This is a genomic window from Streptomyces sp. M-16 (assembly GCF_052114405.1).
Taxonomy (GTDB): domain Bacteria; phylum Actinomycetota; class Actinomycetes; order Streptomycetales; family Streptomycetaceae; genus Streptomyces.
Window position 1 is genome coordinate 1 of sequence record NZ_JBFRER010000003.1, and the last position, 112,082, is coordinate 112,082.

Sequence of the window (112,082 nt, forward strand, 5' to 3'; positions counted from 1 at the left end):
CCCTGCCGGCCTCGAAGATGGCCTCGGCGGGCTCGGACTGGAAGTCCAACCCGGCCACCCAGATCAAGTGGGGCCTGGACTACATGAACTCCCGCTACGGCAGCCCCGTCGGCGCCTGGAACTTCTGGCAGAACAACCACTGGTACTAAGCCACCGGTGGACGGCGCACACACGAAGGCCCCGGTGGCCGGCCTCCCCAGGTCCGGCCACCGGGGCCTTGCGCGTCCCATCCCAAGGGGTCAGTGGGCGCCTGCGGGACTCACAGGCGCTGGATGATCGTCCCGGTCGCCAGCGCGCCTCCCGCGCACATGGTGATCAGGGCGAACTCCTTGTCGCGCCGCTCCAGCTCGTGCAGCGCGGTGGTGATCAGCCGGGCGCCGGTGGCGCCGACGGGGTGGCCCAGCGCGATGCCGCCGCCGTTGACGTTGACCTTCTCCAGGTCCTGGTCGAAGACCTGGGCCCAGCTGAGGACGACGGAGGCGAAGGCCTCGTTGATCTCGACGAGGTCGATGTCGCGCAGGGACATCCCGGCCTTGCCCAGCACGGCCCGCGTCGCGTCGATCGGCCCGTCCAGGTGGTAGTGCGGATCGGCGCCGACCAGGGTCTGGGCGACGATCCGGGCGCGCGGCTTGAGCTTGAGGGCGCGGGCCATCTTGCGCGAGGCCCACATCACGGCGGCGGCGCCGTCGGAGATCTGCGAGGAGTTCCCGGCCGTGTGCACGGCGGTCGGCATGACCGGCTTGAGCCGGGCCAGGCCCTCCATGCTGGTGTCGCGCAGCCCCTCGTCCCGGTCGACCAGCCGCCACATGCCCTGCCCGGCCGCCTGCTCGGCCTCGGTGGTCGGCACCTGGACGGCGAAGGTCTCGCGCTTGAAGCGCTCCTCGGCCCAGGCGGCCGCGGCCCGCTCCTGGGAGAGGACGCCGAGGCGGTCGACGTCCTCGCGGGTCAGCCCGCGGCGACGGGCGATCCGCTCGGCGGCCTCGAACTGGTTCGGGAGGTCGACGTTCCACTCGTCGGGGAAGGGCTTGCCCGGACCGTGCTTGGATCCGGAGCCCAGCGGGACCCGGCTCATGGCCTCGACCCCGCAGGCTATGCCGATGTCCATGACCCCGCCGGAGATCATGTTGGCGACCATGTGATTGGCCTGCTGGGAGCTGCCGCACTGGCAGTCCACCGTCGTCGCGGCGGTCTCGTAGGGCAGCCCCATGGCGAGCCAGGCGTTGCGGGCCGGGTTCATCGACTGCTCGCCCGCGTGGGTGACGGTGCCGCCGACGATCTGCTCGACGCAGTCGGGCTGGATCGCGGTACGGGCGAGGAGCTCGCGGTAGGTCTCGCCGAGGAGGTAGGCGGGATGGAGGTTGGCCAGGGCTCCCCCGCGTTTCCCGATGGGGGTGCGTACGGCTTCGACGATGACGGGTTCCGCGGCCATGAGCTCGTCCTCTCCTGCACATCCTGCACAGCGCCGGCGCGGCGGGCCGTCCCGGCGCCCCGCCTGAACTAGTACGCGTTCTAGTTCTCCCCCGCAGTCTTATGACCCGAACCCCCGGCACGCAAGGGTCGTGCACGCGCCTTACACGGATTCCACACGCAACAGGTGGCGCGAGAGGCCTTGTGACTTCTAGAACTCGTTACTACCTTCGAGCCAACTTCTGATGGGCCGTCAGACCCTCGTCAGACCTTGGAGTCGCCCGATGCCCTGCCCCGCGCTGCCCGACGGCTTCGACGCCACCGACCCCGACCTCCTCCACGACCGCGTTCCCTTGCCGGAGTTCGCCCGGCTGCGGCAGACCGCGCCGGTGTGGTGGTGCCCGCAACGGCGGGGCGTCACCGGCTTCGACGACGAGGGCTACTGGGCCGTCACCCGGCACGCGGACGTCAAGTACGTCTCCACGCACCCGGAGCTGTTCTCCTCCACCACCAATACGGCGATCATCCGCTTCAACGAGCACATCCAGCGCGAGCAGATAGATGCCCAGCGCCTGATCATGCTGAACATGGACCCGCCGGAACACACCCGCGTACGCCAGATCGTGCAGCGGGGCTTCACCCCCCGGGCCATCCGCGGCCTGGAAGCGGCCCTCCGCGACCGGGCCCGGAAGATCGCCGAGGAGGCGGTGGCCGCCTCCGCCGACGGCAGCTTCGACTTCGTCACCCAAGTGGCCTGCGAACTCCCGCTGCAGGCGATCGCCGAGCTGATCGGCGTCCCGCAGGAGGACCGGGCCAGGATCTTCGACTGGTCGAACAAGATGGTCGCCTACGACGACCCCGAGTACGCGATCACCGAGGAGGTCGGCGCCAACGCGGCCGTGGAACTCATCGGCTACGCGATGAACCTGGCCGCCGCGCGCAAGGAGTGCCCGGCCAAGGACATCGTCACCCAGCTCGTGGCGGCCGAGGGCGAGGGCAACCTCCGCTCCGACGAGTTCGGCTTCTTCGTGCTGCTGCTGGCGGTCGCCGGCAACGAGACCACCCGCAACGCCATCAGCCACGGCATGCACGCCTTCCTCACCCACCCCGAACAGTGGGAGCTGTACAAGGCCACCCGGCCGGCGACGGCCGCGGAGGAGATCGTGCGCTGGGCCACCCCCGTGGTCTCCTTCCAGCGCACCGCCACCCAGGACACCGAGCTGGGCGGCCAGAAGATCAAGGCGGGCGACCGGGTGGGGATGTTCTACTCCTCCGCCAACCACGACCCCGAGGTGTTCGAGAACCCCGAGGTCTTCGACATCACCCGCGACCCGAACCCCCACCTCGGCTTCGGCGGCGGCGGCCCGCACTTCTGCCTCGGCAAGTCCCTGGCCGTCATGGAGATCGACCTGATCTTCAACGCCCTGGCCGACGCCCTCCCCGACCTGCGGCTGGCCGCCGACGGCCCGCGCCGGCTGCGAGCGGCCTGGCTCAACGGCATCAAGGAGCTCCGGGTCAGCTCCCGTTGACCCGTGGTCCGGGGGGGCAGGGGCCGTCCACCTTCCACGCCCCGGCCCCTGCCGCCCGCCGGACACTGCGCGGGACGCCGCTCGGGACACCGCGCGGTGCACCGCGCCGGACACCGCGCCCGAGTGGCGGGATCCCCGCGGCTGCCCGATCCTGACAGGACGCGGCGATCCACAGAAGGGGCGCCGGGGCACCGCTGCCCCGGCGCCCCTTCGGCCCGTTGCGGGCGCCGCTCGCCGGCAGGGCCGCGGCGGGGGACCGGGTCGGGGCCCGGCCTCAGGCGCGCCCCGACCGGGCGGGGGCCCGTAGGTTCCGGCCGGCTTCCGCCTCCGTGCCGCTCTCCCCGGCCGCTGCCGCCGCCGCGCGCGGTCCCGGCAGGCTGACCTGGAGGCCGCGCGGCCCGGACAGTACGTGGACCAGCCCGAACCCGGCACCGACGACCAGCGCGCCGCCGACCGCGTCCAGGACCCAGTGGTTCGCGGTGGCCACGATCGCGCAGACCGTGATCAGCGGATGCAGCGCGCCCAGCAGCTTCTGCCAGCCCTTGGGCGCGAGCACCACGATCACCGTCCCGCACCACAGCGACCACCCGAAGTGCAGCGACGGCATCGCCGCGTACTGGTTGGAGATCGCGGTCATCGCCCCGTACGAGGGGTTCGCCAGGTCCTGCACGCCGTGCACGGTGTCGACGAAACCGAGGTCCGGCATCAGCCGCGGCGGGGCGAGCGGGTACAGCCAGAAGCCGGCCAGGGCGATCACCGTGGCGAGGCCCAGCGAGGCGCGCGCCCAGCGGTAGTCCCCCGGGCTGCGCCGGTACAGCACGGCGAGGACGGCCAGCGGCACCACGAAGTGGAAGGAGGTGTAGTAGAAGTTGAAGAACGCCTCCAGCCAGGGCGTGTCCACCACGGCACGGTTGACGGCGCGTTCGATGTCGATGCCGAGCGCCTGCTCGATCGCGTGGATCCGGCTGCCGTTGGACTCGGCGACGGACCGGCTCGCGGGGGCGGCGGCCCGGATGTGCGAGTAGAGCGAGTAGCCGACCCGTATCAGCAGCAACTCCAGCAGCAGGTTGGGGCGGGAGAGCGCCTTGCGCCAGAACGGCAGCAGCGGGACGCGCGGGAAACGCGTGGCGGCGGGCCGCCCGTAGAGCGTGGGCACCGGCTCGCGCCAGTACGGGGACGAACGCGGCAGGAACGGCACGGCGCAGGCCGCCGCCAGGGCCGCGAGGAGCGGCACGTTGTCCCGTACGGGGGCCAGCGCGGCCATGTTGGGCAGCAGCACGGCGCTCGGCAGGGTCATCGCGAGCACCACGGCCACCGGCCACACACGCCGGTCGGCGGCCCGCTCGCCCACCGTGCCGGCCACCGCGAGCAGCACCCACAGCATCTGGTGGCGCCACCCGTCCGGGGACACGGCGACGGCGACGCAGCCGGTGACGGCGACGGCGAGCAGCAGCTGGCCGTCGCGGGCGTAGCGGGCCGCGCGGCGCAGGCCGACGCAGACGATCGCGGTGGCGAGGGCGGCGTAGAGGAGGATCTCGGCGGGGCCGCCGAGGCCCAGGCGCAACAGGGCGCCGTGGACGGACTGGTTGGCGGGGCCGTCGGGGGCGCCGCCGAGGCCGGCGCCGGCGAGGTGCTCGACCCAGTACGTCCACGAGTCGCGCGGCAGTGACGCCCAGGACAGCGCGGTGGCGCCGGCGAAGGTCAGCGCGGCGGCCTTGGCGGTGGGGCGGCGTCCGGTCAGCCACAGCAGCGGGACGAACAGCAGCAGGGCCGGCTGGAGGGCCGCGGCGAGTCCGACGAGGAACCCGGCGGGGCGCTCCCCGGGCACCCGGAAGAACGCGAGCAGCACCAGCAGCACGGGCAGCACGGCGGCCTGACCGGGCGAGGCGGCCTCGCGGACGGGCAGCGAGACCATCATCAGCGCGACCAGCACGGGCGCGGCCAACAGGGCGGTGCGCCGGGGTACGGGGTCGGGCAGGCCGCGTGCGGCGACCAGTCCGATCGCGGCGACGGACAGCAGGGTGACGCAGGTCCAGGCCACTTCCAGGGAGGGCGTGGCCAGGCCGACCAGCGGTTTGAGGACGAGTCCGGCGAAGGGGGTGCCGGTGAACCGGCCGGCGCCGTAGAGCGAGCCGGGCAGGCCGCCGGGGGCGCCGGGAAGGTGCAGGCCGCTGAGCCACTCGCCGGGCGGCACGCTCAGTACGGCGGCGGCCTGCCTGACGCCGAGCACGGCCGCCAGCGCCCACAGCAGGAGGCGCGCGGCCCCGAGTCCGCCATCACCGTCTATGACCCCGGCATGTCCATCGGCCCCGCCGTGCTCCGCCGCGTCAGCCACGCCTCGCCGTCCTCCCGCCTCTGTCGACCGCAACCTCGACTTCGACCGACTGCCGCGCCCGATGCACCGGATCCCTGCCGGGCACGACGATATCCCCCACGGGATCCCTAGGATGGCGTGCATGAGCATCGTGAAGATCAACGCACTGACCGTCCCCGCCGAGCAGCGGGAAGTCCTGGAGCAGCGCTTCGCCTCGCGGGCGGGGGCCGTGGAGGGTTCGGACGGTTTCGAGTGGTTCGAGCTGCTCCGGCCGATCGAGGGCACCGACCAGTACCTCGTGTACACGCGGTGGCGTTCGGAGGAGGACTTCCAGGCGTGGATGGAGGGGCCGATGAAGGCCGCGCACCAGGGCGGCGCGGGTGCCGGCGCCGGCGGTGGCGGTGGCGAGCGGCCGAAGCCCGCGGCTTCCGGGTCCCAGGTGTGGTCGTTCGAGGTCGTGCAGCAGGCGGCTCCGAAGCAGGCGTGAGCCGCCGCTGACCTGCGCGGGGCCCGGGGCGGCGTGCCGCCCCGGGCCCTTCGCGTTCCCACCGGGGTGTGCCCGTCCGGGTCCCGCGCGTCCCTGCCGGGTTCTGCCCGTCCGGGTCCCGGCTCCCGAAGGCCTCCCGGGGCTCAGCTCCAGAAGGCGTCGCTCTCGTCGATGTCCTGGGTGCACTGGTCGATGTCGGTGATCTTGCCGCCGACGATGGTGAAGAAGAGGCCCTCGTGGATCTCGATGCCCCGGTCGCCGCGGTCGCCCTGGGCGGTGTGGAAGGCCATCGCGTGACCCCGGCCGTCCACCAGGACCCGTTCCAGGCGGACCCGGAAGGTGCCGTTGGTCTCCTCGCCGAGCCGCCGGTAGAGGTCGAGGACGGCTTCGCGGCCCTTGTGGTGCCCGGCCAGTGGGCTGCTGCCGGGCATGTGGTGGATGACGTCGGCCGTCATCAGTGTGCCCAGGGTGTCCATGTCGCCCTTGCCGAAGGCCTCGTAGCCGCGGCGGATCAGGGCACAGTCCGGGTGCTCCGACATACCGTTCACATCCTCCGTTGACTCGTTGACGCGATCCCCCACCGGTCCTATTTACACCTTTCCTCATCATCGGCCCGTGGCTGTGGATATTCCACGCGGGGAGGGCGGGATACGCTCCACACTGACGCCATGGACAAGAACCTGATCACCGACGCGACGGCCCCCACCGGGTGGGAGGTCACCGCGGAGCCCTTCGGCACGCCGGACGCCACCGCCCTGCGCCGCGCCTACTACGCGGAGGTCGCCGGACGGTACTGGGGTCGGCCCGCCACCGAGGCCGAGGTCGACGAGGGGCTGGCGGACGATCCGGCCGACGCCCTCGTCCCGCCCACGGGGCAGTTCGTGGTCGGCCGGCTCGACGGGCGGCCCCTGGCCTGTGGCGGCATACTCCTCCTCGACCCGGTCACCGCCGAGCTCACCCGGATCTACGTCGACCCGCGCGCCCGCGGCACCGGCGGCGGGGCGGCCCTGCTCACCGCGCTGGAGGGGGCCGCCCGTGCGCTGGGCGCGGGGCGGATGCGCCTGGACACCCGCGGCGACCTGGTGGAGGCCCGCGCCCTGTACGCGCGGCACGGGTACCGCGAGATACCGGCCTACAAGTCCGGGCCGTACGCCGAGCACTGGTTCGAGAAGTCCCTGGGGTGAGCCGCCGCCGGCGCGGGCTCGGGGACGGACCGGTCAGGGGGCGGCGTGGTCCCGGCGCGGGAGGGTGTCGTAGGGCTCCTCGGCGTCGGAACCGCACAGCTCCCGGTTGATCTCCGCGACGAGTTCGGTCAGGTCGGTCGGGCGCTCGGGACCCCACCAGTCGCCCAGCAGCTCGGCGAGGGACTCCTGCCGGGCGGCCGCGAGCCGGGCGGCGGCCTCCCGTCCCCGGTCGGTCAGGACCAGCGAGAGGCCGTCGCGGACCGCGAGCCGGCGTTCCTCGATCTGGCGGCCGGCGTCGGTGATGGCCCTGAGGGGGATCCCGGTGCGTTCCGCGAGCTCGGCCGGGTCGGCGGAGCCGTACTTGTAGATCCGCAGCAGCAGCCAGCTGGCCGCGGGGAGCAGGTCGTAGCCCGCCTTGTCGGTGATCTTCTCGTAGACGTGGTGGCGGCCCTCACGGGTGCCGAGCACGCACAGCGCGCGGGCGACCTCGTCGCGCGAGGAGCGCTCGACGGGGTTGGAGGCGAGGGTCTCCGTCACGTCGGGCGCGGTGACGGAGCCGCGGAGCTTGTCCTCCTTCAGGAACCAGGAGATGACGAAGGCGACCAGCACCACGGGCACGGCGTAGAGGAAGACGTCGGTGATGGCGGTGGAGTAGGCGTCGAGCACGGTGGGCCGGAGGTTCGCCGGGAGCGTGCCGATGGCCCGCGGGTCCGCCTCCAGCTGCTGCTCGCTCAGGCCGGACGGCAGGGGGACGCCGGCGAGGGCGGCGGAGAGCTGGTCGCCGAGCCGGTTGGTGAAGATCGTGCCGAAGATGGCGACGCCGAAGGAGGCGCCGATGGAGCGGAAGAACGTGGCACCGGAGGTGGCGACGCCGAGGTCCGCGTAACCGACCGCGTTCTGCACCACGAGGACGAGGACCTGCATGACCAGACCCAGGCCCGCGCCGAAGACGAAGAAGGAGGCGCCCATCTGCCAGTCGGAGCTGGTGCGTTCCAGCTGGTGCAGGAGCAGCAGTCCGACAGCGGTGACGCCGGTGCCGGCGATCGGGAAGACCTTCCACCGCCCGGTGCGGCTGACGATCTGCCCGGAGACGGTGGAGGCGATCAGGAGGCCGAAGACCATCGGCAGCATGTGGACGCCCGACATGGTCGGCGAGACGCCCCGCACGATCTGGAGGAAGGTCGGCAGGTAGACCATCGCGCCGAACATCGCGAAACCCACGATGAAGCTGATCACCGAGCAGAGGGTGAAGGTCCGGATGCGGAACAGCTTCAGCGGCAGCACGGGTTCGGCGGCCCGTCGCTCGACGAGGACGAAGGCGACGAGGAGCACCGCGCCGAGGACGGCGAGTCCGATGATCTGGCTCGACGCCCAGGCCCAGGTGGTGCCGCCGAGGGAGGCGACCAGCACGAGGCAGGTCGCGACGGAGGCGATGAGCGCGGTGCCGAGGTAGTCGATCGTGTGCTTCGAGGAACGGGCCGGGATCCGCAGGACCGCGGCGATCACGACGAGGGCGACCAGCCCGATGGGGAGGTTGATGTAGAAGACCCACCGCCAGGTCAGATGGTCCACGAACAGGCCGCCCAGCAGCGGCCCGAGGACGCTGGTCGCACCGAAGACGGCGCCGAAGAGGCCCTGGTACTTGCCGCGTTCGCGCGGGGGGACGATGTCGCCGACGATCGCCATGGAGAGCACCATCAGCCCGCCGCCGCCGAGGCCCTGGAGGCCGCGGAATCCGATGAGCTGGGGCATGTTCTGGGCGAGGCCGCAGAGCGCGGAGCCGATCAGGAAGAGCACGATGGCGTACTGGAACAGCTTCTTGCGCCCGTACTGGTCACCGAGCTTGCCCCACAGCGGGGTGGCCGCGGTGGAGGCCAGCATGTAGGCGGTGACCACCCAGGACAGGTGCTCCATGCCGCCCAGTTCGCTGACGATGGTGGGCAGCGCGGTGGAGACGATGGTCTGGTCGAGGGCGGCGATCAGCAGGCCCAGCAGGAGGGCTCCGATCGAGACGAGCACCTCCCGGGAGGCGTGCTCGGCACCGGGACCGGGTTCCACGGTGGAAGCGGTGACATCCTGGGCCATCGGGTCCTCCTCAGGCAGGATCGGCACCATCCATCCTGAGCGGTGTGTCCGGTTATGGCCTGTCGGGCGGGTTGGGCCGGACCTGCGGGGTCTGCATAATCGCTGGCAGTGGCCACGGGAGGGGTAGCAGTGAGCGCTGAGCGCTGTCCGAATTGCGGCGCCGTACGCGCCGAATGCACATGCATGCCGAACGGATCCTTCGACCCGCTCCGCATCCGCCCCTACGCTCCCCGGCCGACCCCGGCCCCGGCGTCCCCGGAGCCGGACCTCGACCTCGGGCCCGGTCCCGGCCTTGGCCCCGGCGCTGGTCCCGGGCTTGGCCCCGGCGCTGGTCCCGGGCCTGGCCCCGGCGCTGGTCCCGGCGCTGGTCCCGGGCCTGGCCCCGGCGCGCCGTACGCGCACGTCCCGCCCGGGGCCGAGGGCCCGTACCCGCAGGTCCCGGCTCCCCCGGCGCCCGGGCACGGGGCCCCGCACGGGCTCGGAGGCCCGTACGTGCCCGGCCCCCGGGACGGGCACGCCGTGTGGCCGCAGCCCCCGGCCGGAGCCGGCGCAACCGGCGCGGGCGCCGCGGCGTACGGGGCCGGGCACGCGGATCCCGGCGGACCGGGCGCGGCGGGCCCGGACCCCTCCGCGGCGGACGGTGCCGGTTTCGGGGGCGACGGTGCCGGTCTCGGGAGCGGGCCGCCGCAGGCGGACGCGGCGACCGAGCTCTTGGCGGCGGTGCCGGCGGGGCCCCCTGGGGCTCCGGAGCCCCATACGCCCGCCTACGGCATACCCGTACCGGCGCCGGCCGAGCAGACGGTTCAGCTGAGCCCCGTCGCCCCGCACCCGCGCCGCGCGGGCTCCGCGCGGCGGAACCGGCTGCTGGTGCCGCTGATCGCCGGTGGTGGCGTCCTGGCCGCCGGAGCGGTGGCACTGTCGCTCGGGGTCTTCACGGGCTCCGGGAAGGGCGACGCCGTCCTGCTGGACCCCCGTCCGTCGGCGCCCGCCATCAGCGTCGCTCCGGTGGGCCCGTCGGACGGGCCCACGGGGGAGACCGCGTCCCCCTCCGCGTCGGCCTCGCACAGCGCGAGCGCCTCCGCGTCGCGCTCCGCGTCCCCGTCCGCCGCGAGCCCCACCGCGTCCCGCTCGTCCTCCCCGGCCCCGGCCCCGTCGGCGACCACCGGCCGCCCCGCCGGCCCCACCACTCCGCCGCCCGCGCCCAAGCCGGTGACCCTGCGTTCCGGGGACTCCGGCCCCGAGGTGGAGAAGCTCCAGCGGCTCCTGGCGGACCAGGGCCTGTACCGGGGCCGCTTCGACGGACGCTACGGGCATTCCGTCGAGCGGGCCGTGGACGACTTCCAGTTCTACAACGACGTCGAAGGCGACCCGCCGGGCGTCTACGGTCCGGCGACCCGCCGGGCCCTGGAGGGATAGGTCACTCCGCGGGCGGTGGCGCGCACCCTCCCGCGTTTTGTATCGTGTAGGAACAAAGTGGTTCCGTCCGCACTCCCTGACCGGTGGACGGAACCACTTGTTCTCTTTTCCCGCCCCGTCTGGAGCCCTCCGATGCCGGCCAGCACGACCACCACCCCCGTCGTCCTCACCACCCGGGCCCTGCTCCTGGACATGGACGGCACCATCGTCAACTCGGACGCGGTGGTCGAGCGCTGCTGGCGCGAGTGGGCGGTGTCCCACGGGCTGGACCCACAGGAGGCGCTCAAGGTGGTCCACGGCCGCCAGGGCTACGCCACGATGGCCGTCCTGCTGCCCGAGCGCCCGATGGAGCTCAATCACGCCGAGAACAAGGTGATGCTCGCCCGCGAGACGGCCGACACCGACGGCGTGGTCCCCGTCGGGGGTGCCGAGGAGTTCATGGCGTCGATCGCCGGGCTTCCGCACGCCCTCGTCACCTCGGCCGACGCCGCCCTGGCCGCGGCCCGGATGACGGCCGCCGCGCTGCCGATGCCGCGGGTCCGCGTCACGGCCGAATCCGTCGGGGCCAGCAAGCCCGACCCCGAGGGGTTCCTCAAGGGCGCGGCCGAGCTGGGCATGGCCCCGGCCGACTGCGTGGTCTTCGAGGACTCCGGCGCCGGCATCGCCGCGGGCCTGGCGGCCGGCATGTGCGTGATCGGCGTCGGCCCGCGCGCCGCGGCGTACGGGCCGACGGCCCACGTTCCCGACCTGACCTCGGTCCGCGTCGAGGCGGACGAGGACGGCACGATCCGCCTCACCCTCAACCCTGCCTCCTGACCCGGGGCGGGGGCACGTGCCCCCGTAGGGGCGCCGCCCCACGCGCCGGCGCCCCACGCACCGGCGCCCGCCACGACGGGGCGCGGCACGAGGGGGCGCGGCACGAGGGACCTGCGGCAAGAGGCTCGGCGCAATCGGCGCAACAGGCCAGAACCAGGGGTCCGGCGCAGGGAGCCCGGGCAGCGCAAGGGGCCCGGCGCAGGGGGTCCGGCGCACAGGCTCCGCTACTGGCCGACGCGCCCGTCGATCCGCTCGCGCAGCAGGTCCGCGTGGCCGTTGTGGCGGGCGTACTCCTCGATCATGTGCACCAGCACCTCGCGCAGTTCCCTCGGCTCGCCGCCGTTGTCGCCGGTGACCCCGAGATCGGGAGCCTCCTCGACGAGCCGCTCCGCGAAGGCGACCTCCGCCCGCCAGGTGGCCCAGGCCTCCGCCACCACCGCCGGGTCGGCCACGGCACCCGTGAACTCCCCGTCCGGCTCCCGCTCCGAGCGGTAGTGCGGGCGGATCTCCTCGCCCGCCATGACCCCCCTGAACCACTTCTGCTCCACGCCCGCGAGGTGGCGTACGAGGCCCGGCAGCGACAGGTCCGAGGGTTCCACCGCCCGGTGGGCCATCGCCCCGGCGTCGAGCCCGGAGCACTTCAGCTCCAGGGTGAGCCGCTGATCGCGCAGGTAGCCGGCCAGGAGGGTCCGCTCGCCCCGGAACCCGCCGTCGGACCGGGCGTCCTCGTCGGGACGCACGAACATGTTGGACCAGCCGAAACCCGGGCCGGACAAGGGCGCGGGCGTGGGCGTGGGCGTGGTGGAGGTCACGCCGCCCAGCGTGCCCGGCGGCCGGGGACCCCCACAAGGGGGTTTCCCGGCCGCCGCGGGACGCCCTCGCTCAGCCCGTGATCGCCTCGTACAGCGAGAACACCGCCAGCGCCGCCATGACGGCGGCCGCGATCTTGGTGATGAGCCGCAGCGGCACGTATTTCATGAGGGTGCGCCCGCCGAGGATGCCGATGCCCGCGACCGCCCACAGGGCCAGCACCGCGCCGAGACCGACGGAGACCGGGTTGTCGTACCGCGCGGCGAGGTTGGCGGTCATGATCTGGGTCAGGTCACCGAACTCGGCCACCAGGATCAGCATGAAGCCGGCTCCCGAGACCTTCCAGAAGGACTGGTCGGCGGGCGCCTTGACCTCCTCGTCCCCGTCGTCCTTCTTCAGGAGCAGCATGGCCGCGCCGGCGAGGAAGAGGACGCCCACGACGGCCTGGACCAGCCGGTGCGGGAGCAGCGTGAGCACGCTGCCCGCGGCGATGGCGAGTGCGACGTGCACGGCGAAGGCGGCGGCGACGCCCGCGAAGACGTAGGAGGCGCGGTAGCGGGTGCCGAGCATCAGGCCGGCGAGGGCCGTCTTGTCCGGAAGTTCGGCGAGGAAGACGACGCCGAAGGCGATCGCCATGACGGTGAAGCTGAACACGGGGTGGGACCTCGATCGGTCGGGCAGGACGCCATCGGGACCGAGAGACCTGGGGGTGTATCAGGGTTCGCTTCGGCTCGGCGGCGCCCTGGGGTGCGTAAACGCGGACAGGACACTGCGGCCGAAGGTCTCGCTGGCCGAGCGCTGACGCGTTCCGCCTCCGGGCGCCGGCTGGGGTGACCCAGCAGTATGTCGACGGTCCGGCGAAGAGCTACTCCCCTTCTGCTCCGTCAAGGGTACGCGCTGGCGGCCGCCGGACGCCCCGCCCGGAATGTGAGCTTGGACCCACTCCACCCCGTTCCACGTCACACACGTGGCCGGATTTCCAACTTCCCTGTGACCGGGGATCGTTGGTTGTCTTGATGTGACGTGCTCATGTCGGCAACCTGTCACCTGGCGCCCGTCCCCGCGACACCTGGCGCCGCCAGCATGGCCGCGCCCCACCGGGGCGGAACGGCCACCACCCCCCGCACCCAGGGAGCCCTCATGGCCCTCGCTTCTCTTCGCACGCCCTCTTTCTACGCGCGTCACATAGGCCGCGCGGGAATCCTCGCGTCCGCCGTCGCCCTCGCCTCGCTCACCTCGCTCGTGAACGCCCCGGCCGCCCTGGCCTCCCCGCCCACCCCGATCAGCGCGGCCGCCGCCCGGAGCTACCTGGCCACGGTGACGCCGGCGCCGGAAGGCTCCCTCAGCGGCTACAGCCGCGCCCAGTTCCCGCACTGGAGCACGGTCTCCGGGACCTGTAACACCCGCGAGACGGTCCTCAAGCGCGACGGCGTCAACGTCGTCACCGACTCCGCCTGCGCCGCCGTCAGCGGCAGCTGGTACTCGGAGTACGACGGCGCCACCTGGACCGCCGCGTCCGACGTGGACATCGACCACATGGTCCCGCTCGCCGAGGCCTGGCGCTCGGGAGCCAACACCTGGACCACCGACCGCCGTCAGCAGTTCGCCAACGACCTCACCCGCCCGCAGCTCATCGCCGTCACGGACAACGTCAACCAGGCCAAGGGCGACCTCGACCCCGGCAAGTGGCTGCCCCCGCGCACCGCGTACCGCTGCACGTACGCCCGGATGTGGGTGCAGGTGAAGCAGTACTGGGGTCTGAGCATGGACAGCGGGGAGAAGACGGCCCTGGTGAACCTCCTGAACGGCTGCTGACCCGGCGTTCACCCCCGCTCTCCCCCGCCAGGGGGAGGCCAGGCGTGCCCTCCGCCCCGTACCGTGATCGAAAGGGGTACGGAGGAGGGGGAGTTCCATGGCCGGACTGCGTCTGGGGCCACTGCTGCGCCACATCGACTGGGACACGGGCGGCGCCGCCACGATATGGGTCGAGGCGGACCGCCCGTGCACGGCCGTGGTGCGGTGTGCCGACGGGTCCGGTGGCAGAGCCCGCACCTTCCAGATCTGCGGCCACCACTACGCGCTGGTCCCGGTCACCGGCCTGACCCCGGGCACGACCACGGCCTACGAGGTGCTCCTCGACGGAGTCCTCGTCTGGCCGGCGTCCGGGAGCGGCTTCCCCGCGAGCACGATCGCCACCCCGGCGGTGGGAGGCCGCTCCGGACGGCCCGCGCCCGGGCTCCGGGTCACCTTCGGCTCCTGCCGGCAGGCCGCCCCGCCCGCCGGACGGCGCGGACCGCACGGCGCCGACGCCCTCGACACCCTCGCGGCACGACTCGCCGCCGACCCCGGAGCACCCAGACCCGATCTCCTCCTGCTGCTCGGCGACCAGGTCTACGCCGACCAGCTGTCGCGGGAGACCCGGCAGTGGCTCGCGGCCCGCCGGGACCTGCGCGAGCCCCCGGGCGCACAGGTCGCGGACTACGAGGAGTACACCCGGCTCTACTACGAGTCCTGGCTCGACCCCGAGATCCGCTGGCTGCTCTCGACGGTCCCCAGCCTGCACATGTTCGACGACCACGACGTCATAGACGACTGGAACACCAGCGAGTCCTGGCTCGCGGAGATGCGGGCGACCCCGTGGTGGCCGGAGCGGGTGCTCAGCGGGCTCATGTCGTACTGGGTGCACCAGCACCTGGGCAACCTCTCCCCCGCCGAACTCGCGGCGGACCCCCTGTACGCGGCGGTACGGGCCGACCCGGACGGCACCGACGCCCTGCGCGCCTTCGCGGCCGGGGCGGACGCCGATCCGGCGTCGGTGCGCTGGAGTTACCGACGGGACTTCGGCCGGACCCGGCTGCTGATGGTGGACACCCGGGCGGCCCGGGTGCTCGCCGAGGACGGGCGGGCCATGCTCGACCCGGCCGAACAGGCCTGGCTGCGCGAGAACGCCCTCGCCGGGCACGGGGATTACGACCACCTGCTGATCGGTTCCTCGCTGCCGTGGCTGATGCCCCCGCTGATCCACGACGCGGAAGTGTGGAACGCCGCGCTGTGCCGGGGAGAGCGCGGGGCGCGGTGGGCACGCATCGGTGAGGACCTGCGGCGGCGCGCCGATCTGGAGCACTGGGCGGCGTTCCCCGCGTCGTTCGCGGCGCTGAGCGACCTCATCGAGGAGGTGGGGACGGGACCGAAGGCCCCGGCGACGGTGGCCGTCCTGTCCGGGGACGTCCACCACGCGTACGTGGCCGAGCCCCGAATACCCAGTACGGCCCGCGTGTTCCAGCTGACCTGTTCGCCCGTGCACAACTCCATCCACACGGCGGTCAGGTGGGGGTTCCGGCTGGGCTGGTCGCGGCTGGGCCGGTGGCTGGGGCGCGGCTTCTCCCGGCACGGGCGGACGGGCCGGCCGCCGCTGAGCTGGCGGCGTACGGGCGGCCCGTGGTTCGGCAACCAGCTGATGACGCTGGCGCTGGCGGGCCGCAGCGCCCGGCTGCGCCTGGACCAGGCCCGCCCGGGGCGACGGGGGGCGACCGGGACGGCCCGACTGGTGACGGTCCTGGACCGGGAGCTCACCGAACCGCACTAGAGGGGCCCGGCGACGGCCACGGCGGCCCGGCCGACGGCCCCCGGCGGCCCTGACGGCCCTGACGGCTCTGACGGCGGACCCGGCGGCGGACCGGCTGTGTGGTGGCGGACCTGAGGGACGCGGCGGCGGACCTGAGGGACGCGGTGGCCCCCGGGCTCGTCCGGCCCCCCGCCGGGCGTACGCTGTATGGCTGTCAAGCCGCCCCTGCCGCTCCCCGCGACGACGCGGCGCTTCGGACTGGGGAGTCCCGCTGTGCTCGAAACGCTGGGGTCGTTGACCTCAAGCCCATGGATCTACGTCGTGGTCGCGGTGTCCATCGTGCTCGACGTGTTCCTGCCGGTGCTGCCGAGCGGGGTGCTGGTGATCACGGCCGCGGCAGCGGCGGCGGCCGCCGGTCCTCCGCCCCGGGTGCCCGACATCATGGCCCTGCTGGTCATCGCCACGACGGCCTCGGTCCTGGGCGACCTGGCGGCGTACCGGCTGGCCCGGCTCGGCGGCGCCCGCCTGGACCGGGCCATCGCCCGCTCCCGCCGACTGACCCGGGCTCAGGAACGCCTGGGTACGGCCCTGGCCCGGGGCGGCGGCGCCCTGGTGGTGATCGCCCGCTTCGCGCCCGCCGGCCGCTCGGTGGTCTCGCTGGGGGCGGGCCGCACCCAGCGCAAGGTGATGGAGTTCCTGCCCTGGTCGGTGCTGGCGGGCATGACCTGGGCGGGCTACAGCGTGTCGCTGGGCTACTTCGGCACCCAGTGGCTGGGCACCACCTGGCTCGGTACGGCGGTCTCCCTGATCGCCCTGTTCGCGGCGGGCTCCCTGGCCGCCTTTCTCGTCCGCCGGCCACCCGAGGCCGCGGCGCCCGCCACCTAGGAGACACGCATGACGGACCCCGGCCACGAGGCGGTGACGGCCCGGCTCGAAGGACACCGGCGGGAACTGACCGGCTACTGCTACCGGATGCTGGGGTCGGCGTTCGAGGCGGAAGACGCCGTGCAGGAGACCATGGTCCGCGCCTGGCGCGGCGCCGGCCGGTTCGACGGCCGTGCCTCGTTGCGGACGTGGCTCTACCGCATCGCCACGAACGTCTGTCTGGACGCGCTGGCCGGCCGCGAACGCCGGGCCCGCCCGATGGACCTCTGCGGCCCGGCCGTCGGCGCCACCTCGCCGGGCGCCGTCCTGGACGCCTCCGCGTGGATCGAGCCCTTCCCCTCCGGCCCCGCGGCCGTGGCCGTCGACCCGGCGGAGGCGGCCGAGACCGGCGAGTCCGTCCGGCTGGCCTTCGTAGCGGCGTTGCAGCACCTGGCGCCCCGGCAGCGCGCCGTCCTGCTCCTGCGCGAGGTCCTCGGCTTCTCGGCGCAGGAGGTCGCCGACGTCCAGGGCTCCACGGTCGCCTCCGTGAACAGCGCGCTGCAGCGGGCTCGGGCCGTGCTCGCCGCCCGGCGCTCCGAAGGCGCGGACGGCGCCGCAACCGCACAGGCCCGACCGGCCGCTCCGGTCGGCGAAGCCACCCGACGGGCCCTCGCCGACCGGTACGCCGCGGCGTTCTCCGGCTTCGACATGGAGGCCCTCTCCATGCTGCTGCACGTGGACGCCACGCTGTCCCTGGCCCCCCACACCCTGTGGATGCGGGGCTCCGCCGAGATCCGGGCGTGGCTGACCGGTCCCGCCGTCGGCTGCCGGGGATCCCGGCTGGTCCCGACCACGGCGAACGGTTCGCCCGCCTTCGGCCAGTACCGGCGCCGGGCCGACGGCACGGGCTTCGACCCCTGGGCGCTCCAGGTCGTCGAAGTGTCGGGGGACGCGGTCACCGACATCAGCGTCTTCCGTGACACCGACCGGCTGTTCCCCCTCTTCGGTCTGCCCCCTCACCTGGACGCGTAGGCCGGGCGGGGCAGTCGGTCACCCGTTCACCCTGCAGCGATCGCCGCGTCCCGGCGGGGCTTCTAGCGTCCAGAGCACGGCGCGCATCCGATTCCGCGTCACGTCCGTGCCCTGGCCGCGCCGTTTCGAGGAGCCCGAGGAGTTCTCTCCATGTCCCCCACACGCATCCGGTACCGCCTGGCGGGAGTCGCGGTCGCGACACTCGCCGTCGCTGCCGTCACACCCGCCGTCCCCGTCTCCGCCGCCCCCTCCGCCACCGTCTCCCCCGGGACCGTCGCCCCGGGCGGGCGCGTCAGCCTCAACATCGTGGGCTGCGGCACCAAGACCGGCCGGGCCACCTCCCGGGCGTTCGGCGAGGTCTCGCTGACCCCGGGCAACCTGGAGGCGACCAACCTGTTCGGCGCCGCCACCGTCTACCGCGACGCCCCCACCGGCGCCCACCCGGTCACCTTCGAGTGCGGCGGAACGGGGGGCCGCCGCGTCACCGTCACCCTCCAGGTCGCACCCGGAGCCGCGCGCGGCGGACTCGGCGGGAGCGTCGATTCGATGAGCACGGGGCAGGTCGCCCTGGGCGGCACCCTCGCGGCCGGCGCGCTCGGCGCCGGCCTCTGGATCCTGCGCCGGCGCACGCCCCGGACCGGCTGAGCGGCGCCCCGCCGCGCGCCGCGCCGGCCCCCGACACCTACACCGTGGCGGACTGTCCGCGCACCTGTACCCCGTCGAGCAGCAGCCTGGTCGCCTCCGCGACGGCGTCCACGGCCGCGTCGAACACCTCCCGGTTGTGCGCGGCGGGGGCCCGGAATCCGGACACCTTCCGTACGTACTGGAGCGCGGCGGCGCGGATCTCCTCCTCGGTGGCCTTCTCGGGGATGGCGGGCGGGCGCAGGGTCTTAATGGAGCGGCACATACCTCCACTATGGCGCGGAAGGCGGCAGCTCGGCCCCGGAAAGCTTCATGATCAGCCCGGCCTGGAGCCGGCCCCGCAGCACGGGGTCGGCGACCTCCTCCAGCAGGCCGATCGCCCGCCGCGTGCTCTCGGCGGCCCGCCGGTCCTCGCGCAGGGCGGCGCTCTGCGCGGCCATGTGCCGCAGGGCGAGATCGGCCCGCCGGTGGAACAGCTGGCCCACGAGGGTGACGACCAGGCCGACGGAGCTGGTCACCACCCCGATGTACGCGTCCCCGGCGCTCTCCGCCTTCCACACGGCGAGCCCGACCCCGAACAGCAGCACGGCCGCCCCGATGCCCGCGAACCGCTGGCTGGTCACGAAACTGCTGCGGGCCTGCGCCAGCCCGTAGGCGTAGTACTCGACGAGGATCGGGGTGAAGTCGTCGCGCCGGTCCCCCGGCTCGGCCGCCCCGCCCCGCCCGGCGTCCACCAGCCGGGGATCCCCGTCACCCTCACCGTCCCCGGGTCCGGCGGCGCCCAGCCCCGCGAGCAGCCGCGCCCGCTCCGCGTCCCGCCGCGCCTCGAACCCCCGGGTCCTGCGCCACTCGCCCCACACGGCCCCGATGCCCACCACCACGATCCCGGTCCCCCAGACCCATGCCCCGTCCGCTGCCACGCCCATCACCCCCGCGATGAGATCCCCGCCCCACCGTGCGGGAAACCCACCCGGGACCTAGACTGACGAACGCCCGAAATGTCCGTACCGGGGGATGAGGGAGAGACCATGGCCAAGCGAGGAAACAAGCGCCGCGCCCGCAAGAAGAAGAAGGCCAACCACGGCAAGCGCCCCAACGCCTGACCCCGACTCCCCCGCCCGGGGCCCACGCGGGCGGCCACCCGAAAAGCCCCCCACCACGCACGACGGGGGGCTTCTCCACGCCCCCGGCCCCACCCCCTGAGCACGCCCACTCACTCCTCACTGAGTACCGGCACCCTGCCCCCCACCCACCCGGTCCGGAACAGTAGGCGCATGCGCAAAGGCCCGCGTATACCCGCTCCCCACCTACTGTCGATCCCGTTGCAGGCCGCGGCCGCGATCGCGGCCTGGGCCGCCTGGCTGGGCTGGGACCAGCACCGCGACGTGCACCCCGACGGCTCGGAGACCGGCCCCTACGCGGCGTGGCAGGTGATCGGGCTCGGACTGACCGTGCTGGCCCTGACGTACCGGGCAGCCTCCCGGGGCCACCCGACGGCGGCCGTACTCGGCACCACCACCGGCCTGACCGCCGCCGCCTCCTACCACTGGTCGGACGACGCGAGCGGCCTCTACATGATCGGAGTCTCCCTCCTCACCCTCACCACCCTGACCACCACCGCCGCCCTCACCCTCGCGATCACCACCTCCAGACGCAGACCCCCCGCCCCCAGAGGGGACTCACCCACCGCCCAAACGCGCTCACCAGCACCCGGGCCCCTACAGAGCCGCCGCGCACGCCCGTCCGGGCGCGGTGGCCCTCAGCTCGCGTCAGCCTGGCCCTCATCTACGTCCCCCGCGACTTGGCGCCAACCAACTCATCCCTGCCGGAGGAGCTAACACCACGGTCGGCAGATCTCCATCCCCCGCTGGCCGAAGTCCAAGAGCGCCTCAGCGCCCGGCTTCCGACGCAGGAAGAGGCAACGACTCTTCGGATAAGCACATCCTTGGCGGTCCTCTCCCTCACCCGAGTGGCGACCGACGTCACCGGCCGCGTGGTCGAGGTGGCCCTCCTGGTCCTTCCCGGCGACAGAGCGGACGCCCTCTTCACCACCAGCCTCACGACCAAGGAGTGGAGCGCGAAGAGATGACGCCGAGCAACGAACTGCGGCTCCTCCCATGGTCAGGCCCCGACGACAAGCTCTGCTTCCTAAGCCCCGAGAACGCAGCCGGCTACCTGTCCCGGCTGGCCGACAACACCGAAACCGTCCAACTCGGCCTGGGAGCCGAGCTCCTGGACCACGCCCTCGAAGTGCTCGCCGCCACGGACTCGAACCTGGAGGAACTCCACCTCCCGGCAACGGACCTGACCGCAGCCCTCCGAGACGCGCTCCGCGTAGCAACCAGCCGCGGCCATCGCCTCCTGCACCCAACGCACTCCACTCACGAAGGACCGCCGCCGCACCTCAGCTAGCAACAAGACGCACGAGGCAAAGGAGCGGCCCCAGACCCAGTCAGGGGCCGCTCTGACACACACGGCTCCGGAGGGCCCGTGCGTCTCGCGCGTTCCTGCAGGTCAGCAGTGTAGGGATCGGCTAGAACGAACATGCCAGTCCACGAATAGACCACACAGGCAGGTTCATCCTGCCGCGCAGGACGAGGCAGGTGGAATGAGTCGTCGACCGGAGGCGGGAAGGCGCCAGGAGTAGATCACCTCTCCAGTTCTTCCAAGGCTTGTCTCAGAGGACCGACTCTTCGGCATCATCGAGGGAGGGAAGCGACCACTACAAGGAGACGGGGGCAGGTTGCACACCCAGCGCTTCATGGAGATGGCCGGCGAGATGATGCGTTCGGCTCTGAAGTCGTGGCGGGACGGGAACCGCTTGTTTGCAGCTCTGCCTGCGGGTATGGGGCCGAGCACTCTCTCAAGGCAATTCTCTGTCACCACGATCCGCTGCTCATCTCCCCACACGGAGACCGCGCGCTGAGGTTCCACGCTCTAGGTTTCAGCGGTGAGAAGGGCGTCAAGCCTCTGGAACAGGCCCGCACGATCGGCATGGCAGAGGCGTTCAAGGACGCTGAGGTTGTGATGCGTGGCCAGATGCCAGTGACACTCGAAGCCTTCACGCCCGTTATGGACGCCCGGAACGGAATCGCTCATCTTGCCCACCACGACCCGACTACTGGGGAGCATGTGGTAGCCACAGCACTCAAGGTGGCGGAGGCCGTACGTAAGGTATTGAAAACGCCAGCACGCGACTTCTGGGGCGACTACGTTCACGTCATTGGCGACCTTGCGCAGGTCGCGGCTATGCCCGACCTTCCGGAGATCGACCTTCAGAGGGCCTTGCCCAGGCGGAGGCGGCCGAGGCTGAACACGCAGCGCGGGAAGTCGTTCGGGCTGTGGCTGCCACAGCGAGTGAGGCGATCACTCAGGCCCCGCCCTGGGGTGATCCTCTGGGCACCAGCGAGGCTGCCATGAGTGCACTGAACGTCACCCGCCGAGCCACTGTTTCGGCTGCCCTGTACACGACTGCCACGCGGGCTCAACGCGCAACATCGGCGCTCTTGAGGTCGTACGGCTATCTGTCGCGCAGGGAGCTGACCGCTCCTGTGTCGGCGCATGATGCTGTGGCTGTGAAGACCCTCGTGGCGCGTGAAGTCGAAGGAGCCTTCGCGTCCGCGCTTCCGAAGGAGTTGCAGTACATCCTCACAGCCCCCTCCGGCGACGTGATCTGGCGCCCGCGCCTGTATGAGCCGTCGGCCTACGGCATGAATCTCTACCGTTGGGAGACATGCCCCGCGTGCCCGGCCTGGGGAGATTTCTACGGATACCTGGAGCCTGGTACGTGCAGCGATTTCGAGTGCAATGCGGGTGGGTCCTACTGCGGGCAGCACGACGGGGGACCTCCCACGACGGCACACGCGCGGGCCTACGTCTGCCCGATGTGCTGCCTGGTTCTCGACACTGACCAAGAGCTGGAAGCGGCGTACATGGAGCTGGTGGCTGTATGCGAAGGCTAGCGAATTCATGAACCCTGGCTCGGTTCTCGTGCCCGAGCCAGGGCACATTCCTTACACCCTCTTCGTCCCGAAGCAACTCGGGTGCGAGCCCTTCCTTGGGCTGCTGTGCCCATCACCTGCGCTGACAGTCCGCAGACGTTCGTGCTCGTCCGCCGCTGTTCGTTGGCGTTGTCACGCAGTTAGACGCTCACCGCTCAACGGCCAATCATCGAAAGGGCTGTTGTCAGTGCCGGCTTCTATGGTCTTCAGTGCGTGGTCGGCTTCCGGGGGTTCCAGCTCTGAAGAGAATGGTTGCATCCCCGGCCTGTCTGGGGGCGGCCCGGAGACTTGTCCGGGACCTAACCGACGGTCGGGCTTCGTCGATGGCCAGGAAACAACCTGCCAGCGCCGACCACGCCGCCCCTCCCGCTGGCATCACCTGATCCGTAGCTCTAAAGAGGTCGGTCAGTGACGGTCATTCTGGCTCCCGGGACGCTTGGAAGCGCCGCGGGTGGGCGTGATCGGTTGCTGGCGTTGCTGTACCTCGCTGCTGTACTGCTCTGAGGGTGGCCATTCGCTCGCGGATGGGAGGAAGGGCATGACGTACCCGACCTCCGGCACCGAAGCACGTGCCCTACCTGCCCGGGTCGTCCGCCCAGCGAATGAAGTAGTAGGGCCCGTAGAGCAAGCGATCCCCGCCGTAGCTGTCGACATCTGTCAGCCTTGGTCCGCTCCGGACGCCCCATGACGGCCCGGCTACCGCTCCGACTGCGGCGGCTGCAATGAGGATCCCGTCTGACGACCGGCGATGGCTGCGGCGAGTGCCAGCAGGGCTTCGACCTGTGCAACCTGAGCACGGGTTTCATATGAGGCCAGCTTTCCGATTTTGATCGGTGCCAAGAGATCGCTCGCAGCTTGAGCGTGTACTTCGTAGCTGGCCATGCGGAACTCCCCCAGTGACTTGGGTCATGAGAGCGGAACCGTACTACGTCGACCTTCGAGCCGGATTCCCTCCCCGATACCGGCTGCCCGATACCGCTCGGATGGCGGAGTCTCAATGGCCAAGATAACCCGCCGCCCGATCGACGCCCCTCGATGCGAACTACGTGCGGGACGGTTGCTGAGGTCTGTCGAGCTGGTCAGCTGGTTGCTTGGGGTTCGTAGCGGTCGATTCTGGGCGCGGGCGTTGCTTTACTTCGCTGCTGTACAGCACTCGTACTGACCATCGGCGTAGGAGTTCCATCCCGCGGTTCGCCGTGCGCTCTCCGCGGCGCGGGCACTGGCGGAACGGGGTGCGGCCCGCCCCGAAGTCCTGGCGGGTCTTCGAGAGAGCCCGGCGCAGCCCGAATCGAATGTCGCCAACGCTGCGGCCGCCCTCACACCGGAGCAGCATCGCCGACGTAGCTCAGTGGGTGCAGGGAGTACAGCATGACTGTCGCCGCTGCTGATCATTGGGCCCCACCGCGTAATGTCATTTCCGTCACTACGTCCGAACAGAAGGGTTGCGCAGCAGCACAGTCTCCAAAAGTCGACAGCACAGAACTTGAGAAGTACGCTTATAGGTCGGGAGAACATCTGAGAATTGGGCCATAACCGACCCGAACGGCGCGGTGCAGTTACACGCCGTCTCCATCTCGGAATGTTGTTGCCAATTAATACGCGATGGGCGCACTCCCCACTAGTAGACGCGCACTGTTCGACGAGTCCCTGGTGTGCGTGGGCTGCTCGCATCCGGGGCCAGGTTCCACCAGTCCGTTTATATGGCTTGACTTTCTAGTCGCGTAACTCGACCACTTTCCCACCGCAGGAACGTAAATTCTTCCCGACGGTCGGTCACTTCTCGATGGAGATGATTGAAATGACGCATCCGTCAGACGACGCAACGGCTGGAACAGGCTGCGCTGGCAGCGAGGGTACGTACCCCGCCACACAAGCCCCGCACCGGTCTGAGCAGGAGTTTCGGTCGCTCTGGTCCCATCGGCAAACGGTAGAACGCCAGCGGCCATTGACGCCTGAAGCCCCGTTCCTTCTCAATGGAGAGTTGGTCGAGGACTTTGACCGCATGAACGCGCAATATCCTGGGCCGTTGTACATGACTCCCGTGGAGTACGGCTCTTCCTTGGCCACCGCGGCCTTTGTTGAGCGCAAGGAAATGCTAGCAGCGGCTGACAAGGCAGGCAGGTTGCAGGGCGTCGTCAATGGAAATTCCACAGGCCTCTGCCCTCCGGAGGGTTCGCCTGCCCCCACCAAGCTGGTCGTCACAGACGAGACTCTGCTGAGGGGCGCAAGTTTGTCTCTTTTTCCCGAGGTGTTCGTTCCGGACTTGAGCCGCGAACCTCGAAGGTCGTATCTCAACTGGGACAACGCCATCCGCTCCATTGATGTATGCGCTTACCCCTACTCCATGTATGCGGACATAAACTTCCAGGGGGACGAGTACTTCATCAACTTCCGTTGCAGTTTTACGGAACTGGGCCAGTGGGACTTGAGGATTTCATCGCTGAAAAACTGGGGAACGCTGTATCCAGATGTGTAACCGGAGAGGCATCTACGACCGGCTGCGGATGTGGGCGTCGACACGTGTGGGAGCGGACCGCCGCTGCAAGCTCCCGCCGTACCACCGTTGCTTGACAGCTTCCTCCGCCGACTTGCTGAGTTTCGGTAGCGGCTCCGGGGCACCAGGTATCACGTACTCCAACCCACCGCGTACCTCAACTTCCATCCCGTCTGCCGTCGACCCACACACCGTGGAGCGGGCGTGGTTCCTGGCGTCCAGGTGGAGCGCGCCACTGTACGAACGACCTGGACGCCAGGGGCCGCGTCCGCTCGGCTTTGCCTGGTCGACGGCAGACGGCAGACGGCAGACGGCAGACGGCAGACGGGATGGAAGCTCCTCACGCACGCCACTCACGGGCCGGCACTCGCGAGTGGTGCCCCGCCATCTCGGAGCCTGAGCGCCCCCGCCGGAGGCATGTCCTTGACCCGCGGGTGGCTTCCTCGCTTCTGCCCGCAGCACGTAGCGCGCCGCCGGGCGCGGCCAGCCGGGGTGCAGACAGGAGGCAGGCCGCGCCGCAGAGGCGGCGCGCGCCCGCGCCGTGCGCGGGCCTTGATGAAGTAGGGAAACTCTTACCGCACGGGCTCGGCGCGGAACTCGTCCAGGAGCTCGAAGAACATCTCCACGGCTGGCGCGCCCGCGGCTTCGGCCGCTCGCTCGATCTCGACTGCCCAGCCGAGTGGGCTCGCGTAGCGCATACCGAGCCGAGGCCAAAGCCATTCGCTGAAGGGGCCGAAGTGCTCGAAGATCGTCATGCTCGGTCCGTCGTGCATCTCCGAGGCCACGCGGTAGCCGTAGAGGATGGACTGGAGGTCCAAGAGCGACGAGCGGCGAAGGAACATGCCTGGTCGAATGCGCACTTCATCCAGGAAGTCGTAGACGTCGTTCAGTTCGCTCAAGGGTCTCGGCGCACGGCGTGCCGCGTTCGAAGGTGTCATGCAGAGGTGCCGATCAGGTTGCGGCCGTCGTGGCTGCGGACGTGGGGACCCGCGTTGTCCAGGGCGTCCAGGAGGCGGATAGCGTAGACCTCGGACATCTGGGCTGCGGCCTCGTCCGGGGTGAGCCAGGCAACCGCGGGACGGGGAGGTTCACCACCGGGACTACGGGAGGTCCCGCACGCCCTCGTCTCCGGGCTCGCGCCGCGGAACGTCGCACTCGTCGGCATCGACTGCAAGAACGGCGTTGAACTCGCCCGCTGTCGGCGCGGTTCACCGCGCTGGCGGACAACCCAGCCGATGCGGCGGAGCTGCTCGTCGCGCTCGTGGAGTACATGGGCCGGGTCTACGAACTCATCCGGGCCGAACAGCGCATCAGAACGTGGACCTCGACAAGCGGGAGATCCGGGTCCGAACCCAGCGGCAGCGTGTCGGGGGCGAGGCATACGAGGACGGCCCCAAGGGGAAGCGGCGCCGCCAGACCCTTCCTCTGCCCGGGTCCTGCGTCGCGCCCCTGCGCTGGCAGCGGATGAAGCAGGCTGAGGCGCGGGCCAAAGCCGGGGACGCCTGGCAGGAGACCGGATACGTGTTCACCACCCGGACCGGCCGGCCCATCGAGCCGCGGAACGTCTACCGGTCCTTCACTCGCGTGGCCAAGGACGCCGGTATCCGGGTGATCCGGCTGCACGACGCACGGCACGGGACCGCGACTCTACTGACCGCCGCCGGCGTGCCGCCCCGGGTCGTGATGGAGATCCTCGGGCACTCGCAGATCGCCGTCACCATGAACGTGTACGCGCACGTCGTCCAGGACACGCAGCGCGAGGCCATCGGGCACATGGACCGGCTGTTGAGGCAGCGCCCGGCCGTCCCTGACCGCTCCCGTTGATGTCAGATGTAGATGCAAAAGACCCCCCGCCGTGATTGGCGGGGGGTCTTTTCGCTGGTGGGCGCGGACGGTTTCGAACCGCCGACATCTGCTTTGTAAGAGCAGCGCTCTACCCCTGAGCTACGCACCCGTGGACGAGTGGACAGCCTACATGGAGGGCGCACCCCCCACGCAAACCCGTTCCCGTGGGGGAGAATGGACCGGGGCACGGCGGACGCGGCACGGGAGAGGGATTGTGACGACGGCATCCCGGCGGTGGTTCGGCGGGCGGGACGAGAGTCGACGGGCGGATGCGCAAGCGGCGAAGGATGCCGCCGCGGCCGCGTTCTACGAGCTGGACACCGCGCAGCGGGATCTGCGGATCTCCATGGAGACCATCGCCGCCGCGGACGGGTCGCCCGAGGCCCGGCGGGCCGCGGAGGGGTTCGTGGCACTGGGGCAGCGCATCGACCAGGTGAGCCACGTGTACATCGAGGCGGTCGACGCGCACGACCTGGACCGGGTCGATCTGGAGGGCTCGGTCGCCTCGCAGGCACGGGAGCAGCTGACCCGGGCCCGTGAGGAGCTGGTGCGGGTCAAGGGGGAGCTGGAGCGGTTCGCCCAGGGGCTGCAGCCGCTGCTGGACAAGGCGGAGACGCAGCTGGCGAGGGTCGCGCCCGCCCGGGAGCGGGCGAAGGCCGCGCTGCTGGCGGCGAGTGACGCGCTGGACGCGACGCGGGCGAAGGGGATACGGGCCGACGAGCTGGCGGCCCGGCTGGCCGCGCTGGGGCCGGAGCTGACCAAGCTGAACCAGGGCGCGGCCCTCCACGGGGTCCAGGCGACCGTGCAGCGCGCCGACCGGATCCTGCGGGACGCCGAAGCGGTACGGGCCGAGGCGGCGCGGCTGCCGGAGCGGGCCGCGGAGATCGACCGGCGGCTGGTGAGCCTGCGGACCCGGGCGCAGGCACTGCGCAACAGGGCGGACCGCGTGGATCCGGTGCTCAGCGAGCTGAGGCGCCGGTTCAGCGCGGCGTGCTGGCAGGACCTCCAGCACGTCCCCGATCAGGCGGTACGGGACGTCGCGCGGGCGGAGGACCGGCTCGGGGAGGCCGGCCGGGCGCGGGAGGAACAGCGCTGGGCCGACGTAGGGACGCTCCTGGAGGAGGTCCGGGCCTCGCTGGACGCGACCGACGAGGCGGTGTCGGCCGCGCAGGACCGGCTCACGCGGCTGGAGGCGGTGGCTCGGGATCCGAAGGCCGAGGTGGAGCGGACCCGGTTCGCGATCCGGGACGCGCAACGGCTGGCGATGGCGGGCCGGAGCGTGCCCGATCCGCGGCACGCGCGCCCGCTGGACGAGTCGGTGGCACGGGTGGAGCGGGCCCTGGCCGGGCTGGAGGGGCGGCACCCGGACTACTGGGCGTTCCTGCTGGAGATGGAGGACGTACGGGGCTCCGTGACCCGGGTGGTCAACGGGATCCGGGCGGAGCGCGGCCAGAGCTAGCGCGGCCGAGGCTGGCGCAGCCGAGACTGACGTGGCCAAGGCTGACGCGGCCGAAGCTGGCGTGGCCGAGGCTGACGCGGCCGAGGCTGACGCGGCCGAGGCTGACGCGGCCGAGGCTGGCGCGGCCGAGGCTGACGTGGCCAAGGCTGACGTGGCCAAGGCTGACGCGGCCGAGGCCGGCGCAGCCAAAGCCGGCGCCCCCGCCCGACCCCGGCCGGGACCCGGTGGCCGCGCGCCCGGCCGGCCTTCGGCGGGCACGGGTTGTCCGGGGGGCCTCGGCGGCGGATGCTGGAGGTACGGGGGCGGAGCAGAGGAGGGCGAGATGGCTGCCCACACGTCCCACCGGCGTCGTACGGCCCATGAGTCTCCGGCGCCCAATGAGTCGTACCGTCCCCATGCGGTATACGGGTGTCACGAGGCTCATGAGAACTACGCGCCCTACGTGCCCCACGAGCCGTACGAAACCCACGAGCCACAGCACTCCCACCTCATGCACCGCCTCCTGCACCCCGTCAACGCCAAGCTCGACGATCACCTGCCCGCCGACCACAAGCTCAGCCAGATCTACCGGGTCGGCGCCGGCCTGACGGGACTGCTGCTCGTCGCCTTCGGGATCCTCGGACTCACCCACCACATCGGGTTCTTCGACACCGGCGGCGACACGGTGCTCGCCCTCAACACCAACGGCGCGCTGAGCATCCTGTCGATCTGCATCGGGGTGCTGCTCTTCGTCGGCATGGTGATCGGCGGGACCTTCGCCTCCACCCTGAACATCGGGCTCGGGCTGGCGTTCATCGCGAGCGGCTTCGTGAACCTCGCCCTGCTCGACACGGGGCTGAACTTCCTCGCCTTCCGGATTCCGAACGTGCTGTTCAGCTTCGTCGTCGGCGTGATGCTGATGTGGTTCGGGATGTACGGGCGGGTGGGCAGCGCCCTGCCGCACGACAACCCGTACTGGCGGGCCCGCCACCCCGACCAGGTGGCCCGGGAGCGCCGGACCGCGGCGGCGCCGCTTCACGGGGAGCGCCGCGCTGCGTAGCCTGTGCGCATGCCTCGTTACGAATTCCGCTGCCGGACCTGCGACGACACCTTTGAGGTCAGCCGGCCGATGGCCGAGTCCTCCGCTCCCGCCGACTGCCCGGCCGGCCACGCCGACACCGTCAAGCTGCTCTCCGCCGTCGCGGTCGGCGGGACGCGCGGCGCTGCCGCCCCCGCGCCGGCGATGGGCGGTGGCGGCGGCTGCTGCGGTGGCGGGGGTTGCGGCTGACCCGGGGGCGCCGAAGCCGGCATCGGCGCTAGCGCTAGCGCTAGCGCTAGCGCTAGCGCTTGCGCGACAGGGTCAGGCCGTCCGAGATCGCCAGCAGGACGGACTCCATGCGGGTGTCCGCCGCGACGTGTTCGTTGAACGCGCGGACGCTCGCCCCCCTGCCGGTCGGCGACGTGTCCAGGACCGTCCCGTGGAAGAGCGTGTTGTCGGTGACGATCAGCCCGCCCGGGCGCAGCCGCGGCACGAGCTCCTCCCAGTAGAGGATCTGGTTCTCCTTGTCCGCGTCCACGTACGCCATGTCGATGTGCGGCTCCTCGGGCATCGCGCGCAGCGTGTCCAGGGCCGGGGCGATGCGCAGGTCGATGCGGTCGGCGACGCCTGCCGCCTCCCAGGCCTCACGGCCGTACGCCGTCCACTCCTGCGACACGTCGCAGGCGATCAGGCGGCCGTCGGCCGGCAGGGCCTGGGCCATGGACAGGGCGGAGAAGCCGGTGAAGGTGCCGACCTCCACGACGTGGCGGGCGCCGGTGAGCCTGACCAGGAAGGCCAGCAGCGGCCCCTGTTCCTCCGCCGACTGCATGCCGGCCGAGTCCGGGAACTTCTCCCAGGTGGTCGCGACCAGCCCCCGCTGGACCGCGTCCAGCGGGGGGTTGTGCGCGAGGACGTACGCGTAGAGCTCGTCGGTGATCTTGGTGCTGTTGCCCTTGGTCATGCGGTCAGTGTCGCAACCGCCCGGCCGAATGCGCGGACGATCTCCTCACCGGCGAGTACTCCCGCCGTGCTCAGGGCCGTCACCGAGGGAGCCGTCCACCCGGCGTCGGCGAGTTCACCGTGCCCGGGCCGCCAGGCCCGGTCCGCGGCGAGCAGCAGGTCGGCGTCGAGCAGGGAGTCGCCGGCGGCGAGCGTGGTGTCTGCGCCGGTGCGCCGCGCCACCTCCGCCATGGCCGCGCTCTTGGTCAGCGGACGCGGGACGGCGTAGATCTTGCGGCCCTGGAGGGAGACCGTCCAGCCGCGCGCGCCCGCCCACTCCTCCAGCGCCTTGAGCCATTCGTCGGGGACCAGCGCGCGCTCGACGACCAGGTACGCGAAGAGGTCCTCCGCCACCCGCGCCTTGCGCAGCCACGCCGGGTCGGACACGGCCAGCAGGTGGGCGTGCACCTCCTCCAGGGGGGCGCACTCCCGCGCGAGCCGCGTCGCGACCGCGCGCCGCCAGTCCCGGTCCGCCACCCCGTCCACCAGCAGCTGGCCTCCGTTGGCGCAGATCGCGTACGGGGCCGGACGGCCGGGGAAGCGGATGCGCTGGTACTGCTTGCGGGTCCGGGTGGTGGTGGGCACGAAGACCGCCGCCGGGTCGGCGGTGAGCTGCGCCAGCAGCCCGGCCGCCGTCTCCGTCATGTAGGACAGCGGCTTGCTCTCGTGCACCTCGACGCACAGCAGCCGCGGGGCCTGCGGGTCGGGCATGGTCAGGCCGAGGGCGGCCGCCGAGTAGATGAGCGTGCGGTCGAGGTCACTGGCTACGAGGACGGTCACGGGGCGGCCACTGCCTTTCCGTCGGCGCCGGTGGCGCCGCGCGTGTATCGGGGGTGGATGAGTCCCACGCACGTGTAGGGCAGCCCGTCGACCTCCTCGACCGGCACCCCCCGCTGTGCGGCGAGCAGGCGTACGTGGTCCAGGTCGGCCCCGGCCCCGCGCCGGGCCAGGATCTTCCACGGCACGCGGCGCAGCAGCACCCGTGTCGTCTCGCCGACGCCGGGCTTGACCAGGTTCACGTCGTGGATGCCGTACTCCTCGCTGATCCGTTCCACCGCCGCCCAGCCCACCCAGGTGGGCGTCCGGTCGGCGGCGAGGAGCTCCTTGACCTCCTCGTCCACGGCCTCGGCCACGGCGTCGAAGTGCGCGGCGACGGTGTCGACGAAGCCGGTGGAGACGTCGGCTCCGGCGAGCTCCCGGTAGAACTTCGCGCCGTGGAAGTCGTCGGGGCCGACCAGGTCGGCCCTGAGCACCGTACGCGAAACCAGTCCGGAGACGGTGGAGTTCAGACAGGCGGAGGGGATCAGGAAGTCCTCGCGGGTGCCGTACGTCTCCACGCAGGAGCCCGGGTCGGCGAGGACGACGATCTCCGGGTTGAAGCCCTCGAAGGAGGCGAGGGCCTCGCGCAGTTCGCGCGTGATGGCGCCCTTGCCCGTCCAGCCGTCGACGAAGACCACGTCGGCCGGGTCGTGGTGGGCGGCCAGCCAGCGCAGGGCGTTGGCGTCGATGCCCCGGCCGCGCACGATCGAGACGGCGTAGTGCGGCAGGTCGAGGCCGTGCCGGGCACGGGCCCAGCGGCGCATCAGCACCCCGACGGGCGTGCCGGCGCGGGCCAGGGAGACCAGCACGGGGGACGGGGAGCGCTCGGCGAGCACCGTCTCGGTGACGGTCCCGACCGCGCGCGCGATCCGCGCGGCGGAGGCTCCGAGGGCGCTGCGGTACAGCTCCTGGTAGGCCTCGGAGGGCTGGTACTCCACCGGCAGGGACTCGGCGTAGTGGGCGCCGCCGGCCTGGATGGCCTCCTCGCGCTCCTCGGTCGGGGCCTCCAGCTCGCAGCCGGAGAGGTCCTGGAGCAGCCAGCCGACGTCCTCGGGGGCGTACGAGGAGAAGGCCGGCCCGCGCAGCGGATCGGCCAGGGCGGGCTCGGACATGATCGGCTCCTGCCGGTCGGGGGCGTGGGCGGGGGGCGTGTACGCYGGTACGACGGCCAGCAGGACCCGCCCGGTGTGCGGGGCGAGGGCCGCGAGGAGGCCGCTGCCCAGCTCGGGGGTGTCCCCGGCGGAGTCCACGACGGCGACGACGGCGTCGAAGCCCGCTCCCTTGACGTTGTAGGCGTACCGGTCGCCGGGACCGTCGGCCGGGGCGTCGTGTGCGGGGAAGACGAGCCGGGTGCGGATGGCGTAGCCGGGGTCGTCGACGGCGAGCACGGGCGAGCGGGTCGTGGTCGAGAACCGCACCTCGGTGGCGGCCCCGGACTCCTCCAGGGCCAGYGCGAGCCGCAGCGGCGCGTACATCAGCTCCTCGTTGCCGAGTACGAGGACCCGCCCGGGGTCCTCGCCCAGCACGTCCGCGAGCTGCCGGGCCAGGTGCGGCACCGCCGCCTCCAGCGCGCCGCGGTGGGCGGGGGTGAAGCCGTGGCGGCCGCCGTCGGGGACGCCGGCCGGCCAGTCGAGCGCGAGGCGGGTGACCGGAGCCGCGGGGAGCCGCGGGCCTTGCCTGCCCCGGCCCGCGCGTCCCGTGCCCTGCCGGCTCCGGATCCCTCCGCACATCCGGAAGGACGCCGCCTCCTGCTGCTCCACGAGGGCCTGCCCCTTGGCCAGGACCCCCTCCGGGAGGTCGACCGTGCCGGAGGCGAGGGCGATCAGGTCCACCCGGGCGCCCAGGCCGTCGGCGAAGGCGGTCAGCCGGTCACGGTCGGCCGCCGAGCGCATGTCGACGAGGGCGACGACCACGTAGTGGCCGCGCGGATGGCGGGCGTGCAGGTCGTGGATGGTGTTCAGGACCGTGTTGCCGGTGGAGAACTCGTCGTCGACGAGGACCAGCGGCCCGCTGCCCGCCAGCAGCCGCGGGTCCTCGGGCAGCAGCAGGTGGGAGGTGGCGTGCGAGTGCGCCTCCTCGAAGCCGCCCGCGGGCTCCACGCCCGGCACGGGCCGGCGGGTGGAGTGCAGGTAGGGGGCCGTGCCCAGGCCGTCGGCGACGCAGTGGCCGAGTCCGGTCGCGGTCTCGGCGTACCCGAGGACCACGGCGGAGGCGGCCGCCTCCTCGCCGAGCAGGGCCCGTACCCGCAGCCCGAGGCCGTGGCCGGCGGCGTGGACGACCGCCGGGGACTGGGGGACGTGCTTGCCGAGCACCTGGGAGACCAGCAGGTGGGCCCGCTTGGGGTTGCGCCGCAGGGCGAGCCCGAGCAGGGAGTCCAGCGGTGGCGCGGCCGGGTCGCCGCCGTCCCGCAGGCGCACGCCCAGCCGGTCCGCGACCCAGCTTCCCGACCAGACCTCGTCGATCGTCTTCCCCTTCTCCACGAGCCGTTCCACCCACCGGCTTTCCACGGCCCGCTCCACCGACTGCTCCACCGACTGCTCCACGAACTGCCCCGCGGACTGCTCCACGGACCGCTCCACAGGCCGCTCCGCGGGCCCCTCCACCGGCCCGCTCACACCTGGAGCCCGGCCGTGAGCAGGTCGACGAAGCCGACCTCTTCCTTCGCCACACCGAAGACCTCGGCGCGCAGCATGGTGCGCTCCGCCCAGGCCCGGTGGGGTTTCACCTCGTTCATCTTGTTCGTGTAGACGGAGCGCATGACCCCGCCGCCGCCGCGCTCGGGGCGCAGGATGTCCTGGGCGTCGCTGAACTCCTCGTGGGAGACCACCGACAGCGCGTGGACGGGCGTGACGTGTGCGGGGTGGATACAGGTCTTGCCGAGCAGCCCGTTGGCCCGGTCGAGTTCGATCTCGCGCAGCAGCCCGTCGAGATCGTGCTCGATCAGGGCCGTGCGCAGTTCCTCCACCCCCTCCTCCAGGAAGGGGCTGCGGCGCAGCTGGGGCTTGAAGAGGCGCTGCTGGCTGCGGAAGTACTCCCAGACCGGGCCGGTCACGGTGAAGCCGGTGCCGTCGGCGCGGCTGAGGACGTTGACCACGTCGGCGATCACGCCCGCCACGATCTGGACGTCGTAGGCGGTCATGTCGGGGGTGCGGCGCAGGCCGTACACGGAGCAGAAGTCGGTGACGCCGAGCCGCAGGGCCAGGACGCGCTCGCGGTAGCGGTTGACCGTGCGCGAGATGCCGGCGAGGGCCTCGACCCGGGTCTCCAGGTGGAGGAGGTCGGGGGTCTCCAGGACGGGCATGGCGTACAGGCGGGGCAGGCCGGAGGCGGATTCGGCGTCGGCGACGGCGTCGAGGAAGGCCGTTCCGCGGCTTTCGGTGAATTTGGGCAGTACGAATCCGGCCAGGTGGCGCACGGGGCCACCGAGGCGGCGCACGAGGTCGGGTATCTGCTCGGGGGTGCGGACCCGGATGAAGAGGAGCGGGAGCCCCGTGGTGCCGGCCGGGTCGGTGTCGAGGTCCGCGAACTGCCGGACGAGGTTCTCCTCGCCGCCCAGGACGTCGGCGTCGCTGATGGAATCCTCCAGGCAGAGGACCATGGAGACGACTCCGCGGCCCGCCTGCTTGCGGATGTCGGCGGCCAGGTGCGGCCGGGTCGCGGGGCTGTAGAGGGTCGCCCCGAGAGCCGCTGCCAGGGTGCCGGCGGGCGAGGAGACCGAGAACTCGGCCGGCTCCTGGTGGAAGAGGTCCTTGCGGACAGTGGGCGATATGTGCCCGAAGTGACGCATGTGCTTCCCCCGTACTGCCTCGGCGGCCCAACTGGCGTGGCCGGTAATAGTACGTACGAACACGAGTCAAGAGTTCCTCAAGCACATGAAGTTCCGGTAACCCTCTTGCACCATGCCCAGCTCTCGCGATCCGGACAAGGCCCTACGGGGGGCCGCATTGTCCCGGTCCCGTCCGGGAGGGCAGGATGACGGGCATGACGCACGCGATGCAGAAGGGCTCGAACATTCCGGTGACCGCCGTGGCGGTCCGGGCGGTGCTGCGCTGGACCACCGGGACCGAGGTGCCGGACGTGGACGCCTCGGCGCTGCTCGTGGGAGCGGACGGGCGCGTGCGCTCGGACGAGGACTTCGTGTTCTACAACCAGCCCCGGCACCCTTCGGGCGCGGTCTGGCGGCTGGGCAAGAAGCAGCTGGGCGACGGGGTGACGGACGCGGTCCAGGCGGACCTGCGCGCGGTCACCCCCGTGGTGGACCGGATCCTGGTGGTGGCCTCCGCCGAGGACGTCCCCTTCCGGCGGGTCCGGGACCTGCGGATCCTCCTCTACGACGCCACCCCCGGCGGCGGCCCCGAGCCGCTGGCCTTCTTCGACGTCCGGCCCGAGACCGGCGCCGAGACGGCGCTGATCTGCGGGGAGCTGTACCGCCGGGGCGAGGGGTGGAAGTTCCGCGCCCTGGGCGAGGGCTACTCCGACGGACTCGTGGGACTGGCCACCGACCACGGGATCTCCGTCGACGAGAACGCCCCCGAGCCCGGCGCCGGCCGGGCGGCGGAGCCCGCCGGGGCCGCCGGTGCGCCGGGAGGCGGCTCCGGCGACGACCGGACCGCCGCCATGCGGCCGCCGGTCCCCGTACCGCCCGCCCCGCCCACGCAGGCCCCGCCGGCCGTCCAACCCGCCTACGGGTACCCGCAGCCGGTGTCCCCGGCTCCCGCGCCCGCTCCGGTGCCGGCCCCGGGCGGGGACCCGTCCTTCCGGCTGCCGGTGCAGGGCCCGCAGTTCATCCGCCGCTGAGCGGCACACCGCGGAGGGGCGGGGCCGGTCAGGCCTTGGTGCTCTTGTAGCCCCGCCCCCACTGCAGGCCCCACCCGTACAGCCGGTCCAGCTCGGCCTGGAACCCGTAGACGAATTTGACCTCGCGGCGGACGATCAGCTCGCCCTTGACGTTCGCCAGGGAGACCACGGCGCAGGAGCGGGCCTGCGGGTGCCGCTCGTCCAGCGGGATCTCTATCCGCGGCCCGGCGGTCGGGTAGAGGGTGACCAGGGCGTGGGTCCGGTCGAAGGCCGGCGTCTGGTCGTAGATGTAGACGAAGACGAGCAGCCGTTTGATCTCCTCGGCGTGGTCGAGGTTGACGTACAGCGTCTCCCCGGAGCCCGAGCCGAAGCGGTCGTCGCCGCTGAGCTTGACGAACGGCGGGTCGTTGAGGTCGCCCAGCAGGTTGCCCAGGGGCTGCACCGCGCCCCGGGTGCCGTCGGTCAGCTCGTAGAGGCAGCCCATGTCCAGGTCGACGTTGACCATGCCCTGGGTGTGCGCCTGCACCATGTCGGGCTTGAACAGCTTGAACGGGTGCCGCAGCAGCTGCCCGCCCTGCGCGGAGCGGCCTCCGATGTCGGAGGTGCGCATCCGCCAGGAGAGGTTCACGCGGAGGTTGCCGTGGACCGCCTGCTGTTTGGTGAGCGACACCGTCGGATGCCGCCTGGTCAGCTCGATCGCGTTCGACGACGCCTGGCCCGAGTCGAACCCCATGGCGCGCGCGCCCCTGATCCCGTCGAAGAACCCCATGTCCCAACCCCCCAGGTCGGTCCGTGCGTGCGCCGGATGCCGTGGATGTGCGGCGGGGCGGCCACGCGGTCCGATGGATCCGCGCGGCCGCCCCGTCGAAACCGAAACGGTTCTGTGGAAAGCGTTCCGCAATCAGGGCCGGGTCACACCCCGGCCCCGACCTCCGCGGGCTTGCCGTCGCCGCCCTCGGCGGCCAGGCGGTTGTTGCGTCGCACCGAGGACCAGAAGGACCAGGCGATGAGCACGACGCCGACGAGACCGGTGATGATCTCGTTGATCTCGTACTGGATGGTGACGAGGAGGATCACGGCGAGGGCGCCGATCGCGTAGTGCGCGCCGTGCTCCAGGTAGACGTAGTCGTCGAGGGTGCCCTGGCGGACCAGGTAGACCGTCAGCGAGCGGACGTACATGGCACCGATGCCGAGGCCGAGGGCCATGAGCACGATGTCGTTGGTGATGGCGAAGGCGCCGATGACCCCGTCGAAGGAGAAGGAGGCGTCGAGGACTTCGAGGTAGAGGAACATGAAGAACGCGGCCTTGCCGGCCATGACCACGGCCGAGACGGGCTTGCCGCTCTTCTTGGCCTCTTCCTCGGCCTCGTGTTCGGCTTCCTCCTCTTCCTCCAGCTTGTTCTCGAAGTAGCCGGAGAGGCCGCCGACGATCATGTAGGTGATCAGGCCGAGGACGCCGGAGACCAGGACGGTCTGCGCCTTGTCCACATGGGCGCCGCCGTGCTGGTGGGCATGGGTGGCGAAGGTCATCGAGGTGATGACCAGGATGATCAGCGCGATGCACGCGGACAGCATGTCGATCTTGCCGAGCTTGGCGAGCGGACGCTCCAGCCAGGCGAGCCACTTGATGTCGCGGTCCTCGAAGATGAAGTCGAGGAAGATCATCAGGAGGAACATGCCGCCGAAGGCCGCGATGGACGGGTGAGCGTCCGTGACCAGCTGCTGGTACATGTCCTTGTCGTTCATGGCGAGATCGACGGCCTCGATGGGCCCGATCTTCGCGCTGATCGCCACGATGACCACGGGGAAGACCAGGCGCATGCCGAACACGGCGATGAGGACACCGACCGTGAGGAAGATCTTCTGCCAGAAGGCATTCATCTTCTTCAGGATTCCGGCGTTGACCACCGCATTGTCGAAGGAGAGCGAGATCTCCAGGATCGACAGGATCGCCACGATCCCAAAAGCGGGCCATCCCCCGTAGAACACCGCAGCGGCCAGACCGAGCGCAGTGACTGCGAACGACCAGCCGAAGGTTTTGAGAACCACTGGCACCCCATCGTCTTGTACGGCTTTACGAAACGTTGACCCCGAAGTCTAGAGCGATGCCCCGCAGGCCCGACGCGTACCCCTGGCCTACCGCACGGAACTTCCATTCCCCGCCGTACCGATAGACCTCGCCGAAGATCATCGCCGTTTCGCTGGAGGCGTCCTCGGTCAGGTCGTAGCGGGCGAGTTCCTGGTCGTCCGCCATGTTCACCACACGGATGAAGGCATTGCTCACCTGGCCGAAGCTCTGCCGGCGGGTGTCCGCCTCGTGGATCGAGACCGGAAAGACGATCTTGTCGACCTGGGCCGGGACCTTGGTGAGGTCGATGATGATCGACTCGTCGTCGCCTTCACCCTCGCCGGTGAGGTTGTCCCCGGTGTGTTCGACGGAGCCCTCGGGGCTCTTGAGGTTGTTGTAGAAGACGAAGTACTCGTCCCCGAGCACCCGGCCGCTGTTGCACAGCAGCGCGCTGGCGTCGAGGTCGAAGTCCGCCCCCGTGGTCGAGCGCGCGTCCCATCCGAGACCGACCAGGACCCGGGTGAGGTTGGGTGCGGCCTTGGACAGGGAGACGTTGCCCCCCTTGGCGAGTGTGACGCCCATGATGTGGTCCTCCCCGGACGACGTGGTGGTGTGGCACGGCCACCTGCACATGGTGGCAAAGCCGGACCGGCGCCGTACACACGGGTGCACGGCGCCGGACGGAAGAACTTCTTCGGGCTCGGGCCCTGGATCGGGATCAGACGTTGACGCCGAAGTCCTGCGCGATGCCGCGCAGGCCCGAGGCGTAGCCCTGGCCGATGGCACGGAACTTCCACTCCGCGCCGTTGCGGTACAGCTCGCCGAAGACCATGGCGGTCTCGGTCGAGGCGTCCTCGGAGAGGTCGTAGCGGGCCAGCTCGCTGTTGTCGGCCTGGTTCACGACGCGGATGTAGGCGTTGCGCACCTGGCCGAAGCTCTGCTGGCGGCTCTCGGCCTCGTAGATCGAGACGGGGAAGACGATCTTGGCGACATCGGCCGGGACGCCGACGAGGTTGACCTTGATGGCCTCGTCGTCGCCCTCGCCCTCACCGGTGGTGTTGTCACCGGTGTGCTCCACCGAGCCGTCCGGGCTCTTCAGGTTGTTGAAGAACACGAAGTTCGAGTCGTTGGCGACCTTGCCCTGGTCGTTGGTCAGGATCGCGCTGGCGTCGAGGTCGAAGTCGACACCGGTGGTGGTGCGAGCGTCCCAGCCCAGACCGACGATGACCGCCGTCAGGTTAGGCGCGGCCTTGGTCAGCGAGACGTTGCCGCCCTTGCTGAGGCTGACTCCCACGGGTCCTCCATTGGTATGTGTGTGGGGCGGGAGCCCCGTCGTGCGGTTGCTACCTGGATCAACGCTTCGATCCTAGTGACGGGTTCCCGCCCGCAGGCTGTTTTCCCGCGACGGGCCCGCCGCGGGACCTCAGAGGCTGTCGAGGGCCTTGATGTACTCGTTCAGGTCACGCGCGTCGGGCAGCCCGTTGACGACGCTCCAGCGCACGACGCCCTCCTTGTCGATGACGAAGGTGCCGCGGACCGCGCAGCCCTTGTCCTCGTCGAAGACGCCGTAGGCGCGGGAGGTCTCGCCGTGCGGCCAGAAGTCGGACAGCAGCGGGTAGTCCAGGCCCTCCTGCTCCGCGAAGACCCGCAGGGTCGGCACGGAGTCGTTGGACACGGCCAGGAGCTGCACGTCGTCGTTCTGGAAGCGGGGCAGCTGGTCGCGCAGCTCGCACAGCTCACCGGTGCACACCCCGGTGAAGGCGAACGGGTAGAAGAGCAGCACCACGGCCTTCTCCCCCCGGAAGTCGGAGAGCCGCACGGTGGCGCCGTGGTTGTCCTTGAGCTCGAAGTCCGGGGCCTTGTTTCCGACCTCGATCGCCATTTTTCGCATCCCTTCGTTCCTGCGTTCCCGCAGGGGGCTGTTCGGGTGAGACCCAGCGTAGGCGGGCACCGGTGCGCGGAACGCGCACACCCCGCCGACCGGGGGTGATCCGGGTCGACGGGGTGTGCGTCCGCTGGGGTGCGGAGTACGGCTCAGCGCTTGGCCTTGGCGGCCTTCGGCGTCACCAGCTTGGTGGAGGTCCACTCCTTGCCGACGGGCAGGCCCTTGGCAAGCGAGAGGCCGGCCGTCTCGGCGGCCTCGCTGATGTCGCTGGCCTCGACGTAGCCGTCACGGCCCGTCTTGGGGGTCAGCAGCAGGATCAGTGCGCCGTCCTCGACCAGCTCGGTCGCATCGACCAGGGCGTCCGTCAGATCGCCGTCCTCGTCGCGGAACCACAACAGCACCGCGTCGGCGACGTCGTCGTAGTCCTCGTCGGCGAGCTCGCTGACGAGCTTCTCGACGGCGTCACGGAATTCCTGATCGACGTCGTCGTCGTAGCCGATCTCCTGGACCACCTGTTCGGACTGGAAACCCAGCCGGGCGGCCAGGCTCTCCGCGTGGTCCGCGGTCGCGCTCACGGGGTGCCTCCTGCTCATGTTCGGTGAATGTCTTTCGGCGGCGCGCGTACGCGCAGCATTGGGCGTAGTCCACACGGGAGCGGCGGATCGCGCAAGTACCCGGCCGCCGAGACCGTCGAAACGGTGACGATTGCGGCCGTCTCGCCGCAACTTTCAGGCTTCCCCGGTGCACCACTGGTGATTCATCCCACACCATTCCAGCTCATTCGGCATCGCATGAGGACTTTCCTACCTGTTTGAGGGACGAACGGCCTTACGAACCCACTGATCATCCTGGGCGTAAGGTTGCGATTTGGCCCGACCCCCGGCCCGGCCGGGCGGACGCTCCTCTCCCGCTCCAGGTGTTACCCAGTGGTAGAGGTGAAGATTTCGGCCGGGCGTAAGACCATGGGAGGCGGCGACCCAAGGCACGACTCCCCCGACAGCGAAGGAACAGCGTGGCTTCCGCATCCGATCGCAATCCGATCATCATTGGCGGCCTGCCGAGCCAGGTCCCGGACTTCGATCCGGAGGAGACGCAGGAGTGGCTCGACTCCCTGGACGCCGCCATCGACGAGCGGGGCCGTGAACGGGCCCGCTACCTGATGCTGAGGCTGATCGAGCGGGCCCGCGAGAAGCGCGTGGCCGTGCCCGAGATGCGCAGCTCGGACTACGTCAACACGATCGCCACCAAGGACGAGCCCTTCTTCCCCGGCGACGAGGAGATCGAGCGCAAGGTCCTCAACGCCACCCGCTGGAACGCCGCCGTCATGGTCTCGCGCGCCCAGCGTCCCGGCATCGGTGTCGGCGGCCACATCGCGACCTTCGCCTCCTCCGCCTCCCTCTACGACGTGGGCTTCAACCACTTCTTCCGCGGCAAGGACGAGGGCGACGGCGGCGACCAGATCTTCTTCCAGGGCCACGCCTCGCCCGGCATCTACGCCCGCGCCTACCTCCTGGACCGGCTCTCCGAGCAGCAGCTCGACGCGTTCCGGCAGGAGAAGTCGAAGGCCCCGTACGGACTGTCCAGCTACCCGCACCCGCGGCTGATGCCGGACTTCTGGGAGTTCCCGACCGTCTCGATGGGCCTCGGCCCCCTCGGCGCGATCTACCAGGCGCGGATGAACCGGTACATGGAGGCGCGCGGGATCGCCGACACCTCCAAGTCACACGTCTGGGCGTACCTCGGCGACGGCGAGATGGACGAGCCGGAGTCGCTGGGCCAGCTGTCCATCGCCGCGCGCGAGGGCCTGGACAACCTGACCTTCGTGGTGAACTGCAACCTCCAGCGCCTCGACGGCCCGGTGCGCGGCAACGGAAAGATCATCCAGGAGCTGGAGTCGCAGTTCCGCGGGGCCGGCTGGAACGTCATCAAGCTGATCTGGGACCGCTCCTGGGACCCGCTGCTGGCCCAGGACCGCGACGGCATCCTGGTCAACAAGATGAACTCCACCCCGGACGGGCAGTTCCAGACGTACGCCACCGAGTCCGGCTCCTACGTCCGCGAGCACTTCTTCGGCGGCGACCAGCGGCTGCGCGCGATGGTCGAGAACATGACGGACCAGCAGATCCAGCACCTGGGCCGCGGCGGTCACGACCACAAGAAGGTCTACGCGGCCTACGCGGCGGCCAAGGCCCACAAGGGCCAGCCGACGGTGATCCTGGCGCAGACGGTCAAGGGCTGGACGCTGGGCCCGAACTTCGAGGGCCGCAACGCCACGCACCAGATGAAGAAGCTGACGGTCGACGACCTCAAGCGCTTCCGCGACCGCCTGCACATCCCGGTCACCGACGCGCAGCTGGAGGGCGGCGCCCCGCCGTACTACCACCCGGGCCGCAACTCGCCCGAGATCCAGTACATGCACGACCGCCGCAGCGCGCTGGGCGGCTACGTGCCCACCCGCGTGGTGCGCGCCAAGCCGCTGCAGCTGCCGGACGACAAGACGTACGCGGCCGCCAGGAAGGGCTCGGGCCACCAGTCGATCGCCACCACCATGGCGTTCGTCCGCATCCTGAAGGACCTGATGCGGGACAAGGAGATCGGCAGGCGCTTCGTGCTGATCGCCCCCGACGAGTACCGCACCTTCGGCATGGACGCGTTCTTCCCGAGCGCCAAGATCTACAACCCGCTGGGCCAGCAGTACGAGGCGGTCGACCGCGACCTGCTGCTCGCGTACAAGGAGTCCCCGACCGGCCAGATGCTGCACGACGGCATCTCGGAGGCGGGCTGCACGGCCTCGCTGATCGCCGCGGGTTCGGCGTACGCGACGCACGGCGAGCCGCTGATCCCGGTCTACGTCTTCTACTCGATGTTCGGTTTCCAGCGCACGGGTGACCAGTTCTGGCAGATGGCCGACCAGCTGGCGCGCGGTTTCGTCCTGGGCGCGACCGCCGGCCGGACCACCCTCACGGGTGAGGGCCTCCAGCACGCCGACGGTCACTCCCAGCTGCTGGCGTCGACCAACCCGGGCTGCGTGGCGTACGACCCGGCCTACGGCTACGAGATCGCGCACATCGTCAAGGACGGTCTGCGGCGGATGTACGGCCCCGACGCCGAGGACGTCTTCTACTACCTGACGGTCTACAACGAGCCGATCCAGCACCCGGCCGAGCCGGCCGACGTGGACGTGGACGGCATCCTCAAGGGCATCCACCGGGTCTCGACGGGCACGGCCGGCGCGATCGGGGCGCAGATCCTGGCCTCGGGCGTGGCGGTGCCGTGGGCGCTGGAGGCGCAGCGGATCCTGGCGGCCGACTGGAACGTGCGGGCGGACGTCTGGTCGGCGACCTCCTGGAACGAGCTGCGCCGCGAGGCCGTCGAGGTCGACGAGCACAACCTGCTCCACCCGGAGGAGGAGCAGCGCGTCCCGTACGTGACGCGGAAGCTGTCGGGCGCGGAGGGGCCGTTCGTGGCGGTCTCGGACTGGATGCGCTCGGTGCCGGACCAGATCGCGCGCTGGATCCCGGGGACGTACACCTCGCTGGGCGCGGACGGCTTCGGTTTCGCCGACACGCGCGGCGCGGCGCGCCGCTTCTTCCACATCGACGCCCAGTCGGTGGTCCTGGCGACCCTCACCGAGCTGGCCCGTGAGGGGAAGATCGACCGCTCCGTGCTGAAGCAGGCGATCGACCGGTACCAGCTGCTGGACGTCACGGCGGCCGACCCGGGCGCGGCGGGCGGCGACGCGTAGCCCTCAGCGGGGCGCGGGGTCACTCTTGCGAGGGGGCGCCGGGACACCTGTCCCGGCGCCCCTTACCCGTTCTTTACGATATTGGGCATGGAACAACCCTCCCGCCAGGCACGGTGGGAGCGCCGTACGCAGGTCCCGCTGCTGGTGCTCGCCGTGGCCTTCGCCGTCGCCTACGCCGTGCCGATCGTGGCCCCCGACGCGGGCGAGGGGGTGCACCGGGCCTGTACCCACGCGGAGTGGGTGGTGTGGGCGGCGTTCGCGGTGGACTACATGGTGCGGCTGGGTCTGGTGGCGGACCGGCGGGTGTTCGTGCGGACGCACTGGCTGGACCTGGCCGCGGTGGTGCTGCCGCTGGTGCAGCCGCTGCGGCTGCTGCGGCTGGTCGCGACGCTGATGCTGGTGGGCCGGCGGGCCCGGATGGCCCCGCAGGTGCGGCTGACGACGTACGTGGCCGGGGCCGTGGTGGGGCTGCTGATGTTCGGCTCGCTGGCGGTGCTGAGCGTGGAGCGGGACGCCCCCCAGGGGAACATCAAGAACCTGGGCGACGCGGTGTGGTGGTCCTTCACCACCATGACGACGGTCGGGTACGGGGACCACTCCCCCACCACGGGCCTGGGCCGGCTGGTGGCGGTGGGGCTGATGCTGTCCGGGATCGCCCTGCTCGGTGTGGTGACGGCGAACATCGCCGCCTGGTTCATCGCCCGTTTCGAGCGGGACGACCACGTGGAGCGGCTGCAGCTGGCGGTCCTGCGCGAGCTGCAGGACGAGGTACGGGGGCTGCGGCACGAGGTCGCCCGGCTGGGCGGCGTCCCGGGCCCGATGCCCGCCCGGGCCGCCGCCGACGCTTCCCCCTCCCCCTCCCCTTCCTCCGCAGCCGCAGCCGCAGCCGCAGCCTCCGCCGACCCGGCGGGGGTTACGTCTCCCACACCTTGAACGCCCTGACCTGGTACGGCGACTGGGGCAGCAGGACCCCGTCGCCCGGGTAGGTCTGGAACTCGCCGGTCTCCGCGCACACGTCCGACTGGTACGTGGTCACCGGGCGCCCGGTCCGGTTGATGAGCGACTGGTAGTTCCCGGCGGGCAGTGCGGTGCAGCTGTTGATGGAGAGGGTGCTGAGGTCGTAGGTCTGCTTGGTGCCCTTGAAGTCCGGCTTGGCCCACAGGCACAGCTCCCCCGTGGCGCAGGACGGCGCGGCCGCCGCGTGGGCGCCCGTGGCGGTGCCGGGGACGAAGGCGGTGGCGGCCAGGAGGGCGGCGGCGAGGGTGGCGGCGCGAGCGGTGGTCCACGTACGCATGACGGAATCGTCTCCTTGTTGACGGCCGGGCCCCGGACGGTTTCCGAAGGCTCCGTGGCACCACGCTGACCTGCGGCGACGGTCGAGCGGAAGGGGCTGCGGACGGGTCCACCCTGATAGGCGACAGCCCCGCCGGAACCGTCCGGCGGGGCTGTGGGGGAAGCGGGGTTGACCCGGCGGTAACGGCCGGGCGGGTGACTCAGATGTGGGCCGCGCCCGCTCCGGCGCCGGCGTTCGCCCCGCGCTTGGTGAAGCAGGCCACGATCGCGGCGAGGACCGCGACGACGCCCGCCACGGTGAAAGCGGTGCTCATGCCGGACACGAAGGTGTCGTGGGCGACCGAGGCGATGGCCCGGGCGACCGGCTCGGGGGCGCCGGGCGGCACCGGGGCGATGCCGACCTGGACCCCCTTCCCGGCGAGGTCGAGCTGCTCCGGGGTGAGCGGGGGCAGCTGCGCCCGCGTCCAGTTGTCCCCGAACGTGTCACTGACCTTGGCCGCCATGACCGCTCCGAGGACGGCGGTGCCGAGGCTTCCGCCGACCTGCATGGCGGCCTGCTGGAGCCCGCCGGCCACGCCCGAGAGCTCCAGCGGGGCGTTGCCGACGATCACCTCGGTGGCGCCGACCATGACGGGCGCGAGGCCGAGGCCGAGGAGCGCGAACCAGAGCGACATGGTGAGGGTGGCGGTGTCCGGGGTGAGCCGGGCCATCCCGAAGCAGGCGACGGCGGTGGCGACCATGCCGGCGACGAGCGGGACGCGCGGGCCGACCTTGGTGATGGCGGCGCCGGCCAGCGGCGAGCCGATGATCATCATGCCGGTGAGCGGCAGCAGGTGCAGACCGCTGTCGACGGGGCTCATACCGTGCACGTTCTGCAGGTAGAAAGTGACGAAGAAGAGCCCGCCCATGAAGGCGAAGGCCATCAGGACCATCAGGACCGTGCCCGCGGACAGCGGCAGCGAGCGGAACATCCCGAGCGGGATCAGCGGCTCGGAGACCTTGGACTCCCAGACGGCGAAGAGCACGAAGCAGAGGGCCGACCCGCCGAGGAACAGCAGGGTCCGGGTGTCGCCCCAGCCCCACTCGGCGGCCTTGATCAGGGCCCAGATCAGGGAGAACATCGCCACCGACAGCAGCACGATGCCGACGAGGTCGAAGGAGCGCGGGGCGTTCTCGGCCCGGTGGTCGAGCAGGATGACCAGGCCGAAGAGCAAGGCCACGATGCCGACGGGCACGTTGATGAAGAAGACGGACTGCCAGCTGACGTGCTCGACGAGCAGGCCCCCGACGATGGGCCCGGCGGCCGTCGAGGCGCCGATGACCATGCCCCAGATGCCGATGGCCATGTTGAGCTTCTCGGCGGGGAAGGTGGCGCGCAGCAGGCCGAGGGCCGCGGGCATCAGCAGGGCGCCGAAGACGCCCTGGGCGACGCGGAAGCCGATGACCAGGCCGACGCCGGTGGAGAGGCCGATCGCGGCCGAGGAGAGAGCGAAGCCCGCGATGCCTATGAGGAAGGTCTGGCGGTGTCCGAAGCGGTCGCCGAGCTTGCCGGCGGTGATCAGCGAGACCGCGAGGGCCAGCAGGTAGCCGTTGGTGATCCACTGCACCTCGGCGAGGGTGGCGCCGAGGTCCTTCTGGATGGCCGGGTTGGCGACGGCGACGATCGTGCCGTCGAGCGTGACCATCATGACCCCGACCGCCACGGCGAACAGGGTGAGCCACGGGTGGCCGCGCCATCCGGTGCGACCGGGCGCGGGGTCCGATGCCTTGGCGAGGGTGATCTGACTCGTCATGCGGACAGGCTAGTGACAGCGACTGACACTTCACAAACGGCTCAACGGGACAGTCGCTGTCAGGTCGGTCACAGGTACCCTGACCGCTCACTCAGCGTCAGAGAGGACCCCTCGGTGATGACCGACCTGCGGCCGGCACCGGACGCCCCGGCGACCGGTCTGCGCGAACGCAAGAAGCGGCGCACCCGGGACGCACTGCTGCGCGCCGCCCTGCTCCTGTTCGTCTCCCAGGGCTACGACCGGACGACGGTGGACGAGATCACCGATGCCGTGGAGGTCTCCCAGCGCACGTTCTTCCGCTACTTCGCGAACAAGGAGGAGGTCGCCTTCGCCGTCCAGGACCTGGTCGAGTCGCACTTCGTCGCCGCGCTGCGGGCCCGCCCGGCCTCCGAGGGCCCCGTGGAGGCCATGCGCGGCGCCGTGCTCGCCGCCTGGGACACGGTCGAGGAGGCCATCTCCGAGGTGGTCCCCGTGGACCTCTACATGCGGGGATACCAGCTGATCGAGTCCACTCCCGCCCTGCTCGCCGTGCACCTGCGGCGCTCCACCGAGCTGGAGGAGCGGATCGCCCGGCTGATCGCCGACCGCGAGGGGCTGGACCTCGACGCCGACCCGCGCCCCCGGGTGGCGGTGGCCGCCTTCTGCGGCGTGATGCGCGTCACCGGGCGGCTGTGGGGGCAGGGCGAGGACACCAGCGTGGAGGCGATCCGGCGGATGACCGAGGCCTATCTGGATCAGATCCGTCCGGCCCTTGCAGCCCACTGGAAGCGGCCTGCGGCGGCGTCCCGGGCCGCCCCCGCCGGCTCCGCCACCGGGGTCTGAGGCGCCACCGCGCCGGGGGTCCGGACCGCAACTCACCGTAACCGGACGGGTGGTGCGTCCCACGGCCGGCCGTGAGACCTGTCACCCGGGGCACCGTCGGCTCCAGCCGTCTCCTACGCTGGCTCCAGTGAACCTGCCCGGCCGCCACGCCCCTCCCTCCGTCGAAGCCGACGACACCGCCGACGCCCTCGCGCGTCCGGCCGCTGTGCGCATGATGCTCGCGCTCGCCGTCGTCTTCCTCATGCTGGCGACCACCGGCTGGACCGCGGTGCACCCGCCCGAGGCGGGCACCGCGCCGCGGGCCGCCGCGCTCGCCGCGTGGTCCGCGGCCCGGATCGACGGCCGGGCCGTACCGGCCGCCGACGCCCCCGTGCGGACGGTGGCCCGCTTCTTCGCCGACCTCGACACCGCCCAGCGCGTCCGCCTCGCCGACGGCTTCCCGCTCGTCGTCGGGAACCTCAACGGGGTCCCGGCCGAGACCCGCTACCGGGCCAACCACAACTCCCTCGTGCAGGCCGCACGGGTCGAGGAGGCCCGCGGCCGGGACGTGGCCCTGACCCCGTCCGACCGTGCGACCGCCGTGCGCCGGGCCCACCGCTTCGAATCGCTGGCCGAGCCCGGCCGGCAGATCCTCGTCTTCGACCCCACCGGGGCCGGCCTCGCCGCCGAGGTCTTCGGTGACCTGCGGGCCGCGCGCCGGGTCTCGGTGATCGTCCCCGGCGTCGACACCGACGCGGTCACCTTCGAGCGCTCCACGCGYCGCCTCACCGCCCCCGTCGGCATGGCCCAGTCCCTCTACGAGGCCGAGCGCGCGGCCCGGCCCGGCGAGCAGAACGCCGTCATCGCCTGGGCGGGCTACACCGCGCCGACCGGGCTCGGCGTGGACGCGGCGACCGGCCGGCTCGCCGTCCAGGGCGCCACGCGGCTGGAGGCGCTGACCGCGGCCCTGCCGGGGAACGCCCGCGTGGCCCTGTTCTGCCACAGCTACGGATCGGTGGTGTGCGGGGTGGCCGCGCACCGGCTGCCGGACCGGGTGACCGACCTGGTGGTGGCGGGAAGCCCCGGCATGCGGGCCGAGAACGCCGCCGATCTGCACACCTCCGCGCGCGTCTGGGCGATGCGCGACGAGGGCGACTGGATCGCCGACGTACCGCACCTGGAGGTCGGCGGTCTGGGCCACGGGGCCGACCCGGTCTCCCCGGACTTCGGCGCCCGGCTGCTGTCCTCGGCCGGGGCCAAGAGCCACACCGGCTATTTCGAGCCAGGGACGTCCTCCTTGGACAATTTCGCCAAGATCGGAACCGGCGCCTTCGGTTCCGTCGCATGTGCGAGCGGCTCCGACGACTGCCGACGAGGAATTTCCGGCCCGGAAGGGCACTGAGGGCGCCCTCCCCGCCCGGCGGGCGTAGCGAACGGAAAAATCGTCCCTGCCGACCGGGGGGACGCGCGGGGGCGCCTCCCTTTACGATGTGCCGCATGGGTGACGTACTGGCCGGAAATCATGCCGTCTGGGAGTTCGACTCGGACTCGGTGCTCATCCGCTTCGCACGGGGGATGCGGACTCCACGGCTCTGGAACGCGCTGGGTGAGCGCAGGATCCCCCTGGAAGCGTTGTCCGGGGTGAGTGTCGAGGTGTCCGCGGGCGGCCGGCGCGACGCGGTGGTGCTGCGCGCCGTACCGCGTCCGGGAGCCGATCCGCTGATGGAGGCTGCCGCCGGGCAGCTCAAGGAGGCCTGCGACCCGTACCGGCTCACGCTCCCCGCGGACCGGGCGGACGGGGCCGAGGCCTTCGCCGAGGCCCTGCGCGGCCGGCTCGGGCGCGACGCAGACGAGCCCGCCGACCGCTTCCTGGTCGAGGTCCCGCAGCCGCCCCTCCAGCTGAAGGCGTACGACGCCCGGGTGGGCTTCGACGGCTCGGCGGTCACCTTCCACTGGTCGCGCACCGGCGCCTCCAGCACCAAGTGGCGGTCCGGCGACCAACGCTTCGCCCTGACCTCCCTGTCCGGCGTCGAGTGGGTCTCCCCGGAACGCCCCGGCGCCGGGTACCTGCGCCTGCTGCCCCGCGACCCCGCCCCCGGGGTCGGGGACCCCCGCGCCGACCACGACCTGGCCGCCGCCGTGTTCGGGGTCGGGTACGGGGCCGTGCACGAATCGCTGCCCTTCGCCGCCGCCGTCCTCGCGGCCCTGCGCGCCCGCACCCCCGTGGCCTCCCTGCCGCGAGCCCGCTCCGGCGAGGACGGCCGCCTCCAGCACCTGGGCGAGCTCTACGGAGCGGGCCTGCTGACCGACTCCGAGTACGCCGCCCTGCGCGACCGCCTCGCCGCGGACGCGTAGCCAGCGGGCGGCGTTCGGCGACGGGCCGCGGCCCGGTCCTACTCCTCGCGCGCCGCCGAGCTGAAGGTCATGTCCGGGTAGCGGTCCCCCGCGACCCGGCCGGCGATCGGCTCCAGCAGCGCGAGCTCCGGCGCGCTCAGCGTGATCCGGGTGGCCGCGGTGTTCTCCGCGACCCGCTCCGGCTTGCGGGTGCCCGGGATCGGGACCACCGTCAGGCCGTGCACCGCCGCCCGCTGCTGCACCCAGGCCAGCGCGATCTGCGCCGGGGAGGCCCCGTGCGCGGCCGCGATCTCCCGGACCGGGTCCAGCAGCGCGGCGTTGGCCTTCGCGTTGTCCCCGGTGAAGCGGGGCTGGTGCTGCCGGTAGTCCCCGGCCGCCAGGTCTGCCGCCGCGTCCGCGAAGGCGCCCGTCAGGAAGCCCCGCCCGAGCGGGGAGTACGGCACGAAGGCCACGCCCAGTTCCGCCGCCGCGCCCACCGCGCTGCGCTCCACGTCCCGGCTGAACAGGGACCACTCCGACTGCAGCGCCGCGATCGGGTGCACCGCGTACGCCTCCCGCAGCTCGGCCCCCGTGACCTCGCTGAGCCCGAGGTGGCGCACCTTCCCCTCCTGCACCAGCTCGGCCATGGCGCCCACCGACTCGGCGAACGGCACGGCCGGGTCACGGCGGTGCATGTAGTAGAGGTCGATCACGTCCACCCCGAGCCGCCGCAGGCTGTCCTCGACGGCCCCGCGGATGTACGCGCGGTCGTTGCGGATGCCCCGGTACGCCGGGTCGTCGGCGCGGCGCTCCAGGGCGAACTTGGTGGCGAGGGTGATCTCGTCCCGGTGGGCGGCCACGAAGGGCGCCAGGAACTCCTCGTTCGCCCCGCTGCCGTAGGCGTCCGCCGTGTCGAAGAGGGTGACCCCGGCGGCCAGCGCCGCGTCCAGGGTCGCTCGGGCCGCCGTCTCGTCGGTGTCCCCGTAGAACTCGCTCATGCCCATGCAGCCGAGGCCCTGGACGCCGACGACCGGTCCGCCCCTGCCCAGTTCGACCCGCTCGATGGTGGTGCGCTCCGTCATGACTGTGCCTTCCCCGTGGCCGTGTTCAGCGTGTTCATCGCATACATCTCGATCTTGCAGTCCAGTACGCCCAGCGCGTCGGTCAGCTCCGCGAGGCGTGCCCGCACCTCCCGGCGCGTGTGCTCCAGCAGGGCGCGGCGCTCGTCGACGGTGTGGTCGCCCTCCCGGACGAGCTCGGCGTAGCGGACCATGTCCGCCACCGACATCCCGGTCGCGCGCAGCTTGCCCACGAAGGCCAGCCAGCCGAGGTCCTTGTCGGTGAACCGCCGCTGTCCCGAATGGGAGCGGTCCACGTGTGGCATCAGCCCGATGCGCTCGTACCAGCGCAGCGTGTGCTGGGTCAGCCCGGTCCGGGCCTCGACCTCGCTGATCGTGTACCGCGTCTGCGTCAGGCTCTGGCTCATGGCCTCAACGCTAAAACCCTGGAGTGCACTCCAAGCAAGTAGGCTCGGCCGCATGGAGAGCCTGGATCCCGTCAACACCCTGGACAGCCTGCGGGCCATCGAGACCTGGCCGGTGCCGACCGCCGCGGCCGCCGTCGTCCGCGCCGACGGGAGCCTGGCCGGCTCCCACGGGCCGCTGGACCACCGTTTCCCGCTGGCCTCGGTCACCAAGCCGCTCGCCGCGTACGCCGCCCTCGTCGCGTACGAGGAAGGGGCCGTCGAGCTGGACGAACCGGCGGGCCCCGAAGGCTCGACGGTCCGTCACCTGCTCGCGCACACCAGCGGACTGGCCTTCGACGAGCACCGCTCGATGGCCCCGCCCGGGGAGCGGCGGCTGTACTCGAACGCCGGTTTCGAGGTGCTCGGCGACCATCTGACCAAGGCCACCGGGATCCCCTTCGCGGAGTACCTGCACCAGGCCGTCTTCGAGCCGCTGGGCATGACGTCGACCACCCTGGAGGGCTCGCCCGCCAAGGACGGCGTCTCCACCGTGTCCGACCTGGTGCGCTTCGCCGCCGAGCTCCAGGCGCCCCGCCTGCTGGACGTCCGCACGGTCGCCGAGGCCACCTCCGTGGTGCACCCGGGCCTCAAGGGCGTCCTGCCGGGCTTCGGGCACCAGTCCCCCAACGACTGGGGCCTCGGCCTGGAGATCCGCGACGGCAAGTCCCCGCACTGGACGGGCACCACGTCCTCCCCGCGGACCTTCGGCCACTTCGGCCAGTCCGGCACCTTCCTGTGGGTGGACCCGGACGCCCGCGCCGCCTGCGTGGCCCTGACCGACCGGGCCTTCGGCCCCTGGGCGGTGGAGGCGTGGACCCCCTTCACCGACGCGGTCCTCGCGGAGCTGCGCTCGGCCTAGGCTAGGCCGGGAGCTCCCAGATCAGCAGCTCYCCCGGGGACCCGGCGGTGATCTCCAGGCCCTTCTCGCCGGTGATCCGCGCCGAGTCCCCGGGACCCAGCTCCGCACCGTCGAGCCGCAGGTCCCCGCGCACCACGTGCAGGTAGACCCGTTCCGCGTCCGGTACGGGCACCCGCTCGCCCGCGCCCGGCCGCCGCACGTGCAGCACCGCTCCGGCCGCCGGGACCTCGTAGGGGGTGCCGTCCGCGAGGCCGCGTACGACCTCGTACGCGGGCTCCCCGCCCGCCGTCAGCGGCGCGAGCCACATCTGCACGAACCGCAGCGGGGCCGCGCCGTCGTTGCGCTCGACGTGCCGGGCACCGGCGCCGGCGCCCAGCCGCTGGACGTCGCCGGGGCGGACCACGCCGGTGTCGCCGGTGGTGCTGTCCCGGTGGGTGAGTTCGCCCTCCACCACCCAGGTGACGATCTCGGTGTGGCTGTGCGGGTGCTCGTCGAAGCCCGATCCGGGCGCGAGGCGCTCCTCGTTGCAGGCCAGCACCGGGCCGAAGCGGATGTTGTCCGGATCGTAGAAGGACCCGAAGGAGAAGGCGTGGCGGGTGCTGATCCCGGCGCCCGCGTCCCCTCCGTCGTACCGGTCCGCAGCACGGCGTACATCAATCATGGGGGCCACCGTAGCCCCCGTCCGGGGGCCCGCCGCGGACCCGCGTCCGCGCCGGGGCGCTGATAAGGCAGTCTTGTCCCGTGCCCCAACCCGAACGTGAGCAGTCCCCCGAGACCCGTCCCGCGCATCCGCCCCACCCCCACACGGCGACGCTGCGCCGGCTGGAGAAGTCCTCCGGCCGGCTCGCCGCCAACGCCATCGCTCGGATGGACGAGACCCTGCCGTGGTACCGGGCGATGCCGCCGGAGAACCGGTCGTGGATCGGCCTGGTGGCGCAGGCCGGCATCGCCGCGTTCACGGAGTGGTTCCGGCACCCGGAGACCCCGCAGGCCATCTCCACCGACGTCTTCGGGACGGCTCCGCGCGAGCTGACCCGGGCGATCACCCTGCGCCAGACCGTCGAGATGGTCCGTACGACGATCGAGGTCATGGAGGCCGCGATCGACGAGGTCGCGGCCCCGGGCGACGAGTCGATCCTGCGCGAGGCGCTGCTGGTGTACGCCAGGGAGATCGCCTTCGCCACCGCCCAGGTGTACGCCCAGGCGGCCGAGGCCCGGGGGGCGTGGGACGCCCGGCTGGAGTCCCTGGTCGTCAACGCCGTGCTGTCGGGCGAGGCCGACGAGGGCGCGCTGTCGCGGGCGGCGGCCCTTGGCTGGAATTCGCCGGAGCACGTGTGCGTGGTGCTGGGCACCGCGCCGGACGGGGACAGCGAGCTGACGGTCGAGGCGATCCGGCGTGCGGCCCGCCATCACAAGCTCCAGGTGCTCACCGGTGTGCTCGGCGACCGGCTCGTGGTGATCGCGGGTGGCAGCGACAACCCGATGCAGGTGGCGAAGTCCCTGATCGGCCCGTTCGCGGCCGGTCCCGTGGTGGCCGGTCCGGTGGTGCCCGACCTGCTGAACGCGACGAAGTCGGCGCAGGCGGCGGCGGCCGGCCTCAAGGCCTGCACCGCCTGGCAGGACGCGCCGCGGCCGGTGCTGGCGGACGATCTGCTGCCGGAGCGCGCGATCGCCTCCGATCCCTCGGCCAGGGAGCAGCTGGTGGAGGAGATCTACAGACCGCTGGAGGAGGCGGGCTCGGCGCTGCTGGAGACGCTGAGCGTCTACCTGGAGCAGGCGAGCAGCCTGGAGGGGGCCGCGCGGATGCTGTTCGTGCACCCCAACACGGTGCGCTACCGGCTCCGACGTGTGACCGACGTCACCGGATGGTCACCCTCCGACGTTCGTTCGGCGTTCACGCTGCGGATCGCCCTGATCCTCGGACGTCTGGCCGACGGAGATCCGCAGTCCTAGACTTTTGTCGGACATCAACAATTAGCCCGACGGTTCTTCGTCCCTGTCCCCACGGGCGGCGGGGACCGTCCACAAGAGAGAGTGTGAGGGTGCTCGTACTCGTCGCTCCCGGCCAAGGCGCTCAGACGCCCGGCTTCCTGACTCCCTGGCTCGAACTCCCCGGCGCCGCCGAACGCGTCGCCGGGTGGTCGGACGCCATCGGGCTCGACCTTGCCCACTACGGCACGAACGCCGACGCGGACGAGATCCGCGACACGGCCGTGGCCCAGCCGCTGCTGGTCGCGGCGGGCCTGCTGTCCGCTTCCGCCCTCGGTTCCCCCTCGGCCTTCGGCGCCGTCGCCGGGCACAGCGTCGGTGAGATCACCGCCGCCGCCTACGCCGGCGTACTGACCGAGGGCGAGGCGCTCTCCTTCGTCCGTACCCGCGGTCTGGGCATGGCCGATGCCGCCGCCGTCACCGAGACCGGCATGGCCGCGGTCCTGGGCGGCGACCAGGACGTGGTCGTCGCACACCTGGAGAAGCTGGGGCTGACCCCGGCCAACATCAACGGGGCGGGCCAGATCGTGGCCGCCGGCACCATGGAGCAGATCGCCGCTCTGGAGGCCGAGAAGCCCGAGGGCTCCATGAAGGTCGTCGCCCTCAAGGTCGCGGGCGCCTTCCACACGCACCACATGACGCCCGCGGTGGCCGCGCTGCAGAAGGCCACCGAGGCCCTCACGCCGGCCGACCCGACGGTGAAGTACGTCTCGAACCGGGACGGCCTCGTCATCGACAAGGGCGCCGACGTCGTCGCCCGCCTGGTCGGCCAGGTCGCGAACCCGGTCCGCTGGGACCTGTGCATGGAGACGTTCGCCGAGCTGGGCGTCACCGGGATCATCGAGCTCTCTCCCGGCGGCACCCTGACGGGTCTGGCCAAGCGCGCGCTGAAGGGCGTTCCGAGCGTGGCCCTGAAGACCCCGGACGATCTCGACAAGGCCGCCGCGCTCATCGCAGCGCAGGCGGCCTGAGAGAAGGAGCCCACAAGCATGTCGAAGATCAAGCCGGCCAAGGGCTCCCCGTACGCCCGCATCCTCGGTGTGGGCGGCTACCGCCCCGTCCGGGTGGTGCCCAACGAGGTCATCCTGGAGACGATCGACTCGTCCGACGAGTGGATCCGCTCCCGCTCCGGCATCGCGACCCGGCACTGGGCCTCGGACCAGGAGACGGTCGCCGCGATGTCCGTGGAGGCTTCCGGCAAGGCGCTCGCCGACGCCGGGATCTCCCCGGAGCAGATCGGTGCGGTGATCGTCTCCACGGTCTCGCACTTCAAGCAGACCCCCGCCGTCGCGACGGAGATCGCGCACCGGATCGGCGCGGGCAAGCCCGCGGCGTTCGACATCTCGGCGGGCTGTGCCGGTTTCGGCTACGGCCTGACGCTCGCCAAGGGCCTGGTGGTCGAGGGGTCGGCGCAGTACGTCCTCGTCATCGGTGTCGAGCGGCTCTCGGACCTGACCGACCTGGAGGACCGCGCGACGGCCTTCCTGTTCGGCGACGGTGCCGGCGCTGTGATCGTCGGCCCTTCGGACGAGCCCGCCATCGGCCCCACTGTCTGGGGTTCGGAGGGCGACAAGTCCGAGACGATCAAGCAGACCGTGCCGTGGGACGAGTACCTCGGCAAGGACGGCGGAGAGAAGTTTCCGGCCATCACGCAGGAGGGTCAGGCGGTCTTCCGCTGGGCCGTCTTCGAGATGGCCAAGGTGGCCCAGCAGGCGCTCGACGCGGCCGGGATCACCGCGGAGGACCTGGACGTCTTCATCCCGCACCAGGCGAACATGCGGATCATCGACTCGATGGTGAAGACTCTGAAGCTGCCGGAGCACGTCACGGTCGCCCGTGACGTGGAAACCACCGGCAACACGTCGGCCGCCTCGATCCCGCTCGCCATGGAGCGGCTCCTGGCGACCGGAGCGGCGAAGAGCGGCGACACCGCGCTCGTCATCGGCTTCGGGGCGGGGCTCGTCTACGCCGCGACGGTCGTTACCCTCCCCTAGGGCCCGGGATCCACTTCCCGCCCTGATCAACCCACTCAGCTATAGAAGGAGCGCCACATGGCCGCCACGCAGGAAGAGATCCTCGAAGGTCTCGCGGAGATCGTCAACGAGATCGCCGGCATCCCGCAGGAGGACGTCCAGCTGGACAAGTCCTTCACCGACGACCTGGACGTCGACTCCCTGTCCATGGTCGAGGTCGTCGTCGCCGCCGAAGAGCGCTTCGAGGTGAAGATCCCGGACGAGGACGTCAAGAACCTCAAGACGGTCGGCGACGCCGCGGACTACATCCTGAAGCACCAGGCCTGAGCCTGACGAGCGTTTGTCGCCACCTGGCGGTGGCGCCGTGACAATTCAGCACCCCCTTAGACGTGGAGAAAGAATTCCTGTGAGCCCGACCAATCGCACCGTGGTCGTCACCGGTATCGGCGCAACCACTCCGCTGGGTGGCGACAGCGCTTCGACCTGGGAAGGTCTGCTCGCCGGCCGGTCCGGCGTATCGCCCCTGGAGGGCGAGCGCTTCGCCGAACTGCCGGTACAGATCGCCGCCCGGGCCGCTGTGGACCCGAGCGAGGTACTCCCCCGCCCGCTGGCCCGCAAGCTCGACCGCTCGGCGCAGTTCGCCGTCATCGCGGCCCGCGAGGCCTGGGCCGACGCGGGTTACACCGCCCCGGCCGGCGAGGACGAGTCCATCGTCCCCGAGCGTCTCGGCACCGTGATCGCCTCCGGCATCGGTGGCGTCACGACCCTGCTCGACCAGTACGACGTACTGAAGGAAAAGGGTGTGCGCCGGGTCTCCCCGCACACCGTCCCCATGCTCATGCCGAACGGCCCCTCGGCCAACGTCGGTCTCGAAGTCAACGCCCGCGCCGGTGTGCACACCCCGGTCAGCGCGTGCGCGTCGGGCGCCGAGGCCATCGGCTACGCCGTCGAGATGATCCGTACCGGCCGCGCCGACGTGGTCGTCGCCGGCGGTACCGAGGCGGCCATCCACCCGCTGCCGATCGCGGCGTTCGCCAACATGATGGCGATGTCCAAGAACAACGAGAACCCGACGCAGGCCTCCCGCCCGTACGACAAGGGCCGTGACGGCTTCGTCCTCGGCGAGGGCGCGGGCGTCGTGGTGCTGGAGTCCGCCGAGCACGCCGCCGCGCGCGGCGCCCGGGTCTACTGCGAGGTGCTGGGCCAGGGCCTGTCCGCGGACAGCCACCACATCGCGCAGCCGGAGCCGACGGGCCGCGGTGTCGCGGCCGCCGTGCAGAACCTGCTCGACAACACCGGCCTGGACCCGGCCGAGCTGGTCCACCTGAACGCGCACGCCACGTCGACCCCGCAGGGTGACACGGCCGAGCTGAAGGCCCTGCGCAAGGTCCTGGGCGACGACCTCGACCACATCGCGATCTCCGCGACCAAGTCGATGACCGGTCACCTGCTGGGCGGCGCGGGCGGTATCGAGACCGTCGCGACCGTGCTGGCGCTGTACCACCGCATCGCCCCGCCGACGATCAACATCGAGGAACTCGACGACGACATCGACGCGGACATCGTGCGCGGCGAGCCCCGCAAGCTGCCCGTCGACGGCCCGATCTCCGCGATCAACAACTCCTTCGGCTTCGGCGGCCACAACGTGACGCTGGCGTTCCGCAGCGTCCAGTAGAGCGACCGGCACCACGAGAAAGGCCCACCCGGACACCGGGTGGGCCTTTCTCGTGGGCGGGGTCAGACGACCTGGTGGAGCCAGCGGACCGGGGCGCCCTCGCCCGCGTAGCGGAAGGGCTCCAGTTCGTCGTCCCAGGGTTTGCCGAGCAGTTTGGCGATCTCCGCCTCCAGGTCGGTCTCGCCGCGTGCCGACCGGGCGAGCGCGGCCCGCAGCCGGTCCTCGGGGATCAGGATGTCGCCGTGCATGCCGGTGACGGCGTGGAAGATGCCGAGCTCCGGGGTGGAGCTGTAGCGCTCGCCCTCGGCGGTCGGGCAGGGTTCGGCGGTCACTTCGAAGCGGAGCAGGTGCCAGCCGCGCAGCGCGGAGGCGAGTTTCGAGGCGGTACCCGCCTCGGCCTGCCAGGAGAACTCGGCTCTCCAGGTGCCGGGGGAGGCGGGCTGCCTGATCCAGTCGAGGTTCACCCGCACCCCGAGCACGCCCGCAACAGCCCATTCCACGTGCGGGCAGAGCGCGCGCGGTGCGGAATGCACGTACAGAACTCCACGTGTCGTCACCGGGACCTCCAGTGTGGGACGAGGTCGGGAATAAACTCCAGAAAACGGACAGTATGTGACGTGATGTAATGTAACGGAAATTATTTGACATTGCGCTGCGGCACCTGCGGCCGAAACGCCACGGGAAAAAGCTACCGTGCGCCGGGGGTCATGGTGTGACGTACGGTCGCTCCGAGGCCCGTAAACGCGGAGCATTCACTCAGCAGGACGCCCCCGGAAGGACGTGGGGCCGACGAGGGAGGGACCAGTCGATGCGCACCACCGCTCCGCGCCGCAGCGTGCGCCGGACCGTCGCGGCGGCGGGCGTGGCGGTGGGCGTCCTGGCCGCAGTGGTCACCGGCTGTGACTCCGGGGGCGCGAAGCCGGCGGGCGAGCGGGGCGCGGGGGCGGGGCCGCGCTGGAACACCGCACCCGCGTCGATCGCGGCCGTCGGTGACTCCATCACCCGCGGGTTCGACGCCTGTTCGGTGCTGGCCGACTGCCCGGAGGTCTCCTGGGCCACGGGCGACGACCCCGCGGTGCAGTCGCTCGCCACCCGGTTGCTCGGTGCGGCCGAGGTACCCGCGCGCAGCTGGAACCTCGCGGTGACCGGAGCGCGGATGGCGGACCTGCCGGGGCAGCTCGCCTCGGCCGCGGAGCACAAGCCCGACCTGGTCACGGTGATGGTGGGCTCGAACGACGCCTGCCGGCCCACGGTTTCGTCGATGACCTCGGTGGCGGACTTCCGGGCCGGTTTCGAGCAGGCCCTGAGCGGGTTGCGGGCCGCCTCGCCGGCCTCCCAGGTCTACGTCTCCTCCGTGCCGGACCTCCAGCGGCTGTGGGAGCAGGGCAAGGACAGCCCGATGGTGCGGCAGGTCTGGAAGCTGGGGATCTGTCAGTCCATGCTCGCCGAACCGCTGTCGGGGGCGGAGGGCGCGACGGCCCGCCGGGAGAAGGTGCGGGCGCGGGTGGTCGAGTACAACGAGGTGCTGCGCGAGGTCTGCGCGAAGGACCGGCTGTGCCGCTACGACGGCGGCGCGGTGTTCCAGTACCCCTTCTCCGCGGAACAGCTCAGCCGCTGGGACTGGTTCCACCCGGGCCGGGACGGACAGGCGCGGCTCGCGGAACTGGCCCACCGCCAGGTGACGGCGGCGCAGCCCCCGCGTTGACGCGGAAGGACCGGGGGCGGGTGTCAGGGCCCGCCCCCGGTCCGGTTCACCGACCGGATTCATGGTTGTTTTCCGGCCATTTCGACCCTACGGCGTGTCGCGCCGGTCGGCGCCCGCCGCGCACCGGCCGAGCGGGTGCGCCGGGCGGCCGTTCACAGGTCGAGCGTGACGGTCAGCCGCGTGTCGGCGTGCGAGTGGCTCGCGCGCACCTCGTACGTCCCGCCGATCCGCCGCCAGCCGCTCGCGGCCTCGTCCCAGATCTCGAAGGCGCGGGCGGGCAGCGGGATCTCCACCTCGACGCTCTCGCCGGGGCCCGCCCCGACCCCCGCGAAGGCGGCCAGCCAGCTGGCGGGGCGTTCCACGGCGTCGGCCACGGGCGCCAGGTAGATCTGGACCACCTCGCGGCCCGGCCGGCCTCCGGTGTTGGTCAGGCGGACCCGGACGCGGTGGGCGGTGGCCTCCAGGGACTCGTAGGCCCAGTCGGTGTAGCCGAGGCCGTGCCCGAAGGGGTAGGCGGGGGTCACGCCGTGCTTCTCGTACGCCCGGTAGCCGATGTCGAGTCCCTCGCGGTACTCCAGGCGCCCTTCGGAGGGGAGCACGTCGGTGACGGGTGCGCCGGCGAGGGTGGCGGGCCAGGTGGTGGGCAGGCGCCCGCCCGGCTCGGCGTGCCCGAGGAGGACGTCGGCCACCGCGGCCCCGCCCTCCTGTCCGGGGAACCAGGTCAGCAGGACGGCGGCGACGTCCTCGCGCCACGGGAGTTCCACCGGGGAACCGGCGTTGACGACGACCACGGTGTTCGGGTTCGCGGCGGCCACGGCCCGCACGAGGTCGTCCTGACGGCCCGGCAGGACGAGGTCCCGGCGGTCGAACCCCTCGGACTCCACGCGTTCGGTGGTGGCGACGACCACGACTGCGGTGTCGGCGGCCCGGGCCGCCGAGACGGCCTCGGCGATCAGCTCGTCGGCGTCGCGCCGGGGGCCGAGGTGGAGCAGGGAGAACATGACGGCCTTGAGCGGCATCGCGCTCATGTCGGGGACCCGGTAGGTGAGCGAGACCTCGACGGGCTCTCCTTCGACGAGGGTCAGGCGGGCGCGTTCGCTGGGGGCGCCGAAGAACGCCTCGAAGGGGTCTGCCTCGTCGCCCAGCTCCTGGACCCCCTCCCACAGGACCCGTCCGCCGACGGTGAGGCCGAAGGCGCCCAGCCCCCGGGTGCCGAAGGCGTGCTCGCCGCTCTCGCGCGGCACGAAGGTGCCGGTGACCTCGATGCTCGCCAACGTCTCGTACGAGGCGTCGCCGGGCAGGTCCTCGCCGATCCACTGGACCTGGCCGCTGGGCAGGCGGCCCTCGCCCAGGACGGCCCCGGAGGTGTCCCGGCAGACGGCGCGCAGCGTGAAGCCCTGGTCGGCGGGGACGAGCTCCTCGCTCGGGTCGGCGCCGACGGTGTAGGTCAGCGCTCCGTCGGGGAGCGCGGCCGTGAGCCCGTCGAGCGGGGAGAGCACCCGCTCCGGGAAGACGGTGGCGGACCCGCCGCCGAGGACGCGGGCGTCGCGGGCGGCGGCGCCGCTGAGGGCGACGGTGCGGCCCGCACCCGCGTCGAGCGGCAGGGCGCCGGCTTCGTTGCGTACGAGGACGAACCCGCGCACGGCCAGCTCGCGGGCCAGGGCCTGCCCGTCGAGGGGGGCCGGCGGCTCGGCGACCACGGCGGGGGCGCCCTCCAGGAGGCCGACGCGGGCGGCGAGGCGCAGCACGTTGCGCACGGCCGCGTCGACGGCGGACTCGGGGACCTCTCCCGCCCGGACGGCGGCGGCGAGGGCGGGGCCGTAGACGGTCTGCGGGCCGGGCATGGCCACGTCCATTCCGCCGAGGATGCCCCCGGTGGTGGAGCGGGCGGCCGTCCAGTCCGAGACGTTGCAGCCGTCGAAGCCCCACTGGGCCCGCAGGACCTCGTTCACCAGGTACCGGTGCTCGGTCATGGTGGTGCCGTTGACCCGGTTGTAGGCGGTCATGATGCCCCAGGGGTGGGCGTTGGTCACGATCGCCTCGAAGGGCGCCAGGTACAGCTCGCGCAGCGGGCGCGGGGCGATGACGCAATCGACGGTGAAGCGTTCCGTCTCGGCGTCGTTGCCGACGAAGTGCTTGACGGTGGTGCCGACGCCGCCGTCCTGGACGCCGTTGACGTAGCCGCTGCCGATGGCGCCGGTCAGGCAGGGGTCCTCGGAGTAGCACTCGAAGTGGCGTCCGCCGAGCGGGGAGCGGTGCAGGTTGACGGTGGGGGCCAGCAGGACGTGGACGCCCTTGCGGCGGGCCTCCTGGGCGAGGAGCCGGCCGGCCCGGCGGGCGAGGGAGGGGTCCCAGGCGGCGGCGAGCACGGTCGGGGAGGGCAGGGCGACGGACGGGTCGTCCGCGGTCCAGCGCACGCCCCGCACGCCGACGGGCCCGTCGGACATGACCAGGGAGCGGAGCCCGATCTCGGGAACGGCGGGCAGGGACCACATGTCCTGGCCGGCCAGGAGGCGGGTCTTGGTGTCGAGATCCAGCTTGCCCAGCGCCGTTTCCACGGCGTCTTCGCGGGTGCGGTCGCGGGCTTGATCGGCATCGGTCACGGCCGTGCCTCCTCGTGAGTGCGGTGTGGTGCCCCCATCGTGGACCTCCACCCTGTAGACCGGTAGGGTTTGTAATCTTTTCGTGACATCCCTATGTCGTACGGTCCTTCTTGTGGGTACGAACGGAAGGGGTGCCGGGCGATGGCCAGGGCGAAGAGCGAGGAGCGGCGCGGCGAGATCATCCGCGCGGCGGTCGAGGTGATCGCGGAGCGCGGCTACCGGGGGGCCTCCCTGGGCTCCGTCGCCGAACGCGTGGGCCTCACCCAGCAGGGGCTGCTGCACTACTTCCCCACCAAGGAGGCCCTGCTCGTGGCCGTCCTGGAGGAGCGCGACCGCTGGGACACGGGCGGCGGCTCGCGCGCCGCCGCGGACACCTGGCGCCTGGACCTGCTGGCCTCGCTGGTGGAGTACAACGCCATGCGGCCCGGCATCGTGCAGACCTTCTCGGCGCTGCTCGGCGAGAGCGTCACCGACGGCCACCCGGCCCGGGAGTTCTTCACCGAGCGCTACGCCCAGGTGCGCGGGGAGATGACCGCCGTGCTGCGCGCCGAGTTCGGCGAGCGCCTCCCCTCGGGCCTCACCCCGGAAGAGGCCGCTCCGCTGCTGACGGCGGTGATGGACGGTCTCCAGTACCAGTGGCTGCTCGCCCCGGAATCGGTGGACATGCCCGGTGCGTTCCGCTCCTTCCTCACCCTCCTGCGCGGCCCCGCCGTCTAGCCCGCACGGCCCGCCGGGCATCCTGTCCCCCGACACCGGCCGGGGGAACTGGGGGGACACGCCGTGGGGTTGGAGAAGCGGGAGCAGGAGCGGGAGCGGGAGCAGCGGGGGGAGGGCGCCGAGGACGGGCCGCCGGAGAAGAAGGTGGCCTGGTCGGAGCTGTTCTTCGACCTGGTGCTGGTGTTCGCGGTGACCCAGGTCTCCGCACTGCTCCACCACGACCACGGCTGGGCCGGCACCGGCCGGGCCCTGATCGTCTTCGTGCCCGTCTACTGGGTGTGGGTCGGCAACACCGTCCACGCCAACACCCACGACGCGGAGCGGCCGGTGAACCGGCTCGGTCTGTTCACCGCCGGCCTGTGCGGCCTGATGATGGCCCTGGCCCTGCCCGGCGCCTTCGGGGACCGCGGAGCGCTCTTCGCCGGTGCCTACTTCTGCGCCCGCGTGGTCCTCGCCGCCCTGGCGCACGGCCCCTCCCGACGGCTGACCCCGACCCCGGTGACCCTGTCGGTGCTGATCAGCGGTCCGCTGCTGCTGGCCGGGGCCTTCCTCGACGGCGGGACCCGGACCTGGCTGTGGGCACTGGCCGCGGCCGTGGACCTGGCCGCGCCCCGGCTGACCCGCCGGGCCATGGTCCGGCTGGCGTTCGAGTCGGGGCACCTCGCCGAACGGTTCGGGCTGTTCGTGATGATCGCCCTGGGCGAGTCGATCGTGGCCGTCGGGGCACCGGTGGCCACCTCCCCCGAGCTGGGCGCGGGTTCCCTGACCGCCGTCGCGGTGGCCTTCACCCTGGTCTGCGGACTGTGGTGGGTGTACTTCCACCTGGCCGCGAGCGCCGTCCGCCACGGCCTGGAGACCGCCGCCGTACGGGCGGACGTGGCCCGGCAGGTCCTCTCGTACGGGCACCTCTCGCTGATCGCCTCGGTCATCGCGGTGGCCGTCGGCATGGCCGAGGCGGTGGCCCGCCCCGGCGAACGGCTCCCGCTGGGCGTCGCCGCCCTGCTGTACGGGGGCTGCGCGCTCTTCCTGGCCACCTTCGGGTACACCCGCTGGCACCTGTTCCGCTCCTGGTCACTGACCCGGCTGGGGGCCGCCGCGACCGTCCTGGCCGTGCTCCCGGTGGCGGCCCGGCTGCCCTCGCTGGGGGCACTGGCGCTGCTGTCCCTCCTGGTGACGGCCCTCAACCTGGCGGAACTGGCCCTCGTGCGCGCGAACGGCAGCCTCCCCGGCGGCCCGGCCCCCGAAGGGCAGCCCGCGGCGCCCGTTCGCTGACGGGCCGCGGGGCGGCCCTGACGGGCCTCCGGGACCGGGGGGGGCGGCCCGGCCCCGGAGCCGGCCGGACCGGCTGGCATCCTGAAGCACGTGAAGATCGCCGCCGCGCAGTTCTGCTGCGTCCCCGCCGATGTCCCCGCCAACGCCGCCGTGGCCGCCGAGCTGGCCGTGGCGGCCCGCGACGAGGGCGCCGGGCTGGTGGTCTTCCCGGAGTTCACGCTCACCGGGTACGAGCTGGAGGCGCTGGCCGGGGACCCGGGCCTGTGGCTGGACGGCCCCGACGACCCCCGCCTGGACGCACTGCGGTCGGCGCGGATCGCGACCGCCGTCAACGTCGCCCTGCGCACCGGGGGGCCGCGGCCCGCCATCGCGACCCTGGTGTACGACGCGGACGGCGCGCACGTGACGACGTACGCCAAACAGCACCTGTACCGTCACGAGCAGGGCGTCTTCGTCGCGGGCACGGCGGACGGGCGCTTCGAGCTCAGCGGGATCCGCTTCTCCCTCGGGATCTGCTTCGACAACCACTTCCCCGAACTGACCGGCCGCGCGGCCGCCGACGGCTGCCGGGTGCACCTGGCGAGCTCCCTGTACGGCACGGGCGACGGGATCGCCGAGCGGGCCGCCGTTTATCCGGGGATCGCGAGGGAGGCCGGCCTGTACACGGTCCTCGCCAACCACGTCGGCCGGGCGGGCCCCTGGACGGGCTGCGGCCGCTCGGCGGTGTGGGCCCCCGGCGGGGAACTGCTCGCCGAGGCCGGCGCCCACGCCCCGGGCTTGGTCACGGCCGAGGTCACCGCCGGCTGATCCCGGCTCGGGCGGAGTCCGGGATCAGGTGCTTGGCACCCCACTCGCCCAGCGACTCCAGCGCCGTGTTCAGGTCCTGGCCGAGGGGGGTCAGGGAGTACTCCACGCGCGGCGGGACCTCGTCGTGGACCTCGCGGTGGACGATGCCGTCCTCCTCCAGTTCGCGCAGCTGCGCGGCGAGCACCTTCTCCGACACCCCGGGGACCAGCCTGCGCAGCTCGCCGAAGCGGCGGCGCGGGGAACGCTCCAACTCCCACAGGACGGAGACCTTCCACTTCCCGTCGATCACGGACATCGCCGCCGCGATTCCGCAGTGATCCGCCCCGGGCCTTCGTGCCACCGCCATCGCGCACCCCTCCCACCTGTTCGCTCACCTCGGGGTAACCACCCACCTCGAAGTGCGTACTTGAGCGCTTCGCCGCCCGCCACCAGGCTAAACGGCATGACCGACATGCATGTGACGAAGCGTCCGCTCACCCTTCTCGGACTCGGCGGCATGGGCACCGCCCTGGCCCGCACCTGGCTCGCCGCCGGGCACCCCCTGACCGTCTGGAACCGCACCGCCGCCAAGGCCAGGGCCCTGGCCGCCCGCGGCGCCCGGGTCGCCGCGGACCCCGCCGGGGCCGTGGCCGCGAACGGCCTCGTCGTCCTCTGCCTGCTGGACGACGCGAGCATCGCAGCGGTGCTGGACGGGGTCGACCTGACCGGCAAGGACCTGGTCAACCTCACCACCGGCACCCCCGCCGAGGGCCGGGCCCGGGCCGCCTGGGCCCGGGAGCGCGGCGCCCGCTTCGTGGACGCCGGGATCATGGGCACCCCGACGATGATCGACACCCCCGGATCCGGCGCCTACGTCTTCTACAGCGGCTCCCGCGCCCTCTTCGAAGCCCACCGGGAGGTTCTGGAGGTCCCGGCCGGCGCCCGCTTCGTCGGCGAGGACCCCGGCCACGCGGCCCTGCACGACGTGGCGCTGCTCAGCGCGATGACGGGACTGTTCGCGGGGATCTCGCACGCCTACGCGCTGATCGAGGGCGAGGACATCGCGCCGGCGGCCCTGTCCCCGCTGCTGTCCGAGTGGCTGGGCGCCATGGGCTTCTTCGTCGGGAACGCCGCCGAGCGGCTGACCTCGCGGGACTTCACCTCCGGGGTGGTGTCCAACCTGGCCATGCAGGTCGCGGCCGGCGGCACCCTCCTGCGCACGGCCGAGGGCCAGGGAGTCAGCACCGAGCTGATCTCCCCGTACCTGGACCTGATGCGGGAGCGGCTGGAGGCCGACCCGGTCCGTCACGGCGCGGAGGACACCGTCGGGGCGATCACCCTGCTGCGGCGCGGCGTCGCGTAGGGCGCGTCCCCGGCCGGGGGCGGTCCTACGGGTACGAGGGCGGAGGCGGCCCGAAACCGGGGGCCGGGGGCTGGGGGTGTGCGGGGGTCTGGGGATAGGCCTGGGGCTGGGGGTACGCCTGAGGCTGGGGATACGCCTGCGGGTACGCCTGGGGCTGCGGGTACGCCTGCGCCTGCGGGTATCCCGGGGCCTGCGCCGGAGCCGGGGTCCAGGCGGGCGCGGGGGCCTGCCCACGGCCCTGGGCCCAGCCGTCGCCGCCCGCGCGCCCCGGGGCCTGCGCGGTGTGGGGCTCCCCCTCGCGCTCGCCGGCCGGCTCCCCTTCCCGCTCCCCGTCCTCGCCGGTCAGCTCGCGCGCCATCAGGGTCGCCCCCGCCACGGCACCCGGCATCAGGAAGACCGCGACCAGCGGGATCAGGAACACCAGCACCAGCGGCACCCCGAAGCCGAGCGCCAGCGCACGCCGTCCACGCAGCAGGGCCAGCTGCTCGTCGAGGTCGACGCGGCGCCGCTGGAAGGCGACGGAGGTGAGTTCCTGGGTGAGGAAGAACCCGGAGACGAGGAAGCCGATCACCGGGACGACGGTCTGGCCGACGACCGGGATGAGGCCGAGGGCGAACAGCAGGATCCCGTAGAGCAGCACGCGCACCAGCAGCCGCAGGCTGTCCCGGGCGGAGATCCCCAGGTCCTCCCAGAACGAGCGCCCCGACTCGGGGACCTCGCCGCCCTCGGTGCGGTCGACCTGCTCGGAGAGGGACTCGTAGAAGGGCTGGCCGACGAGCAGGGTCACGGCGGTGAAGGTGATCACCGTGAGGAACAGCCCGAGGGAGATGACCAGCGCGGTCAGGAAGCCGCGGAAGAGGCCGAGCCAGGGCGAGGACCAGTCCGAGGCGAAGGGCGTGGCCCAGGCGGTGAAGTCGTCGGCGCCGTAGAAGAGCCCGGTCAGGGCCGCGGCGTAGAGCAGCAGCGAGACCAGGCCCGGCAGCAGGCCGAAGCCCAGCCATCGGCCGTTCCGGAACACCCATCCCTGTCCGGCAAGCAAGTACCGGAATCCCCCCGCAAGATCACGCATGGAGGCAGTTTAAACGGCGGAGGCCGCACCCCCGAGAGGGTGCGGCCTCCACTCGCGTTCCGTCAGGACACGGACGCGGCCTGCGGGTCAGGCGATGTTCAGCTCGACCGAGATGTTGCCGCGGGTCGCCTTGGAGTACGGGCAGATCTGGTGGGCCTTCTCGACCAGGTCCTTGGCGGTGGCGGCGTCGACGGTCGGGATCGAGGCCGTGATCTTGACGATGATGCCGAAGCCCTCGTCGTTCTTGCCGATGCCGACCTCGGCGGTCACGGTGGAGCCGGCGACGTCGACGTTCTCGTTGCGGGCCGCGACGCTGAGGGCACCCTGGAAGCAGGCGCTGTAGCCGGCGGCGAACAGCTGCTCCGGGTTGGTGCCGGCGCCGCTGCCGCCGAGCTCCTTCGGCGGGTTCACGACGACGTCGAGCTGCCCGTCGTTGGTGGCGACGCGGCCGTCACGGCCGTTTTCGGCGGTGGCGACAGCGGTGTACGCGACGTCGGACTGCGTGATGGACATGAAGTGGATCCTCCAGATGAATCGCCGCGATGCGCGCCCACGATCGCGACGGTGTGGAGTGAGCCTAACCGGTGAAAGAAACGATCATCTTTCCGGTGTTCTCTCCGCGCAGCATTCCGAGGAAGGCGTCGGCGGCGTTCTCGACGCCCTCGACGACCGTCTCGTCGTAGCGCAGCTCGCCGGAGGCCAGCCATCCGGCGACGTCCTTGACGAACTGCTGCTGGAGCCCGTAGTGGTCGCCGACCAGGATGCCCTGGAGGCGCAGGCGCTTGCCGATGACGGCCATGAGGTTGCGCGGGCCGGGGGCGGGCTCGGTGTCGTTGTAGCCCGCGATGGCCCCGCACAGGGTGGCGCGGCCGTGCACGTTCAGGGCGGAGATGGCGGCTTCCAGGTGGTCCCCGCCGACGTTGTCGAAGTAGACGTCGATGCCCTCGGGCGCGGCGGCCCGCAGCTGCTCGGCGACGGGGCCGTTCTTGTAGTTGAAGGCGGCGTCGAAGCCGTACTTCTCCGTGAGCAGCGTCACCTTCTCGTCCGAGCCGGCGGAGCCGATCACCCGGGAGGCGCCCTTGATCTTCGCGAACTGGCCGACGAGGCTGCCGACGGCACCCGCCGCGCCCGAGACGAAGACGGCGTCGCCCTCCTTGAAGGAGGCCACCTCGAAGAGGCCGGCGTAGGCGGTCAGGCCCGGCATGCCGAGGACGCCGAGGTAGGCGGAGAGCGGGGCGAGGGAGGCGTCGACCTTGACGGCGTGCTGCGCGTCGAGGTCGGCGTACTCGCGCCAGCCCAGGCTGTGCAGGACGTGGTCGCCGACCGCGAAGCCCTCGGCGGCGGAGGCGACGACCTCGCCGACCGCACCGCCCTGCATCGGCTCGTCGAGCTCGAAGGGGGGGATGTAGGACTTGGCGTCGTTCATCCGGCCGCGCATGTAGGGGTCCACGGACATGTGGAGGTTGCGGACCAGGATCCGGCCGGGGGCGGGCTCGGCGGAGACGGGCGCCTCGCGCAGGGCGAAGTCCTCGGCGACCGGCCACCCCTGCGGACGGCGGACGAGGTGCCACTCGCGGCTGACGGCGGGGATCTGAGACATGCGGAACTCCTGGGGGAAGCTGTGCTGGGCGAAGGAATACTTCACAACGTGAAACAACCATGCTCCTGGATATTTCATGTTGTCAAGTAAATGGGTACGCTGGATCCATGCCCAGTCGTCGCGCAGACCCAGTGACCGTCGAGGTCGTCGAGCTCATCGGCGATGTCGTGGCCCGCTACCACACGGAATACGAGGACGCGGCCGCCAGCCACCAGCTCACCGGCGCCCAGGCCAGGGTGCTGACGCTGCTGTCCCTGGAGCCGCTCCCCATGCGCCGCATCGCACAGAAGCTGCGCTGCGAGCCCTCGAACGTGACCGGCATCGTCGACCGGCTGGAGACCCGCGGCCTGGTCGAACGCCGCCCGGACCCGGCCGACCGCCGGGTGAAGCTGGCCGCCCCCACCGATGAGGGGCTCCAGACCGCGGAGCGGCTGCGCGAGTCGCTGGACTTCGCGCGCGAGCCGCTCGCCGGGCTCTCCGTCGAGGAGCGCACGGCCCTGCGGGACCTGCTCCGGCGGATGCTGGCCTAGCGGACCCCGGCACCCGCGGGCACCGGCCCGCGCCCCGCAGTCCTCGTCAGGGCAGGGCGCGTCAGGGCAGTCCTCGTCAGGACAGGCCGCGTCAGGGCAGTCCTCATCAGAACAGGCCGCGTCAGGACAGGCCGCGTCAGGACAGCCGCGTCAGGACAGCCTGTCAGGAGCAGCCGAAGAACCAGAACACGCAGGTCTTGGTCGGCTTCGGCGTGGGCGTCGGCGCGGGGGTCGTCGCGGACGGCTTCGGGGGCTTCCCGGGCGGCTTCGCCGTGCCGGTGGCACCGGGCCCGGGCCGGCCCGACGTCGACGGCCGTACGGACGCCCCGTCGCCGGGAGCACCCTGCGACGGCCCCGCCGTCCCGGTGGCGGAGGCGCTCACTCCCGCCGACGGCTGCGCGGACCCGCTCGGCCCACCCCCGGCCCCGGCCGGCTTCGCCGCCCCCGCGGCGGCCTTCGCCGAAGGCAGGGCCGACGGCGCGGCGGGCCCGCCCCCCAGGCTGGGCAGCGGCTCCGGATCCTTCGGGCCGTCGTCCGTCAGCACCACCTCGGCCGCCCGGTCGACGCCCTCGTCGCCCGTCACGATCCGGGCCACCGCCATCGAGCCCCCGGTCGCCAACAGCAGCCCGAGGCCGACCGTCAGCACGGTCCGGCGGCGTCTGCGCTGGGTGACGGCCCTGCGGCGGGTGCCCGCGCGCCCCTCGTTCGGCGTCGAGAGCACCACGAGGGAGTCGGCGAACACCTCCGCCAGGGCGGGCTGCGGGACCGGCGGCACCGCGGGGCCGGGCGGCGGGGCGACCGTCAGGTACTCGGCCGGAGTTCCGCACCCGGCGCAGGCGAGCGCGCCGTTGAGGTGTCTGTGGCAGGCGGGGCAGTAGTTCATGGCGCCCGCAGGCTACGCCGCTCTCGGCAACAACGGCATTCCGGGAACGTAAGGATCCTGTGTGGAATCGTTGCCTCCATGACCGCGACCCCGGGCTCCTTCGGTCCCGCCGCCTTCCAGCTGGTACTGCTGCGGCGGATGGCGGACTTCCAGCCGGACCTGGCCGAGGAGGCCCGGCTGCGCCTCGGCGCCACGCTCGCCGAACAGCGGGAGGCCAACCGGCGCTGGCAGGCGATGGTCCGCTCGCCACGCTCCCGCGGGGCCCTGGCCCGCTACCGGTCGGTGCTGGGACCGCCGGAGTCCGCCGAGCGGCGCCGGATCGGGGACCTGGAGTGCGAGGCGCTGCTGTGGCCGGTGCCGCTCTGGCCGGGGCTGCGCTTCGAGGTGCTGGCCGCGCCGGACGGGGCGGTGTGGAACGAGTGGCTGGTCCGGGCCCCGGGCGCACCGGGGCCCGCCCTCACGGCGGCCGAGGACCTGCGGCCCTGGTCGGCGACGGTGGACGAGGTGGCGCGGGCCTTCCCCCCGGCACGGCCGATGGAGGGCACCGCGCCGACCCGCTGGCGCCTGGCGTTCGCCGCGTCCGGGCGGCCGCTGGTCGCGGAGTTCACGTACGGCCTGCTCCAGCGGGTACAGCCCGGAGACGCGGCACGGCCCGAAGGACCGGCCGCCTGACCGGACCCGGCCGGCCTGCCGGAGGGCCGCAGGACCGCGGGACCGGGGCCGCAGGGCCGCGGGACCGGGGCCGCAGGGCCGCGGGACCGGGGCGCCTAGGAGGCGAGGAAGGCCCGGACACCGGCCGAGGTGGCCTCGTCGCCGAGCAGGTCGTTGTGCTTCAGGCAGCCGACCGGCGTGTTGAGGGCCCCGGCGAGCGGGACACTGTCGTCCGGATTGACCACCTCGTCGCACGCCGACCAGAACGTCGCGTACTTCACCGCGCCCGGGGTCTCGTCCCCCGAGGCCAGGTTCCTCACCACGTACGACCCGGGGGTCATGTCCCGGCACGCCTGGTCCCACAGGGCGCACGCCCAGGCGGTGGAGGTGCCGTGGTTGGGGCCGGCCAGGGAGACCCAGTGGTCCACGGCCGCGGCTCCGCCCCCGAATTTGACGTACCAGCGGCTGACGAGCGATCCGAAGGAGTGGCCGACGATGTCCACCCGGGCGGCGCCGGTCTGCCGGCGGACCTGGTCGACGTAGGCGGCGAGCCGTCCGGAGAGCACCTCGTTGACCGACTGGCGGGTGTCGTAACCCCAGGAGAAGAGCTCCGAGTCCGCGTACCCGTCGGCACGCAGGTCCTCGCGCAGGGCGCCCCAGACGCCCGGGTCGGCGTTGTAGCCGTGGACGAAGACCACCGGAACGCGCGGCGCGGCCCGGACGGCCGGGGCGTCCTGCGCGTGGGCCGGGACGGGCGCGAAGAGGGCGAGACAGAGGGCCGGGAGGGCCAGGATCGCCTGGCGGGTCGTCAGCATCGGGTCCCCTTTACCTTGTTACGCGCCGGTAGCGCGGGCGGTGCGCGCATGGTGGTGCCTGTCGGTACAGAAATCCACCCCCGTGCAGCACCCCGGGACACACGCGCCCCACCCCACCCGGAGCATTTCAACGGGCGGGTTGACCCATTTACCCGAGAAGATATGAATTGCGACCGGCAATCGCCGGTCTTCTTGCGTCAGCGCACTCGGGAGGATCTGCCGTGACCGTCAGTCTTGAGCAGTTGCGCCGCTGCCACGTCGCCGTCGACCTGGGGGCCGCCAGGACCCGCGTCTACGTCAAGGGAGCCGGACTGGTCGTCGACGAGCCCAGCGTCGCCGCGGTGAACACGCGGACCGGCGCGCTCATCGCCGTCGGCTCCTTCGCCGAGCGGATGACGGGCCGCACGCCCGACTACATCCGGGTCGTACGGCCCGTCTCCGGCGGCACCGTGGTCGACATCGAGATGGCCCAGCGGATGCTGCGTCACCTCCTCGGCGAGAAGCTGCGGCGCGCCCTGCGCCGCAAGCCCCGGCTGCGGGCCGCCGCCTGCACCCCGCACGACGCCGACCCGCTCGCCCAGCGGGCGACCGTCGAGACCCTCGTCGGACTCGGCGCCCGCCGCGTCGAACTGGTCGACACCCTGATCGCGGCGGCCGTCGGCTGCGGCCTGCCCGTGGAGCAGCCGACCGCGACGATGATCATGGTGTGCGGGGCGGCGGCCACCCAGGTGGCGGTCCTCTCCCTCGGCTCGATCGTCACCGCCGAGCGGATCCCCGTCGGCGGCGAGGCCATCGACCACGCCGTGGTCCAGCACCTGCGGCACGCGCACGAGCTGATGCTGCCGAGCCAGGCGGTCCGCCCCCTGCAACTGGCCCTGCACGGCAACGGCATCACCGCCGAGGGCCCGGCCTCCACCCTCATCCACGGCCGCGACGTGGCCACCGGACTCGCCCGCTCCGTCCACGTGGACACTGCGGCCGTCCGGGACGCCATCCACACCCCCCTGACCGCCGTGCTGGACGGCATCGGCAAGATCCTCCGGGAGTGCCCGCCCGACCTGGTCGCGGACCTGACGGACCGGGGGATCATGATGGTGGGAGGCAGCGCCCTGCTGCCGGGCCTGGACCAGATGCTGCGGGACGCGACCGGAATGCCCGTGGCCATCGCGGAACGGCCCGACGTGTGCGCCGTGATGGGTCTCGGCGCGATGCTCGAAGGAAAGATCGCCCCCATGGTCCTCAACCCGCTGTCCGAATGACGCCGGACCCACAGAATCCGCAACCCCGGCCGGCCACGCCCCCGGCACCGGAAGAGCCACCGGAAGAGCCGTCCAGCCTGCCCGTGCTCCTGGAGGCGGTCCTCAACGTCGGCTCCGAGCTGGAGCTGCGGACCACCCTCCAGCACATCGTGGAGTCCGCCGCCGAACTGTGCGCGGCGCGGTACGGCGCGCTCGGGGTCGTCGACCCCGAGCGCGCCCGGCTGACCCAGCTGTTCACCGCCGGGATGAGCGAGGCCGAACGGGCCGCCATCGCCCGCCTGCCCGACGGGCGCGCCGGCGTGCTTGGCGCGCTCGTCGACGACCCGCGGCCGCTGATGCTGGACGACCTGACGAAGGACCCCCGCTCGGCGGGCTTCCCGGCCGGCCACCCGCCCATGCGCAGCTTCCTCGGCGTGCCCATCCGGGTGCACACCGAGGTGTTCGGCAACCTCTACCTCACCGAGAAGGCCGGCGGCGGCCCCTTCACCGAGGAGGACCTCGCGCTGGTCCGGGTCCTGGCCTCACAGGCGGGCATAGCGATCGGCAACGCCCGCCTCTACGAGACCGCCCGCCGCCGGGAGCGCTGGATCGAGGGCGCCGCGGCCGTGACCACCACCCTGCTGGCGGGGCGTCCCGCGGCCGACGCCCTGATGTGCGTGGCCGAACGCGCCCGGCTGCTCGCGGACGCCGCGGCCGGGGTGGTGCTCCAGCCGACCCCGGAGGGCGGCATGGAGATCGTCGCCGCCTCCACGCACGGGGACCCCGGCGACCTGGTCGGCACGGCCATCGCCCCCGGATCGGCGGTGCTGGAGCAGCTCCTGGGCGGGGAGCCGGTCTTCATCGAGGACTCCGCGACCGATCCCCGGATGACCACCCACGTACGGGAACGCTTCGGCCCCAGCATGATGCTGCCGCTCCAGAGCGGCGGCCAGCTGATCGGCACCCTCGCCCTGCCGCGGGCCCGGGGCGGGCCGGCGTACGACGCGGTGGACCGGCTGCTGGCCGCGCAGTTCGCCTCGCAGGCGGCGCTGGCCCTGGTCCTGGCCGACGCCCAGCACGACCGCGAACAGCTCGCGGTGTACGAGGACCGGGACCGGATCGCACGCGACCTCCACGACCTGGTGGTACAGCGGCTGTTCGCCACGGAGATGATGCTGGAGAGTACCCGGCGGCGCTCCTCGAACGCCCCGTCGGGGGACACGGTCGGGGAGGAACTGAGCCGGGCCGTGGACGAACTGGACTCCACCATCCAGGAGGTCCGCACGGCCATCTTCGCCCTCCAGCAACCCCCGAGCGACGCCCCCGCGACCTTCCGGGGCCGGGTCCTGCGCGAGACCGGCGGGGCGGCGGTGCCCCTGGGCTTCCAGCCGTCGGTGCACTTCACGGGGGCGGTGGACGCACTGGTCCCGGATCCGGTGGCGGGCGACCTGCTCTCCGCCCTGCGCGGCGCCCTGGCCGCGGCCCACCGGCGCTCGGGGGTCACCTCCATCCAGGTCCGGGTGGACGCGACCCGGACCCGGGTCCGCCTGACGGTCACGGACGACGGCCGTACGGAGGCAGGGGCGCGGGGGACGACGCTGCGGTGGGAGTCGGCGCTCTAGGAACGGCGGCTCCGCCGGTCGGCGGCGTCGTCCGCGGGGCCGCCCCGGAGCTGGCGCCAGTGCGTGCGGTACAGCACGAAGTAGAGGGCCACCACCAACGCGCACACCTGCATGCCGAGGCCGAGCATCAGGAAGGACCGCTCGCTCGCCACCAGCGTGTTCAGGTAGCCGAAGTTCATGCCGAAGAAGCCGGTCAGGAACGACAGCGGCAGGAAGATCACCGAGACGATGGCGAGTCGGTTGATCACGAGGTTCTGCCGGTCGGCGACGAGCGAGGCGTAGCTGTCGGCGGCCCGCCGGGTCTCCTCCCGCAGGGCCTCGATCTCCAGCACCACCAGCTGCACGGTGCTCTCGTGCTGGCGGTTCAGCGCCAGCCGCTCCTCCGGGATGTCGTGGTAGGCCATCCTGCGACGCGTGAGGAACTCCTGGGCGACCGCGGCGTAGGGGAGGAAGGCCCGGTGCAGCCGGGCCGAGCGGCGCCGCAGATCGGCCAGGCGCTGGACGTCCCTCGGCTCCCAGTGTTCGAACATCGCCTCCTCCACGTCCTCGACCTCCAGCAGGGCTTCGGAAGCGGCCCGGCGGAAGCCCTCCAGCGCACCGTGCAGGAAGAGGAACGCCGTGGTCACCGGGTCGGAGGGCGGGGTCTTCGGCAGCTGCTCGACGAAGTCGTCGATCAGAGCGACACGACCGTGGTGGACCGTGACGAGGAAGCCCTCGCTCGCGAGCAGGTGGATGCGGGTGACGCGGCCGTCGTCGATGACCGGTACGACGCACCCGGCGGTGCCCTCGTGGTAGGCGGCCCGCACGGGTTCGCGGGCCCTGCCGAACCATCCCCAGACCTCGTCGTCCAGCCCGAGCCCGACGGCGAGCGGCTGCTCGCCGGACGAGGGCTCCTCGCCCAGGTCGATGTCGACGATCACGAAGTCGGAGGCCGCGAGGCGCTCCCGGGCCCGGGACAGGTCCGTGCGCGTGACGACGCCCTCCGGCATCGACACCACCGTTACGATCATCGCCCCTCACCGAGGATGACAGTGCGCCGCCGGGCAGACGGGTACGCCCCGGCTCCCCTCTTCCTGTCCCCCCGCTCCGGTCACGGGCGCGGGACGCCCCGGCCCCCGAACGTCCGACGTCCACCGGCACGCTACCGCCCGACCCGGGCGGGGCCGCGGTCCTGGCCGCCGGGTCGCGGACATCCGGGCGACATCACCCGGCCGGGTGCCTCGTGGCGGCCCGCAGCGCGATCCGGGTACTGGACTGCGCCACCCCGGCCTCCCGCTTGAGCCGGCGCAGCAGCGCGTCGAGCGCGGCGGGATCCGCGGCCCGCGCCCGCACGAGGTAGTCGTACTCCCCCGTCACGTGCACCACCTCGGTGATCCCCGCGAGGGTGGCGACCCGCTGCTCGAACTCCTCGTTGGTCGTGTCCTGCCGCAGGACGAGATCGATGAAGACCACGAGCCCGCCCCGGGTGTCGGCGGCCGGATCCACGATGACGGTGAACCCGCGGATCACCCCGTCCCGCCGCATCCGGCGCACCCGGTCGGCGGTGGCGTTGGCACTGAGCCCGACGCGGACGCCGAGGTCGCGGTACGAGATCCGCGCATCCTGCTGCAGGATGCCGAGGATTTCCCTGTCGAGGCGGTCCATACCGCGATTCTCGCAGCCGGAGCCGATAAGGGCCGCCCACCGGGCGCCCCCGCCCCCCACCCTCCCCTCCATGAGCGAACTCTTCTCCCCCGCCCTGTCGGGCGCGGTCGCGGGCCTGGGCGTGGCGATGCCGATGGGCGCGATGAGCGTGCTGCTGCTCCAGGAGGCGATGCGCCACCGCCGCACGGCGGTGGCCGCGGCGGCGGGCATCGCGGCGGTCGACCTGGGCTACGCGGCCCTGGCCACCGCGGTGGGACCGTGGGTGGCCTCCCGGGTCTCCCCCGTCGAGGCCTGGATCCGCCTCGCCGCGGCCGCGGTCCTCCTGTCCATCGCCGTCCACGCCCTCCACCGTTCCGCCCGCCCCGCCCCCGCTACCCCTTCGGCCCCGCCGCCGCACGAGGCCCGGGACCCGGGCGCCGGGGCCGGGGCCGTCAGGGCGTTCGGCCGGTACGTCGGCCTCACCGCCGTCAACCCCACCACCGCCCTCTACTTCGCCGCCCTCACCACCGCCCAGGCATCCGCCCTCACCACCCCCGCCCCCGCCACCGCCTTCCTCGTCGGCGTCGCCGCCGCCTCCCTCCTGTGGCAGCAGACCCTCGTCGCCCTCGGCGCCTTCGCCGGCCGCAAGATCTCCCCCGCCGCCCGCGCCTGGACCTTCCGCCTCGGATACGGCCTCGTCGCGGCCTACGCCCTGAAGATCGCCTTCCCCCTGCCGGACCTGGCATGACCCCATAGGGTGAATCCGTGACGACGACCCGCCTCTCCGCCCGCGCCGCCATCGCCGCCCTCGCCGACCCCGGCAGCTTCACCGAACTCCCGGCGCCCCGGAGGGAGTCCGCCGACGACGGCCCCCTCGGCTGGACCGGCTACGACGCCTCGCGCGCCCGCGCCACGGCCCGTACCGGCGAGCAGGAGTCCGTCGTCACCGGCACCGCCCGCGTCGGGGGCCGCGAAGCCGCCCTGATCGCCTTCGAGTTCGGCTTCCTCGGCGGGTCGCTCGGCGAACGCACCGGGGACCGCCTCGAAGCCGCCTACGCCCACGCCCGCGCGCACCGCCTGCCCCTGGTGTCCCTGATCGCTACCGGCGGCTCCCGCATGCAGGAGGGCATGCTCGCGCTGACGCAACTCCAGCGCGTGGCCCGGCAGTGCGTGCTGACCCGCGCCGCCGGCCTCCCGCAGATCGCGGTGCTCCGCGACCCCACCACCGGCGGCGGCTGGGCCACCCTCGGTGCGGGGGCCGACGTGGTGCTCGCGCTGCCCGGGGCCCAGGTCGGCTTCGCCGGGTCCCGGGTGCGGCCGGCGGACGCCGATCCGGCGGCCTACACCGCCGAGGGGCAGTACGCCGCCGGGCACGTGGACGCCGTCGTGCCGCCCGGGGAGCTCCCGGCCGTCCTCGGGGACTGGCTGCGCGTACTGGCCGCGCCCCGCGCCACCGCGCCCGTCGAGCCCCCGGCCGCGCTGGCCGGCGTAGCGCCCCCGGAGACCGGCTGGGACGCCGTCCGGCAGGCCCGGCACCCGGACCGCCCGCGCGCGCAGGCTTACCTGGAGGCGTACTTCGAGCTGCGCCTGCCCCTGCGCGGGGACCGCTCCGGCGGGGCCGACCCCGGCATGCTGTGCGGGATCGGGCTGCGCGGGGGCCGGGCCGTCGCGTACGCGGCCCAGTGCGGCACCGCCACCCGCCCGGCGGGCTACCGTACGGCGGCCCGCGTGATCCGCCTCGCGGACCGGCTGGGGATCCCGGTGCTCACCCTGGTGGACACCCCGGGAGCGGCCAACGACGCCGCCGCCGAGCACGCGGGCGCCGGCCCGGCCATCGCCGACACCTTCGCGGCGCTCGCGGCGGCGACGGTCCCGGTGACCACCCTGCTCATCGGCGAGGGCGGCTCGGGAGGGGCGCTGGCCCTGGCCGCCCCGGGGAACACCTGGGTCACCCCCGACAGTTACTTCTCCGTCATCGCCCCGGAGCTGGCGGCGGCCATCCTCAAGCGCCCTTCCGCCGAGGCCCCCGCGACGGCGGACCAGCTCCGCATCCGCCCCCAGGACCTGGTCGCCCTGGGGGTGGCGCGGGGCGTGGTGGCCCCGGCGGCCGGCGTCTAGAAGCGGCGCGGCAGCTTCACGTCCACCCTGTACAGCCGGGTGATCTGCTGCGGGAACTCGTTGTCGTCGCTGGCCAGCAGCAGCGACCCGGGGCCCGGCCCCGGCCCGGCCCCGGCCGCTGCCCCGCCGCGGGCTCAGGCCTGCGGGGAGCGGGCGTCGTAGCGGGCGAAGGCGCGCCAGCGCGCGGCGAGCAGGCCCAGCACCAGCACGCAGCCCAGGCCCCCGCCGGTGATGGCGACGGCCGGAGAGGTCAGGTCGGCGACGGTTCCGGCGAGGAAGTCCCCGAGCCGGGGTCCGCCCGCGACGACCACGATGAACACGCCCTGGAGCCGGCCCCGCATCCCGTCCGGGGTCGCGGTCTGCATCATCGTGGAGCGGAACACCATCGAGATCGTGTCGGCACATCCGGCCAGTGCCAGGAACAGCAGCCCGAGCCACAGGTTCCGGGTCAGCCCGAAGACGGCGATGGCCAGCCCCCACCCGGCGACGGAGAGCAGGATCGCCAGGCCGTGCCGCCGGATCCGCCCCTGCCAGCCGGAGAACAGCCCGCCCAGCAGCGCCCCCACGGCGGGCGCGGCGACCAGCAGGCCGACCGTCTTGGCGTCACCGCCGTACCAGAGCACGGCGATGGCCGGGAACAGCGCCTTGGGCTGGGCCAGCACCATGGCGGCCAGGTCGGAGAAGAAGGTCATCCGGATGTTCGGCCGGGTCCCGAGGAAGCGCAGCCCGTCCAGGACCGAGGCCCGCCCCCGGCGCCCCTCCGGCAGCATCGACGGCAGCCGCCACATGGCGTAGAGGGCGGCGACGAAGGTCACCGCGTCGATCAGGTACGCCGCCTGGTACCCCCACCAGCCGACGATCAGCCCGCCCAGCACCGGCCCCGCCATGGTCCCGGTCGTCATGGTGACGGAGTTCAGCGCGTTGGCGGCGGGCAGCTGCTCCGGGGGCAGCAGCTTCGGGATCATGGCGGACCGGGCGGGCCCGTTCAGTGCTCCGCAGACCGCCTGGAGCGCGACGACGGTGTACAGCAGCCAGACCCGGTGGTAGCCGAGCAGCGCGGCGGCGGCCAGCCCGATCGACAGGACGGTGAGCCCCGAGGCGCTGTAGAGGCCGAGCTTGCGCCGGTCCACGGTGTCGGCGATGGCTCCGCCGTAGAGGCCGAAGGCGACGAGCGGGACGAGCGAGAAGAGGCCGACCAGTCCGACCGAGAAGCTGGACCCGGTGATCTCGTAGACCTGGAGCGAGATGGCCAGGGCGGTCATCGCCTGACCCATCCAGGAGATGGTGCCGCCGACCCACAGCCGCCGGTAGTGGGCGGAACTGCGCAGCGGCGTCAGGTCGGCGAATATGCGCCGCCGGGGGCGGGGCGGGGAGGCGGTACCGGTCACAGCGGATGATAACCACCGCCCCGTCGGGCGGTCCTGGAGTGCGGGTGGTCCTTCACACACCCGCAACGTCCTCCCCACCCGGATCCGCGGCCCCAGAACGGGGCCGTGCTTGCCGCTAACCCGCCACTATCACCCGACATTTGACCGAATCGACGTAGCCGTCCGGCCTCCCGTTCGGCTCATGATGAAAGACTCGTATGTCCAGGGAGGCGTAGTGATCGAACCTGGCAACAGCACCACGAGCACCAGTGACACCGGCCACACCGGCCGTACCGGCGCCCCGGGCTCCGCCGGCAGCAGCACGCACGTCGCGAGCGGTGTCACCACCCCCCTCACCGTGGGGGTCGAGGAGGAGTTCCTGCTCGTCGACGCCCACACCCTGCGGGTGGTCCCCGCGGCCCCGCTCGTCCTCACCACCGCCGCCGGACTCCCCCAGCAGGTGCACGCCGAGGGGACCCGGTACCAGGTGGAGCTCGCCACCCCGGTCGCCGAATCGGCGGCCGCCCTGCGCGCGGACCTCGCCGGCCTGCGGCGCACCCTCGCCGAGGCGGCCCGCGCGCACGGCTGCCGACTGCTGGCCGCCCCCTCACCCGTGATGGCCGTGGAGGGGCCACTGCACCTGACCGACGACGAGCCGCGCCAGCGCGAGCAGCACCGCCGGTTCGGCGCCCTGACCGACACCCTGGTCAGCTGCGGCCGCCACATCCACATCGGCACCCTCGACGTGGACACGGCGGTGGCCGTGTCCAACCGGGTCAGACCATGGCTGCCCACGCTGATCGCGCTGGCCGCCAACTCCCCCTTCTGGGGCGGCCGCGACACCGGCCACTCCAGCTGGCGGGCGATGGCCTGGTCGGGCTGGCCCTCCGCGGGCCCGCCCCCGCACTTCACGTCCACGGCCCACTTCCGGCGCTCGGTGCAGACCCTGCTCGGCTCGGGGGCGGCCCTGGACACGAAGATGGTCTATTGGGACCTCCGGCCGTCCGGGAACTGGCCCACGCTCGAAATCCGGGCGCCCGACATGTCCCCGGACATCGACACGGCCGTCCTCCAGGCCGAGCTGGGCCGCGCCCTGGTGGCGACGGCCCTGCGCGAGCTCGCGGAGCAGCGGCCCGATCCGCCCGTACGGGACGACGTACTGCGTCTCGCGCGCTGGCGGGCGGCGCACGACGGGCTGGAGGGCTTCGGCCTGGACCCGTACACGGGCGCCGAGCTCCCCGCGGCCGATCTCGCGGAGGCCCTGCTCGACCTGGTCGCCCCGGAACTGGCCGCGGCCGGTGACCTCGACCACGCGGCGAAGACCCTCGGCGGTCTGCTCCGCGACGGCTCGGGCGCGGCCCGCCAGCGCGCGGCGTACGCGCGCCGGCACGACCTGAGGGACGTACTGCGCCACCTGGTGGAGGAGACGGAGAACTTCTAGACCCAGGGCTCGGGGTGACGCGGCCGCGGGTGCGCAGGACGGGCACCTGCGGCCGCGTCGCGTACGGGCGCGGGCCGGGGGCGACGGCCGCACCGGGGGCGGCCGAAGGCGGTTCGGCGGCGACCCGGTGCGACCCCGGACGGGGCCTCTCTCAGAGCCAGCCCCGCTGGGCGGCCCGGAGACCGGCTTCGAAACGGCTCGTCGCGTCGAGGCGTTCCATCAGCCCCGACATCTGGCGGCGCACGGTGCGCAGGGAGACCCCGAGGCGCTTGCCGGCGGCCTCGTCGGTCATCCCGGAGGCCAGCAGCTTCAGCAGTTCCCGCTCGGCCGCGGTGATCCCGTCCTCCCCGGCCTGCTCACGTGCGGCGCCGAGGGGGACGGCCGTCCCCCAGGTCTGCTCGAAGAGGGTGACGAGCGAGGCGACGATGCCGGGGGCCGTGGTGCACAGCGCGCCGAGCCTGGAGTTCTCAGGGTCGATGGGGACCACGGCGGTGGCCCGGTCGAAGATCACCAGACGGGGCGGCAGGACCGGGCTGGTGCGCACCTGGCCACCCCGCTCGGTGGTCCACTGCGCGTAGGCGAGGGTGGCCGGATCATTGCGGGCGCTGTCCTGGTAGACCACCCGCATGGCGACCTTCCGGTCGAGCGCGTCCTCGTCCAGGGGCCGCGACGCGTCCAGGCTCGCCTGGGACTGCGCGCCGCCCGGCATGATCGCGAGGCACTCCCGGACGAGTCCCTTGGCGAGCACTTCCAGCCGGGACTGGATGGCGTCGAGCCCGACGAGCCGCTCGGCGCCGTCGGTCTCCGTGTTCGGCCGCAGGGTCGCGAACTCCGCGACGGCGCGGGCCGCGGCCGCCTTGCTGAGCGCCAGCTCCTGCTGGCGGCGGATCAGGTCTTCCTCCTGGCGGCGCAGGATCTGCTCCAGCCCCGCCTCGGGGCTGACGGCCCGCAGCCCGCCGGAGTTCTCCCGGGACGGGGTGAGCAGATCGAGGTCGACGAGCCGGTCGAGCCCGTCGCGCACCTGCTCCTCCGTCAGCCCGAGCCGGGCGCCGAGTTCGGCCACTCCCCCGGTCGGATCCGCGAGCATTTCGCGGTAGACGCGCTCCACGTGCGAGTCCAGTCCCAGCGCTTCGAGCATGCTTCAGCCCCCCGGCACGAATCCCCTGCCGACGGGCTGAGGCCCGCCGGTGTCATGATCCTAAAGGTGGCTTGATCAGAACGGCGGACGGCACCAAGGTGACAGGGCACTTTGGTGCCACCCGCTTCCCCTTCTGCACTCCCCCGACGGCCAGCAGGATGGTGTTCACCGGGACGGCGGGGCACGGAGCCCCACCCCAGGCCAGGGCCGAAAGGCCGGACCGGAGCAGCGCGCCCCGTCTCGTCCGCTCGTGTTTCCAGGGGGATTCCATGTCTCGCACCGCTCGCCTGATCGCTGCCGCCGGCCTCACCACCGCGTTCTCCTTCACCGCCCTCGCGGTCGCCGCCACCGCCGCCCCCCAGGTGATCGGCTGGGACTCGGTCCGCGCCGCCGCTCCGGCCGTCATCGGCTGGGACTCGGCGCCCGCCGACAAGGCGGTCATCGGCTGGGACTCGGCGCCCGCCGACAAGGCGGTCATCGGCTGGGACTCGGCGCCCGCCGACAAGGCGGTCATCGGCTGGGACTCGGTCCGCGCCGCGGGCCCGGCGGCCCCCCAGGTCATCGGCTGGGACTCGGCGCCCACGGACAAGGCCGTCATCGGCTGGGACTGACCCCTGCGGCCCCCGAGCCGCTCCCCACACGCGAAAGGCGGCCCCAAGGGGCCGCCTTATCGTTTCTGCATGCCGTGTGTGCAGAGGTGGGGCGGGTGGGACTCGAACCCACGGCCGACGGATTATGAGTCCGCTGCTCTAACCGGCTGAGCTACCGCCCCTTTACGGCGTGGCGCGTACATGTGTGCGCGCCGTCTGCCGCAGCATAGCCGCTCATACGATCTCCTGCTTCGGATGCCTCGCATGATCGGCTTCGCCTGCTCAGAGAGACCGCGCCGAGTGCTGCCCGGTTCCCCCTTCAGGGCAAAAAGAAAGAGGACCCACCCGGGGTCCTCTTCTCTCCTGCTCCCCCGACTGGACTCGAACCAGTAACCTGCCGGTTAACAGCCGGCTGCTCTGCCAATTGAGCTACAGGGGACCGCGCTCCCCCGACTGGACTCGAACCAGTAACCTGCCGGTTAACAGCCGGCTGCTCTGCCAATTGAGCTACAGGGGATTGCTGCGGTGCATCGAACAGCCCACCTCCGGCCTTGCCGGGGGGCGAGTGCCCGTTGCGAGTCATAGATTAGCGCAAGCAGGGGGGTGCTCCGCCAATCGGTATCGACGGCCGGCCGGGCACCACACGACGAAGGGTGACAGGCATGCGGTACAAGGTCACGTTCGTGGTCGGACTGGCCCTCGGGTACGTGCTCGGGACCCGGGCCGGACGGGAGCGGTACGAGCAGCTGAAGAAGTCGGCCCGGGGGTTCGTGCAGAACCCGGCGGTCCGCAACGCCGCCGAGACGGCCGGCCAGAGCGGGCGCGCCTTCGCGGGCAAGGCGTTCGCCGCGGTGAGCGACAAGGTGGGCGACGCCGTGCCGGACTCCCTCTCCGAGCGGGTCCGCGTCCTGCGCGGCCGGGGCGGCGCCGGTTCCGAGGACGAGTGGGGCACCAGCAACACCTGAGGGCCGTTCCGGACGCGTCGAGTCCGGCCCGGCGTGCGGCAGAATTCTCCGCATGGGGATAGTCGCCGGGCTGGACAGCTCTTCCACCTTCACTCGCATCGTGGTCTGTGACACCGACACGGGCGCCGTGCTGCGCCAGGGCTACGCGCCCCATCCGCAGCCCGCCGGTGAGACGGTCCCCCACGAGACCGACCCGCAGGCCTGGCTGCTCTCGCTCGGCGAAGCCGCCGGCGGCGGGCTGCTGGAGGGCGTCCAGGCCATCGGCGTCTCCGCGCAGCAGCACGGCGTCCTGCCGTTGGACTCTCAGGGCGCGCTCGTCCGGCCCGCCCTGGTCGGCAACGACAAGCGCGGCCAGGTCGCCGCCGCCGACCTGGTCGAGGCGCTGGGCGGCCGGCAGGCCTGGGTCTCGGCCGTCGGCTCCGTCCCGCACTCCGCCCAGCCGATCACGAAGCTCGCCTGGCTGGCCCGTACCGAGCCGGAGGCCGCACGCCGGGTGGCGGTGGTGATGTCCCCGCACGACTGGCTCGTCTGGCAGCTGCTCGGCCGCCCCGCCCGCCGCACCACCGACCGGGCCGGGGCGTCCGGGACCGGGTACTGGTCGGCGGCCACCGGTTCCTACCGTCCCGACCTGGTCGAGCTCGCGCTCGGGCACCAGGCGCTGCTGCCCGAGGTGCTCGGGCCCGCCGACGCCGCCGGGACGACCCCCGAGGGACTGCTGATATCGGCCGGGACCGGGGAGACCACGGCCGCCGTGCTCGGCCTGGGCCTGGGGCCCGGCGACGCGGTGGTCTCGCTGGGCGCGTCGGGTTCGGTGATGGCGGTCCACCACGAGGCGCTGTTGGAGCCGAGCGGGCTGATCACCTCCCTGGCCGACGCGGGTGGCATGCACCTGCCGGTGGTGAACACCTCGAACGCCGTACGGGCCCTGCGCGGCACCGCCGAAATGCTGGGCACCGACCTGGAGGGTCTCAGCGCGCTCGCGCTCAAGTCGACCCCGGGTGCACACGGACTCGTGCTCCTGCCGTACCTGGAGGGGGAGCGCACCCCCAACCTCCCGCACAGCGCGGGCACCCTGTCGGGGCTGCGCCGGGACTCGATGAAGCCCGAACACCTCGCACGGGCGGCCTTCGAGGGCATGCTCTGTGGGCTGGTGGACGCCCTCGACGTGCTGCGCCACCGGGGGGTGCCGATCCGGCGGGTGTTCCTGCTGGGCGCGGCGGCCGAGCTGCCCGCCGTACAGGCCGCGGCCCCGGGGCTGTTCGGCACGCAGGTCGTCGTCCCCGCGCCCGCGGACTACGCCGCGCTCGGCGCCGCACGTCAGGCGGCCTGGGCGCTCGGGGTGCGGCAGGGCACGCTGGCCCCGCACACCCCGCCGGTCTGGCCGGCCGCGGCGGCGCAGGTCTTCGAGCCGGGCGAGGAGTTCCCGGCCTGGCAGGCGGTGCGCCAGCAGTACGCGACGACGCGCGAGCAGCTCCACCCGGGCGCCTTCCAGGGCTAGGCCGCACCGCCGGCCCCGCGCCGGGGCCCTTCCCCGGACCCGGCGCGGCGTAGGTCGCGGGGCGCGCGGTGGCCTACTCCTTTTGACCGGGCTTTGCGAAAACGGGTGGGGATCACCCCTTCGGTTGGCACAAGATGGACCGAACCCCCCTCGATCATGCCGACCGGAGCCTGCGCGTGCTCATACGACTTTTGCGGACCCACCTCGGTCCGTACCGGAAACCGATCACCGTACTGGTGCTGCTGCAACTGCTGCAGACCAGCGCGAGCCTCTACCTGCCCACCCTCAACGCGGACATCATCGACAACGGTGTCGTCGACGGCGACACCGGTTACATCCTGCGCTTCGGCGCGCTGATGCTCGGCGTCTCCCTCGTCCAGCTCGTGTGCAACGTCGGCGCCGTCTACTACGGCGCCCGCACCGCGGCCGCACTCGGCCGGGACGTCCGCGCCGCCGTCTTCGACCGGGTGCAGAGCTTCTCCGCCCGCGAACTGGGCCAGTTCGGCGCGCCCTCGCTGATCACCCGGACGACGAACGACGTCCAGCAGGTCCAGATGCTGACGCTGATGACCTTCACCCTGATGGTCTCGGCGCCGATCATGTGCGTCGGCGGCATCGCCATGGCGCTCTCCCTCGACGTGAAGCTGTCGGGCGTGCTCCTCGCGGTGGTGCCCGTGCTCGGTCTCGCGGTCGGTGYGATCGTCTTCAGGACGCGGCCGCTGTTCCGCCAGATGCAGGACCGCCTCGACACCGTGAACCGGGTGCTGCGCGAGCAGATCACCGGCAACCGCGTGATCCGCGCGTTCGTCCGCGACGGCTACGAGGAGGAGCGGTTCCGCACCGCGAACTCCGACCTGACCGGCGTCTCGCTCGCCTCGGGCAAGCTGCTGGCGCTGATGTTCCCGACCGTCATCGTCGTCGTGAACATCTCCAGCGTGGCCGTCATCTGGTTCGGCGCGATGCGCGTGGACAGCAACGGCATGGAGATCGGCCAGCTGACGGCCTTCCTGGCCTACCTGATGCAGATCGTCATGTCCGTGATGATGGCCACCTTCATGTTCATGATGGTGCCGCGCGCCGAGGTCTGCGCCGAGCGGATCCAGGAGGTCCTGGACACCGAGTCCAGCGTGGTCCCGCCGACCGAGCCGGTCCGCAAGCTCCTGCGGCGCGGGCAGCTGGAGCTGCGCGGCGCCGACTTCCGCTACCCGGGCGCCGAGGCGCCGGTGCTGCGCGGGGTGGACCTGGTGGCCCGCCCCGGCGAGATCACCGCGGTGATCGGCTCCACCGGCAGCGGCAAGTCCACGCTGCTCGGCCTGGTCCCCCGGCTCTTCGACGCGACCGGCGGCGACGTGCTGGTCGACGGGGAGGACGTGCGCCGGCTCGACCCGGAGCTGCTGGCCAGGACGGTCGGAATGGTCCCGCAGAAGCCGTACCTGTTCTCCGGAACGGTCGCCTCCAACCTCCGCTACGGGCGCCCGGACGCCAGCGACGAAGAGCTGTGGCACGCCCTGGAGGTGGCCCAGGCCAAGGAGTTCGTCTCCGAGCTGCAGGGCGGGCTCGACGCGCCCATCACCCAGGGCGGAACGAACGTCTCCGGCGGCCAGCGCCAGCGCCTGGCGATCGCCCGCACCCTGGTGCAGCAGCCCGAGATCTACCTCTTCGACGACTCCTTCTCCGCCCTGGACTACGCGACGGACGCGGCGCTCCGCTCGGCGCTCGCCCGCGAGACCGAGGAGGCGACGGTGGTCATCGTGGCGCAGCGGGTCTCCACGATCCGCGACGCCGACCGGATCATCGTCCTCGACGAGGGCGAGGTGGTCGGCGAGGGCCGCCACCACGAGCTGATGGCCGGCAATGAGACCTACCGGGAGATCGTGCTCTCCCAGCTGACGGAGGCGGAGGCCGCATGAGCGGGCCCGGAGGACGGATGATGATGGGCCCGGCCCAGAGGTCCATGGACTTCAAGGGGTCGGGCAAGCGGCTGCTGCGGCAGCTGGCGCAGGACCGGGCCAAGCTCTGGGGCATGGTCGCGGCCGTGTTCGCGAGCGTGGCCTGCGCGGTGGTCGGACCGAAGATCCTCGGCGAGGCCACCGACCTGGTGTTCGCCGGGATCGTCGGCCGGCAGATGCCGGCCGGCATATCCAAGGAGCAGGCCCTGGAGGGTCTGCGCGCCAAGGGTCAGGACGGGATGGCGGACATGCTGTCCGGCACCGACTTCACCCCGGGCGAGGGCATCGACTTCGGCGCCGTCGGGGTCGTGGCGATCTGGGCGCTGGTGGTGTTCACGCTGGCGGGGCTGCTCATGCTGGTCGCGACGCGGCTGTCGAACCACGTCATGAACGGCACCGTTTACCGGATGCGCGAGGAGCTCCAGGCGAAGCTGTCGCGGCTGCCGCTGTCGTACTTCGACCAGCAGCAGCGCGGCGAGGTACTCAGCCGGGCGACGAACGACATCGACAACGTCGGGCAGACCCTGCAGCAGACGATGGGTCAGCTGCTGAACTCGCTGCTGACGATCGTCGGCGTGCTGACGATGATGTTCTGGATCTCGCCGCTGCTGGCGCTGGTCGCGCTGCTGACCGTACCGGTCTCGATCTTCGTCGCGGCGAAGATCGGCAAGAAGTCGCAGCCGCAGTTCGTGGCGCAGTGGAAGAGCACCGGCGCGCTGAACGCCCACATCGAGGAGATGTACTCCGGCCACACCCTGGTGAAGGTCTTCGGGCGGCAGAGGGAGTCGGCGGCGGTCTTCGCCGAGCAGAACGAGGAGCTCTACCGGGCGTCCTTCAAGGCGCAGCTGGTCAGCGGCATCATGCAGCCGGTGATGTTCTTCATCTCGAACATCAACTACGTGCTGATCGCGGTCGTCGGCGGTCTGCGGGTGGCCTCGGGCACCCTGTCGATCGGTGACGTGCAGGCCTTCATCCAGTACTCGCGCCAGTTCTCGATGCCGCTGACGCAGGTGGCCTCGATGGCGAACCTGGTGCAGTCGGGCGTCGCGTCGGCGGAGCGGGTGTACGAGCTGCTGGACGCGGAGGAGCAGGAGCCGGACGCGGAGGTTCCGGAGCGTCCGGAGCAACTGCGCGGCCAGGTCACCCTCGACAAGGTGGCCTTCCGCTACGAGCCCGACAAGCCGCTCATCGAGAACCTCTCGCTGAGCGTGGATCCGGGCCAGACGGTCGCGATCGTCGGGCCGACGGGCGCCGGCAAGACCACGCTGGTCAACCTGTTGATGCGGTTCTACGAGGTCACGGGCGGGGAGATCGCCCTCGACGGGGTGGACATCGCGAAGATGACCCGCGAGGAGCTGCGTTCCGGGATCGGCATGGTGCTCCAGGACACCTGGCTGTTCGGCGGCACGATCGCGGAGAACATCGCCTACGGCGCCTCGCGCGAGGTCACCCGCGCGGAGATCGAGGAGGCCGCGCGGGCGGCGCACGCCGACCGCTTCGTCCGCACCCTGCCGGACGGCTACGACACGGTGCTGGACGACGAGGGCGCGGGAGTCAGCGCGGGCGAGAAGCAGCTGATCACGATCGCGCGGGCGTTCCTGTCGGACCCGGTGATCCTGGTGCTCGACGAGGCGACGAGCTCGGTGGACACCCGTACCGAGGTGCTGATCCAGAAGGCGATGGCGCGCCTGGCGCGCGGCCGTACGTCCTTCGTGATCGCGCACCGGCTGTCCACGATCCGCGACGCGGACGTGATCCTGGTGATGGAGAACGGCTCGATCGTGGAGCAGGGCACGCACGAGGAGCTGCTCGCCTCGGACGGCGCGTACGCGCGCCTGTACGCGGCGCAGTTCGCGCAAGCGGTCGTCGAGGTCGACTAGCCGGAGCCGTCCGGGACGGGCCGGGCTCGTCCCGGACGGGGCGGGTTCGGCCGGGGCCGCGGCAGGAGCGGCACGAAGGGGGCGTCCCGTGGGGCGCCCCCTTCCGCGCGTCCGGGCGGGCCGGTCAGTCCAGGTAGCCGCGCAGTTGGTCGGCGAAGGCGTGGTCGCGCAGTTTGTTGAGGGTCTTGGACTCGATCTGGCGGATCCGCTCGCGGGTCACGCCGAAGATCCGGCCGATCTCCTCCAGGGTGCGCGGCCGCCCGTCGGCGAGCCCGTAGCGGAGCTGGACCACCTTGCGCTCGCGCTCCCCGAGGGTCGACAGCACGGCTTCCAGGTGCTCGCGCAGCAGGAAGAACGCGGCGGACTCCACGGGGGAGGCGGCGTCGCCGTCCTCGATGAGGTCGCCGAGGGCCACGTCGTCCTCCTCGCCGACCGGCGCGTGCAGGGAGACCGGCTCCTGCGCGAGGCGGAGCACCTCCAGCACCCGCTCGGGGGTCAGCTCCAGGTGGACGGCGACCTCTTCGGCGGTGGGTTCGTAGCCGCGCTCCTGGAGCATGCGGCGCTGGACCCGCACGACGCGGTTGATCAGCTCCACGACGTGGACGGGCACGCGGATGGTGCGGGCCTGGTCGGCGAGGGCCCGTGACATCGCCTGCCGGATCCACCAGGTCGCGTAGGTGGAGAACTTGTAACCGCGGGCGTAGTCGAACTTCTCGACGGCCCGGATCAGTCCGAGGTTGCCCTCCTGGACCAGGTCGAGCATGGTGAGGCCGCGTCCGACGTAGCGCTTGGCGACGGAGACGACCAGGCGCAGGTTCGATTCGATCAGCCGGCGCTTGGCCATCCGGCCCATGACGACGAGCCTGTCGAGGTCCACGGCGAGCTGGGAGTCGAGGTCGGCGGCGCCGCCGAGCTTCTCCTCGGCGAAGAGGCCGGCCTCCACCCGCCGTGCGAGGTCGACCTCCTCCGCGGCGGTGAGCAGCGGGATCCTGCCGATCTCGCGCAGGTACTGCCGGAAGAGGTCCGCGGAGGGGCCGGCCCCGCCGCCCTCCGCGCCGCGGGCCCGCGGCGGGGGCGCGTGCTCGATCAGTTCCAGGACCTCGGGCCCCTCGTCGGCCGCTCCGTCCTCGGCCGCTCCGTCCTCGGCCGCCTCGGCCGCCGGATCCGCCGCTTCGTCCACGGCCTCGTCCACGGCCTCGTCCGCCCTTCGGGCCTCGGGAGCGGCGGTCCGGGCCGTGCCGGTCGCATCGGCGGTGTCGTCGACGGGCCGGCTCACGTTCACGGTCAGGGTCTGGGTCTGCACGGGGGCGACCTCCAGGGCTGGCGAGGACTCAAGCACCGCACCTCAGTGTGGGGTACGACACATCGCCGCCACGAGGGGCGTGCGAGCACTTTCTGAGTCCGGTGCGTGACCGGATGGTTACCCCCCGCCGGGAACCCCGATGCGGATCGGACGCATGTCCGAGATGATCGACATCATGTCTTCGTACGGAACCTACGAAACCCACGTGACGGTCCTGTGTCCGGACGCGGCGGAGCTGGCCCGGCTCGAATCATGGGCCGGGGCACGGGAGTTGAAGGTCACGCACATCACACCGGCCCGGGGCCGGGCGCGCTCCCGGTCGATGCTGACGCTGCCGGACCGCACGGGTCACGAGAGGCTGGTGCCGCAGCTGCGGGCGGCGGGCTTCGACCCGGTCCGGGTCAAGGTGGAGACGGTGCCCTGGAGCACGGAGCCGGCGGGCCCGGGCGGGGGCTACCACGAGCACCACCTGCGGCTGCTGCTGCCGCCCGGGTACGACCACGGAGCGCTGGAGGCGCTGGTGCTCCCGCACGGGGCCCGTCTGTCGTGGACGGCCTGCGGCGGCCGGCCGGGGTCCGGTGGCGCGGGCGCGGAGCCGGAGCGGTACGTGACCCAGCGGGTGCGCGGCAGCGCCTCGCGGGCGGCGGCGGCCTGCGACAGGCTGATCGCGGAACTGGTGGCGGCCGGCTACGAGATCCAGTGCGAGCTGCGCGAACTCGTGCTGTACGACAGCGACCTGTCGCCGGCCGGCCCGGCGGACGGGCAGGAGCCGGGCGACGAGGGGCGGGGTGGGGAAGGGCGGCCCGGGGAGGGGCGGGCCGGGGAGGGGCTTTAGGCCATCCAGAAGAAGACGGCCGTCATCCGCTTGTCCTCCAGGGTCGTGCCCCAGTAACCGGTCGCGCTGTGGATCAGGTTGGCGGAGTAGAGCAGGAGCCGGTTGTAGCGGTGCGGGACCCGGACGTCCTCGGTGAACGAGTCCTCGGGGACGAAGCGGGTGCCCAGGGCGTCGACCAGGTTGTTGTGCGGGGCGAGGACCTGGTTGCCGCCGAGGACGCCGCCGGGGAGGCTCTGGCGGTAGAAGCTGGTGCCGCAGTCCTTCGGGGTGCCGGGGCTGAGGTAGAGCACGGCGGCGTAGCGGCACAGGGTGCGGGAGTCGGTGTGCGGGCGGGGATCGCACTCGCCCTCGCCGACGACCTGGACGCAGTTGTGGTTGAAGGTGCCGGCGCCCTCCGGGTTCTCGGGCCAGATCCGCCGGGCGCCGGTCGCCTGTCGCACCAGCCTCTCCACGCGGGCCAGTTCGGGCGGCTCCAGGCCGGGCATGGCCCGCAGTCCCGGCCAGGGCTCGGGCTTGTGCGGGGCTCCCTGGACCCAGTCCTCCTTGGCCAGGCAGCGGGCCCGGACGGCGTCCACGTCGGGCAGCACGTCGTCCAGGATCCAGTAGTCGCGGCCGCGGGTCGGCTTGCGGTACGGAAGCACCGGGAGGGCGCGGGAGGCCGGAGGCTGCTGGGGGCGGAATACCATGGCGGGAACGGTAGTTCGGGGCTCTCGCCCCCGCGCCAAAGCGTCGGCCAAGACTGCGGCAAGAGATGGTCTCGCCACGGTCGGGCGGTGGGCGAGTGGGCTGGTGGACGGGTGGACGGGCTACGCCGGCTCGACGCGGACCGCGCACACCTTGAACTCCGGCATCCGGGAGACGGGGTCCAGGGCGGGGTTGGTGAGGGAGTTGGCGCGCCCCTCCCCCGGCCAGTGGAACGGCATGAACACCGTGTCGGCCCGGATGGTGTCGGTGACGCGGGCCGGGGCCACCGCCCGCCCCCGGCGGGAGGTCACCGCGAGCGGGGTGCCGTCGCTCACCCCGAGGCGGGCGGCCAGGCGCGGGTGGAGTTCCACGAAGGGGCCGGGCGCGGCGGCGTTGAGCTCGGGCACCCGGCGGGTCTGGGCGCCGGACTGGTACTGGGCGACGACCCGGCCGGTGGTGAGCAGCAGGGGGTAGTCGGCGTCGGGGGTCTCGGCGGCATCCCGGTGGGCGACGGGCACGAACCGGGCCCGGCCGTCGTCGGTGGCGAAGCGGTCCAGGAAGAGCCGGGGCTCTCCCGGCGAGCCCTCGGGGCAGGGCCAGAAGACGCCCTGTTCGGCTTCGACGCGGGCGTAGGAGATGCCGGAGTAGTCGGCCGGGCCGCCGGCGGAGGCACGGCGGAGCTCCTCGAAGACCTCCTCCGGGTCGGCGGGGAAGCCCTTCTCCACGCCGAGGCGGGCGGCGAGCCCGTGCAGCACCTCCAGGTCGCTGCGGACCCCGGGCGGCGGGGTGAGGGCGCGGCGGCGCAGCAGGACGCGGCCCTCCAGGCTCGTGGTGGTGCCGGTCTCCTCCGCCCACTGGGTGACGGGCAGGACCACRTCCGCGAGGGCGGCCGTCTCGGAGAGGACCACATCGGCGACGGCGAGGAAGTCCAGGGCGCGGACGCGTTCCTCCACGTGGACGGCGCGGGGTGCGGAGACGACCGGGTTGGAGCCCATCAGGAGCAGCGCCCGTACATCGGTGCCCAGGGCGTCGAGGAGTTCGTAGGCACTGCGTCCGGGGCCGGGCAGGGTCTCGGGGTCGACTCCCCAGACCCCCGCGACGTGCGCGCGGGCCGCCGGGTCGGTGAGTTTGCGGTACCCGGGGAGCTGGTCGGCCTTCTGGCCGTGCTCGCGGCCGCCCTGGCCGTTGCCCTGGCCGGTGAGGCAGCCGTAGCCGGACAGGGGGCGGCCGGCCCGGCCGGTGGCGAGGCAGAGGTTGATCCAGGCGCCGACGGTGTCGGTGCCCTTGGACTGCTGTTCCGGGCCGCGCGCGGTGAGGACCATGGCGGAGGGGGCGTCGCAGAACATCCCCACTGCCTCGCGGAGCCGGGGCACCGGTACCCCGGTGATCCGTTCCACCAGCTCCGGCCAGTGGGCCATGGCGGCGGCCCGCGCCTCCTCCCAGCCGGTGGTGCGCGCGGCGATGAACTCCTCGTCGGTGCGGCCCTCGGCGACCACCAGGTGCAGCAGCCCGAGGGCGAGGGCCAGGTCGGTACCGGGGCGCGGGGCCAGGTGCAGGTCGGCCTGCTCGGCGGTGCGCGTGCGGCGCGGGTCCACGACGATCAGGGCGCCGCCGTTCGCCTTGAGCTCGGTGAGGTAGCGCAGGGCGGGGGGCATGGTCTCGGCCAGGTTGGAGCCGACGAGGATCACGCAGCCGGTGCGCGGGACGTCCTCCAGCGGGAAGGGCAGGCCGCGGTCGAGCCCGAACGCCCGCTGGTGCGCGGCGGCGGCCGAGGACATGCAGAACCGGCCGTTGTAGTCGATCTGGGAGGTCCGCAGGGCGACGCGGGCGAACTTGCCGAGCGCGTACGCCTTCTCGTTCGTCAGCCCGCCGCCGCCGAAGACGCCGACCGCGTCGGGGCCGTGCGCGCGGGCCGTGCGGGCGAGGCCCGCGGCGACGGCGTCGAGGGCTTCCTCCCAGGTGGCCGGGACGAGCCGCCCGGCGTGGGTGCGGACGAGCGGTTCGGTCAGGCGCACCCGGGAGGAGAGCACGGCGGGGGCGGTGCGGCCCTTGCCGCACAGCGCGCCCCGGTTGACGGGGAAGTCGGCCCGCTCCTCGACCGTCACCGTGGTTCCGTCCGGGGTGGGACGCAGCAGCATCCCGCACTGGAGCGCGCAGTACGGGCAGTGCGTGGCGGTGGGGGCGGAGGCTTCCGGCGTGGACATGCGTCCAACCTGCGCCGGGGGTGTTTCACGGGTCGTGCCCCCGCGTTACGGGCAGGGGTTCTCCCCCTCAGCGCCGTCCCGCGGGGACGGTGAGGGGAACGGCCAGAGGGACGACGAGGGGAACGGCGAGGGGAACGGCGAGGAGGACGGTGAGGGGATCGGCGAGGGGGACGGCAAGGAGGACGGCAGGCGGTACTCGGGCCGGTCCAGGACCTCGACGTACTCGATCCGGCCGTGGAGGACGTCCAGGATCAGCATGCCCCGGTCGGGGAGCAGGGGCACGTTGCGGAAGCCGGGGCCGTAGGGGGTGCCCTGCGCGTGCGTGCCGGTGCGGATGCTCTGGCAGAAGTCGTCCGCGCAGCCGCACGCCCCGAGCACGCGGAGGTCGTGGGCGCAGAGGGCGAGGTCCCGTTCGCCCTCCTCTCCGAGGAGACGGACGAGCTCGGCCGTCAGGGCGGGGAGGACCTCTCGTACGAGAGGTGCTTCCTGTTCCACGGGGCGGACGGTACCCCGGCGCCCCGGCGGGGGCACGCGGGCCGGGCGGCGCCGGGCCGCGGGGTCACTGGCCCGTCAGGTACTTCACCGTCAGGCCGGCCGTCCAGCCGCCGTCCACGGCCAGCTCGGCGCCGGTCACGTATCCGGCGGCGTCCGAGAGCAGGAAGGCGACGGCGGCGGCGATCTCCTCGGGGACACCGACCCGGCCGAGGGGGGCGCCGGGGTAGTTGCCCTCGCCGGCCTGGATGCCGACCGGGGCCGTCATCGGGGTCAGCGTCATGCCCGGGTGCACCGAGTTCACCCGGATCCCCGCCTCGGCGAGCTCGACCGCGCCGATCTTCGACAGGCCGCGCACGCCCCACTTGGAGGCCCCGTACCCGGCGGTGAGCGCGAGTCCGGTGAGCCCGGCCGCGGAGGAGATGTTGACGATGGAGCCGCCGCCGTTCGCCCGGAGCAGCGGGATCGCCGCCTTGATCCCGATGAACACGCCGACCAGGTTGATCTCGACGACCCGGCGGAAGTGCTCGACGCTCTCGTGCTCCAGGAACCGGCCGGTGGATATGCCCGCGTTGTTGACGAGCCCGTCGATCCGGCCGAACTCGCAGACCGCGTGCTCCAGGGCCGCCTGCCAGTCGTCCTCGCTGGTCACGTCGTGCCGCAGGAAGCGGGCCGCGTCGCCGAGCTTCGCCGCGGTCTCTGCGCCCTCCGCCTCCAGCACGTCGGTGATCAGCACCCGGCCGCCGCCGTCCACCACGGTCCGTGCGGCCGCCGCGCCGAGACCCCGGGCCCCACCGGTGATGACGACGACCTTGCCGCTCAGATCCACAACAGCCACGGTTTCACACCCCTGCCAGACAGATCGGTATATGACTAATCGGCATACGCCGACGCGGCGTCAGTCTGCCAGAGCGCCCAGGGCCCGCGACACCCCCTCCTCCTTCGGCCCGAGGAACGTCGGATCCGGTCGGAGGACCGCGTCCAGCGCCGCCTTGCCCGCCGCGAACACCTCGCGGGCCCCGCCGTAGTACCAGGTCGCGTCGTGCGCGTCGTCGACCCCGACCCCGTACGCGTCCACGCCCGCGGCCTGGCACAGGGCCACGGCCCGGTGTATGTGGAACCCCTGGCTGATCAAGACCGCCCGGTGCACCCCGAAGACCTCCCGGGCGCGCACGCAGGAGTCCCAGGTGTCGAAGCCGGCGTAGTCGCTGACCACCCGCCCGTCCGGGACCCCGTGGGCGGTGAGGTAGGTCCGCATCGCGTCGGGCTCGTCGTACTCCCGGCGGCTGTTGTCCCCGGTGACCAGGACCACCTTCACCTTGCCGGCGCGGTACAGCTCCACGGCCGCGTCGAGCCGGTTGGCCAGGTACGGGGTCGGGCGGCCGTTCAACAGCCCCGCCCCGAACACCACGGCCACCTCCGCCGCGGGCGCCCGGGCGGTGGTCCGCAGCCGGTCGGCCGCGCTCACGTGGGTCCACGTCGAGGGCAGCAGCGCCAGCACGCACAGCCCCATCACGACCCGCGCCGCCCGCCGCCTCGCCCGCACCGTCCGCAGCCACCCCGCCCGCGACCGCCCGGACCCCGCGCCGCGCTCCGGCCCGGCAACCACCACCTCGTCCTTCACCACGCCCGAACTCGCCCCCGCGCCCGTCCCCGTTCCCGTTCCCGTGCCCGCTTTCCCGCCCGCGCCCATGCCGGCGCCCGGGCCCGCACCCGGGCCCGCACCTGGGCCCGCACCTGGGCCCGCACCTGGGTCCGCACCCGGGCCCCTACCCACGCCCATGCCCGTGACCATGCCCGTRACCATGCCCGTGACCTGCTCCGGCTTCCCCATGACCGATCCCCCCTCGCTCCACGCCTCGTTCGCACGGATTGACGAACCACCCCGGCCCGCCAGTTCCACTCGCCCCCGCTTTCACCCGTACGAATGAGCGAGTGAGCGGGCCGAAACGACCCGTCACCCCGGCGCAACGCCCACGCAACCTCCGGCGCGCAGTATCGGTTCATGACGGAGCCGGTGCACCCTCCCGAAACCCTTCCCCTCCCCTTCGGCAGCGCGGCCGAGCTGCTGTCCCGGATCACCGACCAGCTCGGCACCCAGCTCAGCGGACTGCGCCCGCCACGCGCCCGGCACCACGGAGCCCACCCATGCAGCCCACCCTCGTCGCCGTGGCCCACGGCAGCCGCGACCCGCGCGCCCCGCGCACCGTCCTCGCCCTCCTCGAACGGGTCCGCGAGCTCCGCCCCCGCCTCGACGTCCGCCTCGGCCACATCGAACTGAACCGGCCCCTGCTCGGCGACACCCTGCGCGCACTGTCCGGGGAGGCGGTGCTCGTGCCGCTGCTGCTCGGGCGCGGCACCCACGTCAAACGGGACCTCCCCGCCTCCGCCGCCCGGGCCGCACACCTGCGGGTCCGCGTCGCCGCGCCGCTGGGGCCGCACCCGCTGCTCGTCGAGGCCCTGTTCGAGCGTCTCCTGGAGGCCGGCTGGAACCCGGGCCTGCGCGGCGGCGCGGCCGTCGTGCTGGCCGCCGCCGGATCCCGCGACCCCGAGTCCGCCGCCGACACCCGGCGCACCGCCGCCCAGCTGTCCGAGCGGCTCGGCGGGATACCCGTGGTGCCGGCCTACGCCTCCGCCGGCACCGCCGCCACACCGGGCGTCCCCGAGGTCGTGCGCGCGCTGACCGCCCGGGGCCACCACCGGATCGCGGTGGCCTCGTACTTCGCCGCCCCGGGCCGGTTCGCCTCCGCGAGCGCCGCCGCCGCGCCCGGTCCGGCGTCCGCCCCGCTCGGCGCCCATCCGGCGCTGGCCAGGCTGGTCCTCCAGCGCTACGACGAGGCCCTCGCCCGCGAGGCCGGCCAGCGCGAACTGGCCACCGCATAAAGGCGGTGTTCGTTCGGATTGCTCGGATTGTCGGTGACTCCGGTTAACGTCTGAGCATGGAAGGCACCCCGCACGCCCCCGCCTACGAGTCCTACGACACGGCCGCCACCGAGCGCTGGGCCCCCGAGCCCGACAAGCGCCCGGGCCGCACCGCCTTCCAGCGCGACCGCGCGCGCGTGCTGCACTCGGCCGCCCTGCGCCGGCTCGCCGGGAAGACCCAGGTGGTCACCCCGGGGACACGTTCCTACGAGTGGGACGCGAGCCCCCGTACCCGGCTGACCCACTCCCTGGAGTGCGCGCAGATCGGCCGGGAGCTCGGCGCCGCCCTGGGCTGCGACCCCGACCTCGTCGAGGCGGCCTGTCTCTCCCACGACATGGGCCACCCGCCCTTCGGGCACAACGGCGAGGAGGCGCTCAACGAGTTCGCCAAGGACTGCGGCGGCTTCGAGGGCAACGCCCAGTCGCTGCGCCTGCTGACCCGGCTGGAGCCCAAGCGGTTCGTGGCGGACCCGGCGGGCGGGCAACCCGTCAGCGTCGGCCTCAACCTCACCCGCGCCTGCCTGGACGCCGCCACCAAGTACCCCTGGGCCCGCGGGAAGCACCCCACCGAGCCCGGCTCGGTGAAGTTCGGCGCCTACGAGGACGACCTGCCGGTCTTCGAGTGGCTGCGCCGCGGCGCGCCCGCCGACCGCAAGTGCTTCGAGGCCCAGGTCATGGACTGGGCGGACGACGTCGCGTACTCGGTGCACGACTTCGAGGACGGTCTGCACGCCGGGCACCTCGACCCCAACCTCCTGTTCGCCGAGCCCGAGCGGGCCGTCATCTGGCGGGTCGCCATCGGCCGCTACGTCCCGGCCGACACCGAGCCCGAGGAACTGCGCGAGGCGCTCGACCGTTTGATGGAGGAGGACTGGTGGCCGCACGGCTACGACGGCTCGGCCGTGGCCCAGGCCCGGCTGAAGGACGCCACCAGCCAGCTGGTCGGCCGCTTCTGCCTGGCCGCCGAGGGCGCCACCCGTGAGGCGTACGGCTCCGGCCGCCTCACCCGCTACGGCGCCGAGCTGGTGGTGCCGCGCGAGGCGCGCAACGAATGCGCCGTCCTCAAGGCCGTCGCCGACCTGTACGTGATGCAGCGCGACGAGCAGGAGCGGCTGCGCGCGGACCAGCGCATCGTCCTGGCCGAACTCGCCGAGGCGCTCAGCGCCCGCGCGCCCGAGGGGCTGGACCCCCAGTTCCGGGCGATCTTCGACGCCGCCCCGGACGACAGGGCCCGCAAGCGCGCGGTGATCGACCAGATCGCATGCCTGACCGACGCCTCCGCCCGCTCCCTGCACGCACGCCTCACCAGACGCGGGCGGCGCACCGGGGGGTGAGCCGATCGGGCCATTCCCCCTTCACGCGGCAGGCTCGGTGCGGGACGCTCGCATGTGGTCGCATGTGGCGAAGAGGTTATGAGGAGGCATCAGGTGGTCGACGCACACCAGACGTTCATCATCGTCGGCGGAGGGCTCGCCGGGGCGAAAGCCGCCGAGACGCTGAGGGCGGAGGGGTTCACGGGGCGGGTGATCCTGATCGGGGACGAGCGCGAGCATCCGTACGAGCGGCCACCGCTGTCCAAGGGCTACCTGGTGGGCAAGGAGGACCGCGACAGCGTCTTCGTCCACGAGCCGTCCTGGTACGCGAGCGCCGAGATCGAACTGCACCTGGGCCAGCCCGCCGTCCACCTGGACCGGGCCGCGAAGACGGTCCGCCTGGGCGACGGCACCCTGCTGCACTACGACAAGCTCCTGCTGGCCACCGGCGCCGAACCGCGCCGCCTGGACGTCCCGGGAACGGGCCTGGCCGGCGTGCACCACCTGCGGCGCCTCGCGCACGCCGAGCGGCTGCGGGGCGTCCTGGCCTCCCTGGGCCGGGACAACGGCCACCTGCTGATCGCGGGCGCCGGCTGGATCGGCCTGGAGGTCGCGGCGGCGGCCCGCGAGTACGGGGCCGAGGTCACCGTGGTCGAGCCGGAGGCGACCCCGCTGCACGCGGTGCTGGGCCCGGAGGTCGGCCGGCTCTTCACCGACCTGCACGCCGAGCACGGGGTCCGCTTCCACTTCGGGGCGCGCCTCACCGAGATCATCGGCCACGACGGCATGGTGCTGGCCGCGCGGACGGAGGACGGCGAGGAGCACCCGGCGCACGCGGTGCTCGCGGCGATCGGCGCCGCGCCGCGGACCGCGCTCGCCGAAACCTCCGGCCTGGCCCTGGTCGACCGGGAGCACGGCGGCGGGATCGCGGTCGACGAGTCGCTGCGCACCTCCGATCCGGACATCTACGCGGCCGGGGACGTGGCCGCCGCGCACCACCCGTGGATCGGGTCCCGGCTGCGGGTGGAGCACTGGGCCAACGCCCTCAACGGCGGCCCCGCCGCCGCGCGGGCGATGCTGGGCCGGGAGGTCAGCTACGACCGGGTGCCGTACTTCTTCTCCGACCAGTACGACGTCGGCCTGGAGTACTCGGGGTACGCCCCGGCCGGGAGCTACGACCAGGTGCTGGTCCGCGGGGACGTCGGCAAGCGGGAGTTCATCGCCTTCTGGCTCTCCGAGGGCCGGGTGCTGGCCGGCATGAACGTGAACGTGTGGGACGTCACCGAACAGATCCAGGCCCTGATCAGGTCGGGACGTCCGGTGCAGGCCGACCTGCTCACGGACCCGGAGGTTCCGCTCACCTCGCTGCTGCCTGCGCAGGGGGCCTGACGGGTTTGTCCGCGCCCGGCCGTAGACTTCACGCGTGGCAGGACGGATCAACGACGATGACGTGAAGGCGGTACGGGACGCGGTCCCGATCGACGCCGTGGTCTCCGAGTACCTCCAGCTGCGCAACGCCGGCGGCGGCAACCTCAAGGGCCTGTGCCCCTTCCACGACGAGAAGTCCCCGTCGTTCCAGGTCAGCCCGAGCAAGGGCTTCTACCACTGCTTCGGCTGCCAGGCCGGCGGGGACACCCTCGACTTCATCATGAAGATCGACCACCTCTCCTTCTCGGAGGCGGTCGAGCGGCTGGCCGGCCAGGCCGGCATCACCCTGCGGTACGAGGAGGGCGGCTACACCGCCGGCACCAGCGGCCGCGGCGAGCGCATCCGCCTGGTCGAGGCCCACAAGGCCGCCGCCCTCTTCTACGCGGAGCAGCTCGGCGGCGCCGAGGCGGAGATCGGCCGCCGGTTCCTGGCGGAGCGCGGCTTCGACCAGGCGGCGGCCGAGCACTTCGGCGTGGGCTACAGCCCGGCCGGCTGGGACCACCTGACCCGGTTCCTGCGCGGCAAGGGCTTCAGCGACAAGGAGCTGATCCTCTCCGGGCTGGCCCAGGACAGCCGCAGCGGCAAGCCCATCGACCGGTTCCGCGGCCGGCTCATGTGGCCGATCCGCGACATCAGCGGCGAGGTCGTCGGCTTCGGCGCGCGCAAGCTGCGCGACGACGACAACGGCCCGAAGTACCTGAACACCCCCGAGACGGCGATCTACAAGAAGTCTCAGGTGCTGTACGGCATCGACCTGGCCAAGAAGGAGATCGCCAAGACCTCCCGGGCCGTGGTCGTCGAGGGCTACACCGACGTCATGGCCTGCCACCTGGCCGGGGTCACCACCGCCATCGCCACCTGTGGCACGGCCTTCGGCGGGGACCACATCAAGATCCTGCGCCGGTTGCTGATGGACAACGCGACCGCCGAGGTGATCTTCACCTTCGACGGTGACGCGGCCGGGCAGAAGGCGGCCCTGCGGGCGTTCGAGGACGACCAGAAGTTCGCCGCGGAGACCTCCATCACCATCGCCCCGGGCGGGATGGACCCCTGCGACCTGCGGCTCGCGCAGGGCGACGCCGCCGTGTCCGGGCTGGTGGACTCCCGCACCCCGCTGTTCGAGTTCGCGCTGCGGCACATCGTGGGCCGGCACAACCTGGAGAACCCGGCGGGCCGCGCGGCCGCGCTGGCCGAGGCCGCTCCGGTCGTCGCGAGCATCAAGGACCTGTCGATCCAGCACGAGTCGGCCGTCCAGCTGGCGGGCATGCTGGGCATCCTCGACGAGCAGTTCGTCGTCAAGCGGGTCGCGCAGCTGGCGCGCTGGGCCCGCGAGCGCGGCAACCAGCCGCAGCAGGGCCGGGGTGGCGGGCGGGCGCCCCAGGAGGCTCCGACCGCGCAGCCGCCCGCCGCGGACCGGGGCGGGCCCGCACTGAACCTGCGCAGCCCCGCCCACCGCACGGAGCGCGAGCTGCTCAAGCTGGCGCTCCAGCGCCCCGCGCTGGTCTCCCCCGCCTTCGACGCGTACGGGATGGACGAGTTCACCGCCCCGCCCTACGCCGCGGTCCGCCAGGCCATCCAGGACGCCGGGGGCGCTGCCCAGGCCACGGAGGACTACCTGGTCCGGGTGCGCGAGGCCGCGCCGAACGACACCGTCCGCGCGATGGTCACGGAGCTGGCGGTGGAGGCCATCCACGCCAAGACGGTGGACGAGGTCTACGCGGGGGTGCAGCTGGTCCAGGTCCGGCTGCGTGCCGTGGACCGCCGCGTCCTCGAAATCCAGGGCGCCCTGACCCGCCTGAGCCCGCAGGCCCCCCCGGAGCAGCACGCGGCGGTCCAGCAGGAACTGTGGGTCCTCCAGCAGTACGGGCAGCGTCTGCGCAACCGCGGGGCCGAAGGGCTCTGAGCCGGGGTCGGCGGCCGGGCCGTCGCGGCGGCTACACCCGGTCGCCGCGGCGCAGCCAGTCGCCGCCCGGGATCTCGGTGCCCGATGCGGCCAGGCGCCGGGCCAGCGGGGCCGCCGCCAGGTAGACCCAGGCGCGGACGCGGGTGCCGTCGGGGCGGACGGCCGCGCGGGCGACCCGGTCGTAGACGTTCCCCGGGCGGCCCGGGCCCGCGTACTCCTCCAGCAGGTCCAGCGCGGCCAGTAGTTCCCCGTAGGCGCCCGGCACCGGGGTGATCAGCTCCCCGGTTGTGACGGAGCCCGGTCGCTCGACGGCGTACGGGTAGCCGGGCCCCTCGTAAAGCGCCGCGTCCGGCAGCCGGGCGGGTTCCTCGGCCGCTGTCCGGCCCCGCAGGAACAGGGCGTGGTTGACCTCCCCCGGCCGTAGCGTCCCGTACACGAAGAACGGCAGTACGCCGGATTCCGGCCGATCGACCGATGTCACAGGGCCCTCCCTCGACTCACACTGGGCAGTCCGCGCTCCGGGCCGAAGGTCCCGACCTGCGCGCGGACCACCACCGTACGCACCGCTGTTACACGATCTCCCGGCCCCCGTGACGGTCGCCGACTACGGTCGGAGGCCGCCCCCTCCCCACCCCGACGGTTCTCTCCCCATGACGCGATCACCCCGCCGCACCACCGCCGCCCTGCTGTTGTCCGCGACCGCGCTCGCCCTGGCCGGGTGCGCCGCACCCGGCGGACTGGCCGTCGGCGAGCCCGTGGCTCCCGTCTCCCTCCAGCCGCTGCCGCGGACGCTCTGGCCGGCCTGGGCCGACGACTCGCCCAGGGCCGCAGGGGTCGCGACGGGTACCCGGCAGCCGCCCCCGGCACCGCTGGCGGGCGCGCCCGAGGTGGGTCCGGAGGGCCTCACGGCGGTGAACGAGCTGGACGTCGTACGGGCGGACAAGCAGATGAAGCCGTTCCTGGGCAAGGGGAGGATCGACGCCCCGGGGCGGGCCGGGCTCCGCCCGGCCGTCCACCTCGACGTGACCGGCGACGGGAAACAGGACCTGCTCGTCGCCGCCGACACCGAGAGCGGGCGGACCGCCCTCAGCGTCTACACCGCCCGGGGCGACGAGATCGTCCCCATCCTCTTCACCGTCGGGCGGCGGATGGCCGCCGAGTCCCTGGGCCCGGACCTGCTGATCCGGATCGCCGCAGACGACGGGTCCGAGCAGGCCGTCCGCTACCGCTGGGACGGCGAACGGATGACGGTGGTCAGCGACGAGCGGCGCTTCAACAAGTCCTGCCCGAGCCGCGGCCCCGAGGCCCCCGCACCCTCGGAGCGCGCCGGCACGGGCGGGCGGGCCCCGCGGTGAGGGCCCTGCCGGCCCGCGGCCGGCGGCTGCTGCGGGCCCTGGGACTGCGCTGGAAGATCGCCGTGCTGCTGGCCGTCGGCTGCTCGCTGGCCGCGGTCACCATCGGCGCCCTGATCCACCAGGCGCGGGTGCACCAGGTGGCCGACGCGGCCCGCAAGAGCGCCACCGAGCAACTGGTCCGCGTACGGCAGGTCTACGAACTGACCGGCCGGCTCGACTTCGACAAGGTCGGGGAGGCCCACGCCCGGATCGACTGCCCCGGCATGCCGGCGCCGCTGCGCGAGGCCGCCCTGGCCGGGCGGCGGAGCACCTATCTCGACCTGTCCGGACCGCACCCGGCGGTGTGGGCTGCCCGGCCGGTGGGCGGCGGCCAGGTGCTGACGGTGCGGCAGGCGCTCACCGCCGAGCAGGCCGAACTGGCGGAGCTGGACGGGCAGCTGATCGCGTCCGGGACCGGCGTGGTGGCGCTCTCCGCGGTGGGCGGGGCGCTGCTGGCCAGCCGGCTCAGCAAGGACCTGCGGTCGGCCGCGGAGACGGCCCGGCGGATCAGCGCGGGCGACCTGGACGCGCGGATCGGGGCCTCGGGGGTCCCGGGGAGCCGCGACGAGGTCGCCGAGCTGTCCTCGGCGGTGGACACGATGGCGGCGAGCCTGCAGCAGCGGCTGGAGGCCGAGCAGCGGTTCACGGCGGACGTGGCGCACGAACTGCGCACCCCCCTGACGGGACTGCACACGGCGGCCGAGCTACTGCCTCCCGGACGGCCGACGGAGCTGGTGCGCGACCGGGTCGGAGCGCTGCGGACGCTGACGGAGGACCTGCTGGAGGTGGCCCGGCTCGACGCGAACCGGGAGGAGGCGCGGCTGGAGGAGCACCGGCTGGGGCCGCTGGTCGCCTCGATCACGCGGCGCTCGGGCGTGAGCGCACGGCTGTCGGGCACGGAGGGCGGACGGGGCGGCGCGGCGGACGGCGGGCCGGCCGGCGGGCCGGACGAGCGGCCGGACTGCGGGCCGGACGAGCGGCCGGCCCGGTGTGCGCAGGACCGTAGGGACGCCCGTACGGACGACGGGACGGGCCGCCGGACGGACGGCGGTGCGGGCGCGGGCGCGCTGGTGCGGACGGACGCCCGGCGCCTGGAGCGGATCCTGACGAACCTGCTGCTCAACGCCCGTCGGCACGGGGCCGGGCCGATCACGGTGACGGTGTCCGGCGCCTCGGTGACCGTACGGGACCACGGGCCGGGCTTCCCCGAGAGCCTGCTGCGGGAGGGCCCGCAGCGGTTCAAGACGGGCGCGGCGGAGCGCGGCCAGGGCACGGGGCTCGGCCTGACCATCGCCTTCGGCCAGGCCCAGGTGATCGGCGCCTGCGTGACCCTGTCGAACCCGGACCCCTCGGGCGCGGCAGCCACGGTGACCCTTCCGCGGGCTTGAGGAAGGGGCCCGTCACCCGGACGGGGTGGGGGCACCCTGATGCCCTGCCAAGGGGTCTGACGTGCGCGGATCCCGTCCCGCGGGTCTCCTCGCGGGAAACCTGACGGTGCTTCAGCAGGCGCGCGCCGGACCGGCCGGTTTTCCTCGGAACACGACCCCGTGTCCCCAGGAGTACCCATGCGCCGCAGCACCGCCCACGTGCTCACCGCCACCGCGCTGACCGCCGTCGCCTTCGCCGGCCCGGTCGCCGGGGCGGTGGCCGCCGCGGACCTCGGCATGGCCGGATTCGCACCCGGGGACTTCGCCGTGCTGGAGGTCTGGCCGAAGTCCGCCACCCCGGGCGCCACGGTCACCGTGAACACCAAGGCCTGCGGCACCGGCAGCCTCGCCGAGGGAGACGCCAGCACCGTCGGCGGAGGGCGTTTCAAACTGGTCCCCGGCACGCACAAGGAAGTGGTCGAGGGGCAGTTCCGGGTCGACCACGGCCTCCGGCCGGGCACCTACGGCATCGGCGCGACCTGCGCGAACGGCAAGTTCGCCACCGGCGACCTGGTCGTCACCGAGCACGGCCCGCAGGGCCACGTGCACACCGGGGTGGGCGGTGGCACGACCACCACCACCGACCCCGCCAAGATCACGGCGGGAGCGGTCGCCCTGGCCGCGGCCGCCGTCGGCGGTACCTGGCTCCTGCGTCGCCGGGCGAGCGGCACGCGGAGCTGACGGGCGCCCACCGCGGCCCCGGCCGCGGTCCGACCGGTACCGCCCCCCGTCGCCCGCCCCGCGAGGTCCCCCCGTTCGCGGGGCCGGGCGACGGCCAGTCCTCCGAACGGCAACCCACGGAACGGAACGGCACCACGAGGGGGTACGCATGCACGGCGGCTTCCGGCGCCCTCGCGGGCGCCCCGCGGCCGGCCCGGGCACGACCGGACGGCGCGGTCCCGCCGGACTGGTCGCGATCGCCGCCTGCATCGGCATCTGGCTCGTGACCAGCGGCTCCCGCGAGCCCGTCGGGCCTCCGCTGCCCTCCCCCGCCGAGGCGCTGAGCACGCAGGACCGCTACCCGGGGGCCATCGCCCCGCTCACCGGCTCCCCGCCCACCCGGATCCGGATCCCGTCCATCCGCGTCGACGCCCCGTTGACCGGCCTCGGCCTCGACCACGACGGCGGTCTCGAAGTGCCCCCGCCGACCCGCCGCGACCTCGCGGGCTGGTACCGGGACGGGACCACTCCCGGCGCGCCGGGCACGGCCCTCATCGCGGGACACGTCGACGACGCCAGCGGCCCGGGCGTCTTCTACCACCTGGGCGCGCTCCGGCGGGGGGCCGTGATCGAGGTCGCCCGCGCGGACGGACGCACGGCCCTCTTCACGGTCCACGCGGTCGAGGTCTACGACGCCAAGGCGTTCCCGGACGCGCGCGTCTACGGCCCCTCGCCGCGGGCGGAGCTGCGGGTGATCACCTGCGGCGGCGGTTTCTCGCCGCGCACGGGCTACCAGGGCAACGTGGTGGTCTTCGCGCACCTCACCGGGACGTACTGACCCCCGCCGGTCACCCCCACTGTTCGAAACCCAGCTTGATCACCAGCGCGCCCACCACCGTCAGCAGGACGCCGCGGACGAAACCGCTGCCCTTCTTGAGCGCCATCCCGGCGCCGACCATCCCTCCGGCCAGGTTGAAGACCGCCATCAGCGCGGCCAGCTGCCACAGCACCATCCCCTGGTACGCGAACATCGCGAGCGCCCCCGCGTTGGTGCACACATTGACGATCTTGGCGGTGGCGGAGGCGGTGACCAGGTCGAGGTGGAGCAGGGCGGTGAGGGCCAGCACCAGGAAGGTGCCGGTGCCGGGCCCGATGAGGCCGTCGTAGAAGCCGATGCCCAGGCCGGCCAGGCCGATCGCGAGCAGCACCCGCTGCCGGGAGACGGGTGCGGCAGAGGGGGCGGCGCCGAAACCGGGCTTGAAGATCACCACGGCGGCCACCACCACGAGCACCCCCATGATCAGCGGACGCAGCGCGTCCTTGCTGATCCCGCCCGCGAGGGCCGCGCCTCCCATCGACCCCGCGAGGGCGGCCAGACCGATCCGGACGGCGAGCTTCACGTCGACCGGGGCCTTGCGCGCGTAGGTGACGGCCGCTCCGGTGGTGCCGACGATGGCCACCGCCTTGTTGGTGCCGAGCACGGTGGCGGGGTGGGCGTGCGGCAGGCCGAGCAGCAGGGCGGGCAGGAGCAGCAGTCCGCCGCCGCCCACCACCGCGTCGATCCAGCCGGCGGCGGCTGCGGCCACGCACAGCACGATGATCATGGTGATTGATATGTCAGGCACGGACCCGACCCTAGGGACAGGTTCGATGCATGTTCCATCAGTCCCGGGAAACTTGCGCAAAGGTTGAGCTTCGCCCGGCCGGCACCCGGTCCGGGGCCACCGGAGCAGCAGGTTCCACCCATGCCGTCAGCGCGGTCGCGGCCAGTACGCCGGCCGGCCCCGGCCCCGCCGCGAGCCGCCGCGCGGGAGGTACGCGGACCAGCCCGGTACCAGAGCCCCCGCCACAGGGACCGCCAGCGCAGGAACTGTCCGGGCTCGGCCCGCAGCTCCGCGAGGTCCCGCCCGTGCACGACGACGGAGACCACCCCGGGGCCCTCCGCGCGCACCTCGGCGACGCGCGGCGCGTGCCGCAGGGCCTCCCGTAGGGGCACCACGGCGCGGTACCAGACCAGCAACACGCCGACGAGGGCGTGGCCCAGGGCCCAGGACCAGGCGGCCACCGCCAGATCGGGCCCGGCGAGCTGGTGCCCGAAGGCCAGGGCGGCGGCGAGGTACACGACCGGGTGCACCCCGCGCCAGGTTTCGTGCGCGAGGCGGCGGCGTAGGGCGCGGGCGGAGGTCACGCCGACCGCGGCCAGGAGACCGGTCCCGGCCGCGGCGGCCGCGAGCGCGGGGTAGCCGAGCAGCCCCCGGCCGGCGGAGAGCACGTCCACCCCCTCGTGCACGGCGTAGCCGAGCAGGGCCAGGAGCCCGTGCCCGAAGCAGAGGAGGAGCACGTGGCGGCCGCCCAGCGCGTGCCGGCGGGCGAGCCGGTCGCCGCCGACGCCGTGCTCCACGGCGGGCACCCGGGCCATCAGGAACAGCAGCACGAGGATCCCGTACCCGGCGAGCAGCCCGGTCAGGTGCGCGGCGGTGGCGAAGAGCGCGTCGAGCCGGGCCGAGGGCCGCACCTGGGCGGCCCGGAGCAGGACCACCAGCCCCGCGCCGCCCAGCATCCCGCCCTTGACCCGCACCGCCACATCTCGCATGACGCCCACGCCAAGGCCCTCCGGAGCCCTCCCGGTGATCCTTTAGGGCGCCTTGAGGAAGGGCTCACCGGCCCTTGATCCCGGCGCTGAGGTCGGCGTTCCGCCCGGGTAACAGGGGTGATGCGGCGGGGAAACAGCGAGCCCGCACGCTCGTGCCATGACCTCGCAACAGCGTGTGGTGGTGATCGGCGGCGGCCTGGCGGGCCTGCGGCTCGCCGCGCGGCTGGGCCCGGCCGCGGAGGTGAGCGTCCTCGGCGAGGAGGCCCACGCCCCCTACAACCGGGTCCTGCTCGCCGAGGTCCTGGCGGGCCGGTACGCCCCCGCGGTGACCGCGCTCCCGGACCCCGGTCCCGTGCTGCGCCGCGGGGTGCGGGCCGTGCGCGTCGACCGCGCCGAGCGGCGGGTGCACTGCGACGACGGCAGCGTGGAGACGTACGACGCGCTGGTGCTGGCCACCGGCTCGAACCCGGTGCTGCCGCCGCTGCGCGGGCTGTTCACCCCCGGGGGGCGGGAACTCCCCGACGGGGTCCACGCGTTCCGCACGATGGACGACTGCCTGGCCCTGGCCGCCGCCGTACGGCCGGACCTGCGCGCGGTGGTGATCGGCGGCGGGCTCCTGGGCGTCTCCGCCGCCCGCGCGCTGGCCGTCCGGGGCGCGCAGGTGGTCCTCGCGCAGCAGGCGGAGCGCCTGATGGAGCGCCAACTGGACGCGGACGCCTCCGCGCTGCTGCACGCACACCTGACCACCCTCGGTGTGGAGATCCACACGCGCTGCCGCGTCCGCGGCCTGACCACCGCTGCCACCGCCACCGCCGCCGCCCCCGGCACCCCCGCCGCCCGGCCGGGCCACGCCGCCCGCCGGGTCACCGGAGTCGACCTCGCCGACGGCTACCGCCTCGACGCCGACCTGGTCGTCCTCGCCTGCGGCGTACGTCCCCGCACCGGGCTCGCCCGCGCCGCCGGGCTGGAGGTCCGCAAGGGCGTGGTGGTCGACGACCGGCTGCGCACCGGCGACCCCCGCGTCCACGCCATCGGCGACTGCGCCGAGCACGCCGGCCGGGTGTACGGCCTGGCGGGCCCCGCCCTGGACCAGGCCGACGCCCTGGCGGCGGTCCTCACGGGCGCGGACGCCACCGGCCGCGGCGCCGCCGGCGCCCGCGCCGCCGGCTACACGGGGACCCGCGCCCTGACCCGCCTCACCCTGAGCGCCGGAGGCACCGGCCCCTTCGACCTCGCCGCCTTCGGCGAGCCGACCCCGCTCCCCGGCGACGACGTGGTCCGTCTCGCCGACGCCACCCGCCGCACCTACCGCAAGGTCGTCGTCCGCGGCGACCGCCTCGTCGGCGGGGTGCTGCTGGGCGAGCTCTCCACCGTGGGCGCCCTCGCCCGCAGCTGGGAGGGCGACGAACCACTGGACGACCTGTTCCACCTGCTCACCGACGACGGAGGCCACTGACATGACCGAGCCCCTGCCCGCGATCGTGCTGATCGGCCACGGCATGGTCGGCCAGCGCTACCTGGAGGCCCTCGCCGAACGCGGCGCCACCGCCACGCACCGGATCACCGTGCTCTGCGAGGAGCCCCGGCCCGCCTACGACCGCGTACACCTCACCTCCTACTTCTCCGGCAGCACCCCCGAGGACCTGTCCCTCGTCCCGGCCGGGTTCATGGAGCGGCACGGCATCGCGCTGCGCCTCGACGACCCCGCCGAGAGCATCGACCGGGACGCGCGTACCGTCACCTCCCGCTCCGGGCACGTGTTCCCGTACGACGTCCTGGTCCTGGCGACCGGCAGCTTCCCCTTCGTGCCGCCCRTCCCCGGCAAGGACGCCCCGGGCTGCTTCGTGTACCGCACGATCGAGGACCTCCTCGCGATCGAGGAGTACGCCAAGACGCGCACCGCCGGCGCCGTCGTCGGCGGCGGCCTGCTCGGCCTGGAGGCGGCCGGGGCGCTCAAGGGCCTCGGACTGGCCACCCGCGTCGTGGAGTTCGCGCCCCGGCTGATGCCCGTCCAGGTGGACGAGGGCGGTGGCGCCGCCCTGCTGCGGACCATCGAGTCCATGGGACTGACCGTGCACACCGGCGTCGGCACCCAGGAGGTGCTGACGGGCGAGGACGGCGCGGTCACCGGCATGCGGCTCTCGGACGGCTCCACCGTCGACACCGGGCTCGTCGTCTTCTCCGCCGGGGTCCGCCCCCGCGACGGGCTCGCCCGCGACTGCGGCCTGGACGTCGGCGAACGCGGCGGGATCGCCGTCGACTCCCGCTGCCGCACCTCCGACCCGCGGGTCTACGCCATCGGCGAGTGCGCCCTGGCTTGCGACGGCCGGGTGTACGGCCTGGTCGCACCGGGCTACGAGATGGCCGAGACGGCCGCCGAGGACCTGCTCGGCCGCGAGCGGGAGTTCACCGGGGCCGACCTGTCCACCAAGCTGAAGCTGCTCGGCGTGGACGTGGCCTCCTTCGGAGACGCGCACGGCACCTCCCCCGACAGCCTGGACGTGGTCTGGTCCGACTCGCGCAGCGGCGTCTACAAGAAGCTCGTCGTCTCCCCGGACGGGGTCCTGCTCGGCGGGGTGCTGGTCGGCGACGCCGACGCGTACGGGCTGCTGCGCCCGCTCACCGGCAGCGTCCCGCCCGTCGCCCCGGAGCAGCTGGTCCTGCCCGCCGGGCTCGGCCCCGCCACCGAGCTGGGCCCGGCCGCGCTCCCGGACACCGCGGTGATCTGCTCCTGCCACAACGTCACCAAGAAGGCGATCACCGCCTGCGCGACCCTGCCCGAGGTCAAGAAGTGCACCAAGGCCGGCACGGGCTGCGGAGGCTGCCTGAAGGTGATCGGCCGGCTGCTGCCGGCCGCCGCCGACAAGGGGCTGTGCGGCTGCTTCCCGTACACCCGCGCCGAGCTCTACGAGATCGTCCGCACCCGTCGCCTCACCTCGTACCGGGAGATCCTCGACGGTCACGGCCGCGAGGAGGCCCGGGGCGGCGAGGGCTGCGAGGTGTGCAAGCCGGCCGTCGGCTCGGTCATCGCCTCCCTCGCCCCCACCCTGGGCGCGAGCGGCTACGTCCTGGACGGGGAGCAGGCAGCCCTCCAGGACACCAACGACCACTTCCTCGCGAACCTGCAGCGCAACGGCTCCTACTCGGTCGTGCCGCGCATCCCCGGCGGGGAGATCACGCCCGACAAGCTGATCGTGATCGGCGAGGTGGCCCGCGACTTCGGCCTCTACACGAAGATCACCGGCGGCCAGCGCATCGACCTCTTCGGCGCGAGCGTGGACCAGCTCCCCCGCATCTGGGCACGCTTGGTCGACGCCGGATTCGAATCCGGCCACGCCTACGGCAAGGCCCTGCGGACGGTGAAGTCCTGCGTGGGGCAGACCTGGTGCCGCTACGGGGTCCAGGACAGCGTCCGCATGGCCATCGACCTGGAGCTGCGCTACCGGGGCCTGCGCGCCCCGCACAAGCTGAAGTCGGCGGTCTCGGGCTGCACCCGCGAGTGCGCCGAGGCCCGGAGCAAGGACTTCGGGATCATCGCCACGGCGAACGGCTGGAACCTCTACGTCGGCGGCAACGGCGGGGCCGTCCCGCGCCACGCCGACCTCCTGGCGCAGGACCTGTCGGACGCCGAGCTGGTCCGGCTCATCGACCGGTTCCTGATGTTCTACATCCGCACCGCGGACCGGCTGGAGCGCACGTCGACCTGGCTGGACCGGCTGGAGGGGGGCCTGGACCACCTGCGGGACGTGATCGTGCACGACTCGCTCGGCCTGTGCGCGGAGCTGGAGGCGCTGATGGCCGACCACGTCGCGCACTACCGCGACGAGTGGGCCGAGACCCTCCGGGACCCGGAGCGGATGCGCCGGTTCGTGTCCTTCGTCAACGCTCCCGGCGCCCCCGACCCGACCGTGAAGTTCGTGCCCGAACGCGGCCAGGTCAAGCCCGACCTGGCCGTCCTGAGCGTGGGAGGTCCTGTCC

At 72.7% G+C, this 112,082-nt stretch carries 106 protein-coding genes, 4 tRNA genes and 4 pseudogenes (1 of these 114 running past the window's edge); 63 read left to right on the plus strand and 51 right to left on the minus strand.

The window, feature by feature from the left end; all coding sequences use genetic code 11:
• Positions 1-149, plus strand: a pseudogene (locus AB4039_RS01885) (lytic transglycosylase domain-containing protein); the annotation flags it as partial.
• A 110-nt stretch (positions 150-259) separates the two neighbouring features.
• On the opposite strand, the gene AB4039_RS01890 reads toward AB4039_RS01885, so the two are convergent.
• The gene (locus AB4039_RS01890) at positions 260-1,429 is read right to left on the minus strand and encodes a steroid 3-ketoacyl-CoA thiolase (protein ID WP_266838804.1); all 1,170 of its coding nucleotides are present in this window, start codon (positions 1,427-1,429) and stop codon (positions 260-262) included.
• Between the two features lie 262 nt (positions 1,430-1,691).
• Between AB4039_RS01890 and AB4039_RS01895 the strand changes: the two genes are divergently transcribed.
• Positions 1,692-2,936: a cytochrome P450 gene (locus tag AB4039_RS01895; RefSeq protein WP_442269832.1), complete on the plus strand. Its 1,245-nt coding sequence runs from the start codon at positions 1,692-1,694 to the stop codon at positions 2,934-2,936.
• A 274-nt stretch (positions 2,937-3,210) separates the two neighbouring features.
• On the opposite strand, the gene AB4039_RS01900 is transcribed toward AB4039_RS01895, so the two are convergent.
• Positions 3,211-5,271, minus strand: a complete 2,061-nt coding sequence (locus AB4039_RS01900) for a bifunctional glycosyltransferase 87/phosphatase PAP2 family protein (protein WP_442269833.1) — start codon at positions 5,269-5,271, stop codon at positions 3,211-3,213.
• Positions 5,272-5,392: 121 nt separating this feature from the next.
• Here AB4039_RS01900 and AB4039_RS01905 point away from each other — a divergent pair, with 121 nt between their 5' ends.
• Positions 5,393-5,737, plus strand: a complete 345-nt coding sequence (locus tag AB4039_RS01905) for an antibiotic biosynthesis monooxygenase family protein (RefSeq protein WP_266838806.1) — start codon at positions 5,393-5,395, stop codon at positions 5,735-5,737.
• A 143-nt stretch (positions 5,738-5,880) separates the two neighbouring features.
• On the opposite strand, the gene AB4039_RS01910 is transcribed toward AB4039_RS01905, so the two are convergent.
• Positions 5,881-6,276 carry a nuclear transport factor 2 family protein gene (locus AB4039_RS01910; RefSeq protein ID WP_266838807.1) on the minus strand — a complete coding sequence of 132 codons (396 nt, stop codon included), beginning with the start codon at positions 6,274-6,276 and terminating at the stop codon, positions 5,881-5,883.
• Positions 6,277-6,405: 129 nt separating this feature from the next.
• Between AB4039_RS01910 and AB4039_RS01915 the strand changes: the two genes are divergently transcribed.
• Complete coding sequence (locus AB4039_RS01915) at positions 6,406-6,921, plus strand: GNAT family N-acetyltransferase (protein WP_266838808.1); 516 nt, start codon at positions 6,406-6,408, stop codon at positions 6,919-6,921.
• Positions 6,922-6,954: 33 nt separating this feature from the next.
• On the opposite strand, the gene AB4039_RS01920 is transcribed toward AB4039_RS01915, so the two are convergent.
• The gene (locus AB4039_RS01920) at positions 6,955-9,006 is read right to left on the minus strand and encodes an MDR family MFS transporter (protein ID WP_442269834.1); all 2,052 of its coding nucleotides are present in this window, start codon (positions 9,004-9,006) and stop codon (positions 6,955-6,957) included.
• 492 nt (positions 9,007-9,498) lie between these two features.
• Here AB4039_RS01920 and AB4039_RS01925 point away from each other — a divergent pair, with 492 nt between their 5' ends.
• Positions 9,499-10,422, plus strand: a complete 924-nt coding sequence (locus tag AB4039_RS01925; protein ID WP_442269835.1) for a peptidoglycan-binding domain-containing protein — start codon at positions 9,499-9,501, stop codon at positions 10,420-10,422.
• Between the two features lie 132 nt (positions 10,423-10,554).
• Positions 10,555-11,238: an HAD-IA family hydrolase gene (locus tag AB4039_RS01930; RefSeq protein WP_442269836.1), complete on the plus strand. Its 684-nt coding sequence runs from the start codon at positions 10,555-10,557 to the stop codon at positions 11,236-11,238.
• Between the two features lie 224 nt (positions 11,239-11,462).
• On the opposite strand, the gene AB4039_RS01935 is transcribed toward AB4039_RS01930, so the two are convergent.
• A complete protein-coding gene (locus AB4039_RS01935) occupies positions 11,463-11,984 on the minus strand; it encodes a DinB family protein (RefSeq protein WP_266841609.1) in 522 nt (173 codons plus the stop codon).
• Positions 11,985-12,120: 136 nt separating this feature from the next.
• Positions 12,121-12,702: a TMEM165/GDT1 family protein gene (locus AB4039_RS01940; protein ID WP_266838812.1), complete on the minus strand. Its 582-nt coding sequence runs from the start codon at positions 12,700-12,702 to the stop codon at positions 12,121-12,123.
• 486 nt (positions 12,703-13,188) lie between these two features.
• On the opposite strand from AB4039_RS01940, the gene AB4039_RS01945 reads away from it, so the two are divergent.
• The 5 genes from AB4039_RS01945 (at position 13,189) to AB4039_RS01965 (ending at position 18,154) form a co-directional block, all read left to right on the plus strand.
• Positions 13,189-13,863 carry an HNH endonuclease family protein gene (locus tag AB4039_RS01945; RefSeq protein WP_266838813.1) on the plus strand — a complete coding sequence of 225 codons (675 nt, stop codon included), beginning with the start codon at positions 13,189-13,191 and terminating at the stop codon, positions 13,861-13,863.
• Between the two features lie 97 nt (positions 13,864-13,960).
• Positions 13,961-15,634, plus strand: a complete 1,674-nt coding sequence (locus tag AB4039_RS01950) for an alkaline phosphatase D family protein (RefSeq protein WP_266838814.1) — start codon at positions 13,961-13,963, stop codon at positions 15,632-15,634.
• Positions 15,635-15,886: 252 nt separating this feature from the next.
• Entirely contained in the window at positions 15,887-16,498 is a 612-nt protein-coding gene (locus AB4039_RS01955; RefSeq protein WP_266838815.1) for a VTT domain-containing protein, read from the plus strand.
• A 9-nt stretch (positions 16,499-16,507) separates the two neighbouring features.
• Complete coding sequence (locus AB4039_RS01960; RefSeq protein WP_266838816.1) at positions 16,508-17,509, plus strand: sigma-70 family RNA polymerase sigma factor; 1,002 nt, start codon at positions 16,508-16,510, stop codon at positions 17,507-17,509.
• A gap of 150 nt (positions 17,510-17,659) precedes the next feature.
• Positions 17,660-18,154, plus strand: coding sequence for a hypothetical protein (locus tag AB4039_RS01965; RefSeq protein WP_266838817.1), 495 nt, complete (start codon positions 17,660-17,662; stop codon positions 18,152-18,154).
• Positions 18,155-18,191: 37 nt separating this feature from the next.
• On the opposite strand, the gene AB4039_RS01970 is transcribed toward AB4039_RS01965, so the two are convergent.
• The gene (locus AB4039_RS01970; RefSeq protein WP_266838818.1) at positions 18,192-18,416 is read right to left on the minus strand and encodes a DUF2277 domain-containing protein; all 225 of its coding nucleotides are present in this window, start codon (positions 18,414-18,416) and stop codon (positions 18,192-18,194) included.
• 7 nt (positions 18,417-18,423) lie between these two features.
• Positions 18,424-19,071, minus strand: coding sequence for a TRADD-N-associated membrane domain-containing protein (locus AB4039_RS01975; protein WP_266838819.1), 648 nt, complete (start codon positions 19,069-19,071; stop codon positions 18,424-18,426).
• Between the two features lie 108 nt (positions 19,072-19,179).
• Between AB4039_RS01975 and AB4039_RS01980 the strand changes: the two genes are divergently transcribed.
• From AB4039_RS01980 to AB4039_RS02005, 6 genes are all read left to right on the plus strand, one after another.
• Positions 19,180-19,254 (plus strand): 50S ribosomal protein bL37, encoded by a 75-nt coding sequence (locus AB4039_RS01980; RefSeq protein WP_100661309.1) that lies wholly within the window; start codon positions 19,180-19,182, stop codon positions 19,252-19,254.
• A gap of 171 nt (positions 19,255-19,425) precedes the next feature.
• Positions 19,426-19,989 carry a hypothetical protein gene (locus AB4039_RS01985; protein WP_442269837.1) on the plus strand — a complete coding sequence of 188 codons (564 nt, stop codon included), beginning with the start codon at positions 19,426-19,428 and terminating at the stop codon, positions 19,987-19,989.
• The gene (locus AB4039_RS01990; RefSeq protein WP_442269838.1) at positions 19,953-20,240 is read left to right on the plus strand and encodes a UTRA domain-containing protein; all 288 of its coding nucleotides are present in this window, start codon (positions 19,953-19,955) and stop codon (positions 20,238-20,240) included. The genes AB4039_RS01985 and AB4039_RS01990 overlap by 37 nt, the downstream gene beginning before the upstream one ends.
• Positions 20,237-20,563: a hypothetical protein gene (locus AB4039_RS01995; protein WP_442269839.1), complete on the plus strand. Its 327-nt coding sequence runs from the start codon at positions 20,237-20,239 to the stop codon at positions 20,561-20,563. The genes AB4039_RS01990 and AB4039_RS01995 overlap by 4 nt, the downstream gene beginning before the upstream one ends.
• Positions 20,564-20,953: 390 nt before the next feature.
• The gene (locus AB4039_RS02000) at positions 20,954-21,571 is read left to right on the plus strand and encodes a hypothetical protein (RefSeq protein ID WP_442269840.1); all 618 of its coding nucleotides are present in this window, start codon (positions 20,954-20,956) and stop codon (positions 21,569-21,571) included.
• Positions 21,572-21,726: 155 nt separating this feature from the next.
• On the plus strand, positions 21,727-22,113 hold the full coding sequence (locus AB4039_RS02005) for a hypothetical protein (RefSeq protein WP_442269841.1): 387 nt from the start codon (positions 21,727-21,729) through the stop codon (positions 22,111-22,113).
• 735 nt (positions 22,114-22,848) lie between these two features.
• Here AB4039_RS02005 and AB4039_RS02010 read toward each other — a convergent pair.
• Complete coding sequence (locus AB4039_RS02010) at positions 22,849-23,034, minus strand: hypothetical protein (RefSeq protein ID WP_442269842.1); 186 nt, start codon at positions 23,032-23,034, stop codon at positions 22,849-22,851.
• Positions 23,035-24,184: 1,150 nt separating this feature from the next.
• Between AB4039_RS02010 and AB4039_RS02015 the strand changes: the two genes are divergently transcribed.
• Entirely contained in the window at positions 24,185-24,628 is a 444-nt protein-coding gene (locus AB4039_RS02015; RefSeq protein ID WP_442269843.1) for a hypothetical protein, read from the plus strand.
• Between the two features lie 590 nt (positions 24,629-25,218).
• Here the strand turns inward: AB4039_RS02015 and AB4039_RS02020 are convergent.
• Positions 25,219-25,545 (minus strand): hypothetical protein, encoded by a 327-nt coding sequence (locus AB4039_RS02020; protein WP_442269844.1) that lies wholly within the window; start codon positions 25,543-25,545, stop codon positions 25,219-25,221.
• Positions 25,546-25,580: 35 nt separating this feature from the next.
• Positions 25,581-25,721, minus strand: a pseudogene (locus tag AB4039_RS02025) (NUDIX hydrolase); the annotation flags it as partial.
• A 2-nt stretch (positions 25,722-25,723) separates the two neighbouring features.
• Between AB4039_RS02025 and AB4039_RS02030 the strand changes: the two are divergent.
• Positions 25,724-25,958 (plus strand): annotated as a pseudogene (locus AB4039_RS02030) (FtsK/SpoIIIE domain-containing protein); the annotation flags it as partial.
• Positions 25,959-25,960: 2 nt separating this feature from the next.
• Positions 25,961-26,470, plus strand: a pseudogene (locus AB4039_RS02035) (tyrosine-type recombinase/integrase); the annotation flags it as partial.
• 55 nt (positions 26,471-26,525) lie between these two features.
• On the opposite strand, the gene AB4039_RS02040 reads toward AB4039_RS02035, so the two are convergent.
• Positions 26,526-26,600: transfer RNA gene (locus AB4039_RS02040), tRNA-Val, on the minus strand.
• A 105-nt stretch (positions 26,601-26,705) separates the two neighbouring features.
• Between AB4039_RS02040 and AB4039_RS02045 the strand changes: the two genes are divergently transcribed.
• From AB4039_RS02045 to AB4039_RS02055, 3 genes are all read left to right on the plus strand, one after another.
• Entirely contained in the window at positions 26,706-27,950 is a 1,245-nt protein-coding gene (locus AB4039_RS02045; protein ID WP_266838837.1) for a hypothetical protein, read from the plus strand.
• Between the two features lie 490 nt (positions 27,951-28,440).
• Entirely contained in the window at positions 28,441-28,989 is a 549-nt protein-coding gene (locus AB4039_RS02050; RefSeq protein WP_266841613.1) for a DUF4383 domain-containing protein, read from the plus strand.
• Positions 28,990-28,998: 9 nt separating this feature from the next.
• Positions 28,999-29,217 (plus strand): FmdB family zinc ribbon protein, encoded by a 219-nt coding sequence (locus AB4039_RS02055; protein WP_266838838.1) that lies wholly within the window; start codon positions 28,999-29,001, stop codon positions 29,215-29,217.
• Between the two features lie 52 nt (positions 29,218-29,269).
• Here AB4039_RS02055 and AB4039_RS02060 read toward each other — a convergent pair whose 3' ends face one another.
• The 4 genes from AB4039_RS02060 to AB4039_RS02075 form a co-directional block, all read right to left on the minus strand.
• On the minus strand, positions 29,270-29,929 hold the full coding sequence (locus AB4039_RS02060; protein WP_442269845.1) for an O-methyltransferase: 660 nt from the start codon (positions 29,927-29,929) through the stop codon (positions 29,270-29,272).
• Positions 29,926-30,747 carry an HAD family hydrolase gene (locus tag AB4039_RS02065; protein WP_266838840.1) on the minus strand — a complete coding sequence of 274 codons (822 nt, stop codon included), beginning with the start codon at positions 30,745-30,747 and terminating at the stop codon, positions 29,926-29,928. Before AB4039_RS02065 ends, AB4039_RS02060 begins: the two co-directional genes overlap by 4 nt.
• Entirely contained in the window at positions 30,744-33,248 is a 2,505-nt protein-coding gene (locus tag AB4039_RS02070; RefSeq protein WP_442269890.1) for a phosphoribosyltransferase, read from the minus strand. Before AB4039_RS02070 ends, AB4039_RS02065 begins: the two co-directional genes overlap by 4 nt.
• A 149-nt stretch (positions 33,249-33,397) precedes the next feature.
• Entirely contained in the window at positions 33,398-34,573 is a 1,176-nt protein-coding gene (locus tag AB4039_RS02075; RefSeq protein ID WP_266838841.1) for an HpcH/HpaI aldolase/citrate lyase family protein, read from the minus strand.
• Between the two features lie 194 nt (positions 34,574-34,767).
• Here AB4039_RS02075 and AB4039_RS02080 point away from each other — a divergent pair, with 194 nt between their 5' ends.
• The gene (locus AB4039_RS02080; protein ID WP_266838842.1) at positions 34,768-35,583 is read left to right on the plus strand and encodes a TerD family protein; all 816 of its coding nucleotides are present in this window, start codon (positions 34,768-34,770) and stop codon (positions 35,581-35,583) included.
• 28 nt (positions 35,584-35,611) lie between these two features.
• Here the strand turns inward: AB4039_RS02080 and AB4039_RS02085 are convergent, their stop codons facing one another.
• The 6 genes from AB4039_RS02085 to AB4039_RS02110 all read right to left on the minus strand — a co-directional run bounded on the left by AB4039_RS02085 (position 35,612) and on the right by AB4039_RS02110 (position 40,111).
• Positions 35,612-36,352, minus strand: a complete 741-nt coding sequence (locus tag AB4039_RS02085) for a Tellurium resistance (protein WP_266838843.1) — start codon at positions 36,350-36,352, stop codon at positions 35,612-35,614.
• Positions 36,353-36,495: 143 nt separating this feature from the next.
• The gene (locus AB4039_RS02090) at positions 36,496-37,632 is read right to left on the minus strand and encodes a DUF475 domain-containing protein (RefSeq protein ID WP_266838844.1); all 1,137 of its coding nucleotides are present in this window, start codon (positions 37,630-37,632) and stop codon (positions 36,496-36,498) included.
• A 25-nt stretch (positions 37,633-37,657) separates the two neighbouring features.
• On the minus strand, positions 37,658-38,233 hold the full coding sequence (locus AB4039_RS02095) for a TerD family protein (RefSeq protein WP_030227215.1): 576 nt from the start codon (positions 38,231-38,233) through the stop codon (positions 37,658-37,660).
• 136 nt (positions 38,234-38,369) lie between these two features.
• Positions 38,370-38,945, minus strand: a complete 576-nt coding sequence (locus tag AB4039_RS02100) for a TerD family protein (protein ID WP_266838845.1) — start codon at positions 38,943-38,945, stop codon at positions 38,370-38,372.
• Between the two features lie 129 nt (positions 38,946-39,074).
• A complete protein-coding gene (locus AB4039_RS02105; protein ID WP_266838846.1) occupies positions 39,075-39,533 on the minus strand; it encodes a peroxiredoxin in 459 nt (152 codons plus the stop codon).
• Between the two features lie 152 nt (positions 39,534-39,685).
• Complete coding sequence (locus AB4039_RS02110; RefSeq protein WP_030009300.1) at positions 39,686-40,111, minus strand: DUF3052 domain-containing protein; 426 nt, start codon at positions 40,109-40,111, stop codon at positions 39,686-39,688.
• Between the two features lie 437 nt (positions 40,112-40,548).
• Between AB4039_RS02110 and aceE the strand changes: the two genes are divergently transcribed.
• Both aceE and AB4039_RS02120 read left to right on the plus strand, forming a co-directional pair.
• A complete protein-coding gene (aceE, locus tag AB4039_RS02115; RefSeq protein ID WP_266838847.1) occupies positions 40,549-43,281 on the plus strand; it encodes a pyruvate dehydrogenase (acetyl-transferring), homodimeric type in 2,733 nt (910 codons plus the stop codon).
• A gap of 87 nt (positions 43,282-43,368) precedes the next feature.
• Positions 43,369-44,214: a potassium channel family protein gene (locus AB4039_RS02120; protein ID WP_442269846.1), complete on the plus strand. Its 846-nt coding sequence runs from the start codon at positions 43,369-43,371 to the stop codon at positions 44,212-44,214.
• Here AB4039_RS02120 and AB4039_RS02125 read toward each other — a convergent pair.
• Positions 44,195-44,575: a peptidase inhibitor family I36 protein gene (locus AB4039_RS02125; RefSeq protein WP_266838849.1), complete on the minus strand. Its 381-nt coding sequence runs from the start codon at positions 44,573-44,575 to the stop codon at positions 44,195-44,197. The genes AB4039_RS02120 and AB4039_RS02125 overlap by 20 nt on opposite strands.
• Positions 44,576-44,774: 199 nt before the next feature.
• Positions 44,775-46,367, minus strand: coding sequence for an MFS transporter (locus AB4039_RS02130; RefSeq protein ID WP_266838850.1), 1,593 nt, complete (start codon positions 46,365-46,367; stop codon positions 44,775-44,777).
• 117 nt (positions 46,368-46,484) lie between these two features.
• Between AB4039_RS02130 and AB4039_RS02135 the strand changes: the two genes are divergently transcribed.
• The 3 genes from AB4039_RS02135 (at position 46,485) to AB4039_RS02145 (ending at position 49,523) form a co-directional block, all read left to right on the plus strand.
• Positions 46,485-47,189 (plus strand): TetR family transcriptional regulator, encoded by a 705-nt coding sequence (locus AB4039_RS02135; protein WP_266838851.1) that lies wholly within the window; start codon positions 46,485-46,487, stop codon positions 47,187-47,189.
• 211 nt (positions 47,190-47,400) lie between these two features.
• On the plus strand, positions 47,401-48,570 hold the full coding sequence (locus AB4039_RS02140; protein ID WP_266841615.1) for an alpha/beta hydrolase: 1,170 nt from the start codon (positions 47,401-47,403) through the stop codon (positions 48,568-48,570).
• Positions 48,571-48,665: 95 nt separating this feature from the next.
• Entirely contained in the window at positions 48,666-49,523 is an 858-nt protein-coding gene (locus tag AB4039_RS02145; RefSeq protein WP_266838852.1) for a DUF4429 domain-containing protein, read from the plus strand.
• 38 nt (positions 49,524-49,561) lie between these two features.
• On the opposite strand, the gene AB4039_RS02150 is transcribed toward AB4039_RS02145, so the two are convergent.
• Positions 49,562-50,584 (minus strand): aldo/keto reductase, encoded by a 1,023-nt coding sequence (locus AB4039_RS02150; protein WP_266838853.1) that lies wholly within the window; start codon positions 50,582-50,584, stop codon positions 49,562-49,564.
• Positions 50,581-50,988: a MerR family transcriptional regulator gene (locus tag AB4039_RS02155; protein ID WP_266838854.1), complete on the minus strand. Its 408-nt coding sequence runs from the start codon at positions 50,986-50,988 to the stop codon at positions 50,581-50,583. The genes AB4039_RS02150 and AB4039_RS02155 overlap by 4 nt, the downstream gene beginning before the upstream one ends.
• A 79-nt stretch (positions 50,989-51,067) precedes the next feature.
• Here AB4039_RS02155 and AB4039_RS02160 point away from each other — a divergent pair, with 79 nt between their 5' ends.
• Positions 51,068-51,886, plus strand: coding sequence for a serine hydrolase domain-containing protein (locus AB4039_RS02160; RefSeq protein WP_266841616.1), 819 nt, complete (start codon positions 51,068-51,070; stop codon positions 51,884-51,886).
• 1 nt (position 51,887) lies between these two features.
• Here AB4039_RS02160 and AB4039_RS02165 read toward each other — a convergent pair whose 3' ends face one another.
• On the minus strand, positions 51,888-52,547 hold the full coding sequence (locus tag AB4039_RS02165) for a pirin family protein (RefSeq protein ID WP_442269847.1): 660 nt from the start codon (positions 52,545-52,547) through the stop codon (positions 51,888-51,890).
• Between the two features lie 80 nt (positions 52,548-52,627).
• Here AB4039_RS02165 and AB4039_RS02170 point away from each other — a divergent pair, with 80 nt between their 5' ends.
• The 5 genes from AB4039_RS02170 to fabF all read left to right on the plus strand — a co-directional run bounded on the left by AB4039_RS02170 (position 52,628) and on the right by fabF (position 57,523).
• Positions 52,628-53,839, plus strand: a complete 1,212-nt coding sequence (locus AB4039_RS02170; protein WP_266838856.1) for a PucR family transcriptional regulator — start codon at positions 52,628-52,630, stop codon at positions 53,837-53,839.
• A gap of 89 nt (positions 53,840-53,928) precedes the next feature.
• Positions 53,929-54,846, plus strand: a complete 918-nt coding sequence (locus AB4039_RS02175; RefSeq protein WP_442269848.1) for an ACP S-malonyltransferase — start codon at positions 53,929-53,931, stop codon at positions 54,844-54,846.
• A gap of 18 nt (positions 54,847-54,864) precedes the next feature.
• Positions 54,865-55,869, plus strand: coding sequence for a ketoacyl-ACP synthase III (locus AB4039_RS02180; protein ID WP_266838858.1), 1,005 nt, complete (start codon positions 54,865-54,867; stop codon positions 55,867-55,869).
• 57 nt (positions 55,870-55,926) lie between these two features.
• Positions 55,927-56,175: an acyl carrier protein gene (locus tag AB4039_RS02185; RefSeq protein WP_150519766.1), complete on the plus strand. Its 249-nt coding sequence runs from the start codon at positions 55,927-55,929 to the stop codon at positions 56,173-56,175.
• A 79-nt stretch (positions 56,176-56,254) separates the two neighbouring features.
• Complete coding sequence (fabF, locus tag AB4039_RS02190) at positions 56,255-57,523, plus strand: beta-ketoacyl-ACP synthase II (RefSeq protein WP_266838859.1); 1,269 nt, start codon at positions 56,255-56,257, stop codon at positions 57,521-57,523.
• A gap of 62 nt (positions 57,524-57,585) precedes the next feature.
• Here the strand turns inward: fabF and AB4039_RS02195 are convergent, their stop codons facing one another.
• On the minus strand, positions 57,586-58,080 hold the full coding sequence (locus AB4039_RS02195; protein WP_030160508.1) for a DUF3145 domain-containing protein: 495 nt from the start codon (positions 58,078-58,080) through the stop codon (positions 57,586-57,588).
• Between the two features lie 251 nt (positions 58,081-58,331).
• Between AB4039_RS02195 and AB4039_RS02200 the strand changes: the two genes are divergently transcribed.
• Positions 58,332-59,228 (plus strand): SGNH/GDSL hydrolase family protein, encoded by an 897-nt coding sequence (locus tag AB4039_RS02200; RefSeq protein WP_266838860.1) that lies wholly within the window; start codon positions 58,332-58,334, stop codon positions 59,226-59,228.
• 152 nt (positions 59,229-59,380) lie between these two features.
• Here the strand turns inward: AB4039_RS02200 and AB4039_RS02205 are convergent, their stop codons facing one another.
• On the minus strand, positions 59,381-61,831 hold the full coding sequence (locus AB4039_RS02205) for a beta-glucosidase (RefSeq protein ID WP_442269849.1): 2,451 nt from the start codon (positions 61,829-61,831) through the stop codon (positions 59,381-59,383).
• Between the two features lie 141 nt (positions 61,832-61,972).
• Between AB4039_RS02205 and AB4039_RS02210 the strand changes: the two genes are divergently transcribed.
• From AB4039_RS02210 to AB4039_RS02220, 3 genes are all read left to right on the plus strand, one after another.
• A complete protein-coding gene (locus AB4039_RS02210) occupies positions 61,973-62,548 on the plus strand; it encodes a TetR/AcrR family transcriptional regulator (RefSeq protein ID WP_442269850.1) in 576 nt (191 codons plus the stop codon).
• A 63-nt stretch (positions 62,549-62,611) separates the two neighbouring features.
• Positions 62,612-63,820: a low temperature requirement protein A gene (locus tag AB4039_RS02215; RefSeq protein ID WP_442269851.1), complete on the plus strand. Its 1,209-nt coding sequence runs from the start codon at positions 62,612-62,614 to the stop codon at positions 63,818-63,820.
• Positions 63,821-63,910: 90 nt separating this feature from the next.
• Positions 63,911-64,627 (plus strand): carbon-nitrogen hydrolase family protein, encoded by a 717-nt coding sequence (locus AB4039_RS02220; RefSeq protein WP_442269852.1) that lies wholly within the window; start codon positions 63,911-63,913, stop codon positions 64,625-64,627.
• Here the strand turns inward: AB4039_RS02220 and AB4039_RS02225 are convergent.
• Positions 64,614-64,922 (minus strand): winged helix-turn-helix transcriptional regulator, encoded by a 309-nt coding sequence (locus AB4039_RS02225; protein WP_266838865.1) that lies wholly within the window; start codon positions 64,920-64,922, stop codon positions 64,614-64,616. The genes AB4039_RS02220 and AB4039_RS02225 overlap by 14 nt on opposite strands.
• Positions 64,923-65,069: 147 nt before the next feature.
• Here AB4039_RS02225 and AB4039_RS02230 point away from each other — a divergent pair, with 147 nt between their 5' ends.
• Entirely contained in the window at positions 65,070-65,969 is a 900-nt protein-coding gene (locus tag AB4039_RS02230) for an NAD(P)-binding domain-containing protein (RefSeq protein ID WP_442269853.1), read from the plus strand.
• Between the two features lie 25 nt (positions 65,970-65,994).
• Here the strand turns inward: AB4039_RS02230 and AB4039_RS02235 are convergent, their stop codons facing one another.
• The 3 genes from AB4039_RS02235 to AB4039_RS02245 all read right to left on the minus strand — a co-directional run bounded on the left by AB4039_RS02235 (position 65,995) and on the right by AB4039_RS02245 (position 68,638).
• Entirely contained in the window at positions 65,995-67,038 is a 1,044-nt protein-coding gene (locus AB4039_RS02235; RefSeq protein WP_266838867.1) for an EI24 domain-containing protein, read from the minus strand.
• An 87-nt stretch (positions 67,039-67,125) separates the two neighbouring features.
• Positions 67,126-67,551, minus strand: coding sequence for an organic hydroperoxide resistance protein (locus tag AB4039_RS02240; RefSeq protein WP_266838868.1), 426 nt, complete (start codon positions 67,549-67,551; stop codon positions 67,126-67,128).
• A gap of 64 nt (positions 67,552-67,615) precedes the next feature.
• Positions 67,616-68,638, minus strand: a complete 1,023-nt coding sequence (locus AB4039_RS02245) for an NADP-dependent oxidoreductase (protein ID WP_442269854.1) — start codon at positions 68,636-68,638, stop codon at positions 67,616-67,618.
• Positions 68,639-68,745: 107 nt separating this feature from the next.
• Between AB4039_RS02245 and AB4039_RS02250 the strand changes: the two genes are divergently transcribed.
• Positions 68,746-69,168, plus strand: a complete 423-nt coding sequence (locus AB4039_RS02250; protein WP_442269855.1) for a MarR family winged helix-turn-helix transcriptional regulator — start codon at positions 68,746-68,748, stop codon at positions 69,166-69,168.
• A gap of 163 nt (positions 69,169-69,331) precedes the next feature.
• Here the strand turns inward: AB4039_RS02250 and AB4039_RS02255 are convergent, their stop codons facing one another.
• A complete protein-coding gene (locus AB4039_RS02255; RefSeq protein WP_266838871.1) occupies positions 69,332-70,051 on the minus strand; it encodes a hypothetical protein in 720 nt (239 codons plus the stop codon).
• 78 nt (positions 70,052-70,129) lie between these two features.
• Between AB4039_RS02255 and AB4039_RS02260 the strand changes: the two genes are divergently transcribed.
• A complete protein-coding gene (locus AB4039_RS02260; protein WP_266838872.1) occupies positions 70,130-70,723 on the plus strand; it encodes a hypothetical protein in 594 nt (197 codons plus the stop codon).
• 95 nt (positions 70,724-70,818) lie between these two features.
• On the opposite strand, the gene AB4039_RS02265 is transcribed toward AB4039_RS02260, so the two are convergent.
• Complete coding sequence (locus tag AB4039_RS02265) at positions 70,819-71,517, minus strand: esterase/lipase family protein (RefSeq protein WP_442269856.1); 699 nt, start codon at positions 71,515-71,517, stop codon at positions 70,819-70,821.
• Positions 71,518-71,738: 221 nt separating this feature from the next.
• Between AB4039_RS02265 and AB4039_RS02270 the strand changes: the two genes are divergently transcribed.
• Entirely contained in the window at positions 71,739-72,776 is a 1,038-nt protein-coding gene (locus AB4039_RS02270) for a rod shape-determining protein (RefSeq protein WP_266838874.1), read from the plus strand.
• The gene (locus AB4039_RS02275; protein ID WP_442269857.1) at positions 72,773-74,377 is read left to right on the plus strand and encodes a sensor histidine kinase; all 1,605 of its coding nucleotides are present in this window, start codon (positions 72,773-72,775) and stop codon (positions 74,375-74,377) included. Before AB4039_RS02270 ends, AB4039_RS02275 begins: the two co-directional genes overlap by 4 nt.
• On the opposite strand, the gene AB4039_RS02280 is transcribed toward AB4039_RS02275, so the two are convergent.
• On the minus strand, positions 74,374-75,387 hold the full coding sequence (locus tag AB4039_RS02280; protein ID WP_266838875.1) for a magnesium transporter CorA family protein: 1,014 nt from the start codon (positions 75,385-75,387) through the stop codon (positions 74,374-74,376). The two genes, AB4039_RS02275 and AB4039_RS02280, sit on opposite strands and share 4 nt — an antisense overlap.
• Before the next feature lie 193 nt (positions 75,388-75,580).
• Positions 75,581-76,021, minus strand: a complete 441-nt coding sequence (locus tag AB4039_RS02285; RefSeq protein ID WP_371678652.1) for an Lrp/AsnC family transcriptional regulator — start codon at positions 76,019-76,021, stop codon at positions 75,581-75,583.
• A 70-nt stretch (positions 76,022-76,091) separates the two neighbouring features.
• On the opposite strand from AB4039_RS02285, the gene AB4039_RS02290 reads away from it, so the two are divergent.
• A complete protein-coding gene (locus AB4039_RS02290) occupies positions 76,092-76,748 on the plus strand; it encodes a LysE family transporter (protein ID WP_266838877.1) in 657 nt (218 codons plus the stop codon).
• A gap of 17 nt (positions 76,749-76,765) precedes the next feature.
• The gene (locus tag AB4039_RS02295) at positions 76,766-78,118 is read left to right on the plus strand and encodes a carboxyl transferase domain-containing protein (protein WP_442269858.1); all 1,353 of its coding nucleotides are present in this window, start codon (positions 76,766-76,768) and stop codon (positions 78,116-78,118) included.
• Between the two features lie 134 nt (positions 78,119-78,252).
• Here the strand turns inward: AB4039_RS02295 and AB4039_RS02300 are convergent, their stop codons facing one another.
• A complete protein-coding gene (locus AB4039_RS02300) occupies positions 78,253-79,506 on the minus strand; it encodes an MFS transporter (RefSeq protein WP_266838879.1) in 1,254 nt (417 codons plus the stop codon).
• A 214-nt stretch (positions 79,507-79,720) separates the two neighbouring features.
• Here AB4039_RS02300 and AB4039_RS02305 point away from each other — a divergent pair, with 214 nt between their 5' ends.
• Positions 79,721-80,926: a glutamate--cysteine ligase gene (locus tag AB4039_RS02305; protein WP_266838880.1), complete on the plus strand. Its 1,206-nt coding sequence runs from the start codon at positions 79,721-79,723 to the stop codon at positions 80,924-80,926.
• Between the two features lie 151 nt (positions 80,927-81,077).
• Here AB4039_RS02305 and AB4039_RS02310 read toward each other — a convergent pair whose 3' ends face one another.
• Positions 81,078-82,064 carry a helix-turn-helix domain-containing protein gene (locus tag AB4039_RS02310; protein ID WP_266838881.1) on the minus strand — a complete coding sequence of 329 codons (987 nt, stop codon included), beginning with the start codon at positions 82,062-82,064 and terminating at the stop codon, positions 81,078-81,080.
• A 269-nt stretch (positions 82,065-82,333) separates the two neighbouring features.
• Here AB4039_RS02310 and AB4039_RS02315 point away from each other — a divergent pair, with 269 nt between their 5' ends.
• Positions 82,334-82,675, plus strand: a complete 342-nt coding sequence (locus tag AB4039_RS02315; RefSeq protein ID WP_442269859.1) for a hypothetical protein — start codon at positions 82,334-82,336, stop codon at positions 82,673-82,675.
• Between the two features lie 87 nt (positions 82,676-82,762).
• On the opposite strand, the gene AB4039_RS02320 is transcribed toward AB4039_RS02315, so the two are convergent.
• The 3 genes from AB4039_RS02320 to AB4039_RS02330 form a co-directional block, all read right to left on the minus strand.
• A tRNA-Ile gene (locus AB4039_RS02320) sits at positions 82,763-82,836 on the minus strand.
• A gap of 184 nt (positions 82,837-83,020) precedes the next feature.
• Positions 83,021-83,093 (minus strand) — tRNA-Asn (locus AB4039_RS02325).
• A gap of 5 nt (positions 83,094-83,098) precedes the next feature.
• A tRNA-Asn gene (locus AB4039_RS02330) sits at positions 83,099-83,171 on the minus strand.
• Positions 83,172-83,316: 145 nt separating this feature from the next.
• Here AB4039_RS02330 and AB4039_RS02335 point away from each other — a divergent pair.
• From AB4039_RS02335 to AB4039_RS02350, 4 genes are all read left to right on the plus strand, one after another.
• Complete coding sequence (locus tag AB4039_RS02335; RefSeq protein WP_266838883.1) at positions 83,317-83,619, plus strand: YtxH domain-containing protein; 303 nt, start codon at positions 83,317-83,319, stop codon at positions 83,617-83,619.
• A gap of 52 nt (positions 83,620-83,671) precedes the next feature.
• Positions 83,672-85,117, plus strand: a complete 1,446-nt coding sequence (locus AB4039_RS02340) for an FGGY family carbohydrate kinase (protein WP_266838884.1) — start codon at positions 83,672-83,674, stop codon at positions 85,115-85,117.
• A 176-nt stretch (positions 85,118-85,293) separates the two neighbouring features.
• Positions 85,294-87,027: an ABC transporter ATP-binding protein gene (locus tag AB4039_RS02345; RefSeq protein WP_442269860.1), complete on the plus strand. Its 1,734-nt coding sequence runs from the start codon at positions 85,294-85,296 to the stop codon at positions 87,025-87,027.
• Positions 87,024-88,946, plus strand: coding sequence for an ABC transporter ATP-binding protein (locus tag AB4039_RS02350; RefSeq protein WP_266838886.1), 1,923 nt, complete (start codon positions 87,024-87,026; stop codon positions 88,944-88,946). The genes AB4039_RS02345 and AB4039_RS02350 overlap by 4 nt, the downstream gene beginning before the upstream one ends.
• Before the next feature lie 124 nt (positions 88,947-89,070).
• Here AB4039_RS02350 and AB4039_RS02355 read toward each other — a convergent pair whose 3' ends face one another.
• Positions 89,071-90,138: an RNA polymerase sigma factor gene (locus tag AB4039_RS02355; RefSeq protein ID WP_442269891.1), complete on the minus strand. Its 1,068-nt coding sequence runs from the start codon at positions 90,136-90,138 to the stop codon at positions 89,071-89,073.
• A gap of 286 nt (positions 90,139-90,424) precedes the next feature.
• Between AB4039_RS02355 and AB4039_RS02360 the strand changes: the two genes are divergently transcribed.
• Positions 90,425-91,084 (plus strand): hypothetical protein, encoded by a 660-nt coding sequence (locus AB4039_RS02360; RefSeq protein WP_442269861.1) that lies wholly within the window; start codon positions 90,425-90,427, stop codon positions 91,082-91,084.
• Here AB4039_RS02360 and AB4039_RS02365 read toward each other — a convergent pair.
• The 5 genes from AB4039_RS02365 to AB4039_RS02385 all read right to left on the minus strand — a co-directional run bounded on the left by AB4039_RS02365 (position 91,081) and on the right by AB4039_RS02385 (position 96,076).
• Complete coding sequence (locus AB4039_RS02365) at positions 91,081-91,770, minus strand: DUF6445 family protein (RefSeq protein WP_442269862.1); 690 nt, start codon at positions 91,768-91,770, stop codon at positions 91,081-91,083. The genes AB4039_RS02360 and AB4039_RS02365 overlap by 4 nt on opposite strands.
• Positions 91,771-91,890: 120 nt before the next feature.
• Positions 91,891-93,972 carry a molybdopterin oxidoreductase family protein gene (locus AB4039_RS02370; protein ID WP_442269863.1) on the minus strand — a complete coding sequence of 694 codons (2,082 nt, stop codon included), beginning with the start codon at positions 93,970-93,972 and terminating at the stop codon, positions 91,891-91,893.
• 45 nt (positions 93,973-94,017) lie between these two features.
• Positions 94,018-94,467, minus strand: coding sequence for a hypothetical protein (locus AB4039_RS02375; RefSeq protein WP_442269864.1), 450 nt, complete (start codon positions 94,465-94,467; stop codon positions 94,018-94,020).
• A gap of 64 nt (positions 94,468-94,531) precedes the next feature.
• On the minus strand, positions 94,532-95,302 hold the full coding sequence (locus tag AB4039_RS02380; protein ID WP_266838891.1) for a glucose 1-dehydrogenase: 771 nt from the start codon (positions 95,300-95,302) through the stop codon (positions 94,532-94,534).
• Between the two features lie 60 nt (positions 95,303-95,362).
• On the minus strand, positions 95,363-96,076 hold the full coding sequence (locus tag AB4039_RS02385) for a SanA/YdcF family protein (protein ID WP_442269892.1): 714 nt from the start codon (positions 96,074-96,076) through the stop codon (positions 95,363-95,365).
• A 536-nt stretch (positions 96,077-96,612) separates the two neighbouring features.
• On the opposite strand from AB4039_RS02385, the gene AB4039_RS02390 reads away from it, so the two are divergent.
• The 4 genes from AB4039_RS02390 to dnaG all read left to right on the plus strand — a co-directional run bounded on the left by AB4039_RS02390 (position 96,613) and on the right by dnaG (position 102,030).
• The gene (locus tag AB4039_RS02390) at positions 96,613-97,347 is read left to right on the plus strand and encodes a sirohydrochlorin chelatase (protein ID WP_442269865.1); all 735 of its coding nucleotides are present in this window, start codon (positions 96,613-96,615) and stop codon (positions 97,345-97,347) included.
• Positions 97,348-97,403: 56 nt separating this feature from the next.
• A complete protein-coding gene (locus AB4039_RS02395) occupies positions 97,404-98,720 on the plus strand; it encodes a deoxyguanosinetriphosphate triphosphohydrolase (RefSeq protein ID WP_442269866.1) in 1,317 nt (438 codons plus the stop codon).
• A gap of 93 nt (positions 98,721-98,813) precedes the next feature.
• Positions 98,814-100,088, plus strand: coding sequence for an NAD(P)/FAD-dependent oxidoreductase (locus tag AB4039_RS02400; RefSeq protein ID WP_442269867.1), 1,275 nt, complete (start codon positions 98,814-98,816; stop codon positions 100,086-100,088).
• A 34-nt stretch (positions 100,089-100,122) separates the two neighbouring features.
• Entirely contained in the window at positions 100,123-102,030 is a 1,908-nt protein-coding gene (dnaG, locus tag AB4039_RS02405; protein ID WP_442269868.1) for a DNA primase, read from the plus strand.
• Positions 102,031-102,061: 31 nt separating this feature from the next.
• Here the strand turns inward: dnaG and AB4039_RS02410 are convergent, their stop codons facing one another.
• A complete protein-coding gene (locus AB4039_RS02410) occupies positions 102,062-102,511 on the minus strand; it encodes a gamma-glutamylcyclotransferase family protein (RefSeq protein ID WP_266838896.1) in 450 nt (149 codons plus the stop codon).
• A 169-nt stretch (positions 102,512-102,680) separates the two neighbouring features.
• Here AB4039_RS02410 and AB4039_RS02415 point away from each other — a divergent pair, with 169 nt between their 5' ends.
• From AB4039_RS02415 to AB4039_RS02430, 4 genes are all read left to right on the plus strand, one after another.
• Entirely contained in the window at positions 102,681-103,385 is a 705-nt protein-coding gene (locus tag AB4039_RS02415; protein ID WP_442269869.1) for a hypothetical protein, read from the plus strand.
• Complete coding sequence (locus AB4039_RS02420) at positions 103,382-104,812, plus strand: ATP-binding protein (RefSeq protein WP_442269870.1); 1,431 nt, start codon at positions 103,382-103,384, stop codon at positions 104,810-104,812. Before AB4039_RS02415 ends, AB4039_RS02420 begins: the two co-directional genes overlap by 4 nt.
• Positions 104,813-104,989: 177 nt before the next feature.
• Positions 104,990-105,532, plus strand: coding sequence for a hypothetical protein (locus AB4039_RS02425; RefSeq protein ID WP_266838899.1), 543 nt, complete (start codon positions 104,990-104,992; stop codon positions 105,530-105,532).
• Between the two features lie 148 nt (positions 105,533-105,680).
• On the plus strand, positions 105,681-106,349 hold the full coding sequence (locus tag AB4039_RS02430; RefSeq protein ID WP_266838900.1) for a class F sortase: 669 nt from the start codon (positions 105,681-105,683) through the stop codon (positions 106,347-106,349).
• A 10-nt stretch (positions 106,350-106,359) separates the two neighbouring features.
• Here the strand turns inward: AB4039_RS02430 and AB4039_RS02435 are convergent, their stop codons facing one another.
• Both AB4039_RS02435 and AB4039_RS02440 read right to left on the minus strand, forming a co-directional pair.
• On the minus strand, positions 106,360-107,136 hold the full coding sequence (locus tag AB4039_RS02435) for a TSUP family transporter (RefSeq protein WP_266838901.1): 777 nt from the start codon (positions 107,134-107,136) through the stop codon (positions 106,360-106,362).
• The gene (locus tag AB4039_RS02440; protein ID WP_442269871.1) at positions 107,112-108,104 is read right to left on the minus strand and encodes a ferric reductase-like transmembrane domain-containing protein; all 993 of its coding nucleotides are present in this window, start codon (positions 108,102-108,104) and stop codon (positions 107,112-107,114) included. The genes AB4039_RS02435 and AB4039_RS02440 overlap by 25 nt, the downstream gene beginning before the upstream one ends.
• Before the next feature lie 157 nt (positions 108,105-108,261).
• On the opposite strand from AB4039_RS02440, the gene AB4039_RS02445 reads away from it, so the two are divergent.
• Complete coding sequence (locus AB4039_RS02445) at positions 108,262-109,560, plus strand: NAD(P)/FAD-dependent oxidoreductase (RefSeq protein ID WP_442269872.1); 1,299 nt, start codon at positions 108,262-108,264, stop codon at positions 109,558-109,560.
• 1 nt (position 109,561) lies between these two features.
• Positions 109,562-112,082, plus strand: partial view of a nitrite reductase large subunit NirB gene (nirB, locus tag AB4039_RS02450; protein ID WP_442269873.1) — the 5' portion only. The gene runs 5 nt beyond the window's last position; the window shows 2,521 of its 2,526 coding nt (coding positions 1-2,521); its start codon is at positions 109,562-109,564; its stop codon lies beyond the right edge, outside the window.

Excerpts from the sequence above, each read along its gene's own strand:
- AB4039_RS01935 (WP_266841609.1), bottom strand. The coding sequence starts at position 11,984 with ATGTTCGTGCGTCCCGACGAGGACGCCCGGTCCGACGGCGGGTTCCGG.
- AB4039_RS02290 (WP_266838877.1), top strand. The coding sequence starts at position 76,092 with ATGAGCGAACTCTTCTCCCCCGCCCTGTCGGGCGCGGTCGCGGGCCTG.
- AB4039_RS02310 (WP_266838881.1), bottom strand. The coding sequence starts at position 82,064 with ATGCTCGAAGCGCTGGGACTGGACTCGCACGTGGAGCGCGTCTACCGC.
- AB4039_RS02050 (WP_266841613.1), top strand. The coding sequence starts at position 28,441 with ATGCACCGCCTCCTGCACCCCGTCAACGCCAAGCTCGACGATCACCTG.
- AB4039_RS02445 (WP_442269872.1), top strand. The coding sequence starts at position 108,262 with ATGACCTCGCAACAGCGTGTGGTGGTGATCGGCGGCGGCCTGGCGGGC.
- AB4039_RS02060 (WP_442269845.1), bottom strand. The coding sequence starts at position 29,929 with ATGACCAAGGGCAACAGCACCAAGATCACCGACGAGCTCTACGCGTAC.
- AB4039_RS02105 (WP_266838846.1), bottom strand. The coding sequence starts at position 39,533 with ATGGCGATCGAGGTCGGAAACAAGGCCCCGGACTTCGAGCTCAAGGAC.
- AB4039_RS02245 (WP_442269854.1), bottom strand. The coding sequence starts at position 68,638 with ATGTCTCAGATCCCCGCCGTCAGCCGCGAGTGGCACCTCGTCCGCCGT.
- AB4039_RS01930 (WP_442269836.1), top strand. The coding sequence starts at position 10,555 with ATGCCGGCCAGCACGACCACCACCCCCGTCGTCCTCACCACCCGGGCC.
- AB4039_RS02255 (WP_266838871.1), bottom strand. The coding sequence starts at position 70,051 with ATGAACTACTGCCCCGCCTGCCACAGACACCTCAACGGCGCGCTCGCC.
- AB4039_RS02145 (WP_266838852.1), top strand. The coding sequence starts at position 48,666 with ATGGGTGACGTACTGGCCGGAAATCATGCCGTCTGGGAGTTCGACTCG.
- AB4039_RS02230 (WP_442269853.1), top strand. The coding sequence starts at position 65,070 with ATGACCGACATGCATGTGACGAAGCGTCCGCTCACCCTTCTCGGACTC.
- AB4039_RS02240 (WP_266838868.1), bottom strand. The coding sequence starts at position 67,551 with ATGTCCATCACGCAGTCCGACGTCGCGTACACCGCTGTCGCCACCGCC.
- AB4039_RS02135 (WP_266838851.1), top strand. The coding sequence starts at position 46,485 with ATGACCGACCTGCGGCCGGCACCGGACGCCCCGGCGACCGGTCTGCGC.
- AB4039_RS01965 (WP_266838817.1), top strand. The coding sequence starts at position 17,660 with ATGTCCCCCACACGCATCCGGTACCGCCTGGCGGGAGTCGCGGTCGCG.
- AB4039_RS01970 (WP_266838818.1), bottom strand. The coding sequence starts at position 18,416 with ATGTGCCGCTCCATTAAGACCCTGCGCCCGCCCGCCATCCCCGAGAAG.
- AB4039_RS02285 (WP_371678652.1), bottom strand. The coding sequence starts at position 76,021 with ATGGACCGCCTCGACAGGGAAATCCTCGGCATCCTGCAGCAGGATGCG.
- AB4039_RS02055 (WP_266838838.1), top strand. The coding sequence starts at position 28,999 with ATGCCTCGTTACGAATTCCGCTGCCGGACCTGCGACGACACCTTTGAG.
- AB4039_RS02335 (WP_266838883.1), top strand. The coding sequence starts at position 83,317 with ATGCGGTACAAGGTCACGTTCGTGGTCGGACTGGCCCTCGGGTACGTG.
- AB4039_RS02075 (WP_266838841.1), bottom strand. The coding sequence starts at position 34,573 with ATGCGTCACTTCGGGCACATATCGCCCACTGTCCGCAAGGACCTCTTC.
- AB4039_RS02225 (WP_266838865.1), bottom strand. The coding sequence starts at position 64,922 with ATGTCCGTGATCGACGGGAAGTGGAAGGTCTCCGTCCTGTGGGAGTTG.
- AB4039_RS01890 (WP_266838804.1), bottom strand. The coding sequence starts at position 1,429 with ATGGCCGCGGAACCCGTCATCGTCGAAGCCGTACGCACCCCCATCGGG.
- AB4039_RS02275 (WP_442269857.1), top strand. The coding sequence starts at position 72,773 with ATGACGCCGGACCCACAGAATCCGCAACCCCGGCCGGCCACGCCCCCG.
- AB4039_RS02425 (WP_266838899.1), top strand. The coding sequence starts at position 104,990 with ATGCGCCGCAGCACCGCCCACGTGCTCACCGCCACCGCGCTGACCGCC.
- AB4039_RS01960 (WP_266838816.1), top strand. The coding sequence starts at position 16,508 with ATGACGGACCCCGGCCACGAGGCGGTGACGGCCCGGCTCGAAGGACAC.
- AB4039_RS02080 (WP_266838842.1), top strand. The coding sequence starts at position 34,768 with ATGACGCACGCGATGCAGAAGGGCTCGAACATTCCGGTGACCGCCGTG.
- AB4039_RS02340 (WP_266838884.1), top strand. The coding sequence starts at position 83,672 with ATGGGGATAGTCGCCGGGCTGGACAGCTCTTCCACCTTCACTCGCATC.
- AB4039_RS02430 (WP_266838900.1), top strand. The coding sequence starts at position 105,681 with ATGCACGGCGGCTTCCGGCGCCCTCGCGGGCGCCCCGCGGCCGGCCCG.
- AB4039_RS01915 (WP_266838808.1), top strand. The coding sequence starts at position 6,406 with ATGGACAAGAACCTGATCACCGACGCGACGGCCCCCACCGGGTGGGAG.
- AB4039_RS01895 (WP_442269832.1), top strand. The coding sequence starts at position 1,692 with ATGCCCTGCCCCGCGCTGCCCGACGGCTTCGACGCCACCGACCCCGAC.
- AB4039_RS02280 (WP_266838875.1), bottom strand. The coding sequence starts at position 75,387 with ATGATCGTAACGGTGGTGTCGATGCCGGAGGGCGTCGTCACGCGCACG.
- AB4039_RS02200 (WP_266838860.1), top strand. The coding sequence starts at position 58,332 with ATGCGCACCACCGCTCCGCGCCGCAGCGTGCGCCGGACCGTCGCGGCG.
- AB4039_RS02390 (WP_442269865.1), top strand. The coding sequence starts at position 96,613 with ATGCAGCCCACCCTCGTCGCCGTGGCCCACGGCAGCCGCGACCCGCGC.
- AB4039_RS02315 (WP_442269859.1), top strand. The coding sequence starts at position 82,334 with ATGTCTCGCACCGCTCGCCTGATCGCTGCCGCCGGCCTCACCACCGCG.
- AB4039_RS02415 (WP_442269869.1), top strand. The coding sequence starts at position 102,681 with ATGACGCGATCACCCCGCCGCACCACCGCCGCCCTGCTGTTGTCCGCG.
- AB4039_RS02350 (WP_266838886.1), top strand. The coding sequence starts at position 87,024 with ATGAGCGGGCCCGGAGGACGGATGATGATGGGCCCGGCCCAGAGGTCC.
- AB4039_RS01950 (WP_266838814.1), top strand. The coding sequence starts at position 13,961 with ATGGCCGGACTGCGTCTGGGGCCACTGCTGCGCCACATCGACTGGGAC.
- AB4039_RS02180 (WP_266838858.1), top strand. The coding sequence starts at position 54,865 with ATGTCGAAGATCAAGCCGGCCAAGGGCTCCCCGTACGCCCGCATCCTC.
- AB4039_RS02015 (WP_442269843.1), top strand. The coding sequence starts at position 24,185 with ATGACTCCCGTGGAGTACGGCTCTTCCTTGGCCACCGCGGCCTTTGTT.
- AB4039_RS02085 (WP_266838843.1), bottom strand. The coding sequence starts at position 36,352 with ATGGGGTTCTTCGACGGGATCAGGGGCGCGCGCGCCATGGGGTTCGAC.
- AB4039_RS02395 (WP_442269866.1), top strand. The coding sequence starts at position 97,404 with ATGGAAGGCACCCCGCACGCCCCCGCCTACGAGTCCTACGACACGGCC.
- AB4039_RS01920 (WP_442269834.1), bottom strand. The coding sequence starts at position 9,006 with ATGGCCCAGGATGTCACCGCTTCCACCGTGGAACCCGGTCCCGGTGCC.
- AB4039_RS02185 (WP_150519766.1), top strand. The coding sequence starts at position 55,927 with ATGGCCGCCACGCAGGAAGAGATCCTCGAAGGTCTCGCGGAGATCGTC.
- AB4039_RS01910 (WP_266838807.1), bottom strand. The coding sequence starts at position 6,276 with ATGTCGGAGCACCCGGACTGTGCCCTGATCCGCCGCGGCTACGAGGCC.
- AB4039_RS02125 (WP_266838849.1), bottom strand. The coding sequence starts at position 44,575 with ATGCGTACGTGGACCACCGCTCGCGCCGCCACCCTCGCCGCCGCCCTC.
- AB4039_RS02365 (WP_442269862.1), bottom strand. The coding sequence starts at position 91,770 with ATGGTATTCCGCCCCCAGCAGCCTCCGGCCTCCCGCGCCCTCCCGGTG.
- AB4039_RS01995 (WP_442269839.1), top strand. The coding sequence starts at position 20,237 with ATGACGCCGAGCAACGAACTGCGGCTCCTCCCATGGTCAGGCCCCGAC.
- AB4039_RS01905 (WP_266838806.1), top strand. The coding sequence starts at position 5,393 with ATGAGCATCGTGAAGATCAACGCACTGACCGTCCCCGCCGAGCAGCGG.
- AB4039_RS02360 (WP_442269861.1), top strand. The coding sequence starts at position 90,425 with ATGTCTTCGTACGGAACCTACGAAACCCACGTGACGGTCCTGTGTCCG.
- AB4039_RS02440 (WP_442269871.1), bottom strand. The coding sequence starts at position 108,104 with ATGCGAGATGTGGCGGTGCGGGTCAAGGGCGGGATGCTGGGCGGCGCG.
- AB4039_RS02010 (WP_442269842.1), bottom strand. The coding sequence starts at position 23,034 with ATGGCCAGCTACGAAGTACACGCTCAAGCTGCGAGCGATCTCTTGGCA.
- AB4039_RS02260 (WP_266838872.1), top strand. The coding sequence starts at position 70,130 with ATGACCGCGACCCCGGGCTCCTTCGGTCCCGCCGCCTTCCAGCTGGTA.
- AB4039_RS02235 (WP_266838867.1), bottom strand. The coding sequence starts at position 67,038 with ATGCGTGATCTTGCGGGGGGATTCCGGTACTTGCTTGCCGGACAGGGA.
- AB4039_RS02210 (WP_442269850.1), top strand. The coding sequence starts at position 61,973 with ATGGCCAGGGCGAAGAGCGAGGAGCGGCGCGGCGAGATCATCCGCGCG.
- AB4039_RS02250 (WP_442269855.1), top strand. The coding sequence starts at position 68,746 with ATGCCCAGTCGTCGCGCAGACCCAGTGACCGTCGAGGTCGTCGAGCTC.
- AB4039_RS02155 (WP_266838854.1), bottom strand. The coding sequence starts at position 50,988 with ATGAGCCAGAGCCTGACGCAGACGCGGTACACGATCAGCGAGGTCGAG.
- AB4039_RS02150 (WP_266838853.1), bottom strand. The coding sequence starts at position 50,584 with ATGACGGAGCGCACCACCATCGAGCGGGTCGAACTGGGCAGGGGCGGA.
- AB4039_RS01985 (WP_442269837.1), top strand. The coding sequence starts at position 19,426 with ATGCGCAAAGGCCCGCGTATACCCGCTCCCCACCTACTGTCGATCCCG.
- AB4039_RS02095 (WP_030227215.1), bottom strand. The coding sequence starts at position 38,233 with ATGGGCGTCACACTCGCCAAGGGGGGCAACGTCTCCCTGTCCAAGGCC.
- AB4039_RS01945 (WP_266838813.1), top strand. The coding sequence starts at position 13,189 with ATGGCCCTCGCTTCTCTTCGCACGCCCTCTTTCTACGCGCGTCACATA.
- AB4039_RS02120 (WP_442269846.1), top strand. The coding sequence starts at position 43,369 with ATGGAACAACCCTCCCGCCAGGCACGGTGGGAGCGCCGTACGCAGGTC.
- AB4039_RS02265 (WP_442269856.1), bottom strand. The coding sequence starts at position 71,517 with ATGCTGACGACCCGCCAGGCGATCCTGGCCCTCCCGGCCCTCTGTCTC.
- AB4039_RS02130 (WP_266838850.1), bottom strand. The coding sequence starts at position 46,367 with ATGACGAGTCAGATCACCCTCGCCAAGGCATCGGACCCCGCGCCCGGT.